This is a genomic window from Bradyrhizobium sp. CCBAU 25360, assembly GCF_028128695.1.
GTDB lineage: Bacteria > Pseudomonadota > Alphaproteobacteria > Rhizobiales > Xanthobacteraceae > Bradyrhizobium > Bradyrhizobium ottawaense.
On the sequence record NZ_LBJA01000036.1, the window covers coordinates 170,182 to 265,765 of the forward strand.

Sequence of the window (95,584 nt, forward strand, 5' to 3'; positions counted from 1 at the left end):
CGCCGCCGAGGCTGCGATAGAGGTACTCGCCCTTGACCGACCACTGCGGAGCGAAGAACGCCTCGACGCCGGCGCCGACGGTCCAGCCCGAGTGGAACTTGCTGTCGGAGACGGTCACGCCGAGAGCGCTGACGCTGACCTTGTTGTCGATCCAGGCGTAACCACCGGTGCCGTAGAACAGCACGTTGTTGACGGCCCAGCCGATGCGGCCGCGGACGGTGCCGAGCGCGTCGGTCTTGGACGACACGGTGATGCCGAGAGCGGTCGCCGAGGCGCTGACGTCAGCCCAGGAACCATCGGCCTCGATGCCGAACACGACGTTGCCGGCCTGCCAGTTGTAGCCGGCGGTGCCACCGACGAAGCCACCCTTCATCTTCGGGTCGCCGGAAGCGCTTTCCCAGGCGCCGCCACCGACGATACCGAGGTAGAAGCCGGTCCAGTTGTAGACGGCCGCCGCCGGAGCGATCGGAGCCTTGGTGTAGGGGCGGGCTGCGAGGTCGGCCGCCGAGGCGGGCGCAGCGAGAGCGAACAAACAGGCCGAAGCCAACAAAACCTTCTTCATTTTCAACTAATCCCAGTCCCAGTTTCTGTTGTTGCCTTCCTGACCGGAAGGGCAGCGGACTCAACGGCCCAACTGACGCCGTACTTACACCACCAAAGCCGCAAGTTGTGTCTCCGAAAAGCCACAGCGGTCGAAAAGGTGATGGTTACTGACTTATTGCCTCCCGTTCATGTCGCGCCAAACGAAAAAGGCCGGCGCGAGGCCGGCCTTAAACGTCAATGATGTCAGAGGGATATCAGTAGCGCGCGGCGACCGGCGCACCCCAGTTGAAGTGATAGTTCACACCTGCCTTGACCGTGTGAACGGTATCGGTCCACTCGGACCGGTTGGTCACGACGGGGCTGTACTGAATCGTGCTCTTGCCGAAATCGATGTAGTTGTATTCGACCTTGGCCGACCAGTTCGGGGCGAACATGTATTCCGCGCCGGCGCCGACGGTCCAACCCCAGCGGGTGTTGTTCTGGATGAAGACGTTTCCGGGGATGCCATCGTAGCGATGCTGAATGTCGCCGACCGCAGCGCCGCCGCTGACGAACAAGAGAGCGGGGCCGGTCGAGTAGCCGAGACGGCCCTTGATGTCGCCGAAGCCGCGGATTCTCGTGAAATAGGTGTCGCCGAGGCCGGCATTGATCTCGGCCGAACGACCGTTGATGTCAGCCCAGTGATAGTCGCCCTCGATGCCGAACACCCAGTTGGCAGCCTGCCAGTTGTAGCCGACTACGCCACCGACAAAGCCGCCGGTGGTGTCGTAGTTCTGACTTCCAGCAAAGATCGCCGTATTCGGACCGCCAAAGAAGGTTTCGTCGCTGCGGCCCCAGGCACCACCGCCCTGCACACCAATGTAGAAACCGGTCCAGGTATAGATCGGAGCGGGGGGCGCGATCGGCGCCTTTGTATAGGGACGGGCTGCAAGGTCGGCAGCACCGGCCGGAGCCGAGAGGGTCAGCGCAACCGCGCCGGCAAAGCCAATCAAAATCTTCTTCACTGTAATCTCCCCAGTCGTGTCCGCCTCTCTGAGTTCCCCAAGGCGGACTATCAGGCGCGAGGCCCATTGCATCAATTCCCAAGCACGACGATAGCTCGATTCTGCGGCAGAGTCCGTGCCCGGAGTGCAACAGTTGGGTGTAATCGACCTACTTCTAACTTAATGAATGTTAAGTGATTTTGCCGTTCACGGGAACCTCGATTTGGTTCCATCCCAATTGCCATCACAGCGCCATTTAGACGCCATCCCGTCTCCACATTTGGCGGCGATTTCTGCAGGAACAAATCTGGAACAGACCGCCGGTCGGTGCTATATGTGGGGATAACCTTGGGGGTGACGGGCTGAGCAGCCCCTGCAAGCGTATAGGGTCGCCCTAACAGGGCGCAGAGGAGCGCGGGCAGTGCGCTCGGCCTTAGGAAATTCAGTGGCATTCGGAGTGGAGAGCGGCGATGGCGGGAAGCGTCAACAAGGTCATTCTGGTTGGAAATCTCGGCAAGGATCCTGAAATCCGCCGCACCCAGGACGGGCGGCCGATCGCGAATCTGAGCATCGCGACCTCCGAGACCTGGCGCGACAAGAACAGCGGCGAGCGCAAGGAAAAGACCGAGTGGCATCGGGTCGTGATTTTCAATGAAGGGCTCTGCAAGGTCGCCGAGCAGTACCTGAAGAAGGGCGCGAAGGTTTACATCGAGGGCGCGCTGCAGACCCGCAAATGGACCGACCAGAGCGGCGTCGAGAAATACTCGACGGAGGTCGTGCTCCAGGGCTTCAACTCGACGCTCACGATGCTCGACGGCCGTGGCGGCGGCGGCGGAGGCGGCAGCTTCGGCGACGAGCCGGGCGGCGATTTCGGCTCCTCCGGACCCGTCAGCAGCGCACCGCGCCGTCCCGTGGCCGCCGGCGGCGGTGGCCGCAACAGCGACATGGACGACGACATCCCGTTCTGAGCAGGGACCGGACGATGAGGGGGCGCAGGCCGGCTGAGCGGCGCCTTCCCATTTCGTGTCAGCAAACCTTACTAATCGGCAGAAAGGGCTCGGGATTTCCGGGCCCGCTTCATGTTTGGGTTGAACTCGGATTGCGCCAGAGCAATCGCGTCGATGGCGCGCGCCGGCCGCGCGATTGACGAGGTCCCGGAGGTGATTTCGGAAGGCCTGTTCCGGGTCCCTCCGAGACGCTCTCCGTAAGGCCGTAAGTTGTTGGAAAAATAAGCGGAAAAAGCGCTTCCCTGAAGCCTGCGAGGGTGGTTATCAGGGTCTCGATGCGCTATATGATTCCCAGCTAAAACCTCACCGGATTTCCCCTTGGCTGACGACGACGACAAGCCCGGCGACCAGCCGGCGCAACCCTCGGATATTCGCCCCGTCTCCATCTTCGAGGAGATGAAGAAGTCCTATCTCGACTACGCCATGAGCGTGATCGTGGCGCGGGCGCTGCCTGATGCCCGGGACGGTCTGAAGCCGGTGCACCGCCGCATCCTGTTCTCGATGAACGAGCAGGGGCACACGCCCGACAAGAAGTACGTCAAATCCGCCCGCGTGGTCGGTGACGTCATCGGTAAGTACCACCCGCACGGCGACCAGTCGATCTACGACGCCATGGTCCGCATGGCGCAGGACTTCTCGATGCGGGTGCCGCTGATCGACGGCCAGGGCAATTTCGGCTCGGTCGACGGCGATCCCCCGGCCGCCTATCGTTACACCGAAGCGCGCCTGACCAAGGCCGCGCTGGCCCTGCTGGCCGACATCGACAAGGACACCGTCGATTTCCAGCCGAACTACGACAACAACGAGACCGAACCGTCGGTCTTGCCGGCCAAGTTCCCGAACCTTCTCGTCAACGGCGCCGGCGGCATTGCGGTCGGCATGGCCACCAATATCCCGCCGCACAATCTCGGCGAGGTCATCGACGCCTGCGTCGCGCTGATCGACAACCCCGCGCTCACCATCGACGAGCTCATCAACATCGTGCCGGGACCGGATTTCCCGACCGGCGGCGTCATTCTCGGACGCGCGGGCATCCGTGCGGCCTATCACCTCGGCCGCGGCTCGGTCGTCATGCGCGGCAAGGTCGCGATCGAGACCATCCGCAAGGAGCGCGAGGCGATCATCATCACCGAGATCCCCTACCAGGTGAACAAGGCGACGATGGTCGAGCGCATCGCCGAGCTGGTCAAGGAAAAGAAGATCGAGGGCATCGGTGACCTCCGCGATGAATCGGACCGCGACGGTTACCGCGTCGTCATCGAATTGAAACGCGACGCCGTGCCGGATGTGGTGCTGAACCAGCTGTACCGTTTCACGCCGCTGCAAACCAGCTTCGGCGTCAACATGGTGGCGCTCGACAGCGGCCGTCCTCGGATCATGCATCTGAAGGACCTGCTCGCGATCTTCGTCGACTTCCGTGAGCGGGTCGTCACGCGTCGCACCAAGTACCTGCTCGCCAAGGCGCGCGATCGCGCCCATATTTTGGTTGGTCTCGCGATCGCGGTGGCCAATATCGACGAGATGATCCGCGTGATCCGGACCTCGCCGGACCCGACCACCGCGCGCGACACCCTGATGTCGCGCGACTGGCCGGCCCGGGATGTCGAGGACATGCTGACCCTGATCGACGATCCCCGTCACCGCATCAGCGCGGACGGCACGATCCGGCTGTCGATGGAGCAGGCCAGGGCCATTCTCGATCTGCGCCTGCAGCGCCTCACCGCACTCGGCCGCGACGAAATCCGCGACGAGCTCGACAAGCTCGCCGGCGAGATCGCCGATTATCTCGACATCCTGCGCTCGCGCGAGCGCGTGCTGGGCATCATCAAGACCGAGCTTGCCGAGGTGAAGGCCGAGTTCGCCACACCGCGGCGCACCGTCATCATCGAGCAGGAAGGCGAGGTCGAGGACGAGGACCTGATCCAGCGCGAGGACATGGTCGTCACGGTGTCCCATGCCGGCTACGTCAAGCGCGTGCCGCTGTCGGCCTACCGGGCGCAGCGCCGCGGCGGCAAGGGCCGCGCCGGCATGCAGACCCGCGACGAGGATTTCGTTAGCCGCCTGTTCGTGGCCTCCACGCACACGCCGGTGCTGTTCTTCTCCTCGCGTGGCCAGGTCTACAAGGAGAAGGTCTGGCGTCTGCCGATGGCCGCGCCGAACGCGCGCGGCAAGGCGCTGATCAACATCCTGCCGCTGGAGCAGGGCGAGCGCATCACCACCATCATGCCGCTGCCGGAGGACGAATCCACCTGGGGCAACCTCGACGTGATGTTCGCCACCACGGGCGGCAATGTCCGGCGCAACAAGCTGTCGGACTTCGTCGACGTCCGCCGCTCCGGCATCATCGCCATGAAGCTCGACGACGGCGAGTCGATCGTCGACGTGCAGATCTGTACCGAGCGCGACGACGTGCTGCTGACCGCCGCCGGCGGCCAGTGCATCCGCTTCCCGGTCCCCGATGTGCGCGTGTTCACCGGGCGCACCTCGATGGGCGTGCGCGGAATCGCGCTCGGCGAAGGCGACAAGGTGATCTCGCTGGCGATCCTGCGCCATGTCGAGACTACCTCGGACGAGCGTTCGGCCTACCTGAAGATGCGCCGCGCCGTCGCCGGCGAAGCTGCGGCCGAAGACGCCGCCGTGGACGCCGAGGCCGAGGAGACCTCCGGCAGCTTCCAGCTCGCGCAGGAGCGATACGCCGAGATGTCGGCGCAGGAGCAGGTCGTGCTGACCGTCTCCGTCAACGGCTATGGCAAGCGGACATTGTCCTACGAGTACCGCACCACCGGCCGCGGCGGCAAAGGCATCGTCGCCATGAGCGTCAACAACCGCAACGGCAATCTGGTCGCGTCCTTCCCGGTGGAGGATGCCGATCAGATCATGCTGGTCACCGACAAGGGCCAGCTGATCCGCTGCCCGGTCGAAGGCATCCGCATCGCCGGCCGCTCGACCCAGGGCGTGATCGTGTTCGACACCGCCGAGGACGAGCATGTCGTCTCGGTCGAGCACATCACGGAAGAGGCGGAGAGCGGGAACGGTGAGAACGGGAACGGGGCGTGATGCCCCGTTCTACACGCCGTTCGCAAGCTCGCTCGTGAGATCGGCAAGCGCCTCTCGCTTGCCGATCTGTGCCATCCAGCACCAGAGCTCCAGCGTGCAGTACAGCCGATAGAGATCGAGCGTCTCCTGCCAGTCGGGGCGTCCCATCTGACCACAGCCGGCGAGCAATCCGTCGCGCTTTGGCGCATCCTTCGGCGTGAAATAGTACAGCGCCTTCGCGATATCCATCAACGGATCGCCCGATGTCGCGTTCTCGAAGTCGACGATGCCCGTCAGGCGTGGTGCCCCCTGCGACGTCACCAGCACATTGCCGGCATGGAAATCGTAGTGGCACAGTCGAGGGGTGATTGCTGCCTCGAACAGATGCTGTCGTGCCGTGACGCTGTCGCGAAGACGCGCGGCTAAAGCTGGATCGCCGCCGCGTGTGAAAAACTCCCTGAGCTTTCGGTCGAACTGCGCCGACATGTAGGCCTGGTTGCTCGGATGGGCCGTCCAGACCCCCTTGGGGCCGATATAGCCGAAGCTGTCGAGCGTGACGTCGTTGATTCGGCGCAGCGTCGCGCCCATCCCGGCGTAGATCGCAAACAGCTCGGTCTCCGACAGCGTTGCCTCGCGTCGGCCAAGCACGACGCCCTCCAACTTGGTCATGAGCACATAGTTCAGCTCGATTGCCGATCGCGTGTCATCGGCGAGCAGGATTTTTGGAATGGCCGGGGCAAGGTTTCGCAGGAGACCCAGCACGTAGACCTCCTTCGCCATCTTCCACTGCAGCGATTCAGGATAGACCTTGAGGATGCACGTTGCTGCATCCGCCAATGCGATCTCGATGACGGTGCTGATCTCCCCGCCATGCAACTCGGTGACGCCGTTCACCGACGCGTGTGGAAAGATTTGGCGCACGATTGATTGCGCCTGATCGACCGAGACCTTCAGCCGGGGTTTCAGCTGCAACGGCGCATCGCTGGGCATTGGTGCTCGCTTTCGGTTAGGTCCGCGGAGCGGCGGTTAAATCTCCAGCTCCGTGCCGAACTCCACCACCTGCTTGGTCGGCACGCCGAAGAACGCGGCCGAGCGTTCGGCGTTGCGCTGGAGGAAGGCGAACACGCCTTCGCGCCAGACCCACATGCCCGGAATGTCCTCGCTGGGAATGATGGTCTCGCGGCCGACATAATAGGTGATGTCGGAGAGGTCGATGCCGGGGAGCTTGCTCTGGCGGCAGACGAGATTCAAGCCTTCATAGATCGTCGGGTTCTGCATGAAGCCGTAATGCAGGATCACGCGGGTGATGCCGGGAATGATCTCGATCACCTCGCCGCGTTCTTCGTCCGCGATGTGCGGCAGCTCCTCGATCAGCACGGTGACCAGCAGCACGCGTTCGTGCAGCACGCGGTTGTGCCTGACGAACTGGGTGAGCGCGAGCGGCACGCCGCGCGGCGCGGAGGCCAGGAACACGGCGGTGCCGGGCAGCCTTGCGCTGCACTTGTTCACGGCGGTCTCGATCAGATCTTCCTCGGGCTGCCGGAGCCGGCCCCTCGCGGCCTCGACCAGCTTCACGCCGGCGCGCCAGGTCAGCATCAGGAAGGCGACGAGGCCGGCGAGCAGCAGCGGAAACCAGCCGCCCTCGAACAGCTTGATCGAGTTGGCCGAGAAGAAGATCACGTCGATGACGAAGAAGGCGCCGTTCACGGCCACCACCAGCCAGGGCGAATAGCCCCACTGGATCGCGACCAGCGCGGCGAGCAGCGTCGTGATCGCCATCAGCAGCGACACCGCGATGCCGTAGGCGCCGGCAAGCGCGTCCGACGTGCCGAAGCTCAGGACCGCCCCGAGCGTCGCAGCCGCAAGCAGCCAGTTCACCAGGGGCACGTAGATCTGGCCGATCGCGTCGCTCGTGGTGTGACGGATCAGCATGCGCGGCAGGAAGCCGAGCTGGATCGACTGCTGGGTCAGCGAGAACACGCCGGAGATGATCGCCTGCGAGGCGATCACGGTCGCGACCGTCGAGAATGCGACCAGCAGATAGTGCAGGGCGTCGGGGCAGAGCTGGAAGAAGGGGTTCTCGATCATCGCGGGATCGGTGATCAAGAGCGCGGCCTGGCCGAAATAGTTCAGCACCAGCGCGGGCAGGCAGATGGCGAACCAGGCGAGGCGGATCGGCAGGCGGCCGAAATGCCCCATGTCGGCATACATGGCCTCGCCGCCGGTCACCGCGAGAAAGGCCGCGCCGAGAATTCCGAACGAGATGTGGAAATCCTGGTGAATCAGGAAGTCGAAGGCGTAGAGCGGGCTGAGCGCCACCAGCACCGCCGGCGCCTTGACGATGCCGTGGATGCCGAGCGCCGCGAGCACGACGAACCAGGCCAGCATCACCGGCCCGAAGATGCGGCCGATGAAGCCGGTGCCCTGCTTCTGCATCATGAACAGGCCGATCAGGATGGCGACCGTCACGGGCACCACGGCCGGCGCAAGCGAGGGGGCGTCGACCTTGAGGCCCTCGATGGCTGAGAGCACCGAGATGGCCGGCGTGATCGCGCCGTCGCCATAGAGCAGCGCCGCGCCGACGAGCCCGACCACCAGGAGGTGGGCGCGCCATGTGCCCGGCTGGGCGTGGCGGGCATGGAGCAGCGCCAGCAGCGCCACGATGCCGCCTTCGCCGCGATTGTCCGCGCGAAGGATCAGCAGCGCATATTTCAGCGAGATGATCAGCAGCAGGGCCCAGAGGATCAGCGAGGCAATCCCCAGGACAGCATCGTGACTGAGTGTGCCGCCATGGGCAGCCGCCTTGGCGGCTTCCTTCAGGGCATAGAGCGGGCTGGTACCGATATCGCCATAGACCACCCCGAGGGCGCCCATGGTCATGGCAAGCGGTAGCGGATCAGGATGGTGGCCGGAAGCGACAGCGGGCGTACTGGACAATGGCAACCCCCCGATGGGATCGCGCCCGACGGGCCATTCCGGCGGGCGCGAGCAAACCAGTCTGCGACGAGACGTCGCAAAACTCCATCGGGATTATGTGACGTGAAGCTGACAGGCCAGCCTACGGGGTGCGGTTGGCGGTCACGAGGCGAGCCTCGCGGACATTCGCCTTGGTGCCGGCCTTGCGCAGGCAGGAGGCCTCGAAATTCGGCCAGGCCTGCTGCGAGCAGTCCTTGCCGATGGCGCGGATATCGAGCCGGTCGCTCTTGGCCAGCGGCTGCGGCACGCTGGCCTCGACGCTCGGGGCAAAACCGGGCAGGAGGGTAAGGGCGGCGGCGACACACGCAGACAGAGCGATCGCTGAAAGAGCCTTGATCATTTGACAGTCCCCTGTGATGCGGCCGCCTACGCCCAGTGTGCGGCCCGTCATTCGTTGGCCGGATTAGTAACCATGGCCAGTTTCCGGACGTCTTCGCCGGCACGGGAAATGGTTTCGTGTCCGCGCCGCTTTGTTTCGTGGTCGCTCTCAGGACGAAACAAACCGGCCATCGCCGACACGGCCGGCGGGATATTTCGCCGGAAACGGCTGGGGAACCGGCCCGGCTTGCCGGGCCGGGCCGGGCGCGGTAGGAGGGGGCCATGCCGCGCATTGCCTTCTATCCCGGTTCCTTCGACCCCATCACCAACGGCCATCTGGACGTGGTCCGGCACAGCGTTTCCCTGTGCGACCGGCTCGTAGTCGCGATCGGGGTCCATCCCGGCAAGAAGCCGCTGTTCTCGACCGAGGAGCGGCTGCAGATGCTCCATGACGTCTGCGGGCCGCTGGCCGCCAAGGCTGGTTGCGTGCTCGAAGCTGTGACGTTTGACGATTTGTCGGTCACGGCGGCGCGCAAGCACGGTGCGACGATCATGATTCGGGGCCTGCGTGACGGCAGCGATCTCGACTACGAGATGCAGCTCGCCGGCATGAACGAAGCGATGGCGCCGGAGGTGCACACGGTCTTCCTGCCGGCCTCTCCCATGGTTCGCCCGATCACCGCCACTTTGGTGCGGCAGATCGCCGGCATGGGCGGGGACGTCTCGGCCTTCGTCCCGCCGCAGGTCGTGGCCCAGCTCAAGGCAAAATTCGCCGCATAACGGCGCGCTTCCTTTTCTCTCTGATCCGGAGTTGTCATGATCCGAATTCTCGCAGTTCTTGCCGCGCTTCTGTTCGCGGTGCCGGCGGTGGCGCAGCAATTGCCGGCCAACCTCGACAAGGCCAACGCCATCGTCATCGACACCACCAAGGGCCGCATCGTCATCAAGCTGCGCACCGATATCGCGCCCCAGCATGCCGAGCGCATCAAGCAGCTCGCGCGCGAGGGCTATTACAACAACGTGCCGTTCCATCGCGTCATGGACGGCTTCATGGCGCAGACCGGCGACGGGCAGAACTTCAACGGCACCGGCGGCTCGAAATATCCGAACCTGAAGCAGGAATTCTCCAAGGTGCATTTTGCCCGCGGCATCGTCGGCATGGCCCGGCGCGGCGACAGCGTCGACAGCGCCAACTCGCAGTTCTTCATCATGTTCGCCGACGGCGGCAGCCTCGATAACCAGTACACCGTGATCGGCGAGGTCGTGCAGGGCATGGACGTCGTCGACAAGCTGAAGAAGGCTCCTCCCGGCTCGGCCGGCGGCGCCGTGACCGATCCCGACAAGATGGTGAAGGTGCAGGTCGCCTCCGACATCAAATAGGAGACGGCGATGGCGCGCTGTGGCGACAAGCTCCTGCTGGTTGCTGTGGTGCTGTTGCTCGGCGTGTCCAGTGCGGCCGCCGAGGATAGGCAGGTCAATACCATCCAGGATATCTTCAGGCATCTGCGCACCTGCTGGAAGCCGCCGCCGGCCGCCAAGGCCCGCCCACTCGACATCACCGTCGTCGTGAGCTTTAACCGGTCCGGCGACATTCTGGGCCATCCGAGGATCTCCTATGAATCCGCGGAGGCCTCCGACAATGACCGGCTGCAATACCGGATCGCGGTGATGGAGGCGTTGCAACGCTGCACGCCGATGCCATTTACCGAGGCAATGGCCGGCGCCGCCGCGGGACGTCCATTCGCGATCCAGTTCCGCAGCCGCAAAACGCCTGACAAGACTTCACCTCCAACTCAAGAGAGACGAGCATGAGCGCCACCGAAAACACCCTGATCCTCGAGACCACCCAGGGCCCGGTCACCATCGAGATGCGGCCCGACCTCGCGCCCGGCCATGTCGCGCGCATCAAGGAACTGGTCCGGGAGGGCTTCTACGACGGCATCGTGTTCCACCGCGTGATCGACGGCTTCATGGCGCAGACCGGCTGCCCGCAGGGCACCGGCACCGGCGGCTCGGGCAAGAAGCTGAAGGCCGAGTTCAACAAGGAGCCGCATGTGCGCGGCACCACCTCGATGGCGCGCGCCGCGAGCCCGGATTCCGGCGATAGCCAGTTCTTCATCTGCTTCGACGACGCCCGCTTCCTCGACAACCAGTACACGGTGTGGGGCAAGGTCACCGAAGGCATGGAGAACGTCGACAAGATCAAGCGCGGCGAGCCGGTGCAGAACCCCGACAAGATCGTCAAGGCGCGGATGGCCGCGGACGCTGAGTAAGCGTCGCCCCTCATCCTGAGGAGCGCGGAACGCGCGTCTCGAAGGATGAAGGCCACCCTGCTGCAGTTCGGCCTTCATGGTTCGGGACGGCGCTACGCGCCTCCTCACCATGAGGGTCTGGCTCCGTCGCGCCCGGCACCACATGCGCACCGATCTGTTCGATTTCGACCTGCCCGCCGAGCGCATCGCGTTGCGCCCGGCGAGCCCGCGCGACTCCGCGAAGATGCTGGTCGTGGAGAATGGCGCGCTGCGCGACCAGACCATCGGCGACCTCGCACAATGGCTGAAGCCGGGCGACCAACTCGTCGTCAACGACACCAAGGTGATCGCGGCGCAATTGAAGGGCCGCCGCATCGGCCGCGAGACCGAGCCGAAGATCGAGGCGACGCTGATCAAGCGGCTCGACGGCTCGCGCTGGCAGGCGCTGGTGAAGCCTGCGAAGAAGCTCACAGCTGGCGACCGCATCCGCTTCGGCAATGAAGGCAAGGTCTGCCTGCTCGGCCATCTCGATGCCGAGGTCGAGGCCAAGGGCCTCGAGGGCGAGGTGACGCTGTCGTTCTCGTTCCACGGCCCGGCGCTGGATCAGGCCATCGCCGAGCTCGGCAGCCCGCCGCTGCCGCCCTACATCGCCTCCAAGCGCACGCCCGACGATCAGGACCTCGCCGACTACCAGACCATGTTCGCCGTGAACGAAGGCGCGGTCGCCGCGCCGACCGCTGGATTGCATTTCACCCCGGCGCTGGAGCAGGCGCTGCGCGCGCGTGGCGTCGACATCAACCAGGTCACGCTGCATGTCGGGGCAGGGACGTTCCTGCCGGTGAAGGTAGAGGACACCGAAGGCCACAAGATGCATGCCGAGTGGGGCACGATCTCGGCCGAGACGGCGGAACGGCTCAATAGCGCGCGGAAAAATGGTGGCCGCATCATCGCCGTCGGCACCACGTCATTGCGCTTGCTCGAGAGCGCAGCGCGCGAAGACGGCACCATCCAGCCCTTCGCGGCCGAGACCTCGATCTTCATCACGCCCGGCTATCGCTTCCGCGCGGTCGATATTTTGATGACGAATTTCCATTTGCCGAAGTCGACGCTGTTCATGCTGGTGTCGGCGTTTGCGGGGCTGGAGACGATGAAGGCGGCGTACGCTCATGCGATTGCGAGCGGGTACCGGTTTTATTCGTATGGCGATGCGTGCTTGCTCTTCAGGTCGCGCGGCTAAGCGCCGGCGCTGCAGGGTGGGCAAAGCGAAGCGTGCCCACGTCTTTCTTGAATAGGGGGGTAAGAGTGGTGGGCACGGCGCTTGCGCGCCTTTGCCCACCCTACGATACCTGTTCCTACGGCGCCGGTTACGCCATCACCCGCTGCGGCAACAGCTCCGCGATCTGAACCGCATTCAACGCTGCGCCCTTGAGCAACTGATCCGCCGCCACGAACATCGAGATCGAATGCCCGGAGGGATCGCTGAGATCCTTGCGGATGCGGCCGACCAGGACGTCGTCCTGGCCCGAGGCATCGATCGGCATCGGGAAGTAGTTCTTGGCGCGATCGTCGACGACCTTCACGCCGGGCGCCCGGGCCATGATGGCGCGGACCTGGTCCTCGGTGATCTCCTTCTCGCATTCGAAGGTGATGGCCTCGCAATGGGCGCGGAGCACCGGCACGCGCACGCAGGTGACGCCGATCGCGATGGTCTCGTCCTCGAAGATCTTGCGGGTCTCCTTGATGACCTTGGTCTCTTCGTCGTTGTAGCCGGTGTCAGGGTCGACGGCGGTGTTGTGGTTGAAGAGATTGAAGGCGTAGGGGTGCGGCATCACCTTCGGCGTATAGACCTGCCCGTTGAGATTGGCGCGGGTGGATTCGACCAGCTCCTCCATCGCGGCCGCGCCGGCGCCGGAAGCGGCCTGGTAGGTCGAGATGATCACGCGCTTGATGCGGTTCTTCTGGTGGATCGGCCACAGCGGCACCAGTGCGGTGATCGCCGCGCAGTTCGGGTTGGCAATGATGCCCTTGTGGTCGCGGATGCGGTTCGCGTTGATCTCGGGGATCACCAGCGGCACGTTCGGGTCCATGCGGAAGGCGGAGGAATTGTCGACCACGACCGCGCCGGACTTCACCGCGATCGGCGCATACTTCTTGGAGATGCCGCCGCCGGCGGAGAACAGGGCGATATCGACGCCTTCGAAGGAGCGCTCATTGAGCTCCTCGATCACGACCGGCTGGCCGCGGAACGACACCGTCTTGCCGGCCGAGCGGGCACTGGCCAGCGCCTTGAGCTTGCCGACGCGAAAGCCGCGCTTGTCCATGGTGGCGATGAATTCGGCGCCCACCGCACCGGTGACGCCGACAATCGCGACGACGGGATCGTTACTCACTTTGTCCTCCATTGAATTTGCGAATGAGACAACAAAAAAGCCCCGGACCAACGAGGGCGGGGCTTGCCGTAGAGCTGATGCGTTTTAGTCGACGACTACGCGCGCACGCCTCCCCGGGCCCCTGAGGCCGTGGTGGTTTTGGTCGTGCGTTTGGTGGTCGTGAACATGGTGGCGACTTATGCGGGAGAGTTTTGCGCCCGTCAATGGCTTTTCACCCCGGTCGATGCCCGGGGCCGGACTCCCGCTATTTCGCCCTGGCGCCCGGCGGCTCGAGGGTGACCTCCTTGAGGTCGTCGCCGCTGACGACGACGATCGAAAAGTTCAGCCGGCCACGTTCGCGCACCAGCCCGCCGCTGATCGCCTTGCCCGAGGCGGCGCGTTCGGCGACGCGCACGGCATCGGCGAGGCGGTGCCTGATCGCACCGAGCGCTGCGAGGTTGTCGCGATCCTCATGGTCGAGCTCAGTGAGGGGGAGGGCGGCTTCGCCGCCGACGAGCTCGCCGGTCGTGGCATTGATGGTGTGGCGCCAGATCCGGTCGTTGTGCAGGGTCTTCACCCGATACACCGGCACGCGGGCGGCCCCGTCGAAACTCACATCCGCCGTGGTGGCGCCGGCGTGCCGGGCTTCGGCGATCGACATGGCCTGGCTGATCGAGATCGACGAGCTGCGGAAACGCTCGATCTCACGGCTGACGGCTTGGCGGTCGGCCTCGGCATCACCATCTGTGTCGCTGTGAAGGGCGGTCGGCGTACCCGCGGTCACGATCGCCCGCGCAGGCGCGACGATGAGCAGCGCAGGCAAGGCGATCACAAGCAATCGCGAGGTCCATCGTTTGGCTGTCGTCATGCTCGAAACCCTCGGCCAGCGAGTGTGCCGGATGATCGTAAAGAATTCGCGGCCGGCCTTGGGCATCGGCCGGCCGCGGAGCGCCGCACCGGGCTGTACCCGGCACGGCGATCTCAGCGGTACGGGCCACTTTTGGGGCTGGTGAAAAAAGCGGTCCGTATCGCTTATAACTAAACCATACCGTATCGTTTTATTTTGGTCAACGGCGCGGGCGGTTTCCCATGGGGAAAGCGCGCAATCTCACGGAATTGTCAGCGCGGGGGGCGTCGCCGCGACGAGGCTTTGGTGGTGCTTTGGACGCGGTCGGCAGGTCCTAGCGCCCCGGCGAGGAACAGCTTGATGGCGGTGCGCATCCGCTTTTCGGCCGCCTTCAATTCGAGCGCAGTCCCGAACGTCGCCATGCGGTGGGTGTGACCGACGACCACGTCGAGAAACACCTCGGCGGCAATTGTGGTGTCCTCGATGTCGAGCGCGCCTTGCGCCACCAGACGGTCGAAGAAACGTGCCGTGGTGGCGACGGCTTTCATCCAGCCTTCCTCCTTGCCGAGCTTGGCAACGTCGGGGAAGTTGATGGCCTGTGACGTCATCATACGGCTGAAGGCGACAGCGTCGGGTCCGCAGGTGAATGTCAGCATCTCGCGCCCGATCTCGACCAGCCGCTGCTCGACCGAGATGTCGGAGGCGCTGGAGAGCTGCGTCTCGGCGGCGGCCGACAATGGGGCAAGCCAGCGCGCGATCTCGCGTCTCAGCACGGCGGCAAACAGGCCGCGCTTGTCGCCGTAGCGGGAATAGACGGTGGGCTTGCTGACCCGGGCCGCTTCCGCGACCGCGTCCAGCGAGGTGGCGTCGAAGCCGCGGTCCAGGAACAGGCGGGTGGCGACCTCGATCAGCCGCAGGTCGCGCTCGATGGCGGCGGTTTTCGTCGGCCGGCCGCCGCGGGATTTCGGCACTTCGCGCCGCGGCCCTGCCGGTCTCGTCCTGGTCGCAGTCAATCCCATGCCCAGTGATTCCTGCGCGTTTCTGACAGTCGTCATTCGCTCTATATCGCGCAGGAGCGGAGGCGTCATCGCGAATCTGGCCGGATTGGCCGCATCGTCAACGGTTTCGGCAGGGCCTCGTTCCGTCTCACGGCACCGTCGAGCCCCAGGCCTGACCGGCAGCGGCCTTGTCATAACCGTATTGATAGAGCGCCCGCATATAGCCGGTGTCGAAGCCTTCCGACGGCGGCGCCGGATACTCGCGCGCGATGTAGGAGAGGTGGAAGCCGAGGCGGTTGCGCTTGGCGAAATCATAGGTCGAGAAGATGATCGAGCGTGTCTGCGACTGGGTGATCGCCGACAGGCTGCGCGAGGCGACATCGATGGTGCCGTTGGAGACCAGCTCGAAATTACGTTCGATCTTCTTGTTGACGAGGATGTAGATGTCCATCTTCGCATTGCCGGGCAGGCGGCTGCCCTGGAACAGCAGGGCTTCCGGCAGCGTCAACACCGGGGCGGTCACGCCGCCGTCGACATGCATCTCCTGAAACTTGCGGCCCTGGCCCTCGGCGTCGATCATGATCGGCGGAAACACCAGGGGAATGCTGGCGGAGGCCGCCATCACGTCGCGAAACAGTTTGAGCGCCTCGGGTGTGCCGACCGCGGCGATCTTGCCCATGTCCCAGATCGCGGTGCGCTGGGTATCGAGATCGGTCGTCACCACCAGAAGCTTCCGGCCCTTGGCATTCTCGCGCGCGACTTGCGCCATGATCTCCGGCCCGACATAGCGGGCGACGAGCTCGCGCAGCCTCGTGTTGCCGAACAGGCCGGATCCGAACAGCACGCGCATGATGCTGGGATCATTCAACAGGGTCTCGGCGATGCCGCTGGTATAGACCTCCTTCAGCGTGTCGTCGTATTGCGAGCCCAGAAACGCAAACGGCGCGATCAGGCCGCCCGTGCTCACGCCCGAGACGACGGAGAAGGTGGGGCGGGTTCTGGCCGCGGTCCAGCCGTTGAGCACGCCGACGCCGTAGGCGCCGTCGGCGCCGCCGCCGGAGAGCGCCAGATAGGACTTCGTCGCGGTGCTGGTGTCCTTCTCGAAGCTGAATTTCGTGATGGGCTCGTCGGCGTAGCGCCTGAGGCCGTCGATCTCGAGCACGCGCGAGGTGCTGGCTTCTGCGGCCGTATAAGGCGTGCGGGGCAGCGAGGTACAGGCGCCGAGCACCAGGCTGCACGCCAGGAGCAGAAATCCGGCCAGGCGGCCGCCTGTCTGCCTGATCCAGTCATGCGGGCGGCCGGCGACATCAGTCGAACAGGAAGCGAAGGGCATTGTCGGTGGCTGGCGATCACGCATTTACCGCCGCCGGCAGATTTGCCGCGGCATTCTCGTCCAGCCCCCCAGGATAAAACTACACTGTATCGTTTTGTTTAACAAGGGCGGTGGCGCTAAAATCCACCGTGTCCCAGTCTGAAGCACCCGCCGGCTGCCGCGTGGCGGGTTGATCGGCCTTCTCCGACACGCAATAAGCACGGCCATGAATCCGGACCATGATCTTCCCAATCACTTTGAATTGCTCGGCACTGATGGCGCCGCGCGGACCGGGCGCCTGACCACGCCTCATGGCGTGGTGCGCACGCCCGCCTTCATGCCGGTCGGCACCGCCGGCGCCATGAAGGGCATGCACTGGCGCGAGGTGCGCGATGCCGGCGCCGACATCGTGCTCGGCAACACCTATCACCTGATGCTGCGTCCGAGCGCCGAGCGGATCGCCGGCCTCGGCGGCCTGCAGCGGTTCACCGGCTGGAACGGGCCGATGCTGACGGATTCCGGCGGTTTCCAGGTGATGTCGCTGTCGGACTTGCGAAAGGTCACCGAGAACGCCGTCACCTTCCGCTCGCATATCGACGGTGCCAAGGTCGAGCTGTCGCCGGAGCGCTCGATCGAGGTGCAGCGCTTGCTCGGCTCCGATATCGCCATGCAGATGGACGAATGCGTGCGGCTGCCGGCCGAGCGCGCCGACATCGAGCGCGCGATGCAATTGTCGCTGCGCTGGGCCGAGCGAAGCAAGCGCGCCTTCGAGAGCGCCCCCGACGGCTATATGCTGTTCGGCATCGTGCAGGGCGGCGACATCCCGCAGCTTCGCCACGAGAGCGCGCGAGGTCTCGTCGCGACCGGTTTCCACGGCTATGCAATCGGCGGCCTTGCCGTCGGCGAGCCGCAGGCGGTGATGCTGGCGATGATCGACGAGACCGCACCATTGCTGCCGAAAGAGCGCCCGCGCTATCTGATGGGCGTCGGGACGCCCGACGACATCCTCGAAGCCGTCAAGCGCGGCATCGACATGTTCGATTGCGTGATGCCGACGCGCAATGGCCGGCACGGTGTCGCCTTCACGCGGTTCGGCCAGGTGAATTTGCGCAATGCGCGCCACGCCGACGATCCGCGTCCGCTGGATGAGGAGAGCTCATGGCCGTCGGCGCGCAACTGCGCGCGCGCCTATCTGCACCATCTCGTCAAGGCGGGCGAGACGCTGGGCGCGATGCTGCTGTCCGAAATCAATATCGCTTACTACCAGTTCCTGATGCAGGGCATCAGGGACGCGATCGCGCAGGGAAGGTTCGACGAGTTCTACCAGCGTACGCGCGCGGACTGGGCGAGGGGCGATATCGCCCCGCGCTAGGTCAACGGTCCAAGCTCAATTGCACACGATCCGCTGCTTGACGGCGTGCTTGGTGACGAAGCCGTAGCCGCAATTGTCGCAGGTCCAGAGATAGCTGATGACGTGGTCCGAGATGTAGGCGGATGCTTCGGCGGCGACCATGGAATCGGCGCAGACGGGACAGGTCGGCAATTCGCTGCAACGCGGATCACGCCTTAGCGCTACGGTCGGCATCACTTCAGCAACTGCTGACATCGTGTGACCTCCCTGCTTTGAGACCTAAGTCTAACATAAGCAGAATCAGTTGACGAGGTCGCAACACAAATGCGTTGGTTTTCTGCTAATTAAAGCTCACGCGATTTTGCGATGCAGCGTATTTAACATGTGCCGCAATTGTCGCTTGCGTGTCGTCGCAGGCTATCCGTAACTGCGCATGAGCCGCGTACGAAGCGCAAATGTGGTCACAGGGAGTTCATCATGGACGCATCGTCCAACACGGGTGCAGCGCACCAATCCGGCCGCGGCCGGATCTATGACTCGATTGTCGAGGCCTTCGGGAATACACCGACTGTGCGCTTGCGCCGGCTGCCCGGCATGCACGGCGTGAACGCGACCATTTTGGCAAAACTTGAATATTTCAATCCGGCCGCAAGCGTGAAGGACCGCATCGGCGCGGCCATGATCATCGCGATGGAGAAGGCGGGCATCGTCAAGCCCGACACCGTGCTGATCGAGCCGACCTCCGGCAATACCGGCATTGCGCTCGCCTTCGTGGCGGCTTCGCGCGGCTACCGGCTCAAGCTGGTGATGCCGGAATCGATGTCGATCGAGCGGCGCAAGATGCTGGCATTTCTCGGTGCCGAGCTGGTGCTGACGCCCGCGGCGCAGGGCATGAAGGGCGCGATCGCCGCCGCCGAGGAGCTGTTGAAGACGACGCCGAACTCGGTGATGCCGCAGCAGTTCAAGAATCTCGCCAATCCCGAGGTGCACCGTCGCACCACCGCAGAGGAAATCTGGAACGACACCGGCGGCAATATCGATTTCTTCGTGGCCGGCGTTGGCACCGGCGGCACGATCACCGGCGTCGGCCAGGTGCTCAAGCCACGCAAGGCCTCACTGCGCGTCGTCGCGGTCGAGCCGGAGGAAAGCCCGGTGCTGTCGGGCGGACAGCATACGCCGCACAAGATCCAGGGCATCGGCGCAGGCTTCGTCCCTGACATCCTCGATCGCGCCGTGATCGACGAGATCGTGAAGATCAACTCGACGACGGCGATCGAGACCTCGCGCGCGCTGGCGCGGCACGAGGGGATTCCGGGCGGCATCTCCTCGGGCGCGGCGATCGCGGCCGCGCTCCAGATCGGCAAGCGGCCGGAAGCGGCGGGAAAGACCATCCTGGCGATCGTGCCGTCCTTCTCCGAGCGGTATCTTTCGACAGCGCTGTTTGAGGGAATCTAGGACATGGCGGATCAACCACCGAGGCGGCCGCGCACACTCGGCGATGCCAGGACAGAGGCCGAGGCGGCGTTCAAGAAGGTGACGGCCAAGGTCGCCGCGGCGCCGCCGAAGCCGAACGTGGCACCGGGGATCAAGGAGCAGGTGACGCTACGCATCGATCAGGACGTGCTGGAGTTCTTCCAGGAGGGCGGCCCCGGCTGGCAGGACCGCATCAACGAGGCGCTGCGCAAGGCTGCGGGGAAGTAGCCAACCTCGTCATTGCAAGCGCAGCGAAGCAATCCAGAAATGTATCCGCAGAGAGATTCTGGATTGCTTCGTCGCAAGAGCTCCTCGCAATGAGGAGCATGCTGCGACACCGTCGCACAACAGAAAAAGCCCGGCGCGAGCCGGGCTTTTGTGTTTTCAACCTCACCGCATCTCAGCGGCGGAACATGCCACCCATCATGCCACCGACGACGCCACCCACGAACGCCGCGCCGGCGGCATCGCCGGGATTGCTGCGCTGGGGAGCCGGTGCCGGTGCCGGTGCGCTGCTGCCTGCGGGCGCGGCGGCACGGCGGGCCGCCTTCTGGCTGGTGTCGCTCGCGGTCGGCGGGGCGGCCTGGACCTCCGAGATCAGGGCCTTGTGCTGGTGCTTATTGAGGTAACCCGATGAGGGATAGCCGCGCGCGGCCTGCCAGCGCTTGAGCACGGTCCGGGTCTCATCGCTGAAAACGCCGGTCTGCTTGGTATCGAAGCCGAGCCCGGTGAGACGACGCTGCACGTCGCGGCGCTGGGTCTTGTCGAGGCCGATCTGATCCTCGGTGAGCTGGGTGGCCTCGTCGGTGAAGGTCGCAGGATCGACGCCGGCGTTGAGGGTGCGCGTCGCGGTCGAGGGACCGCTCTTGATGGCCGCAAGGCGTGCCAGCGCCAGCGCCTTGAACTGACCGTTGGGATAGGCGGCGAGATAGGCGTTGAGCTCTTCCGGCTTGTTGGACTCTTTCACCGAGCGCCAATATTCGAGCTCGACGCCGTCCGAGCTGCCGCCCGCCGCCGGCACGATGCCAGAAGCCGTCGGCGCCGCGTTGGCGACCTGGGTTGTCGGAGCCTGGTTGAGATAGACCGAGCCGGTCAGGTTGGTGTGGCCCCAGGGCAGCTGACCCTTGCGGGTCTCTTCATTGACCTGGGCGCGCACCGACGTCATCGCCTGCTGGATCTCGATGCCGGGCTTGGTGATGTTGTCGATCAGCGCACGGGTGAACGGGCTGTTGTTGCCCTCCTGACCGTCGAGCGCGGTCTGGCCGGGACCGGTGGCGAACGCGATGAGAGTGCCTTCGCCGGATTTCATCTCGGCAAGACCGCTCTGCACGTTGACGCTGCGCGTCGCGGAGTTCGACTTGATCTTGGCGGCGAACGGATTGTCGCGGCAGGCATCGAGGAACACGAGCTTGACCTTGGCATCGCCCATGGTCTGCTCGAGCGTCAGGTCGATGTTGATGGCGGCGCCCAGCTTGACGTCCATCTCCGACTTGATGTCGGCGTCGACGGGCAGCAGGTAATTGGTGCCGCTGACGGCGATGCCGTGGCCGGCATAATAGAACAGCGCGATGTCGGAGCCCTGCGCCTTGCGCCCGAAGTCGAGCAGCTTCTCCGTCATCTGGTCGCGGCTGAGATTGGAGCCTTCGATCACCTCGAAGCCGACATTGCGCAGCGTCGACGCCATCGCCTTGGCATCGATCGGCGGGTTCGGCAATTGTGCGACGTTCTTGTAGGAGCCGTTGCCGACGACGAAGGCGACGCGGCGGTCGGCCTTCGCGGCACTGACCGACAGCGCCATGCACATCAGCGAAGCGAGGAGGGTGAGGTAGCGCATTCTGAAATCCCCAGAATCGAATTGCAGGCAGCAACGAATTGGCAACGAACCTACACGAAGTGCCCGACTTCGCGCCACCGAAACGGCGGTCCGTTGCATGCAACCCGCTGCTGTGTGGCCGAATGTGCACGATGGGAATGTTTCCCAACGTGATCCAAATCACACGGCCACTTTGTTTTGTCGCGCGAGGCAGCGCGAGGTTCACCCCGCGCGGGCGGGAATCGCTGAGACCGGCTTCAAATTCAGGAGATTGCCGCACAGGATCAGCACAGCACCGAGCACGGTCCAGGCGTCAAGCCGCTCGGAATACAGCAGCCAGCCGACCGTCGCCGTCAGTGGAACCCGGAGGAAGTCCATGGGAACCACGATCGTTGCGTCGGCATATCGGAGCGCGCTGGCAAGGCAATAGTGCGAGAAAGTGCCGCAGACACCGATGACGAAGAGCCATCCCCAAAGGTAGGCTGACGGCCAGGTCCACACATAGAGCGTCGGCAGCAGGCCCACGACCATCTGCACGATGATCATCCAGAACAGGATCGATAATGCGCTCTCGGTTCGGGTCAGCGATTTCGCCAGAATCATGGATACGCTGAAGCCGATTGCGGCTCCGAGCGCGATCAGCTGGCCGGGATTGATCTCCCCGGTGGCGGGCCGCACGATCATGACGACGCCGACGATGCCGAGCACGACGGCGGCGATCTTCCAGACCGTTATGCGTTCAGACAGGAACGTTGCGGCCAGCACCGCAGTCCAGATCGGCATGGTGAACTCGATCGCCACGACCTGGCCGATTCCGATCAGCGTCAGTGCGTAGAACCAGCCGAGCTGCGCGAAATAATGGACCCCATTGCGTGCAAGGTGCTGCGGCAGGCGTTTGGTCGCGACCGCCTTGAAGCCGCCGGCGCGGTAGATGAGCGGCAGGAGCAGCGTGAGACCGATCACCGAACGCACTTCCATGATCTGGAAGACGTTGAGCTCACGCGTGGTCTCGCGCCCGGCAACCGCCATGACCAGCATCAGCGACAGCCAGCCGGCCATCCACAATGCAGCCATCGTTTTGGACGGTGTCGCGCTCATTGGGCAGGGGTTTGGGGGGCAGGGTGTTGGAGGTTGGAATGTGAAAGGACGGCCGGTATCGACGACATCGCCACCGTTTGCAACGGCCAAATCTGCGGATGCAGCGATGCAGGGCGACGTGCTAAGGCATCAACGAACAACGACAAAAAATGGGAGAACTCCGCTCATGCAGATCTTGCAGCCGGCCGAATGGAAAAAACCGCGCGGCTTCTCTCACGGCGTTGTGGCGGAGGGCCCTGGTCGCTGGGTGGTTCTGGCCGGCCAGACCGGCGGCGACGAGACGGGTAGCTACGCGCCCGACATGGCGGTGCAGGTCGGAGCCGCGCTGAAGCGGATCATCAAGCTTCTGGCCGAGGCCGGTGCCGGCCCCGAGCACATCGTCCGCCTGACCTGGTATCTGACCAGCCGCAGCGAATACGAGGCCGCGGGCGTGGGTATCGGCGCAGCCTGGAAGGAGACGCTCGGCCGCAATTTCCCGCCCTCGACGCTGCTCTATATCGGCGGCCTCGTGGACGAGCGGGCCAAGGTCGAGATCGAGGTCACGGCGTTCGTGCCGAACGCATAAAAAAATCGATCCGGCGCGGGCGCCGGATCGATTGCCGTGTCACTCTACAGTCTTACTTCGACAGCGAGATATTGGCGCCGCGGAACTGGCTGTCCGCGCGGATCGAGACGTTCTGCTTGTTGCCGCTCGTCTTCAGCGCGATGTTGGCATTGAAGCCGGCCGCGGAGGCGACCACTTCGAAGTTCCCGCCGCCGCCGCGGCCCTGGAGCGAGCCGGAGATGTTGCGGCTGGCCTCGGACCAGCTGCCGGTGATGGCGCTGCCCTCGGCCCTGACATTGGCTCCGAGGTTGAACTTGTAGGCATCGCTGGCACAGGTCAGCGACATCTCCATGGTCGGGCCGATCGGGGCGTATTTGGCCCGGCAGCGGATCCGCTCGGTCGAGCCGTCGTCCAGCGTGACGACGCCGCCGCCGCTCCAGCTTCCCGCCATCGGGGCGAACGGGCCGGACTGGGCCTTGCTTTCAGAGTTGGCGATCCCTGCCGCAAACAAAACGGCGGCCGCGATCAGCAGCCGCCGCTTCCGGGCGCGAGCCACACTTGGTTTACTGGCGCGATGCTTCCCACCGCCCGCTGCACGGTATGCCTGCAGATGCTCCATTCCACTTCCCCGATCCGGCGTTGCCGTTGAGTTGACCGTTGGCATATGCACCATTGATCGAAACTTTCACAAGTCCCCCGCTACCGATGGTGCCGGAAACGTTAGCGCCGGGCGCGGTGATCCTGCCGTCGGCAACTGTCAGCATGGAGCTTGCGGTCGGCTCGCAGGTGCCGCTCTTGGTGACGATGACGACCTGCCAGTTGCCGTCATAGGGGCTCTGGGCGAGGGCGGGAGCGGCGAGGGTGCCGGTCAAAACTGAAGCGGCACAGAACGCCGCGATGCGACCAAAACGCATGAATTCCGTCCTTGAATTTGTCTGATATGCTGACGCTTATTCGGACGAAATGTGACGGAAATTTGTTGCAATGCCAAATCGAAAATTGTTCCTGTGGAAACAATGGTTTATTTGCGTTCCCGGTTCCGATTTTCTAAGCGGAATCAAGGCCCCCTCACGTTAAGGGTAAACGTCAGGACAGACTCGGTGCAGAAGTCGCGAACTGCTCGTCCTGAGTCTTGGACGGCAGCGCCTTGTGGACCTTGGCATAATCGATCACGTCGGCCAGCAATTTGAGGCCGAGCGGAGCGAGCGCGCGCTCCCAGAGTTCGCGGGCGGTCTCGCCCTTCCTGACGAAGCACCAGTCCTGGGCGGCGATGGCGCCGGCGTCCATGCGGTCGGCGAGATGATAGATCGTGCCGCCGGCAATCGGATCGCCTTCCTTGATGGTCCATTCCACGGCGGCCTTGCCGCGATGGCGTGGCAGCAGCGAGGGGTGATAGCCGATCCCGCCGAACTTGGCGGCGGCGAGCGCGTCCTTGCCGATCCGGGCGTGGCTGTGCGCCGTGATGATCAGGTCGGTATCGGGGGCAATCTCGGAGGCCACCACCAGCTTCGGATTGGCCTGGACCGCGACGTCGATACCGGCCGCCTTGGCGGTCGCGGCGAGCCGATCCTCGGCATCGGCGACGACGACCCGGACGACCGAGACGCCGTGCTCCCGGAGCATGTTCAGGGTGGTCACGCCGAAATGGCGGGAGCCGACGAGGGTAATGCGCATGGGTGTCCGATCCGGTCTCGCAACTGCGTCATCCCCCGATAACACGTCCGGACGCCCTGTCACCACCCGCGCAGCGTTTGCGCCGGTTATCAACAATGTGCCGGCGCGGGACGCGACGCATTTCGCGATTGCGCAGGCGGCCGTTCCAGTGCTCCATACCTGCATTGCACGGCTCGGGAGCGAGTGCATGCGAGGCGCCTGGCTTTTCCTTTTCGCGACACTGATCGTAGCCCCTCCGGCTCATGCCGGCGGGCCGTACCCGGCCGTGCCGCCGGAGACCGGGGTCGCGCCGTTCATGGGGCCGACCTGGGACGCCTATCGTTGCGCCGGAGGGACGGTCACCAACTTCTATCACGGTGCCTATTACGGTGAGGAGCCGCCGGCGCTCTATCGCGGCTATGCCTACCGGCCGTATTATCGCTACGGCGCCTATCGCAGATATCCGCGCACCTATTTCTGCGTCACGGACTAGCGTTGCCGCGCGGCCACGACAGGCCGGCAAGGAGGCGATAAAACCGGTTCCTGTGTTTGGTTTTTAACAGAGGTATTCGCGGCCGGCTGCTAGACATGCGCCCACCGGGGCTGGCGACATTTCAACCCGCATCCGTTTTCGAACCCGGCTTTGGCCGCTGGCGTATTCGCCAGCGGCCTTTTCGTGCCACCCATCACGAAATCATCGAATGGTAACACGATCTCAACCAGCCTGGCGTATCGACGAATCCGTCGCGGATTTGTATTGCGTACCGCGACACCGAAAATGTCCCGCCGGCCTTTGTGCGCCGCGCGGGCCTTTTTCGCCGGGACAGATTTCATGCCGAGCGCAATTGAGCAGATCGTCGACAGCTATGTGCGGCTGAAGAACCGGCGCGGGCTCGACGAGCTGATGATGCACAGGCAGCGGCTCGCGGTCGATCTGAAGAGCAGGTCCGGCTATGATTTCAGCCTGCCGATCGGCCAGATCGACGAGGAGATCGCGATCATCGAGGCCGGCCTCAGCCGGCTCAAGGCGGAAAATTCCAGCCCGGTCTAGCGGGGGCGGCGAGGCGGGCTCTCGCGTGGCGTGGGGACGACGCATCGTCGCAGCCGGAGGCCGGTTCATGCATGGTTCAGGCCGGCCATGTCTCAATCCCCGGGTTGTTTCGTGGGACACGAATCCTGCTAGGCTTGTCCCCGTGATTTGGAGGAGACGTCATGATCGAGCTTGCGCTGGCCGGCCTGCTTGCCTTTGCAACCGTGCCTGCGGCATCGCCGGAGCCCATGGTGGAGCAAGTTCAGTTCAGGGCTGCTCCGGGCGGACGATGCCCGGACGGCTATGATTTCAACCACTCGAACGGCCGCTGCTACCCCAACGATTATCATGCGCCGGGTGTCTACACGCGGAATCCCGGGCCGCACGAATACTACGGACGCCAACGCGGCGGCGGCCTCTGTCCGCACGGCTACGATTACAACTATTCGCGCGGACAGTGCTTTCCGAACGGCGCACGCGCGCCCGGCATGTACGGGCGGTAATCGATCGCCGAGCTGAGGCGGGCGCGCTCAGTCGCGCCGGCCGCCGTCGATCACCGTGAACAGCGGCCGAGCCGGGGTCGGCTCGACCAGCAATTCCTCCACCAGCGCGGTGGCTGCATCGACATATTTGCGTGTCGGCTTGTCGAGGGGGCGCTTGGCCTCGTCGTCGAGCGCGATCTTTGCGGCTTCGACCAGCTTGCGCATCCGCGCCGCATGGTCGTCGCCCGCCGTCAGCGTCGCGCGCGCCAGCGAGCGCAGCACGAACAGCTCGCCCTCGAGGCGGAGCAGGCGGTCGTTGAGCCTGGTAAGGACGGCGTTGAGATCGGCCATGTCTGCTGTTCGGCGCGGAGGATCCGTCCTGATCTAGCGGCGATCGGTGAACGGAGTCCAAACGGTTCCGGTGCAATTCGGCCGATCCCGGTCCGTCCAGGATGACCGGCGCGGCGCAATCACAGCGCCGTTGACTGCCTACCACTCGACGTCGGCCCAGCGCCTGCCGAACACGGGCGGCCGTGTCTTCACCGCCTGCCAGCCGAAAAAATGGTGCTTGCCGGACCAGGCGTGCACCACGCCGCTGCAGATGCTGCATTTGAAGCTGCCGGTGTGGGCCTCGCTGTGCTCTTCCCTGGTCGCGGTGTAGTTCATGCCGCAACCCGCACAGGTGAATTCTTCGATCGTCCAGATGCTGTTGGCCATTTGACGGAATGCTTTTTGTTGACCTCGACCCACGGTAGTCATGGGCATTTGCAGTGGCGTAAACCAGGGCAGGGAAATCCGGTTAACGGGCGTTAGCCACGCCCGGCCGCCGTCGCGGGCCATGCGAGATCGGCGCGACCTCGCAGCCGGATCAGCTGTCGCTTCGCATGTCCCGGTCGATGCGCATCTGCACCCGCCTGACCGCGAGCTGCCGCAGCCTGCCTTGCACCCGTCCGGAGCGGACCCTGGCGCCGATCGCATAGGCGTATTGCCAATAGCCCGGCGCGGCGTTCGGCCTCAGGGAATAGCGGATGCCGCGGTGCATTCCCGCGCGTGCATCGGATTCTCCGGGAGGGTCTGTCATCGCCTTTCGAATGCGGGATGGCCCCGATGTGTTCCTAATCGTGGCCCCGAGCAGTTCCAGTCGCCTTGACGCCGGATGCGTTGCTGGCAATAACGGCTGGACCTCGCAAGCACCGGAAGTTGCGTTCATGCCGCAAGGAAAGCAGTGCCCGTGAAAAGTCTCCGTCAGCTCCTGACGGGAGAGGATGTCATCCAACTCGTGATCCGGCTCGGCCTGCTCGCCCTGCTGATCATCTGGACCTTCCTGATCATCCGCCCGTTCGTGCCGATCCTGGCCTGGAGCGGCGTGCTCGCGGTCGCGTTCTATCCGGCCTTCAGCTGGGTCGCAAAAATCCTCGGCGGCCGGCCCAAGACCGCAGCAGTGATCCTGACCCTGATCACGCTCGGTATCGTCATTGGCCCGGCCACCTGGCTGGGCATCAGCGCGGTGGACGGCGTGCGTGAGTTGGCGCATCAGCTCGGCACCGGCGATCTGGCGCTTCAGGCCGCGCCCGAGCAGCTCAAATCGTGGCCGCTGGTCGGCCCCTTGCTCTACGAACTCTGGGACCAGGCCTACACCAACGTCCGCGCGGTGGTACGCGAGGTGGCGCCGTATCTCCAGCCGTTGGCGGGCCCGCTGCTTTCGCTCGCGGGCGATGCCGGCGTCGGCACGCTCCAGTTCCTGGTGTCGGTGTTCGTGGCCGGCTTTTTGTTTCCACATGGGCCGCGGCTGGTCGCGGCCAGCCGCGGTTTCCTGTTTCGCATCGTGCCCGAGCAGACCGAGCATTTCCTGTCGCTCGCGGGTGCGACCATCCGCGCCGTGGCGCAGGGGGTGATCGGCGTCGCGATCGTGCAGGCGCTGCTCGCCGGCATCGGCTTCAAGCTCGCCGCGGTGCCGAGCGCCGGCCTTCTCGCCTTCATCGTGCTGCTGCTCTCGATCGTGCAGATCGGCGCCTTCCTCGTGCTGCTGCCTGTCATCATCTGGATCTGGACCGCCAAGGACGTCACCACGGCGCTGCTGCTCACCGTGTTTCTCGTCGTGGTCGGCTTCCTCGACACCATGTTGAAGCCGCTCGTGATGGGGCGCGGCCTGACCACGCCCACTATCGTGATCTTCGTCGGCGTGATCGGCGGCACGCTGGCCCACGGCATCGTCGGCCTGTTCATCGGGCCGATCATCCTGTCGGTGGCCTGGGAGATGATGATGGCCTGGATCAGGACCGAGGATCGGGCGGGAGCGGCCGAGGGCTGATCTTGCCCCGATCGGCGCGATCTTTCCGCCGTGCCGCCAGGACCCGAGGGATCGCGGCCTGTGATCAAAACGTGCCGGGAACTTGTCTGTTCGACTAGACAAGTTACGATCGGGACGATTCTGGTTTCAATGACGGCAGCAATGGCGAAGTCTTCCAAACTGGTTGCCGCGCGGCGCGGCAAGGTCTTGTTGGTCAGACGCCGGTCGGACGGCCTTTGGATGTTCCCGGGCGGCCGCAAGCGCGCGCGCGAGTCCGACAAGGACTGCCTGCGGCGGGAGATCAGGGAGGAGCTGCCCAAGCTGAAGCTCGGCAGGATCAGCCTCTGGAAGGAAGTGACGGCGAGGAACAAGCGCTCCGGTCGCAAGATGAGCGACGCGATCTTCATTGCCAAGACGGCTAAAGGCAGGCTGGCGATCGGCGACAAGAAGGAGATCGACCGCGCCGCCTGGCAGAAGCCGCGCGGCATCCGTCTGACGCCGACCTCGCGCTATATCCGCGACCGCCTGTTTCCGAGGAAGCAGAGGCGGCGGTGAGCTAGTCCTCGCGTCCCGCCGATCGTGTTCGTCCGGCGAACCTCCTCGACTGCTGCCCCTGCGGTTCGGGCGCCGCCAGCTTCGCGGCCTCGGCCTCGCGCATCTCCTTGCGGACCTTGCGCGCATCGCGCATCGCGCGCTTGACGAAGGGATGCTGGGAATCCTCGGCGAAGAACAGCACCACTTCGCAGCTCGGACATTGTCTGGAATAGCCGTCCTGCAACCGCCCGGCGCGATCGCGAAACACGTTCTTGCACCGCGTGCACTGAATCTGGACCGAACTCATGCGCGGACAACAATGATTTTGGGAAATGGATCGTCAGATGATCCCAAATGTCTGAAGAAAGCTTGAATGCCTTCGTGGTCGGATGCTCGCGGATCGCGCGGGCAAGCGCCATCGGCCGCGGCCGGCGGCGGAAGAGGCCGGTTGGAAAACGGTCAGCCGCTATTGCTTGGCCGCCATCGTGTCCAGGCACTGGTTGAGAAAGGCGGTGCGATCCCTGGGCAGCACTTTCTCGAGATCCGCCTTCAGCGCGCATTCGCGCTGGCGCAACTGCTCGGCCCGGCGCTTCTCGGCCGCCTCGCGGAATTCGGGAGCAACCTTGTTGGGATCGACCAGCGGCTGTGAGCGGGCGGGAGCCGTCGCAAGCAGTGCAATGGCGGCAATGAAAAAGATTGGTTTCAAATGAGCCTCCGTAAAAGAAGGCATCCTAGCGCGCGGCGGGGGCGTGCTCAAACCGGGGGAGCGCGGTACCCCGTTCCGGCGCGATTGGCCGCGCGGGCGAACCTCCAGCGGCGGCTTTGGAACGACTGGGCGCTGCAGGCGTCGAATCCAGGCTCGCGGCCCATCCCTAAGTCCCCAAAGCCCCCGGGCCGCGAGAAAACCTTCCCCACAAAGGTTGGCGACCTCGGTTCACCGGGGTCGTTTGTTTGCCGCAACATGTGAACCAGTTCACAAGCGCGGGGTGAAATCGCTGCTATGAAGACGTCATTGCTTGACCAGTTCATTTTGCTCGAAACGCCCCAGCGTGGCTCCAAGCGCTGGGGTTTTTCGTTTCTCTCCGGGCGCAGAATGTTTACAATCGCGCCAAGCGTCGCATCGACAGACGCAGATCTCGCGCCGCGCTAGTTCCGGCCCGAGCTCGATCAACAGCCAAATTGTCGGGATCGCGGCGCCGCGCCGAACGTTGCCACCAGGCGTGCGTTCATCGGGCAAATCCCATATGCAAGGCGAGAAGTCGCCGAATCGGAATGAGGGCGGCTGGCGTTCAGTTGACGACGGCTTACGACCAGAAACGGATTCAAGTGAGGCTTACCAAAAAGGCGCGGGTGGCCAAGACGCCGCCGAAGAAGGCGTCACCGCACAAGACGTCACCGAACAAGACAACGGCGAACAAGAGGTCGCCACGCAAGGCGCTGCCAAGGAAGAGCAAAGATGCGCAGCGCACTGCGATCTCGTCCTCTTCGCCGCTCGGCGTGCTGGCACTCCATCTGCTTGCCCAATGGACGCAGTCCGGACGCAGCGGCATCGTTTTTCTCGCCGAGAGCGAGAACAGGGCGGAGCGGCTCGGCAGTGTCATTCACGCGCTCGACCCCTCCTGTGAGGTGCTGGTATTTCCGCGCTTGAACACTCTGCCGTTCGATCAGCTCGAGCCGTCGCACGAGCTGGCGGGGCGCAGAGCTTCCGTTCTGAGGCGCCTTGCAAAATCCAAGAAGCCGCTCTTTCTCGTCTCGACGGCGGAAGCCGTGATGGAGCGACTGCCGCTGCCGGCGAGCCTGTCGCGCCTGAGCGTGAGCCTGAAGGTGGGCGGCACGTTCTCCGAACAGGATCTTGAGACGCGCCTTGAAGCCCTCGGATACGATCTCGATGACGAGCCGGATTATCCGGGCGGGGCGCTGTTTCACGGCCAGACCTTCGAGATTTTTCCCGCCGGCGCGCTGGGGCCGTTCCGGATCGAGCATTCGGATCGCGCGATCAGGCGGATCGTGGCGTTCGATCCGAACGAGCACAGGATCATCTTCGAGACCAAGGAGCTTGTCGTCGATCCCATGTCGGAGCGGCTTGGCCTTGCCGGCAAACGCGGCAAGCGCGCGAACCTGTTCGACTATTGCGGACGCGCCAAATGGATTGCCGATGCCGGCGTGCCGATGCATGCCGACGGCTGGTTTGACACGATCGAGGAGGCCGCGCCGCGTGCGGAACGTGAGCGCGAATATCTCGGACGGCGCGACTGGAAGCAGCTCTCCCGGGGGATGAAGGTGTTGCCGCGCGCGTCGTCCTTCCAGACCATCCCGGAGTTTTCGAAATTGACATCCTCCCGGAAGGCGCTGCGTGCCTTCGTCGAGGAGACGCGCCGGGCCGGATCGCGACTGATCCTCGCCGCAGCGCATGAGGACGATCTGCGCGTGATGGAGCGGATGAGCGGCCTCAAGGCGCCGCGCTGCGAAGATTGGGACGACGCGGCGCGCGGGCGGAGCGGCGAGGCAGCGCTGCTGGCCGATCTCGATGCCGGCTTCGTCATGCCGGGGAAGAAGCCTCTCGTCGTCGTGACGGCGTCCGACGTGCTCGGCAGCCGGGCGCATCATCCGCAGCCGATGGCGCGCGCCTGGAGCGCGGCCTTCGACCATGCCGACGTGCCCGAGCAGGGTACGGTGGTCGTCCATCTCCAGCGCGGCCTCGGCGTGCTCGACGGCCTGCAGACCGTGAACACCGGCGGCGGCGCAATGCGGGAGATGATCCGCCTGAAGTTCGCCGGCGACAATGCGGTGCTGGTGCCGCCGCCCGATCTGGCCCTGATGTGGCCCTACGCGGCCGAGCTCGGCAAGCTCTCGCTCGACAAGGCGGACGGCAGCACGTGGTGGGCCCGCCGCGGTGAGGCCGAGCGCGAAATCCAGGTGGCGGGCAAGGCGCTGGCCAAGCACATCAGCCAGCGCCGCAAGCGGCGCGGCGACAAGCTGGTTCCGCCGGGCTCGGCCTACGAGAAGTTCGTCGCGCGTTTCCCTTACTTCACGACGACCGACCAGGCCAAGGCGATAGCCGACGTGCTGGACGATCTTGCGTCCGGTCACCCGATGGACCGGGTGATCTGCGGCGACGTCGGCTTTGGCAAGACCGAGGTAGCGCTGCGTGCGGCGGCCGCCGTCGTGCTGTCGGGCAAGCAGGTGGCGATCGCGGTGCCGACGACCGTGCTGGCACGGCAGCATGTCGCAACGTTCCAGAAGCGATTTGCACCGTTCGGCATCGAGGTGGGAAATCTGTCGCGGGCAACCTCGGGCGCGGAGCTGCGCGAGACCAAGGAGGGACTGCGCAGCGGCCGGATCAAGGTTGTGATCGGCACGCAGGCGCTCGGTGGCAAGGACGTCAGGTTCGACGATCTCGGCCTCGTCATCATCGACGAGGAGCAGCATTTCGGCGCGGCCGAGAAGGCCAAGCTGTCCGGCCTCGCCAAGAATGTCCATGTGCTGATGATGAGCGCGACGCCGATCCCGCGCACGCTTGCCGCGGGCCTGGCCGGCTTCCGCGACCTCAGCGTGATCGCATCGCCCCCGGTGCACCGGCTGCCTGTCGCGACCAGGATCGCGCCGCTGTCGGATGCGGCGATCGCCTCCGCGCTGCTGCGTGAGCAGCGCCGCCACGGCCAGAGTTTCCTGATCTGTCCGCGCATCCAGGATCTCGATCCGATGCTGGCGCGGGTGCAGGCAGTGGCGCCGGACCTGCGCATCGTCTGCCTGCACGGGAGACTAGCGGCCGACGAGATCGACGACCGCATGATGAGCTTCGTCGAGGGCAGGGCCGACGTGCTGCTCGCGACCAACATCGTCGAGAGCGGCCTCGACATCCCCCGTGCCAACACCATCGTGGTCTGCTGGCCGGAGAAGTTCGGCCTCGCCCAGCTGCATCAGCTGCGCGGACGCGTCGGCCGCGGCGGCATCCGCGCCTTCGCTCATCTGTTGACCGAGACGCAGTCCGGACAATCCGAGAAGCGGCTGGCGGTGCTCGAAGAGTTCAGCCGGCCCGGCGCCGGCTTTGCCATCAGCGAGCGCGACCTCGATCTGCGAGGCGCGGGCGACCTGTTCTCGGAGCAGCAATCCGGCCACGTCCAGGTGTTCGGGCCGGTGCTCTACAGCCACCTCCTGAAGATGGCCTCGGAGAAGCTCGATGAGGGGCAGGCGGTGTGGGTGCCGGACCTGAACCTGCCGGTCGCGGACATGCTGCCCGAGACCTATGTGCAGTCCGAGCCGGTGCGGCTCGAGCTCTATGCGCGCGCGGCAAGATGCACGGACGAAGACGACCTCGAAGACCTCGAAGAGGAAACCTCCCGCCGCTTCGGCCCGTTGCCGAAGGTCGCGCGCGACTTCTTCGCCGCAGCCAGGCTCAGGCTGGAGTGCAAGCGCAGAGGTATCATCCGCCTCGACGTCGGGCCTGAAGCTGCGGCCGCGACGTTCCTGCCCGGACGCTTGCGGAAGTCGAAGGGAAGGTCGCTTCAACGCGACGGCGACCGCGTGGTCCATTACGCCAAGATGCAGGATGCACCATTCGAGCGGGTCGAGGAGTTGTTCGAGGTCCTGGACGAGGGGTGAGGGGCTCGCGCGTTCGTCAGCGCGAACAACTGCGAATTCGTAGCGGAATCCCTGTTCCACCCTTATAGTCAGTTGGGGCGTGGCGAAGGAGATTGTCCGATGTCACATTCCATTCCTCCAATCATCGCGATTGTCGCAAGCTCGTGTCTGTTGGCCCTGGTGCAAGCAGGCGGCGCAAGTGCCGGGTCGGCAGGAGCTGGCATGGGAACGGGGCCGGGTAGCGCTGGCGGCTCGGCGCCTTCTGGAATGGGGACGAGTGCGGGCAATGCAGGTCCTTCCGCACCCGCGGGGATGGGGACAAAGGACAGCGCCGCCGGCGGCGATCCGGGCACCAACAGCCAACCGACCAATCCGAACGTTCAGCCCGCCACGCCCGCAAGGTCGCGGGCGGCAGCTCAGGCCGCGAGAAATGCCGGGGCTGGTCACGCTCCAAATGGCCTGCCGATCGGCGCGATTGGGAGCGGCACGAGCAATGAGGATCAAACGGCCACTGGTTCGGCGTCCTCCCAAAACAGATTCCGGCCGGCAACACAGGCTCAGGGAAACAGCGGCGTTGGTTCGGTTGGTCTGGCAGGGAGAGGCTCGACCCTTTCAGACCAGCGAGCCGCACGAGCTGGAGACAAGGTGCTGGATGCCAAGGCCCAGGTCGAGCGGCGAACGACTTTGTCGCGCAAACGCGCTACGAGCCCGATAGGACCAGATTTGTAATCTGCGAGCGGATGGAGGAGCTGTTCCGAGTGCTCGATGAGGGGAGAGCGCATCAAAATGCGAAAACAACCCCATGCACAGTAGCTAAGTGCTGCTGGCGCAAGGTGTTTTGAATCCGGCGGCAACGCCCGTTTGCTTTGTCGGGCAAAACGGTGGCATGATGCCATCTTCGGGAAATCCGCTAGTCAGGATGCGGACTTAGGAACGGCTGCCGTAGGGTAGGCAAAGGCGCAAAGCGCCGTGCCCACCATGCATCCAAGCCCCGGCGATCGAAGCGGTGGGCACGCTTTCGCTTTGCCGACCCTACGGCAATGTCAGCGTAGCGCCTCCTCTTCGCACGGTCCCCCGTAGTCGGCCGGGGGCGGCGTGCTCGGCCGCTAACGTGGAATTAATCGGAAATGCTCACAATTTTAGACAGTTGTGTAAGGGTGCTGCGTACAAGGGGTCGTCGCGAGGACGGTCCAGGGGCGGTTTCCTGTTGCTCGCTCACTGGGGTCAATGCAAATGACCACGACCTTCGAAATGCAAAGCTTCGCCGAGGAACTCGACGCTGCAGCACTTGCAGCCGCCGCAGCAGCGGACGAACCCGAAATCTCCGAAGCTCCAGCCCTGATCAAACGGTCCAGCCGGAAATCGGTCCTGGCCCTGTCGGTCTGTGCCCTGGCCATCAACGGCGCGGCGGCGATCTACACATCGCCTTCCGATTTTAGTTCGCTGAATGTCGGCAGGCTGGCTGAGCTGCTTCCGCGTTTGGAGGCGTCCGAACCAAAGCCGGATCCCGTTATCGCTGCGTTGAAGGACATTCAGGCGGCCCAGCGGCAACACACCGCGTTACTGCAACAGACCAATCAGGCAACGGACCAGAACTCGGTTATGCTGCAGCAGGATTCGATGGTGCTGCTGTCGCTGCGGCAGAGCATCACGGACGAGCGGGTCGACGTGAGGAAGATCTCGTCGCAGCTGTCCACGTTGATGGCGAAGATCGATGCGCTGCAAAACACGACGACGTCGGACGTCACCTCGTCCATCCGACGAGCGCATGCGCGCTACGGACTGTCCGCCGCGATGCGCAAGCGGATGGTTCGGGAAGCAAAGCCCCTGGGTCCCGTTTCGGTCGGAGGCGCCCCGCTGACTGTGCCGGCTGCGACGGCTGCTCCGGAAAGCTGACGACCAACTTCCGGATTGACCGAGTCGAGCCGAAATTGGCCGTCAGGTCCGACAGTCCGTCACTTCGCGGCGTGGTCGATCTTGTGCTGCAGATGCCCGGTGTCGTGATCGCGACGCAACTGGCTCAGCGACGTCTCGTTCAGCTGAAGCAGGACCTCGCTGAGCTCAGTCGTATCGGGATAGCCGGCCGCAAAACCTCTTCCGTAAATCTTGCGCAACGTGCCGACCAGCGTGTTGCCGTGCTTCTTGCCGATCGCGCCATCCTTGTCGCGGTGGCGGCCATCCAGGCCGTGTTCCTTCATGGTTCGCTCCCTGTGCGGCGTCTTGAGCGCCTCGAGAGAGCCTGCTCCCAAACGAGTTGACTGGCAATGGCATGGCGCGCGGCAGTTGCGAGCTGCTTGCACCAGCGCAGGTGCCCGCGCTTCTCTCCTGCTTGTGAAGCCGCAATCGGTTGTGGTGAGCCGATCGGGCATCAGATGACAGCGGGCGATTGCTCGATTGGAGTTGCTGCGATGCGCGCTCTTATTGCCATGGGTCTGTTGCTGGCGCTGTGCACCTCCGCAAACGCCGCGCCGGTGCATCACCCCCGCGCACGCCATCCTGCGGTGGACCGGCCCCGCGCGAATGCAACTCCGCCGGCGCGCTTTGCCGTCCCTGGCTGGAGCGACGATGCAACGCTGCGCTGGCTGAACAACGCCTCGTCAAACGTCGGCCGAGGCGGATAGCCGCGGAAGCGGAGGCTGGTGATGGCTCGAATGGCGGGGCGGCTAGGCGGCCTGCTCTTCAAACGAGGTGTAGATCCGGCCGGCGGGATCAACGACCCGAACGTCCCAGCACCCGTCCTCTGTAAGCTCTTTGGCTTTCTTGAGGGCGGCGGCGAGTGACAGCCGCTTGAGACTGACGACGCCCGCCGTGTCGAAACCGTTGATTTCAAACATGCCGTTCCTCCGGTTTTGGTGAATCCTACACGTTTCCGGCGGGTTGTCAGCGGGTTTTTGGGGGCGGGCCTGGGCGAACGGCGAGCTCAGAAAATCTCGCAGCATCGGCAGGCGCAGCCTTCCGCAGGCGTGTCTTTCAATAAGCGGCGCGCCTTTCTAGGGCCGAGACGGGGCAGTCGCGGTCTTCCGCTCGAGCATGGCCATTTCAACTTGGTCAGCCAGGACCGTGAGGTGGCTTGCAAGCCGGTCGAACAATTCGCGCTTGCCTGGATCGGTTGCCAAATCGCGGATCAGGGCGCATTCGGCCGCATCTTTCCGAAGTTTCTCGATCTGGACGAGATAGTCCTTCATCGGCAATTGCTCCGTTCCCCGCAAATGGAATGGTACAGGCAATGTACGAAAGCGAACAGAAGTGATTGCCGCTTTTTCCTAGTCTACGCTTGCTTCGGCCCTTCCCAAAAGGTCCAGGCACCTCCAGCGGCCCCGGCCTCCACCCCAGAAGCCCCCACAGCCGGGGCCGTCACTGGCAATGGAGCCCGCTCGATCCCCCGTGAATCTGACCTTCTGCGCGTTCGCGATAGGGGGCGTTGAGCCTTTTGCAGCGCACGCCCGCGCCTACGGCGCGGCACTTTCAATAGGAACTGTCCCCTCGCCACCGCATTTCCGATTTGCATAGTTTTCCCGGTTGTCTCGGTCGATCTTCGAGTAGCCCAGGGGGCGTACAATGGGCACTGGTGATCACGCCGCTGTGCTGAAACAGCGTTTCGACGAGCTTGCTTCCGGGCTTTCCGAGTTAGAAAATCTGCGCTCCCGCGTGATCGCGGCTGAGCAAATGCAAAAGATGCGTAGCGCCGACCGCAAACCGGCCGCATCAATCCACCGGACTGCTAAACTCAAATCATCGTCGGCAAAATCCGATCGGCCAAAGAGGCGCCTGGCGCGGCCGCCCAGCGTCGGGCAATGACGTCGACGCCGGGCTTCCGGCAATGCCAATGCCGGCTAGACTTTGGCAACCGTCATCAGCATTCGAGCGTGGCCAAAATACTCAACTAGTGAACTACGCGGAGAAAATAGTAGCCGACGCCGCCGATGACGAGCACCGTAGGGACGGCCCAGAGTATGAATACCGGCATGTCTACCTCCTTCAGTTACCTCCGGTAGCGGGATAACTTGGCAGAGATGGTGCCGTTCCCGCCTTATAAAGGCGGGGATAATCTTCGCGTTGCACACGCGTTGCACGGCTTGAGCAGGTTGAGCTTCGAGAGATTCGGATTGGCGCGTTACGGGTGTAGCACTTGCGAAACCCATCGCTGGCAAGTCGGTCGGCCACTTCGCTGCCTTTTGAGGATTGCTCCGATAACCGATGGCGGATCGCAGCGGCGCTGATCGCAACGAGTGACGGGTTTTGCAAGAGCTCAAACCGACTTAGGCGCCGAGTGCTATGCCAGCGGAATGGTGTCGACGCGCAGACAGGGGCGGCACTGGAAAGCATGGACTGCAGGCAGATTGAGGATGGCAGGAAGCGTCGCCAAGAACGTCATCGGCCGTCCGCACTTGGAGCAGATCAGAACGGGCGGGCTGTCTTTCGCTGCGCAGACCATCGCCAAAATGCCTGAAGGGGTAGGGCACAATAGGCGGATGCTGCGGGGAGTTCATCTCGGGGCGACTACTGGGGTTTTTATCGGAATCTGGCACGCTCGTTTGCGGCGACGAGCTACCAGAGCTCTATTGCGCATGAACTAGAGCGCGAACCATGCTCGGCGTCGAAATCGCGACCGGCCGTCGTCGAATTGTACATTCCTCAGTCCGGAGACGTCGATTGCGTTTTTAGCCTCACGCCGCGCTACCTTCCGAAGTTCGCGCGCGACGAGGTCGCAGGGGGAGGTGCTTCTCAGCTCTGCTCAAGCGCAATTAGCAGGTCAGAAGTCCCCGGTCGGGTGCGCTTCTACAGCGGCAAGTACGGACCAGCGACAGAAAAGTGCGATTTTTTGAAACCCGCTGTCGCTAGACGTCAGCGCATGTCGAGATGGAACGACACTCCGCTCGGAGACCGTGTTCTCGGGCTGTGGGACTGACGCGCCAAAGCGCCCTCCGGAAGGGGATGCGGACTTTTCGCGTAGGTCTAGTGCAACACGCGGGCGGCCTCGGCGAGCCGAACCCTTTCTCTCAGCTCCTCGAGCTCCTGAAGCATTTTCAGGAGATCGGGCAGGACGTTTGCCCGCTTCAAAATTCGGGTCGTTTGTCCCATCGCTATACGCCTCCATAGCCTCCTGACGGCGAGCCACATCAAGGCGCACAGAGGCAAATTTTCCCCTGCAAGGGAATGAACAATCTTAACCAGATCAGGGTGGGATGATCGCGGAGCCTGGACAACGCGAAGCGATCCTATGCCGGGGATTGCGCGTCATCCGCGATAGGCGGACCATCGGCCTTGCCGGGCCTCATCGGCTCAGCGGTTGCCACAGCCAGCGTAGACAAAGCGCGGCTCGATATCAGACAGGCGGACATCATCAGGCCAGCGATCGGCGCTCAGCGCTACGTGATGGCCGCAGTGGCGGTAGACCACGACGCCCTGCAAGCCCATCTCGCGCATCTTGCCGAACATGATCTTCACTGCTCGGCCGTCCGCGTGCCTCCGTGATGATTGCGCCCACGCGTCGAGATAACGCGCAACCGTCGCGGGTATGTCCTTAAACTCCGCAGGAATGTTCTTCATGTTCACGCGCAATCGATTCGCCAACACGGGGCCCACACAGAGCTTTTCGGTTCGGTTGGTCTTGTCGGCTAAGCTGTCGATCCGGCCTTTGGTGAGCGCGCTGGGGCTCGAACCCAGGACCCCGTGATTAAAAGTCACGTGCTCTACCGGCTGAGCTACGCGCTCCCATGGCCGCTGATGGCTTAAAGAGATCGCCATCGTGGTCGGACATTCGAGAAGCATGTCTTGCCGCTGCGCTCAAGCTGGCGTCGCGGGGAAAAACCGGCTGTTTCCGGATCATGCTTTCGGCCCGCGCTGTGTAGGGGGATGGGGCGCTGAGGTCAATAGCTTGGGTGGTTGCCGAAAGACGCGGCAGGGGCGGGGATTTGCTCGCGGTTTCCGCCGCTTAAGGCGGAAAGCTCAACCCGAATTGGCGGGCCGTCATCCACGCCGAAGACCACGTGTCTTTTAATCACGAGGTCCAAAGGCTATCGCGGAGCCTCAATCACTGGGTTTCCCGCCGCACCTCGTTCGGCACCGGCTGCGGCGTGCCGGGGGCCGGCAGCGCGACCGGACGCAGGCCGATCAGCTCGGCGGTACGGATCGCGCTGTCGCGCCAGAACTGGAACGAGTTGATGCGGCTGAGCTCGAGGATGGCGATGGCGACCGCGGCCAGGAACGGCAGGCTTTGCAGCACCAGCACGCCGGCGAAGATGTAGATTTCGGTGATCTGGCGGTAGCTGTTGGTGGCGATCAGCACGCCCGCGCCGATCAGGAGCAGGGTGCCGATCACGGCCTCCCAGAACGCCTGGAACTCGATCGACATCCGGGACAGGCCGCCCTTGGAGGTGCGGGCAAAGGCGATGTGCTCGGTGATGAGGCCCTGCGCCACCGCGCGCGAGACCGTCCATTGCACGCTCATCGCCGCGATCATGGCGCCGAGCATCTGTCCGGGCTTGATGGCGACGCGGGCGCGGTACATCGACAGGAAGTGCGCCAGCGAGACGATGAAGGCGCCGATGATCGGCAGCGTCAGGATCTTGTCGGGAATGGCGATGTCGGCGAAGGCGACGATCGGCACCCAGACGAGGTTGAGCAGCGCCACGACCACGCCGAGGCTTTCCGCGCCGAGCCAGTTCAGCCAGCCCAGGCCATATTCGCGCTTCTGGTCGGGCGTCAGCCGGCTCTTGCCGGGCAGGAAATAGCGCCAGTGCTTCTTGACGATCTGGAGGCCGCCATAGGCCCAGCGGTGACGCTGCTTCTTGAAGGCCTCGTAGGTGTCGGGCAGGAGGCCCTGGCCGTAGCGGTGATTGGTGTAGTGGGTGGTCCAGCCGAGTTCCTGGATCGCAAGGCCGAGATCTGAATCCTCGCAGATCGTGTCGGACGACCAGCCTCCGGCCATGTCCATCGCCGCGCGACGGATCAGGCACATCGTGCCGTGCACGATGATGGCGTTGGCCTCGTTGCGCTGGACCATGCCGATGTCGAAGAAGCCGGCATATTCGCCGTTCATGATGTAGTGCATGATCGACAGATCGCCGTCGCGATGCTCCTGCGGCGCCTGCACGAGGCCGACACGCGCATCGGCGAAGGCAGGCACGAGGTCCTTCAGCCAGTCGGGATCGACGGCATAGTCGGCGTCGAGGATGCCGATGATCTCGGCATCGGCGGCGGTGCGCTCCATCGCAATCCGAAGAGCGCCGGCCTTGAAGCCCTGCACCTTCTCGGCGTTGATGAACTTGAAGCGTTCACCGAGCGCGCGGCAATGGTCCTGGATCGGCTGCCAGAACGCGGGATCCGGCGTGTTGTTGATGATGACCACGCATTCGTAGTTCGGATAGTTCAGCCGCGACAGCGCATCCAGCGTCTGCTTGAGCATCTCGACCGGCTCGAAATAAGCGGGGATGTGGATCGAGACCTTTGGGCAGTAATTCTCGGGAACGTTCTCGACCGGCTTGCCCTTGCTGAGCAGCCGCTGCGGCGACCGGCCGAAGGCGACGGCTGCGATCTCGTCGATGCGCGCCATCGCAATGAGGACGAGGGGCACAAGCAGGATCATGCCGAGCGTGAGCGCGAAGGCCGAGCCGATGATGAAGTAATGGCTGTTCCAGAACGCGAACACGGTCGCGGCCCAGGCGCCGACGCCGTTGGCGGTCGCCGACAGCAGGAAGGCCTGCTTCGCGGTCGGCTTTTCAATCCGCAGGATCGGCAGCGACAGCAGGATGCCGACCAGGAGCGCGATGCCCATCAGCTTCCAATAGTCGGGGTTCTCGACCGGACCGGTCCAGGCGAATTTCGGCTCGCGGCTGGCGTTGAGGATGCCCCAGTAAGGACCGACGCCGCCTTCGAAGAATTTCCAGGGCTGATCGATGGCCTCGACGATGTTGTATTCCATGCCGATGGCTTCGGCGCGGCTGACGAAATTGCGCAGGATCAGGGCTTGCTGGAACGGACCCGGATCGGCGTTGCGCAAATTGTAGCCCTGGCTCGGCCAGCCGAACTCGGCGATCACGATGCGCTTGCCGGGGAACAGGTTGCGCAAGAGATTGTAGCGGTCGACGGCCTGGTCGACCGCCTGGTCGGAGCGGAAGTTTTCCCAATAGGGCAGCACGTGCGCGGCGATGAAATCGACGCTGGAGCCGAGGTCGGGATTGTCGCGCCAGATGTTCCAGATCTCGCCGGTGGTGACGGGCACGCGGACCGAGCCCTTCACCTTCTTGATCATGTCGATGAGGTCTTCGACCTTCTGCTCGCCGCGGTAGATCACCTCGTTGCCGACGACGACGCCGACGACGTTGCTGTTCTTGCGGGCGAGCTCGATGGCGGCCTTGATCTCGCGCTCGTTGCGATCCATGTCCTTGTCGATCCAGGCGCCGACGGTGACCTTGAGGCCGAACTCGGCCGCGATCGGCGGCACCAGTTCCACGCCGCCGGTGGACGAATAGAGGCGGATCGCGCGCGTCATGGTCGACAGCGTCTTCAGGTCGGCGCGGATTTTCTCGACGGTCGGGATGTTGTCGATGTCGGGGTGGGCCGAGCCCTCGAACGGCGCGTAGGAGACGCTGGGCAACAGGCCCTTGAAGTCGGGCGCGGGTTCCTTGTCGCGCAAGACTCCCCATAGCCCTGCGTGAAGCGCAGACACGAGCAACAAAACGGCGGCGACAACGCGCATCGCGGCTAAACCAAAAGGGGCTGAGGGGGCAGGGAAGCGGATCCGCCCCCGAGATCCGACCAAGTCCGCGGCAAAGGGAGCATATCTCCGTCGCACGGTTTCACAACTGTCATGGCCTCATGTCCTTATGAGGGCATGGCCTTTTTCGAACGACGCGCGGCGGTGCCAACCGCGTCTATGGCCGATCGTTTCTGAACGACAGCTGAAACGATCGCGGCTATTTCTGGGGCGCCGGCGTCGGGCTTGCCGCGGGCGATGGGCTGGCGGCCGGCTGCGGCTGCGCATTGTTGGCCGCGGGAGCGGCCGGCTGTGCCGCTGCGGCCGCCGCCTGCTGCGGCTGGGCCGCCGGGTTGATCCAGCAGGCATGCACGCGGCTGTCCAGGGTCTCGGCGACCTTGGGATCGATCTGGCCGCCGAACCGGGTCAGGCAGCGGAAGGCCGCCTGGATGTGGCCGCCGGGGCAGCCGAAGCGGTCATAGAGGTCGAGATGGCGGAACGCGGTATCGAGGTCATCCCGCCACATCAGCCGCACCACGCGCCGGCCGAGCCAGACGCATTCGGGATTGCCGGCCGGGCCGCTGATGACCTGGGCCGCTTCGGCGAATTCGTCGGTGCGGCGCTGGTTCTGGGCCGCATCCTTGGCGGCGTCGGCGGGCTGGGCGGCGGCCTTGCCCTGGTCCGGCGCGGGCGTGCCGCTCTGGGCGGAAGCGCCACCGAGACCGGCGAGAACGAGAAGGCAGGAGACGGCCAAGGTGGCGGCGAACTGCCGCAGGACCGCATTTCGTGACTCGAACACCCGTTGCCGCATGAATTCCCCAATGTATCCGCTGGCCGTCCGCGTCAGGATCCCGCGGACGCGCCGGTGATGGCGTCCAAATGGGTCTCCAATGCGGCGGAAAAGTCTTTCCGAGTCCATGACCTGTATTTGGAATTTTGTCCAGCAAAGTCACGATGCTAGGCCCCGGTCGAACAGCCGCAGCCCCATTCCTTAAGGGCAGGCGCGGATCCTTGAGAGTGGATCGGCATTTGGACACCCGCTTGGGCACCCTCTTTGGACACCCCCTTGGCAGACGGCGTGCAAGCAGGTAATCGACGGACCCTTCGCGGAGGACGGAACCGATTTCACTTCGTACGCCACTGGCGCTTCTGCTCGTTTCACTGGGTGCGATTGCTGCCGTGTGGTGGTGGTTGGCGACGCCGATCACGCTCGCGCGCGCCCCGATCGATCCCGCCGAGAAGGTCCAATGCGTCTCCTACGCGCCGTTCCGCGGCGAGCAGACGCCGCTGAACGCGTGGACCCATATCGAGGCCGAGCAGATCGAGCAGGACCTGCGCCAGCTCAAGGAAATCACCGACTGCGTCCGCACCTATTCGTTGGAGAACGGGCTCGACCAGGTGCCGGCGATCGCCGCCAAGGTCGGCGGGCTGAAAGTGCTGCAGGGCATCTGGCTCTCCAGCAACCGAGCCAAGAATTTTGAGCAGGCCGCGCTCGCCATTCGTCTCACCAAGGAATTCCCCGCGATCATCACCGCCGTCATCGTCGGCAACGAGGTGCTGCTGCGCGGCGAGATGACGACGGCGGACCTCGTCTCGATCATCCGCCTGGTGAAGACGCAGGTCAGCGTGCCCGTCACCTATGCCGACGTCTGGGAATTCTGGCTGAAGAACCGCGAGGTCTATGACGCCGTCGACTTCGTCACCATTCACATCCTGCCCTATTGGGAGGATATGCCGGTGAAGGCGAAGTTCGCCTCCGCCCATGTCGAGGCGATCCGCGAGCGCATGGCGGTGGCGTTTCCGGGCAAGGAAATCCTGATCGGCGAGACCGGCTGGCCGAGCGAGGGGCGCATGCGCGACGGCGCGCTGCCCTCACGCACCAACCAGGCGCGGGTGGTCTCGGAAATCCTGGCTCTGGCGAAGGCGCAGAAGTTTCGCGTCAATCTGATCGAGTCCTACGACCAGCCGTGGAAGCGCAAGCTGGAAGGCACCGTCGGCGGCTATTGGGGCCTGTACGACTCGGTGCGCCGCAGCTTGAAATATCCGCCGGGCGAGCCGATCAGCAATTTCCCGTACTGGAAATGGTACATGGGCGCCGGCATGGGCCTTTCCGTGCTGGTGTTCGCGGTTGCGCTCATCACGTTGCGCCGGCGGCCGTGGACGCCGCGCTTCTCGGCCTGGCTCGGCGTCGCCATCTCGGCGACGACGGCGGGCAGCCTGCTCGGGATCGGCGCCGACAAGCTTTATTATGAGAGCTACGGCATCGGCGGCTGGCTGCTCTGGGGCGCGCTGCTCGCGGGCGGTATCCTGTCGCCGATCTTCTGCGCGCAGGCGATGGTGATCGGCCGCAGCCTTCCGACCTTTCTCGATCTGCTCGGTCCGCGCGAGGGCCGAAAATGGTCGAAGCTCACCGCGGTGCTCGGCCTGACGCTCGCGGTGACGGCCGTGATCGCGGCCGCGACTGCGCTCGGTTTCGTTTTCGACCCGCGCTACAAGGATTTTCCCTACGCCGCTCTGACGATGGCGGTCGTGCCGTTCGCGCTGTTGATGCTGAACCGGCCGCAGATCGGCCAGCGTCCGATCGCGGAATCGGTGTTCGCGGGCGTGCTGGCGCTGTCGGCGGTGTTCGTGCTCTTCAACGAAGGCCGCGACAATTGGCAGTCGCTGTGGACCTGCACGATCTATCTGTTGTTCGCGCTCACGCTGTGGCGGGCGCGGGCCGAGCAAACCCAAGAATGAACAGGCCGATCGCCAGGCCCGACAGCACGACATTGTAGAGCACGATGCCGAGGCCGGCGGCGATGATGCCGACGGTGAGCAGCACGATCGACGGCCGCATCAGGTTCAGCGTCGCAACCACCAGCGCGACGATGCCGAACACCGAATTCTTGAACAGCACCGTCGAGACCGACCGCGCCTTGCAGATCATCGTCTGAAGCCCGGCGTCGCAGGTGAGAGCGACCTGCGACAGCTCGATCGCAAGGTAGCGCAGATAGAGCGCATAGCCGACGGACGCGAAACCGACGACGATCAGGAACTGCACCTGGTAGGGCGAGAGGCGGAAGGGCTTTTTTGTCATGGCGGCAATATGGTCGTGATGGCGCGGGCAGGCAACAGGGCAGGGGATGTTTCTGTTGATCCGGCTCGCCCACGACGTGCGCGAGGGGCCGTCAAAGCCGGCTTTGCGTCGCCCGATTCTGGTCCGCGAGCCGTCGCTCGTATTTCTCAGCCAATGCAAGCAGGCGTTTTCTGATGTAGGGGTCCGCCTGCTCGGCCAGCTCGCGGATCAACGCGAGTTGCTCCCGCAGAAACTTCGCGTCCGTCATCTCCGCTCCGAATCAAAATCCGTCGCGGATACTGCCGCCTTACGCGGACCTCTTCCCTATCATTTGGTATGTTTGCCTATTTCAATCCCAGCCGGCGCTCGACCCAGCCAAGAACGAACAGCACGAGCAGCGTGACGGCGATCGCTGCGGCGACCAGCAGCCAGGCTCCGAGCGCGCAGGCAATCCCGAGGCCCGCCGCAATCCAGACGGTTGCCGCGGTCGTGAGGCCGTGCACGGTCTTCGCCTTGGCGTCGTGCAGGATGACGCCCGCGCCGATGAAGCCGACACCGGTCAGCACGCCGGCAACGACGCCCTGAATGACCCGGGAGATCGCATCGGGGTGGTCACGCAGATTCTGGAACTCGATCACGGAGATCGAGACCAGCGCGGAGCCCAGAGCGACAAGCGCCAGGGTGCGCATTCCGACCGGCTTGTCGTTCATGTCGCGGTCGATGCCGATCAGCAGCCCTGTTCCCGCCGCGACGAGAAGCCTCAGCACATCATCCAGTTCGTTCATCGAAGCTCGTGCGTTTCGGGAGACGGACGCTTGGCGTGCGCCCGGCAGATCGGGACTAAACGCCAACTTGGTGAGAAAGAGCCGCTGAGATCCAAGCGTCCGATGGTCGCATGCCCGCGCAACTCTGAGCGATCATCGGCGATCAGGCAGCGCGAGCCGCCGTTCGACAAGGCGATGGCGCCGACCAGCCTGGTCGACGCCATCTGCCAGAGTAGAACGCGACCGCGCACCATCACTTCTTGCTGGTGTTCGAGCCCGTGGTGGTCTGCATCTTCTGTCCCGGCGCGCTCTCCGAGTGGCCCGGTCCCTTGGTGGTATTGGTCTGGTGACCAGGGGCGTATTCGGACGCGCCGGGTCCTGTCGAAGGCTTCTTTGTGTTGTGCATTTGCTGACCCGGCGCGTTGCTCGAGGCGCCCGGCGATTTCGTCGTTTGCGCAAGCGCCGGAGATGCCGCCAGAAGCGCGGCCGTTGCGATGATCAATGTCTTCACGTGGGTTTCTCCCGAGGTCATGGAGGCGGGCGCGCGTGATTTCTCACATCGGCCGCTCCGGTTCACGACCGGGACAACTTGGCAATTGACGGGTGGTTTCTCTTCTCGGACCGAAATTTAGGTTCATCGGCGCGCGCAAAAACACGCCGGCATTCACCGCCCGTTCAGGCGCAATGTTTATCGCCTGAAGAACGACGACAGCGTCGATCCCGCGGACGCAGACGCGGTCTCCGGCTTCGCCGGCGCGGGCTGCGCCGCAGGCGGGGGCGCGGGCTCTTCGCGCTTCGACGAGCGCTTGGAGGAGTAGCTGCGGCGGCGCTGCGGCTTCTCGGGCTTTGCACTCGGCGCGGGCGCGGTTTCGGCTTGCGGGACCGCGTCCTGGTTCTTCTCGGAGTTCTTCTCTTGAACTCTGTCCTGGGACTTCTCTTGTCCCTTCTCCGATCCGCCGCGCATCGAGAGGCGCTGGCCGTCGAAGACGGTGGTCTCGCAGTGACGATCGTTCTCCGCGAGGCTCGCGCAGAATTTTGCGGCGGCGGCGGCGTTGACCAGCGGACCGGCACCCAGGCGAAGCTGCATGCCGAGGCCGGTGTTGCCTTCCTTGATCATGATGATCGGTCGCAGTGCTGCGATTTCCGGATTGGTTTTGCTCAGGCCGCGCCAGAGCGCGCGCAGGCCGTCGATCGAATTGGCGCCGCCGAGGTCGATCGCGAAACGCGTCTGCTGGACCGCGATGGCGGGGGATTCGTTCTCGGCTGCCTCAGGTGCCTTCGCGGCTGTCGCGACGACTTCGGTCGGGGCGGGCGCCGGCTCGACTTTCTTCTCGGCGGCCTTCTCGTTTGTCTCGGGCTGAATCAATTTCGACGCGGCTGGATCGGGCGGCGCCATGATCGACTTGGACGGCACCAGCGGTATGGTCGGCAGCGCCGAAGTCGCTGCCAGCGGCTGCTGCACGAGCGAGGCGGCGGCGGCAGTCTGCGGTGGCAGGCTCGACGGCTCCTTTGCAACTTCCTTGAGAGTATCCTTGACCGTGACCGTATCCTTGGGCGTGTCCTTGGGCGTGTCCTTGGCGGCCTCGGTGCGGGGCTTGTCGCCGGCGGAGGCGGGGGTCGAAGCGACCGGCGCGACGCTGGGCGCCGTCGGCGTGGCATCCTGCGGCTTGCCGGGCTGCGGTGGTGCGGTGGGTTGCTTGGCGATGGCGCCGGTGACGGAATCGAGCCCTTGCTCGACCACGGTGACACGGGAATAGAGCCGGTCGCGATCCGTGTTCAGCGTCTCGATGGCGGCCGCAAGCCGGCGGGCCTCGTTCTGGCTCTCCTTGGCCAGCGCCTGGAGCCGCTCTGCCTGGCGCGCGAGATCGGCGGACGCAACCTGGTCGCGCCGCCAGCCGAGTTGGGCCTGATTGGCCATCACCGCGATGACGACGGCGCCTACGGCTGCCACACCCCAGGAGCCCAGCCGCCACATCATGCGGCGGTCGAACGCGCTTTCCTCGGCCACAAGTCCGGAGAACAGCCCGCCGGTCTCCTTGGTGCCGAAGGCATCCGCCAGTGGGTCGGAATCCTTTGCCATGAACGTTAAGTGCCCAGCCCTGCCCGGCTTCCCCGAATCAATCAGGGAACATTAACAGGAAAAGCGTGTCGCACTTGAATTCCGGGCGTTTGCGGGGGTAGCAAGGCAAGAGCTTTTGCGGGTGGCTGCCCGCCCGTCGCGCCAATTGATTCGGCCGTATCTGACAGGATTTCGATGACCGCCCGTTCCAGCCTCACGATCGTGCTCGCCGCCGGCGAAGGCACGCGCATGCGATCGAGCCTGCCGAAAGTGCTGCATCCGGTAGCCCACCAGACCTTGCTCGCTCACGTGCTCGCCGCGGCACCCCAGGGAACCGGCACCTCGCTCGCGGTCGTGATTGGCCCCGATCACCAGGCGGTCGCGGACGAGGCAAAGCGCATCCGGCCCGACGCGCTCATCTTCGTGCAGGCCGAGCGGCTCGGCACCGCGCATGCGGTGCTGGCGGCGCGCGAGGCGATCGGGCGCGGCGTTGATGATCTCTTGATCGCCTTCGGCGACACGCCGCTGATCTCGGCCGAGACCTTTGCGCGGCTGCGCGCGCCGCTCGCGAAGGGCGCCGCGATTGCCGCGCTCGGCTTTCGCGCCGCCGATCCCACCGGCTATGGCCGCTTCATCGTCGAGGGCGAACGCCTGGTCGCGATCCGCGAGCAGGCCGATGCCAGCGCAGAGGAGCGCAAGATCGATCTGTGCAATGCCGGCGTGATGGCAATCGACGGGCGCCGGGCGCTCGAAATCCTCGGGCAAATCGGCAATGCGAATTCAAAGGGCGAGTATTATCTGACCGACGCGGTCGAAATCGTCCGCAAGCAGGGATGGGAGTCCGTGGTGATCGAGACCAGCGAGGATGAAGTGCGCGGCATCAACACCAAGGCGCAGCTTGCGGAAGCCGAAGCCGTGATGCAGGCGCGCTTGCGGAAAGCGGCGATGGAGGCCGGCGTCACGCTGATCGCGCCCGAGACCGTTTATCTGTCCGCCGACACATTGTTCGGCAAGGACGTGATGATCGAGCCTTTCGTGGTGATCGGCCCCGGCGTGTCGATCGCCGACGGCACCGTGATCCACTCGTTCTCGCACATCGTGCAGACCACGCTTGGCAAGAACGTTTCGATCGGCCCCTATGCGCGCTTGAGGCCCGGCACCTCGCTCGGCGACGGCGCGCGGATCGGCAATTTCGTGGAGACCAAGGCGGCGACGCTGGAGGCCGGCGTCAAGGTCAATCATCTCTCCTACATCGGTGACGCCACCGTCGGCGCCAATTCCAACATCGGCGCCGGCACCATCACCTGCAACTACGATGGCTTCAAGAAACACAAGACAATCATCGGGCAGGGCGCCTTCGTCGGCACCAATTCCTCGCTGGTCGCCCCGGTCAAAATCGGCAATGGCGCCTATATCGGCTCGGGCTCGGTGATCACCCGCGACGTGCCTGACGATGCGATGGCACTGGAGCGCAACCAGCAGACCATCCGCGAAGGCGGCGCTGCGCGTTATCGCGAGCTGAAGACGGGCGGCAAGAAACCGGAGAAATAGGCACTATTCTGTTGTGTCGCAGCACACTCCGCCCTCATCCTGAGGGCCCACTGGAAGCGGGCGTCTCGAAGGAGGGCCGCGGGCGAGATGCGGGGGCTTCATGGCTCGAGACGCGCTTTGCGCTCCTCACCATGAGGGTCTTCGTCCGTAGGCGCTATTCGTCGTCGGCGAATTCGGAGAAGATCGCGCGGGTCAGGCGCCAGCCACGCGGCTTGGCGCGTTTGGCCGGCTCGCCCTCCGGATGCTTCAGGAAGACCGGCTTGCTTTCCTTGCCGCGCTGGGGCGGCGGCCAATGCGCCAAATGCGTGCCCGTGGTCTCGCTGGCACGCAAGTACATCGATGACAGACCTTTGCGGTCGGACGAGCCTTTCATGGCTTTGCTCTCCTGCACCGGAATCGTTGGTCAAACATATTGACAACAAGTTAACGTGCGCTGTCTAAGGCCGGCCAATTCGACGCAGGCGAAGCTCAGGTTGCGGTCCATGCTGTCTCAATCCGCAATAATTATTGAGTATATGGTTCCCTGGGATTTTCGCTAAAAACCGGGCGCGTCGTTTAGGCGATTTTTCGACGATTTGGGGGATAGTGATCCGCATGTGCGGGATTGTCGGCATTCTCGGGCGCGAGCCGGTTGCAGAGCAGCTGGTGGATTCGCTCAAACGTCTTGAATATCGCGGCTATGACTCGGCGGGCGTCGCCACGCTCGAAGGCAAGCACCTCGAGCGCCGTCGCGCCGAGGGCAAGCTGAAGAACCTGGAGAAGCGGCTGGAAGCCGAGCCGCTCCAGGGCACCACCGGCATCGGCCATACCCGCTGGGCCACCCACGGCAAGCCCACCGTCAACAACGCCCATCCGCACGCGACCGAGCGCGTCGCCGTGGTCCACAACGGCATCATCGAGAATTTCCGCGAGCTGCGCGAGGAGCTCGAGAAGAAGGGCACGGTGTTCCACACCGAGACCGACACCGAGATCGTGCTGCACCTGGTCGACGATTTGCTCACGCGCGGCAACAAGCCGGTCGAAGCCGTCAAGCTGGCGCTGGGGCGACTCCGCGGCGCCTTCGCGCTCGGCTTCATCTTCGCCGGCGACGGCGACCTGATGATCGGCGCCCGCAACGGGCCGCCGCTGGCGATCGGCTATGGCGACGGCGAGATGTATCTCGGCTCGGACGCTATCGCGCTCGGCCCGTTCACCGACACGATCAGCTATCTCGAAGATGGCGACTGGGTCGTGTTGACGCGCAAGAGCGCGTCGATTTTCGACAAGGACGGCAATGCCGTCCAGCGCGACAAGATCAAGCATGCCGCCTCGACTTCGCTCGTCGACAAGGCGAACTATCGCCACTTCATGGCGAAGGAGATCCACGAGCAGCCGGAAGTGGTCGGCCACACGCTGGCGCGATACGTCGACATGGCAACCGAGCGTGTCGCGCTGCCGGTCAAGCTGCCGTTCGACTTCAAGAACATTCAGCGCATCAACATTACGGCGTGCGGCACCGCGAGCTATGCCGGCTACGTCGCAAAATACTGGTTCGAGCGCTTTGCGCGCGTGCCGGTCGAGGTCGATGTCGCCTCCGAATTCCGCTACCGCGAGGCGCCCTTGCGCAAGGGCGATCTCGCCATCTTCATCTCGCAGTCCGGCGAGACCGCCGACACCCTGGCGGCACTGCGCTATGCCAAGGCCGAGGGCGTGCACACGGTCGCCGTCGTCAACGTGCCGACCTCGACGATCGCGCGCGAGAGCGAGACCGTGCTGCAGACGCTCGCGGGCCCCGAGATCGGCGTCGCCTCGACCAAGGCCTTCACCTGTCAGCTCATGGTGCTCGCAAACCTCGCGATCGCGGCCGGCAAGGCGCGCGGCGAATTGTCCGACGAGGATGAGACCAAGCTGGTCCATGGCCTCGTCGAGGTCCCGCGCCTGATGGCGGATGCGCTCACCACCGAGCTGCAGATCGAAAAGCTCGCGCACAGGATCGCCAAGTCGCGCGACGTGCTCTATCTCGGCCGCGGCACCAGCTTCCCGCTTGCGCTCGAAGGCGCGCTGAAGCTGAAGGAGATCTCCTACATCCACGCCGAGGGGTATGCCGCCGGCGAGCTCAAGCACGGGCCGATCGCGCTGATCGACGAGACGATGCCTGTCGTCGTCATCGCGCCTTACGACCGGGTGTTCGAAAAGACGGTCTCCAACATGCAGGAGGTCGCCGCGCGCGGCGGCAACATCATCCTGATGACGGACGCGAAGGGTGCGGAAGAGGCGACCGTCGAGTCCCTCGTCACCATCGTCATGCCCGACATGGCGGCGGCCTTCACCCCGATGGTCTATGCCGTTCCCGTGCAGCTGCTCGCCTATCACACGGCTGTCGTCATGGGGACCGACGTCGACCAGCCTCGCAACCTCGCGAAATCGGTGACCGTGGAATAGGCAGAAGGGATATCAGTCGGTCGCGGTCTTCCAAAACCTGCTAGAAGACCCTAGCTTGTGTGCTGCGACCGACCTGGAACCCGAATGACCCCCCGCGACGACGCGCCTGCGCCTCTTGATCCTCTCCCGGAACCGCATACCGGCCTGATGGGCCGCTTCCGCAACTATTTTCTGACTGGCCTCGTGGTGACGGGCCCAATCGCCATCACCCTGTATCTGGTCTGGTGGTTCGTGACCTGGGTCGACGGCGTGGTGCGGCCGTTCGTGCCGCTGGCCTACCGGCCCGAAACCTATTTGCCGTACGTCATTCCCGGCTGGGGATTGGTCGTCGCATTTTTCACGCTGACGCTGGTCGGATTCCTCGCCGCCAACCTGATCGGCCGGACGCTGGTCGATGTCGGCGAGACCTTCCTCGGCCGGATCCCGGCCGTGCGCGCCATCTATCGCGGCCTGAAGCAGGTGTTCGAGACGCTGTTCTCGGGCAAGGGCTCGAGCTTCCGCAAAGTCGGGCTGGTCGAGTTTCCCTCGCCAGGCATGTGGTCGATCGTGCTGATCTCGCAATCGCCGAATGAAGAGGTCGCGCGCAGCCTGCCGGGGCAGGAGGAGCATGTCTCCGTGTTCCTGCCGTGCTCGCCGAACCCGACCACCGGATTCTTCTTCTACGTGCCCAAGAGCAAGATCGTCGAAGTCGACATGAGCACCGAAGACGCCGCGACCTTGATCATGTCGGCCGGCGTGGTGCAGCCGGGCTCGGCACCCGATCCGAAAAAGGCCGCCGCGCTCGCGGGCATGGCGAATGCCGCGCGCATCGCCAACGCCTCGGCGCTTCGGCCCGAGCCTGCGAAGGTGGAGTAGGGCCATTCCCTTGCGGGATGGCCGCAGTCACGCGCGCGTTCGCATCCTCTGATATCCTCCGGTTCACCTGAGCGCCTCGCTCGGAATTCGATCCGGAGTACATGATGTCCAAGACCATTGCGATCCTCGCGCCCGGCGCCATGGGCAGCGCCGTCGCCCGCCGCCTCAGTGAGCACGGCGCGCGCGTGCTGACGTCTTTGGAAGGGCGGAGCGAGGCGACGCGGAAACGCGCGGCGGATGCCGGCATGGTCGGCGCCGATGACAATCAAATTGCGAGCGCCGACATCATCCTCTCGATCGTGCCGCCGGGCGAAGCCGTCGCGCTGGCTGAGCGGCTGGCCGCGCTGATCGTCAGGCGCGAGAAGAAGCCGGTCGTCGTCGATTGCAATGCGGTCAACGTCGACACGGTGCAAAGGATCGAGGAGATCATCGGCTCGGCGCAGGCGCCGTTCGTCGATGGCGGCATCATCGGCTTTCCGCCGCAGCCCGGCGGCAAGAGCCCGGCCTTCTACATGTCCGGCGAATACGCCAAGGAGGTCGCGGTGCTGAAGGATTTCGGCCTCGACGTGCGCATCGTCGAGGGCCCGGTCGGCGCCGCGTCGGCTTTGAAAATGTCCTATGCCGGCATCGTCAAGGGCCTCGCCGGCATCGGCTCGGCGATGGTGGTCGCGGCGACGAAAGCGGGCGCTGCGGACGCATTGCGTGACGAACTGGCGCTGAGCCAGCCCGCGATCCTGGCGCGGCTCGAGGTCGCGCTGCCGGACATGATCCCGAAAGCGTATCGCTGGGTCGCGGAGATGCGGGAGATTTCCGGATTCCTCGGCCCGGATCATCCGGCCAGCCAGATCTATGAGGGCTTTGCGAGATGGTTCGAGCATCTCGCCGAGGATGCAAATGGTGAGGCGGCGGATGCCGCGCTGATGAAGGCGTTCGCTGCGGGGATCACACAGAAGAAAGCCTAGTCGCTCCCGCGAGCCGGTTTGCTTCAGATGTAAAGGTCTCTCTCCACACGAGGGGGAGTCTCCGCGAGTCCCTTTGCGACGATCTTTGCGGAAGCCCTCAGCCCGCGCCGATCAGCGGGATCGCCTCGTCGCGCTCATACAGATACAGCAGGCACCGCAGCGCCTCGCCACGCTCGCCCTTCAGCTTTGGATCGTCCTTGAGGATGCGCAGTGCCTCGTCGCGCGCCTGGGTGATGAGCTGGCCGTGGACCTCCGAGCGCGCGATGCGGTAGCCGGGCAGGCCGCTCTGGCGCACGCCAAGCACGTCGCCTTCGCCGCGCAGCTTCAGATCCTCCTCGGCGATACGAAAGCCGTCGGTGGTCTCCCGGATCACCTTCAGCCGCGCCTTCGACATCTCGCCGAGCGGCTCGGAGTAGAGCAGCAGGCAGGTCGAGGCCTCCGAGCCGCGTCCGATCCGGCCGCGCAGCTGGTGCAGCTGGGCGAGGCCGAACCGTTCGGCGTTCTCGATCACCATGATGGTCGCCGCCGGCACATCGACGCCGACCTCGACCACGGTGGTCGCGACCAGAAGGCCGATCTCGTGGGCGGCGAACTGGCCCATCACGCGGTCCTTCTCGGCGCCCTTCATCTGGCCGTGGACGAGGCCGACGCGCTCGCCGAACCGCTTCTGCAGGCTTTCGAAACGTTTGGTCGCGTTGGTGAGGTGCTCGGTGCCTTCGGCCTCGGATTCCTCGACCAGCGGGCAGATCCAGTAGACCAGCTTGCCCGCCTGCAGCGCGCGGCCGATGCTGTCAGTGACTTCGGCGAGGCGGCTGATCGATATGGTGCGGGTTTCGATCGGCTGGCGGCCGGCCGGCTTTTCGCGCAGCTCGGAAATGTCCATGTCGCCGAAATAGGTCAGCACCAGCGTGCGCGGGATCGGCGTCGCGCTCAGCACCAGCACGTCGACGGCCTCGCCCTTGGACGTCAGCGCGAGCCGTTCGCGCACGCCAAAGCGGTGCTGCTCGTCGACGATCGCGAGGGCAAGATCGTGGAAGATCACATCGTCCTGGATCAGCGCATGGGTGCCGACCAGGAGGTCGATCTCGCCGGCTTCGAGCTGCGCGATGATCTCACGCCGCTCCTTGCCCGTTTCGCGGCCGGTGAGGATCGCAACCCGCATGCCGGCGCGCTCGGCGAGCGGGGCGATGGTCTTGATGTGCTGGCGCGCCAGGATTTCGGTGGGCGCCATCAGGGCCGCCTGCTTGCCGACCTCCGTGACGGCCGCGGCCGCGAGCAGCGCGACCACGGTCTTGCCGGAGCCGACGTCGCCCTGGAGCAGGCGCAACATGCGTACGGGCTGTTGCAGATCGCTGGCGATCGCCGCGGCCGCGTCACGCTGGGACAGCGTCAATGCATAGGGCAGGGCGTCGATGATCTTGCTGCGCAGGTGACCGTCGCCCGCGTTGCGGACGCCGGCGGGCCGGCGCAATTGCGCGCGGATCAAAGCGAGCGCGAGCTGGCCGGCCAGGAGCTCGTCAAAGGCGAGGCGCGACCAGAACGGCTGATCGGGCAGGATGTCCGTGAGCTCGACCGGCTGATGCACACGGTTGAGCGCCTCGGTGATCGCAGGAAAATTGCAGCGGCGCATCACCTCCGGACTGATCCATTCCGGCAAAGCCGGCAGCTTCTGCAGCGCCTGGGCGATCGCGCGGCGGAGCGAGCCGAGCGCCAGCCCCTCCGTCAGCGGATAGACCGGATCGATGCCGGAGAGCTTTGCGATCGCCTCCTCGTCCAGCACGCGGTCGGGATGCACCATCTGCGGGATGCCGTCGTACATCTGCAGCGTGCCGGAGACGAACCGCTTCTCCCCCATTGGCAGCAGTTTTTCGACATAGCCGGGCTTGGCGCGGAAGAAGGTCAGCACGACGTCGCCGGTGTCGTCGCTGGCATAGACCAGATAGGGTGCGCGCGCGTTGCGCGGTGGAGGCGGGCGGTGGCGGTCGACGGTGACCTCCAGCGTCACCATGGTTCCGACCGCGGCGTCGCGGATCTTCGGCCGGGCGCGGCGGTCGATGACCTGGCTCGGCAGATGCAGCAGCAGGTCGACCAGCCGCGGCGTCTCGCTGCGGCTGAGCAAATATTGCAGCAGCTTGTCCTGCTTCGGACCGACGCCGGGCAGGCTGGTCACGGGAGCAAACAGCGGATTGAGCAGGCTGGGGCGCATGGATGCGAATCTAGGATCGTTTCGGCCCGTCATGCCCGGCTTTATGCCGGGCATCCACGGCTTTTTTCGCGGCCGCACCCGGGCGGCAGGCTTGCCAAATCGAGGGCTGACACGGCCACCCCGAATGGCTATATCAGCCCCGCCCGGCACGTCCGGGCTTTCTGCGTTTGACTGGATTTGAGACATGACGGGAACGACACGATCGAGCAGCGGGCTGGACGACCGCCGCAAGCGGCTTTTGTTCCGCTGCTGGCACCGCGGCACGCGCGAGATGGACCTGATCCTCGGCCGCTTTGCGGATGCCGAGATCGGCAATCTGTCGGACGCCGAGCTGACCGAGCTCGAGACCTTGCTCGAGGTCAACGATCCCGATCTCTATGCCGCCATCACCGGCGACAAGGTGCTGCCGGCTGATGTCACCGGCGCGCTGTTTGCCCGCATCAAGGCCTATCCGATCGCGGACCGCGACGCATGAAGCAGGGAATGAAATCTCCGGCCGAGCTGCTTGCGCCCGGCCGTGTGCTGACGCTTGCCAATGTCGCGGAAGGCGCCGAAGGCCTGGTCGTCTCCGATCTCGCCCGCGCCATCGCGGCGCGGCCGAAGAAGCCGGCCGTCAGCCTTGCCGTGGTCTGCCGCGACGGTCCGCGCATGCAGCAGCTCGAACGCGCGCTGCAGTTCTTCGCGCCCGATCTGCCGGTGCTCCAGTTCCCGGCCTGGGACTGCCAGCCCTATGACCGCGTCTCGCCGCATGGCGGCATTTTGGCACAACGCCTGACCACGCTGGCGCGGCTGGCCTCGCTCACCGGCAGCGACAAGCCGCTGATCGTGCTGACCACGGTGAATGCGATCGTGCAGCGCGTGCCGGCGCGTGAACTCGTCGCGGCGCAGGCGCTGTCGGTGGCGCCCGGCAACGTCGTGCCGATGGACACCATCGTCGCCTGGCTCGAGCACAACGGTTACAACCGTTCCTCGACCGTGCGTGAGCCCGGTGAATATGCCGTGCGCGGCGGCATTCTGGATCTGTTTCCGGCCGGCCTCGATCAGCCCGTCCGCTTCGACTTCTTCGGCGACAGCCTGGAATCGATCCGCTCCTTCGACGCCGAGACCCAGCGCACGCTGCTCGACATGCGCTCGCTCGACCTCGTGCCGATCTCGGAATTCCAGCTCATCACCGACACCATCCGCCGTTTCCGCATGGGCTATGTCGCCGAGTTCGGCGCGCCCGAGCGCGACGATGCGCTGTATGAAGCCGTCAGCGAAGGCCGCCGCCATCCCGGCATGGAGCACTGGCTGCCGCTGTTCCAGGACCGGATGGACACGCTGTTCGATTATCTGCAAGGCGCGCCCCTCGCGATCGAGCCGCAGGCCGAGGACGCCATCCGCGAGCGATTCAAGCAGATCCAGGACTATTACGAGGCGCGCCGCGATGCGATGGAGCATCCCGCCGGCGGCGCCATCTACAAGCCGCTGCCGCCGGACCGGCTCTATCTGACCAGCGAGGAATGGACCAGGCGCGAGAGCGACATGCCGCTGCTGCGGCTGACACAGTTCTCGGTTCCGGCTGACGGGACCAGTGTCATCGACGCCGGTGCCCGCAAGGGCCGTGACTTCGCGCCGGAACGCAACGACACCACGGTCAACGTATTCGAGTCCGTGGTCAGCCACGTCATGGCGCTGCACGCCCAGCGCAAGAAGGTCGTGATCGCGCTCTGGAGCGAGGGATCGCGCGACCGCATGAATTCGATGCTGCGCGACCACAAGCTGGCCCACACCACCAGCGTCAACAGCTGGCGGACGGTGCAGGCCACCCCGCGCAACGAGACCATGCTGGCCGTGCTCGGCCTCGAAAGCGGTTTCGAGACCGATGAGATCGCGCTGATCAGCGAGCAGGACATCCTTGGCGATCGCCTGGTGCGGCCGCGCAAGGCCAGCCGCAAGCTCGACAATTTCATCTCGGAGATCACGAGCCTTGCCGCTGGCGACATCGTCGTCCACGTCGACCACGGCATCGGCCGTTTCATCGGCCTTCAGACCCTCGATGTCGCCGGCGCGCCGCATGACTGTCTCGAGCTGCACTATGCCGCCGAGACAAAACTGTTCCTGCCGGTCGAGAACATCGAGCTGCTGTCGCGCTACGGCTCGGACCAGACCACGGTCGAGCTCGATCGCCTCGGCGGCGGCGGCTGGCAGACCCGCAAGGCAAAACTCAAGAACCGCATCCGCGAGATCGCGGGCGAGCTGATCAAGATCGCCGCCGCGCGTCATCTGCACGAGGCGCCCAAGCTGCCGGTGCAGCAGGGCCTGTACGACGAGTTCTGCGCGCGCTTCCCGTATGACGAGACTGAGGACCAGCTAGGGGCGATCGAATCCACGCTGAAGGATCTCGAACTCGGCCGTCCCATGGACCGGCTGATCTGCGGCGACGTCGGCTTCGGCAAGACCGAGGTGGCGTTGCGCGCGGCCTTTGCCGTCGCGCTCGAAGGCAAGCAGGTCGCCGTGGTGGTGCCGACCACGCTGCTCGCGCGCCAGCACGCGAAGACTTTCACCGAGCGCTTCAAGGGCTTTCCGGTCAACGTGGCGCAGGCCTCGCGCCTGGTCGCGACCAAGGAGCTCAATCTGGTCAAGAAGGGCATCGCCGACGGTTCGGTCGACATCGTCGTCGGCACCCACGCGCTGCTCGGCAAGGCGATCAAGTTCCGCGACCTCGGCCTCGTCATCGTCGACGAGGAGCAGCATTTTGGCGTCACTCACAAGGAGCGGCTGAAGGCGCTGCGCTCCGAGGTGCACGTACTGACGCTGTCGGCAACCCCGATTCCGCGCACGCTGCAGCTGGCGCTGACCGGGGTTCGCGAGCTCTCGATCATCGCATCGCCCCCGGTTGATCGCCTCGCGGTGCGCACCTTCGTCGCTCCGCATGATCCGCTGATGATCCGCGAGGCGCTGCTGCGCGAGCGCTACCGCGGCGGCCAGGCGTTCTACGTGGTGCCGCGCATCGACGACCTCGCCGAGGTCAAGGATTTCCTCGACAAGAACGTGCCGGAGATGAAGGTCGCGGTCGCGCACGGCCAGATGCCGCCCGCCGTGATCGAGGACATCATGACGGCTTTCTACGACGGCAAGTTCGACATCCTGCTGTCCACCACGATCGTCGAGTCCGGCCTCGACATCCCCAACGCCAACACGCTGATCGTGCACCGCGCCGACATGTTCGGCCTCGCCCAGCTCTACCAGCTGCGCGGCCGCGTCGGCCGCTCCAAGCTGCGTGCGTATGCGCTGTTCACGCTGCCGGCGCAGCAGAAGATCACAGCGCAGGCCGAGCGCCGGCTCACCGTGCTGCAATCGCTGGAGACGCTGGGCGCGGGCTTCCAGCTCGCCTCGCACGACCTCGACATCCGCGGCGCCGGCAATCTGCTCGGCGAGGAGCAGTCCGGCCATATCAAGGAGGTCGGCTTCGAGCTCTACCAGTCGATGCTGGAGGAGGCGATCGTCAACCTCAAGGCCGGCGTCTCCGAGCCCGCCGCCGACCGCTGGTCGCCGTCGATCACCATCGGCATGCCCGTGCTCATTCCGGAGGATTATGTCGGCGATCTCTCGGTGCGGCTGTCGCTGTACCGGCGGCTCGCCGATCTCGACACCGAGGAGGAGATCGAGAATTTTGGCGCCGAGATGCGCGATCGCTTCGGCGTGCTGCCGGACGAGGTGCGCTACCTCTTCAAGGTCGCCGCGATCAAGGCGTTCTGCCGCCGCGCCAATGTCGGCAAGATCGATGCCGGCCCGAAGGGCGCCGTCATCGCCTTCCGCGACAATTCCTTCGCCCATCCCGACCGCCTCGTGAGCTTCATCCGCAGCTACGGCCAGGCCGCCAAGGTGCGGCCCGACATGAAGGTGGTGTTCCTGCAGGATTGGGAGACGCCGGAAGAGCGTCTCGTTGGGACGACGGAGATCATGCGCCAGCTGGCGCAGCTCGCGGAAAGCAAGAAGGCGGCGTGAGGCGCTGTGATATCTGCAGAGGCGATGCGGCTTGAATCGTTGCGCGGCCTCTGGATCTGAAGACAATGACGTATGGTCACTTGCGGAATGACCGAGCAGTATCTATATCCAAATCATCGAGTTTCGGCCGAACGACTTGGCCTCGCCGCTTTCAAGCGCGCCTGACTGACGACCCTCCCTCCAGATCTCGACGACATCGACCGCGCTTTTGAGCGTGGCCAAACGCTTATCTATCGTAAAGGACGACCCCATGACGACGGGAACTGTGAAGTGGTTTAACAGCCAAAAGGGTTTCGGATTCATTCAGCCCGACCAGGGCAGCCAGGATGTGTTCGTTCATATCAGCGCCGTTGAACGCGCCGGCATGAATACCCTCAACGAAGGGCAGAAGGTTTCATTCGAAATCGTTGCAGACCGCCGGACCGGCAAGTCTGCTGCTGAAGATCTGCGCGCCGCATAGGCTGTCGCAATCGACATGACGTTGCTTTGACCACGGATGTACTGGCAGAGCTTCGGATCTCTTGACCCGCGACCGTTCACCGGCCGCGGGTTTTTTGCACCGGTTACCGCCTGATCGCGAATGCGAATGGTGGCGTTTCGCGCGAAAATACCCATATAGACTTCATGACCAATTGGCAGAAGTCGACCACACGACAAGCACCCAAGACCAAGGCAGAGCTCCGCCTGATGCTGACCGAAGCGGTCCGCAATACGCAACCGAGCCTCGAGTCAGAGCGAAGATTGAAAGCCAGGAAGATCGCGGCCGGGACGGCTCGCGCCGATCCAGCCTCCGGGGTCGCCTTACCGGTTCGCTAAGCCGCGAGAAGGAGCAGCATGCGCAAGCTTCCCCAGCCCACCGAGCAAGAGATTCGGGAGGGCCCTCAGGCGGTGTCCTTCCAGATCGCGAACGGGAACACGCGGCAGAGCTGTATTCTTCAAACAAATTTCCCGACCAAGGCGCAGGCGCAGAGATACCTTCTGGCGAACTGGCCGGCCGTCGAGAAGATGGCGCGCGACGCTCTCGCGATGGGGACCGTCGAGGACGGCCAGATCAAGCTCATGATGGTTTGAGCGATCGAGCCGTGCCGGCGGATGCTACGATGCCGCCCGCGACGCATCCGCCGACAGCCGCCCCAGCAGCGACCTTGCCGTATCCGACGGCGACAGCGAATCCACGCTGACCACGGGCTCGCTGCGCATCTCGTGCTTGCCGTTGGAGGTGTGCCGCATCACCGCCGAGAGGCGGCGGGCGATCATGTGGGCGGTGCGGAAGTCGGTCTCCGCGAACACGACGATGACCGAGCCGTCCTTCTGCGCCGCGCCGAAATCCATCTGCCGCATCAGGCGGCTGAGGATCCGGGCGGCATCGAGCTGGGCGCGGGAATTGCCGGGGTCGAAGGCGAAGCGTGCGACCGACAAACCACCGCCGCGGGCGAGCGTCTGCTCGACCGCCTTGGAAAAGTCGCGGGCGAAGGCTTCCACGGTGAGCAGGCCGCTGCGCGGATCGAGCCAGCCGCCGGCATCGATCGAGCGCAGCGTGCGGCTCAATTGTGCTTCCATCGCATGCTGGCGGATCAGGGGCAGCGCATTGGCCGCGACGTTCGCCGGCTCGCCCGGGATCAGCTCGAGATTGGGCAGGTCGTAGGTCTGTGTCAGCTGGTGCGCGGTGACGACGACGGGCAGGCTGCGGAAGCGGGTGTCCTCGGCGAGCACGGTGAGAAAGGCGTCGGTGACGCGCGCGGTAAAACCTTCGGCGAGCACGACGCCGTCGAGGTCACGGGTGTTGAGATGTTTCGCGGCGGCCTCGATCGAGAGCGCGCCGACGACGCCGGCACGTTCGCCGAGCGCGACGGAGAGCGCGGGATAGGCCGAGCCGCGGCCGATCAGGAGCACGGTGGCATCGCGGGCGGGATCGCCTTGCGGCAGCGCGACCTTCACTTCCGGCAGCCGGCGCAGCACCGTGGCATGCAGGGTGCGCACGCGCAGAGCGGCGCGAAGGCGCGCGATCAGGCGGTCGGAATTGCCGCCGCGCGAGGAGAACGGCAGGGCGTTGTGGGGCAGCGTGCCTGCAGCATCGAGGGCCACGAAAGGAAGGTAGAGCGACTGGTCGGCGATCTTCTTGGCGAGCGGCGCAATATGCGGCTCATGACCGCCGGACATCTGGGCGAGAACCGCGGCCGGCTGGACCTGCTCGACCGCGCGCGCTGCGCTGGCCCAGTCGGTGTCGACGACGGGAAAGAGCCGGGCCTCGTCCAGCGCCGCAATGAAGGGCGGCCGCTCGGCATTGGACACAAACAGGATCGGGCCCGCCTGGGACATTCGCAAAACTCTGATCACGCGACAGATGCCCCGCAATCTAGTTTGGCCGCCTTAATGCAGCGTCAACGTACCAGGCGAAACCGCGCCTAGCCGGGGCCGGAACGGTCGCGAAAAGCTTCGACCATCAGGGGGTTAAGCCCGAGCTCGCTGAGCGCCTCGCGGGCCCGGGTATTGTCCTGCGCGCGTCCGGCCAGCCGGTGGCCGGAAAGCCGGTCGGGCAGCGCGGTGAGCAGGGCGCCCTGGCCGAGCCGGCGAGCCCATTCCTGAAGGTCGTTGGAGAGGAAGCGGTAGCCGCCGACGGCCATGATGCCGGAGGGGGGCGCGGTGATGCAGATCGCGCCGCTCGGACGGTCGAGCCGGGCGGCATAGCCGGTGTCGACATAATCGCGCGGCGGCTGCGCGATCAGCGTGTCGCCGACCGGCTGCGGCGGGGCATAGGCCGCGATCGGCACCATCGCGCCTCGCAGGCCGAGCGTGCCCTTCGGCGTCAGCAGGATCTCGCCGGCAATGGAGGAGCCGGATTGCTCGCGCGGGGCGCCGTGCGGCCCGGGCATCACCGCAACGGGCATGCCGTCCTCGCCGCGGCGGGCGCCGAACAGCCCGGCCTCACCGAACAGGTAGACGTCGGTCAGCGGGGCATGGGGCGCGATCCAGGCATCGCTCGCCGCCACCTGCTCGGGCGCGCGCCACAGGCCGATGACATTGCGCAAGGTCGGCATCCGCGCCGCCAGGTCGGCATCGCCAAGACGCAGCGCGAGCTGCGCCGGCGCGATCAGCACCTCGCATTCATGCTCGTTGATCTGCTGCTCCAGCACCTCGTTCTCGAACGGATGATGCAGCGCCAGCGCGCCGCCGGAGAGCAGCCACACCGCGAGCGAGGAGGCGAGCCCTGCGAACGACATCGGCGTGAACGCCGCCATCACGGTCGCGCCCTGCCTGATGTCGGCTTCCAGCGACATCGCAAGCCCGCCGGCGATCAGGCTGAAATGCGGCCGCGGCACCGGGCGAAAGCCTTCGGCCGTGACGTCGAAGGAGATCATCGCCGCCTTGCGGCCGTCCTGAATCACGGCGCGCGTGGTGCCGGGCGGGCGGGCCAGCACCTCGTCGAGCGAAGCCATGCCTTCCGGTAGATCGGTGCCGAAGCCGCAGACGTGACGGATCGAGAAGGCTTCCGCGGCCGCATGCATCGCCAGATCGGCATAGCTGACGCCGTCGACCGTGCTCATGGTGACGATGGCGCGCGCCGCGGTGCGGTTCAGCGCGGCGGTCAGTTCCGCGTGCCGCCAGAGCAGCGGCAGCACCGCGACGACGAGGCCGGCGCGATGGGCGGCGAGCACGGTGAGCACGAACTCGACCGTGGCAGGCAATTGGATCGCGATGACGGAATTGGCCGGCAGGCCTGATTCGACGAAATAAGCCGACAGCGCCTCGATGGCCGTGTCGGCTTCGGCATAGGTCATCCGCCGCGGCTGGTGCCCGGTCACGCGGGCCTTGTTGAGGGGATCAAGCAGGGCGGGCGCGTGCGGCTGCCGGATCAGCGTGCGCTGAAACAACGTGTCGAGCGTCGGCGATACGGCTGGCTGGTTCACGGCGTCACTTTGCTTGATGAGCTTGCGGCTGCCCCTTCGACCACCAGGTCTCCGGCAAATAGCCTGAGAGCGAGGTGGCCTTGGGCCGTTCTATCCGATTCCAGCGCGCGATCCATTGCTCGGATACGTTAAACAGGGGGATTGTGTAGAAGCCCGCGATCAGAGCGCGGTCGAGCGCCCGCACCGACGAGACGAAATCCGTATGTTCCCGGGCCTCGAGCAGGGCGGCGATCATGGCATCGATCGCCGGATCCCTGGCGCCCATGTAGTTGCGGGTCCCCGGATTGTCCGCGCCAGCGCTGCCCCAGTAGAAATATTGCTCGTTGCCGGGTGACAGCGACTGGTCCCAGCGGTTCTGGATCATGTCGAATTCGTAAGCGAGCCGGCGTTGATCGAACTGCACGGGGTCGACCGTTCGCACGCTCGGCTCGATGCCGGCGCGCTTGAGGTCGCGCTGGAAGGCGAGCGCGATGCGTTCCTGGTCGCGGGTCGTGACCAGGATCTCGAAGTTGAGGGGCGCCTTGGTCTTGCGATTGCGCAGCACGGTGCCGTCGAGCTCATAGCCGGCGTCCGACAACAGCTTCAGCGCGGCGCGCAGCGTGGTGCGGTCGCGTCCCGATCCGTCAGTCACCGGCAGACGGTAGCTGCCGTCCATGACATCGGGCCGAATTTGCGCGGCGAAGGGTTTGAGCAGCTCGCGCTCGCGCGCGTCCGCGGGCCGGCCATAGGCCGACAGGTCGGAGCCGGCGAAATAGCCGGCAACGCGCGAATAAAGCCCGAAAAAGTAATTGCGGTTGACCAGCTCGAAATCGAACAGAAGCGTCAGCGCCTGGCGGACGCGGATGTCGGCGAAGATTGGACGGCGGGTGTTGAACACCAGGAATTCGGAAGGTTGCGGCAGGCCCGGCTTGACGCTGTCGCGGATCACCTCGCCGCTTTTGGCGGCTGGAAAATCGTAGCCGTCGTGCCAGCGCAGCGGCTCGTGCTCGACGCGGAAATCATAGAGGCCGCGCTTGAAGGCTTCGAACTGGCCGTTGGCCTCGCGAAAATAGTCGAGCCGGATCTCGTCGAAATTGTAGAGCCCGCGGTTGATGGGCAGGTCGCGGCCCCAATAATCGGGATTGCGGGTGAGCGTCACGCTGGCCCCGGGCTTCACCGCCGTGACGCGATAGGGGCCTGAGCCGATCGGGCTCGTCAGCGTCGTCTCCTCGAAGGTCGCGACGTCGACGGCTTGCTTCGACAGGATCGGCATCAGGCCGAGGATCAGCGGCAGCTCGCGGTCGTTGGCGCCCGCGAGGTCGAAGCGGACGGTGAGGGGATCGGGCGCCTCGGCCTTGGCAACCTTGGCATAGTATTGCCGAAGGTTCGGACGACCGCGGTCGCGCAGGAGCTGCCAGGAGAACAGCACGTCTTCGGCCATGACCTGCTTGCCGTCGGAAAAACGGGCGCGCGGATCGAGACGGAACGTGACGAAGCTCCGCTCGTCGTCGGTTTCGACGCTCCTGGCGAGCAGGCCATAGAGCGTGAATGCCTCGTCATTGCCGCGCGCGAGCAGGCTCTCGACCACGTAGCCCCGCATCTGCTGCACGGCTAATCCCCTCACGATGAAGGGATTGAGGCTGTCGAAGGTGCCCAGAACACCCCAGGTCAAGCGGCCGCCCTTGGGGGCATCGGGATTGGCGTAGGGCATGTGGGTGAAATCGGCCGGCATGGCCGGCTTGCCGTGCATGGCGATGGCGTGGGCTTCCTCGCCCCGCGCGCTGCCAGCGCACAGCCCACCCGCGAGCATAGAGGCAAGGACGCAAAGGCGGAGACCGGGGCCCTCGAAAAGGCGCTGGAACTTGAACATCGGCACACGTTGATTCGAGGACCGGCTAGCCTCGAATCCTATCACAGGGAATTTCACCGGGCGCAGCCGCGGATGTGGCCAAAGACGGTTGTCGGCATTGATCTTTTCGTCGGCCACGTTAAGAAGGCGGGCAATCGCGCAAGAGCGCCGAGCCCGTCACTTATCTGCCTCAATTGACGGGAAGAGAGCCGCGCCCAAGGCGGCTTGGTTCGGCGCTTCGGAGCGGTTCGGGCGCTTCCCGTTCAGAAAGGGTTTTCCGCAATGAATTTCCGTTACTTGGCCGCGTCCGTCCGGCCGCGTGGGCGACTTCTCGCCCTGTTGACGGCGACGGCGTTGGCCGTTCCGTTTGCCGCCGAGGCCCAGACCCCGGCGCCGGCCCCGGCCCCGGGTGCGCCCAAGGCGGCTCCGGCCCCGAAAGCGGCTCCCAAGGCCGCCCCGAAGGCTCCGGCACCGGCTGCTCAGGCCCCCGCGCAGCAGGCTCCCGCTGCAGGCGCTCCGGCGCAGCAGGGCCCGGCCCAGCCGGCCGATCAGCAGATCCAGCTGATCTACGCCCCCTGGACCAAGTTCTGCCTGAAGGGCCAGGATGCCAACGCCAAGCAGGTCTGCTTCACCGGCAAGGACGGCCGCATCGAATCGGGCCAGCCGGTCATCGCCGCCGTCATCATCGAGCCGGAAGGCGAGCCCAAGAAGATCCTGCGCGTGACGCTGCCGCTCGGCATGCAGCTCGTGCACGGCACCCGCATCATCGTGGACAGCAACGCGCCGCTGCAGCAGCCCTATGTGATCTGCTTCCAGAACGGCTGCATGTCCGATTACGAGGCGACGCCCGAGCTCATCAACAGCATGAAGAAGGGCCAGAATCTCGTTGTCCAGGCGATCAACGCCAACGGCGCGCCGCTGACCCTGCCGCTGCCGCTCGCCGGCGAATTCCAGAAGGCCTATGACGGTCCGCCGACCGATCCGAAGGTGTTCGAGGAAAATCAGAAGAAGCTCCAGGAAGAGCTTCAGAAGAAGGCTGATGAGCAGCGCAAGAAGCTCGAGCAGAGCGGTGCTGCCCCGGGCGCGGCTCCGACCGGCCAGAAGTAATCGGGCGTCAGACGTCCAGACATGAAGAAGGCGCTCATCTCGAGCGCCTTTTTTGCTGGCTGGGTGCTGGTGGTGAAAACCTAGTTCAGCGACGGGTTGCGCGGGCGATAGCCGCCGGCCTTGTCCTTGATGAAGATCTCGGCGACCTGGGAATGCCGGACCGGCTCGCCGGAGTCGTCGGGCAGAAGGTTCTGCTCCGAGACATAGGCGACGTATTCCGATTCCGCGTTCTCAGCGAGCAGGTGGTAGAACGGCTGGTCCTTGTGGGGCCGCACCTCCTCGGGGATCGACAGCCACCACTCCTCGGTGTTGTTGAATTCCGGATCGATGTCGAAGATCACGCCCCGGAACGAGAAGATCCGGTGGCGCACGACCTGTCCGATCTGGAATTTGGCGGTCCGCGCTTTAATCATTCCCCGTCGATAGACCAGGATTGTGGCCGATGCTAGTGGCCTCATCTGGAATTAACGTTCACTTTGGGGGCAGATAGCCCCCAAGTCTTCAGAAAACACTTCATCAATGGTCGATATCCTCAATCTGGCGCTACCTTATTTCGGCTTGATCTTCGTCGGTTTTGCCTGCGGCAAGGTCAAGTCCCTGCCGGAATCGGGTCTCGCCTGGATGAACTTCTTCCTGCTCTACGTGTCGCTGCCGGCGCTGCTGTTTGCGATCATGTCGAAGACGCCGTTTGCGGAATTGAACAACCCGCCGTTCCTGATAGCGACCACGCTCTCCACCGTCGCCGCGTTCACACTGGCGCTGGTCGTGGGCAAGGTTTTGGGACGGCTGACATTGCGCGAGGCGACGCTCGCAGGCCTCTCCGGCGGCTACGGCAATATCGGCTATATGGGGCCCGGCCTGGCGCTCGCCGTGCTCGGGACCAAGGCGGCGGCGCCGACCGCGCTGATCTTCTGCTGCGACAGCATCTTCCTGTTCACGATCGTGCCGCTCTTGATCGAGCTGTCCGACCGCGACCATCCCTCGATCGTGCACGCCTTCGGCGTCGTGCTGAAGCAGATCGTGCTCAACCCGCTGATCATGTCGGCCTGCTTTGGCGCCGCGGTCGCGGCGCTACATATCGAGATGCCGGTCGCGCTCGACCGCACCATCACCTTCCTCCAGAACGCCGCCGCGCCGACCGCGCTGTTCGTGCTCGGCGTGACCGTGGCGCTGCGTCCGTTCGACCGGGTGCCGTGGGAAGTGCCGGGCGTGATCGCGGTCAAGCTCCTGATCCATCCGCTGGCGGCGTTCGGCCTGATGCTGGCGTTCGGCCCCTTCGCGCAGCCCTGGGCTGCGACCGCCGTGCTGATGGCCTCGCTGCCGCCAGCGCTGAACGTATTCGTGATCGCCCGGCAGAACGATGCCTGGATCGAATCGGCGTCCGTCGCGGTGCTGCTCGGCACCTTCGCGTCCGTGGTCACGCTGACCAGCGTGATGTGGCTGCTTCAGAGCGGACGGCTGGTGTTTCCGTGAGAGAAGTTACCGCCGCCAGGTCGGCGTCAGGCCTTCGCGCATGGCAAAACGCCGGAGCGGGCCGATGGCGCCGAGCAGGTGCATGCCGACGGCACGGACCGGCTGAAGCGGAAGGAAATCGTTGAGCAGCGAGCGGTTGGCGATGTCGATCGCAAAGGTGCGGCTCAAAACGTCCGGACGCCGCGCGCGGTCGTAGCGTTTGAGCACGTCGGGCGCGCCGGGATCCTGGCCGGCTGCGATGACCTCGCCCGCCAGCCTGGCAACATCGGCGGCATCGCGCAGGCCGAGATTGAGGCCCTGGGCGCCGATCGGTGGAACCACATGGGCGGCTTCGCCAACCAGCGCGATGCGGTCGCGGCCGAAGGATTTCGGACGTTCGATCGCGAGCGGAAACAGGTTGCGGCCGGGCTCGACCGTCATGCGTCCCAGGATCGAATGCGACTGTTTCTCGATCGCGGCCGACAACTCGGCATCGCTGAGGCCGCGGAGCCGCTCCGCCTCCGCAGGCGCCGAGACCCAGACGATGCTGGAGCGGTCGCCGGGCAGGGGCACGAACACGCAGGGTCCATGCGGTGTGTGGAACTCGGTCGAGACGTTGCGATGCGGCCGCGTGTGACCGACGTTGAAGGTCAGCGCCGTCTGCGTCAGCTCGCGCCGCGTCACCGCGATGCCGGCAGCTTCGCGGCACAGCGAATGTCGGCCGTCGGCGCCGACCACCAGGCGGGCCGAGAGAAACTGCGCGGAGGCGGTGCGGACCGCGACGTCGTCGGCTTCGATGACGATGGTTTCGGCCTCGTCGTCGAAACGGACGAGATTGGGCAGCTCAGCCGCACGCTCTTCCAGAGCCAGCATCAGCGAGCGGTTGTCGATGTTGTAGCCGAAGGCGTCGAGCGCGATTTCGTGACAGGAGAACCGGACCTCCGGCGCGCGGAACAGCCTGCCGGTGTCGTCGACGAGGCGCATGACCTCGAGCGCGGCGGCCTTGTCCTTGCAGCGGGACCAGACGTCAAGCGTCTCCAGCAGCTCGACGGAGGCGCCGAGCAGCGCGGTGGTGCGATTGTCGGCATAGGGAACGCGCCGCGCCACCAGCGCGGTCCGCGCACCCGCCTGCGCCAGTGCGATGGCCGCCGCAAGTCCGGCCGGTCCGCCGCCGATCACGGCGGCGTCATGGAGTGTCGATGCGTCTGTCATGGAGCGACAAATGACACGCTCCGCGGCAAATTCAAGCCCGCTGATTGTGCCTGATTTTATGACAGATTGTGCGACCGGGCGTCGCAATGGCGGATGTGCAAACCGGCCTCATTCTGATAGCAGAAGCCATGGATACCCAGCAGGATTCCCTGAAGCCGAAACCGGCGATCCGCGCCGCGGCCTTCTCGGTGCACATCTTCACCGCGTTCGGCGCGGCGATCGCGCTATTGGCGATGCTGGAGGCCGTGCGCGAGCACTGGGCGGCGATGTTTCAGTGGCTGGGCGTCGCCCTGATCATCGACGCGATCGACGGGCCGATCGCGCGTCGCCTCGACGTCAAGAACGTGCAGCCGAACTGGTCTGGCGACGTGCTCGATCTCGTGGTCGACTTCGTCACCTATGTCTTCGTGCCGGCCTACGCGATCGTCGCCAGCGGCCTGCTGCTGCCGGTCGCAGCTCCCTTGCTCGGCGTCGCCATCATCGTCACCAGCGCACTATATTTCGCCGATCTGCGCATGAAGGCGGACGACAATCATTTCCGCGGCTTCCCGGCACTGTGGAATGCGGCTGCGTTCTATCTGTTCCTGCTGCATTGGCCGCCGCTGTGGTCGACGCTGCTGGTGGCCGCGCTCGTCGTGCTGACCTTCGTGCCGTTCCACGTGCTGCATCCGGTCCGCGTCGTGCGGCTGCGCTGGCTGACGATGTCGCTGATCGCGATCTGGGCGCTGCTTGGCCTCTACGTGCTGGAGATGGATTTCCGCGTCGGCGCCGGCGTCACCATCGCACTCTGCGCGATCGCGCTCTGGATCAGCTTCAGCGATGCGCTGATACGTCTGGTAAGATCGTTCGCATGATGCATCTGTTGACCAGTCCCGAAGCCTGGGCCGCGCTGCTCACCCTGACCGCGCTCGAGATCGTCCTCGGCATCGACAACGTCATCTTCCTGTCGGTGATCGTCTCGCGCATCCCCCAGCAGCAGGCGGACCGCGCCCGCAAGATCGGGCTCGCTCTCGCGCTGATCTTCCGCATCATCCTGCTCAGCGTCCTGGTCTGGCTGATCGGCCTGACCGCGCCGGTATTTTCATTCAAGGGCGCGGACTTCTCCTGGCGCGACCTCATCCTGATCGGCGGCGGCCTGTTCCTGATCGCGAAGGCGACGCACGAGATCCACGCCGAGGTCGAGGCCGATGACGGCGAGGCCGATCAGAAATCCGGCGGCAGCGCCTTCTTCTGGGTGATCATCCAGATCATCGTCATCGACATCGTGTTCTCGCTGGATTCGATCATCACCGCGATCGGCATGGCCCAGGATATCGAGATCATGATCGCGGCGGTCGTGATCGCCTGCCTGATCATGTACATTTCGTCGGGCCCGGTGTCGCGCTTCGTCGCGGAGCATCCGACCACGAAAATGCTGGCACTGGCGTTCCTGGTGCTGATCGGCGTCGCGCTGGTCGCGGACGGATTCCAATTCCACATTCCGCGCGGGTACATCTATTTTGCAATTGCGTTCTCGGCCGCCGTCGAATTCTTCAACGTGCTGGCCAAGCGCAACCGCAGGAAGATCAGCAAGCCGTCGGTTTAGGCGTTCCAGCTACATCGAGTTGACAAGGCGGGCGCGATGTCTTTCGCTGGCCTTTGAGAAGAGGAGGTCAGGTGATGACCAAAGCGGTCCGTGTGCACAAGGTCGGAGGCCCCGAAGCCCTGGTCTATGAGAGCGTCGATGTGCCGGCGCCCGGGCCCGGCGAGGTGCGCATCCGCCAGCATGCGGTCGGCCTGAACTTCATCGACGTCTATTACCGCACCGGTCTCTACAAGGCGCCGGGGCTGCCCTTCATTGCCGGCAACGAGGCCTCGGGCGAGGTCGTCGCCGTCGGGCCCGGCGTGACGCATTTCCATCCCGGCGATCGCGTCGCCTACTACCACAATCTCGGAGCCTATACCGGCGAGCGCAACCTTCCCTGGGAGAAGCTGGTCAAGCTGCCCGATCACATCACCCACGAGCAGGGCGCCGTGCTGATGCTCAAGGGCCTGACGGTCTGGTATCTCCTGCACAAGACCTTCAAGGTCGAGCCGCATCATCGCGTGCTGATCCACGCCGCGGCCGGCGGCATCGGCCTCTTGGCCTGCCAATGGGCGAGGGCGCTCGGGGCCCACGTCATCGGCACGGTCGGCTCGCGCGAGAAGGCCGAGCTCGCCGAGGCCAATGGCTGCGATCACGTCATCCTCTACAACGAGGAGGACTTCGTCGCGCGCGTCAAGCAGATCAGCCGCAACGAAGGCTGCGACGTCGTCTATGACGGCGTCGGCAAGGCGACCTTCCCGGGCTCGCTGTCGTGCCTGAAGCCGCGCGGCATGTTCGTCTCCTTCGGCAACGCCTCCGGCCCGGTGCCGCCGTTCTCGATCGCCGAGCTCAACAATCACGGCTCGCTGTTTGCGACGCGGCCGAAGCTCAACGACTACGTCGGCACGCGCAAGGAGCTGCTCGAAGGCGCGGACACGCTGTTCGCCGCCGTCATCAACGGCAAGCTGCACGTGCCGATCAACCACGCCTACGCGCTGAAGGACGCCGCGAAGGCGCATATCGATCTCGAGAGCCGCAAGACCACGGGCGCGTCGATCTTGAAGCCGTAGTTTCTCGTGTCCCGGACCAGCCGCAACGCCTGAAGCGTTGCGGCGCAGAGCCGGGACCCAGATGCAACACGCACTGCGGAGAGATGGGCCCCGGCTCAGCAGCGCACCGTCGAAGAGACGCTGCGCTGCGTCCGGGGCACGAGACGGTGCTACGCCACCCGCCGTGCTGCGCCGGCCTTGGTCAAGATCCCGTCGAGACAATCGATCATCTCGGCGATCTCTGCCCTCGCGACGTTCAGCGCCGGCATGAAGCGCAGCGTGTCGAGCTGCGGCGCGTTGAGGAGCACGCCGGCTTCGAACGCCTGCGCGACGATGCCGGGCGCGATCGGCAGCTTGAGGTCGAGCGCGAGCAACAGGCCGCGTCCCCGCACGCCGCCGAGCCCATGCCGCGCCGAGACCTTCTGCAGCTCGCTTTCGAGCAGCAGGCCGGTCTCGGTGACCTGTTTCAGGAAGTCCGGCTTGCCGACCTCCTCGAGCACGGCGAGCCCCGCCGCGCACATGATCGGGTTGCCGTTGAACGTGCCGCCCTGGTCGCCGTGCTCGAAGCAGGAGGTATGCTCGGTGGCAAGCAGGGCGGCGAGCGGCACGCCGCCGCCGATGCCCTTGCCGAGCGTCATGATGTCGGGCGCGATCCCGGCGTGCTCGTAGTGGAAGAGTTTTCCGGTCCGGCCCATGCCGGTCTGGATCTCGTCGAAAATGAGCAGCAAGCCGTGGGCTTTGGTCAGCGCGCGCAGCTGTTGCAGGAACTGATCGGTCGCTGGCCAAACGCCTGATTCACCCTGGATCGGTTCGAGCATCACCGCGACGGTGTTGTCATTGATCAAGCTCTCGACCGAGGCGATGTCGTTGAGCTTCGCCTTCTTGAAGCCTGCGACCTTCGGCTCGAACAGCGGCTCGAACGCCTTCTTGCCCGAGGCCGACATCGTCGCCAGCGTTCGGCCGTGAAAGCCGCCTTCGAAGCTGATGATCTCGAACGCGCCGCCTTTGTGCAGGGTGCCATATTTGCGCGCGAGCTTGATCGCGCCCTCGTTGGCCTCCGCGCCGGAATTGGCGAAGAACACCTGGTCGAAGGCGCTGTTCGCGACCAGCGCTTGCGCCAGCTTCAGGCTCGGCTCGTTGTAGAAAGCCGGGCTCGGCGTCAGCAGCCGCCTGGCTTGCGCACTCAGTGCGTCGGCGATCGCAGGCGGGGAGTGGCCGAGGCAGTTCACGGCCCAGCCCTGCACGAAATCGAGATAGCGCTTACGGCCATCGTCCCAGAGGTAGGAGCCCGCGCCGCGGACGAACACGGCCTTGGGCCGTGCGGTGATGTCCATCAGCGCGTCGTACGGTTGCGTGGTCATGTCGAACTCCTCTGGAGGCGGGTGGAAAACGGGCGCAAAAAGCAGAAAGGCCGCACCTTGCGGGTGCGGCCTTTCTCGAAAACTTCAGCTGAATTCAGTGGTTCAGCGGCGTCGTCGGACATGGCGCACCCTCTCATCGTCGCGGGAGCGACGACGGAGCATTTCGGTGCGCAGGTGGGTCCGGGAATTGATCATGGGGCGGGTCCCTACAGCCGAATGGCAGGGCTTGTCAAGCGGCCGTTTTGCAAAACACCCGCCTGGCGTGCATCGATCAGGTCCATCTTCGTTGCCCAAGAGGCTTACTCGACGCCGTAATGTGCGAACTCATCGACGATCCCAGCGTTGATCGCTTTCGCTGCCGCGATGTCGCGCTCGGCGCCTTCGTTGTCGCCCTTCTTCCGCTTTGCGAGCCCACGGCCGTAGAGCGAGCTGTCGTACGCGGGCTTGGTGCTCAGTGCCGCGTCGTAGTCCGCAATCGCCGCGTCGAGATTGCCGAGCTTGAGGTAGGTGAGGGCGCGGCTGTCCAGGGTGTAGGGATCGTTCGGGGCCATCTTCAGCGACTGATCGCAATCGGCCAGCGCCTCCTGCAGACGGCCGAGGATCGCGCGCGTCATGCAGCGCGAATTGAATGCGCCGGGATAGCTCGCATTGGCCTTGATCGACCGATCGTAATCCTCCAGCGCCAGCGTATAATCGTGCGCATCGAAATACATGTTCGCGCGCGCATAGAAATCGCGGTCGTTGTTCGGGCTGAGCTGCAGCGACTTGGCGAAGTCAGCCAGCGCGCGGACCCGGTCGCCGCGATCGCGGTAGAGGCGTGCGCGGTTGCCGTAAGCCGGGCCGTAGGTCGGGTCGAACTTGATCGACAGATCGAAATCCGCAAGCCCGCGCTCGTCCTCGCCGTGGTTGCGATAAGCGGTGCCGCGGTTGAAATAGGCCAGCGCGAATTTCGGGTCGAGCTTGATGGCCTGATCGTAGTCGGCGATTGCGCGCTCGTAGTCGTTCTTGTCGATGAGGGAGTTGCCGCGGTTGTTGTAGTAGAGCGGGTCGCGGGCGTTGAGCCGGATCGCGCGTGTGTAATCGGCAATGGCGTGATCTTTCTCGCCGAGATCGTCATGGGCACTCCCCCTGTTGTACCAGAGGTCGGAATGTCCAGGATTGAGCTCGATCGCACGGTTGAAGTCCACCAGCGCACGCGCGGCGTCGCCCCTTCGCCGGAGCATTTCGCCGCGATTGGCGAGCGCATGCACATCGTTGGGATTGGCCTTGAGCACCGCCGAGCAGCCCTCGACGCGCTGCTCCTCGCGGCTCCCGTCGTCGTCCGCGTAGCACCATTGGCGCAGCTGTGCGGCTGAGGGGGATCGCGCCGCAGCGGGGGCGGATAGCGCGAGCAGGGCCATCGTGAGGCCGATGGCCGACAGCTTGAACCAAATTGCTGATGTTTCGTCGTATTCCATTTGCGTACCGCGTCGAAACCATTGCGCCTCTAGCGCGTTTGTGATCGAAGGACGCGACTTGGTTCGAACCGGACGCAACTCGGGCGAGACCAAGAGGGACGGGACCAACCAGACAGTTTTCAGCCTTGTCCGATACGCCTTATCCCATCGACCTCGACAGCATTCGCGGCGCATTTCCGCCGGGTATCGAAGCGCCGCCGCTGCTTGTCGACTTTGCCACCTGGCTCAAGGGGCGTCCCTGGGGCAGCGTCGGCTGCTTCTCGCTGCAGGGCCAGTTCTCGGATCACGCGCCGATCACCGACGGCAGTCCCCTGCGGGACAGGTTTTCGCTGTTCATGCGGCTGCCGGACGGCTCGGCCGTCGGCGGCTGGTACGGCGCCGGTCTCGACCGCGACAATCCGCCGATCGTGGGACTGGGCTCGGAGGGCGACTACGAGCTGCTGGCGCCGAGCCTCGACGGCCTGCTCGCCAAACTGACGTCGCAACAATTCGACAATGCCTGGAGCGATCTCAAGCCGCATGACGAGGTCGAGCCGCAGACGGTCGAGCTCGCGCAATGGCTGGCCGGACGGCCGCTCGGCGAGCCGGCGACGCCCGACGACAATTCGTCGGAACTGCCCGATTTCCGCGGCTTCATGGAAAAATGGAGCCGGGATCGCGAAGATTACTGGGCCAATCACCGCCTGATGGCCGAGCTCGGCTGGCGGCTGGCCGCCCATCTACCCAAGGGCAAGAAGCCCTGGGACCGGACGAGATTCGAGATCGCGATCGTCGGCAAGCAATACCAGGCGCGCGTGCTTTCGCACGGACCACAGCCGTTCGAGGAAGCCGCCTCGGTCGAATCCCTGCTGCGCGACCTGCGCGAGGAGATGCGCCGCGCCCAGCCCGAGCTTGGCCTGTGGTACGCGATGAATTTTGGGCTCTATGCCGACGGCCGCGTCATGCCGAATTTCGAGTACGATCTACGCCCGACCATTGACGGTGATCCGGCGCTGCTCTCCGAGGCGAAAGCCGATCTCGCCCGCGCACCCCGGCCTGAGCGCTGGGTGCCGAAATGGCTGACGGAAGCCTGAAGTCGCGGAATTCCGCGACGCTGCCGTGCAGTCGGCACGCCGAGACCTTCTGCTGTCGCACCATCAGTGCGTTGTAACTCTTGCTTGACCTCGCGGGGACGGGCACCTTCGATCCCTCTTGACTTAGAGCGCGCTCGAAGGGGTATCTGTACGTGCGTCAGTACGAGAACGGGCACACATGAAGATCGGCGACCTCGCAAGACGAACCGGCTTGTCGACCCACACGCTGCGCTACTATGAGCGCATCGGGCTGCTGCCATACGCTGACCGGGATCGCTCCGGTCAACGTGACTTTGACGCATCGATCCTCACATGGATCACATTCATCGGTCGGCTCAAGACCACGGGAATGCCGATCCGGGACATGTTGCGTTATGCGGCGCTTCGTGACGACGGCGACGCCACCGGGCCAGCCCGGCGGCAGATGCTGGAAATCCATCGCGAACAGGTTCGCACGCAGATTGCCGAACTCCAGGAATGCCTGCTCGTCCTTGATACCAAGATCGCCGGCTATGCCGGCGACGAACAGAGGACGAAGGAAAATGACGCACGCCCCGACACATGCCGAAAGCCGCTTCGATCGCGGCCAGCGGGCCCTGTCACGCATTGACGGCAAGGCCGGCGAAAAGGTCGTCGCCTCACTCGCCGACATCGCTCCGGATTTCGCACGCTACGTGATCGAGTTTCCCTTCGGCGACATTTACTGCCGCCCGGATCTCGGCCTGCGCGATCGAGAGATCGCGACGATCGCCGCGCTGACGGCGCTCGGAAATGCCGCGCCTCAGCTCAAAGTGCATATCGAGGCGGGGCTGAACGTCGGGCTGTCTCGCGACGAGATCGTGGAGATCATCATGCAGATGGCCGTCTATGCGGGCTTCCCGGCGGCGGTGAACGGGCTGTTCGCAGCCAAGGAGGTGTTCGCCGCGCAGGACGGACAGCAGGCGTCGGGCAACGCGACCTGACGAACGTCGGCGCGGTGTATCGTGCATCGCCGTAGTTCAGTGCGCGCAGCCTGAACGCGGGCAAGTTGAATGGCTGGGCGCGCCGGTCTCGCCCGCGAGCGCTGGGGACCGCAATGGCTGGCGGCGTCTTGGAGCCTCAGAACCCCGCGACGCTGCCGTGCAGGTCGTACTGGTCGGCGCGCTCGATCTTCGCGGTGACGATCTCGCCGACGCGCAAGGGGCGGCGGCTCGTCAGATAAACCGCGCCGTCGATCTCCGGCGCATCGGCCTTGGAGCGGCCCTTGGCGACGGTCGGGCCGACCTCGTCGATGATGATCTGCTGGCGCGTGCCGACCTTGCGCTTCAGCCTGCGCGCGGAGATCTTCTGCTGCCGGGCCATCAGCGCGTTGTAGCGCTCCTGCTTGACCTCTTCCGGCACCGGGTTCTCGATCGCGTTCGACGTCGCGCCGGCAACCGGCTCGTATTTGAAGCAGCCGAGCCGATCGATCTCGGCTTCATCCAGCCAGTCGAGCAGATAGGCGAAATCGGCATCGGTCTCGCCGGGGAAGCCGACGATGAAAGTCGAGCGCAAAGCGAGATCGGGACACTCTTCGCGCCAGCGCTTGATCCGCGCCAGCGTCTTGTCCTGCGCCGCCGGGCGCTTCATCGCCTTCAGCACCTCCGGGCTCGCATGCTGGAACGGGATGTCGAGATAGGGCAGCACCTTGCCCTCGTTCATCAGTGCGATGACCTCGTCGACATGCGGGTAGGGGTAGACATATTGCAGCCGGACCCATGCGCCGAGCTCGCCGAGCTCGCGCGCGAGGTCGAGGAATTTGGCGCGGACCTGGCGGTCCTTCCACGGGCTCTCGGCATATTTGAGATCGACGCCATAGGCCGAGGTGTCCTGCGAGATCACCAGCAATTCCTTGACGCCGGCGCCGACCAGGCGCTCGGCCTCGCGCAGCACGTCATTGGCCGGGCGCGAGACGAGGTCGCCGCGCAGCTTCGGGATGATGCAGAAGGTGCAGCGGTTGTTGCAGCCCTCGGAGATCTTCAAATAGGCGTAGTGGCGCGGCGTCAGCTTGATGCCCTGCGGCGGCACCAGGTCCACATGCGGATTGTGCGCCGGCGGCAGCGCGCGGTGCACGGCGTCGAGCACGCTCTCGTATTGCTGCGGGCCGGTGATGGAGAGCACGCCGGGATAGGCCTGCTCGATCTGCTCGGGTTCCGCGCCCATGCAGCCGGTCACGATCACCTTGCCGTTCTCGGCCATGGCCTCGCCGATCGCCGAGAGCGATTCCTGCTTGGCGCTGTCGAGGAAGCCGCAGGTGTTGACGATGACGATGTCGGCCCCGTCATGCTTGCGGGCGAGCTCGTAGCCCTCCGCGCGCAAGCGCGTGATGATGCGCTCGGAATCCACCAATGCCTTGGGACACCCGAGCGACACAAAGCTGACCTTGGGCGCAGCCGCCTGATCCATATCCAAATCTGCCTGATTAACCGGCCTGAGCTAGTCCCAATTGCCCACAATTACAACCCTTTGCAGGGCGTTCCGGCGTGCTATGGATGAATCACCTGCCGTGAGTGAGCCATGAGCGCCGAACAGTCACCCAAAATCGTGATCGTCGACGAAAGCCCGATCCGGGCTGCGATCCTGGAGGAGGGATTGCGGGAGGCCGGATTCACGCAAGTGGCCCACATCCGCGAGATGCAGAGCCTGCTCGCCCGTATTTATGCGGTGGACCCCGACATCATCCTGATCGATCTGGAGAACCCCAGCCGCGACGTGCTGGAGGCGATGTTCCAGGTCAGCCGCGCCGTGAAGCGGCCGATCGCGATGTTCGTCGACCAGAGCGATTCAGCCTCGATCCAGGCCTCGGTCGAGGCGGGGGTATCCGCCTACATCGTAGACGGGCTGAAGAAGGAGCGCATCAAGCCGATCCTCGACCTCTGCGTGTCGCGCTTCAACGCCTTCGCCAAGCTGCAGGAGGAGCTGGAGCGCACCAAGTCGCAGCTCGAGGACCGCAAGATCATCGAGCGCGCCAAGGGCATCCTGATGAAGGTGAAGGGCCTCACCGAGGACGAGGCCTACGTGCTGCTGCGCTCCACCGCGATGCGCGAGAAAAAGAAAATCGGCGAGATCGCCCAGTCGATCATCACCGCGTCGGAGATGCTGAAATGACTGCTCCCCTCCGCATCGGGTTCATCCCGCTGGTCGATGCCGCAGCCCTGATCGTCGCCGTCGACAAGGGATTTGCCGCCGCCGAAGGGCTCGAGGTCGAGCTGGTGCGCGAGGTGTCCTGGTCCAACGTCCGCGACAAGCTCAATATCGGCCTGTTCGACGCCGCGCATCTGCTCGCGCCCGTCGCGATTGCGTCCTCGCTCGGGCTCGGTCACGTCAAGGTGCCGATCGCAGCCCCCTTCAATCTCGGCATCAATGGCAATGCCATCACGGTGTCGCCGGCGCTTCATGCGGCGCTGATGGGGGAGATTGACGGCGATCGCTTTGACCCGATGGTTACGGCGAAAGCGCTGGCGAAAGTGGTGGCCAAGCGGCGCAAGGCGGGTGCCGAGCCGCTGACTTTCGGCATGACCTTCCCCTTCTCGACCCACAATTATCAGCTGCGGTTCTGGATGGCGGCGGCCGGCGTCGATCCCGACGAGGACGTGCGCCTCGTGGTGCTGCCGCCGCCCTACATGGTCGACAGCCTCAAGAGCGGCCATGTCGATGCATTCTGCGTCGGCGCGCCCTGGAATTCGGTCGCCGTCGATCTCGGCATCGGCCACATCCTGCATTTCGTCTCCGACATCCTGGTGCGCGCCGCGGAAAAGGTGCTCGCGGTTCGTCAGGTCTGGGCCGACAAGAATCCGGACGTGGTCGCTAGCCTGGTGCGCGCGGCGGTGAAGGCCGCCGCGTTCATCGAGAGCCCGGCGAACCTGGCCGAGGCGGCGCAGATCCTGGCGCGGCCCGAGCGGATCGGCGTCGATGCCGAGGTGATCCAGCGCTCGCTCATCGGCCGCCTGAAGATCTCGCCCGAGGGAGAGGTGCGCGAAAGCGGCCGCTATCTCCTGGTGGGGCGGGAAGAGGCGGGGCGGCCCGATCCGGTCCAGGCCGCCTGGCTCTATGCGCAGATGGTGCGTTGGGGGCAGACGACGCTCAGTCCGGAGGGCGTCAAGACGGCGATGGCCGTGTTCAGGCCCGACCTCTACGATGCGGCCCTCGGCCGCCGGCCGCCCGAGCAGGCTCCCGCCGCGTTCGGGGCGTTCGCCGGGCCCGTCTTCGATCCCGACGACATCCGGGGGCATCTCGAGGCCTTCGAGGTCCGGCGTTGGAAGGCCTGATTCGGAGCTGCGCCTTTTTTAGGCAAGAAGTTTCATTGCCTAAAGTTTGATCCGGCTGCCCGAATTTCGTGAGAGTGCGCCGCCCGGGGTTTCCGGGGGAGGCGTCTAATCATCTGAAATAGCGTTGTTTTCCATTTTGGCCAAGCTGGCACGCAACTTGAATGTTGCAGTGCGGCCAGCTTGTCACAGGTGCCTGCTGAGCCGAGTCCCGCAGCAACGAAGCTGATCGGACCGTTGGGTAACGAAGCCGGCTCTTAAGGGCCAGCCCAGTTCCTCACGGGTCGCGCCAATGTCCGTCGATGCCACCCAGGTGGCCGCAGGAGCTTCGTTACCGACCATGAAAATCGATACGCTCGCAGTCGACTTTACCGACGAGCAGAAACGCTATCTCGAAGGTTTTACGACCGGTTTGCAGATCAGCCGGGTCGGTCGTGGTCTCGGCGGTGGAGGCGGCGCCGGCAAGGCGAACGCCGAGCCTGTTGGCCCCGATGCCGTGCACATCAAGGCGCAGGACAAGGTGATCGCGTCGGGCAAGAAGCTCGCCGATCAGGAGAAGTTCAAGCGCGACGAGCATCCCTTCGATGCTTATCCGCGGCTTCGCCAGCAGGCGCACGACAACACGCCGCCGAGCCCGGCGGACAATTTCCGCTGGCGCTATTACGGCATCTTCTATGTCGCGCCGACGCAGGACTCCTACATGAGCCGCCTGCGGATTCCGAACGGCATCATGAAGCATTGGCAGATGTCGGGTCTTGCCGATCTCGCCGATGAGCTCTGCGGTCCCTACAGCCACGTCACGACGCGCGCCAATCTCCAGCTTCGCGAGATTCCGCCGAAGAACGCCGTGAAGCTGATCGAGGGTATCCAGGACCTCGGCCTGTGCTCGCGCGGCTCCGGCGCCGACAACATCCGCAACGTCACGGGAACGCCGACGGCCGGCATCGATCCGCAGGAAATCATCGACACGCGGCCCTATGCGCGCGAATGGCACTACCACATCCTCAACGATCGCTCGCTCTACGGCTTGCCGCGCAAGTTCAACGTCGCCTTCGACGGCGCCGGCAGGATCGCGGTGCTGGAGGAGACCAACGACATCGCCTTCACGGCGTATGAGGTGAAGGAAGGCTTCGGCGTCGAGCCCGGCATCTGGTTTCGCCTCGGCCTCGGCGGCATCACCGGCCACAAGGACTTCGCTAAATATTCCGGCATCATCGTCAAGCCGGAGCAGGCGACGGCCGTCGCCGATGCCATCGTGCGCGTGTTCATCGACCATGGCGACCGCACCAACCGCAACAAGGCGCGGCTGAAATATGTGCTCGACGCCATGAGTCATGACGGCTTTCTCAAGCTCGTCGAGGAACGATTGAAGACACCGTTCACGCGCGTGCCGGAGGAGGCGTTCCAGCCGCGCCCTGCCGCGGACCGCATGGCGCATGTCGGCGTACACAAGCAGAAACAGGACGGCCTCAACTGGATCGGCGTTTCTCTGCCGCTCGGCAAGCTTACCTGCGACCAGATGCGCGGTCTTGCCAAGGTCTCGCGCGACCTCGGCGACGGCGAGATCCGCCTGACCGTCTGGCAGAACCTTTTGATCTCGGGCGTGCGCGACGAGAATGTCGCGCTCGCCGTTGCGGCGATCAAGCAGATCGGGCTTGCGGTCGAGGTCTCGCACATCCGTGCCGGCCTGATCGCCTGCACCGGCAATGCCGGCTGCCGTTTCGCGGCGTCCAACACCAAGCGCAGCGCGGCCGAGATCGGTGATTGGTGCGAGCCGCGCGTCGCCATGGACAAGCCGGTCAACATCCACGTCACCGGCTGCCACCATTCCTGCGCGCAGCATTACATCAGCGACATCGGCCTGATCGGTGCGCGCGTGCCGGTGAACGAGGACGACACGGTCGAGGGCTACCACCTCTTCACTGGTGGAGGGTTCGGCCCCGACGCGGACGTCGGGCAGGAGGTCTATCACGACCTCAAGGCCGAGGACGCGCCGAAGACGGTCGAGGGACTGCTCAAGGCCTATATCGCCCATCGCTCGTCGCCCGACGAAACCTTCCTCTCCTTTGCGCGCCGCCATAACGGCGAGACGCTGCGCAAGCTTGCCGATGCACAGGTGTCCGCATGAACCAGATTACGCCTCCGCCGAAACTCGATATCATTCCCGCCAGCGCACCGTTCTCTGATGCGCAGCGCTCTTGGCTGAACGGCTTCTTTGCCGGGCTGCTGTCGCCTGATGTCGCCGCGCCGCTGTCGGCGGAGCAGGGCGCCGCCGTCATGCAAGGCGCAGCCGGCGACGGTGACGACGGCGAGGCGCCCTGGCACGACCAGACCATGCCGATCGCCGACCGGATGAAGCTTGCGGAGGGCCGTCCCGTCCGCCGCAAGATGATGGCGGCGATGGCGCAGCAGGATTGCGGCCAGTGCGGCTATAATTGCCACGACTATTCGGAAGCGATCGCGGGCCGCAGCGAGGCGCGGCTCAATCTCTGCGTCCCCGGCGGCAAGGAAACCGCGCGGATGCTGAAGTCGCTGTACGAGGAACTGGACAAGGCCCCGGCGGCCAAGTCCGGTGACAAGGCAGCTGACAAGACGGATGCGGTGACCGCGCCGGCCGTGACCGTGACGATCGCAGAGCCGGGCCGCTCACGCGACAACCCGGTGACCGCGACCTTCCTGTCGCGCCGTCTGCTCAACAAGGGCAAGTCGGAGAAGGAAACCTATCACGTCGAGTTCGATCTCTCCGAGAGCAAGCTCGACTACGTTGTCGGCGACAGCTTTGGCGTGTTCGCGCGCAACGAGGTCGGCCTCGTCGACCAGATCATCGCACTGCTCGGCGCCTCCCACACCACCAAGGTCAACGGCAAGACGTTGCGCGAGGTGCTGATCGACGACGTCTCGCTGTCGCCGGCACCCGACACGTTGTTCGAATTGATCTCCTTCATCACCGGCGGCGCGCAGCGCGAGAAGGCGCGGGCGCTGGCGCAGGGCGAGGATCCCGACGGCGATGCCGCCACGCTCGACGTGATGGCGGCGCTGCAGAAGTTCTCGGGCACGCGGCCGCATCCGGAGGCTTTCGTCGAGGCGCTCGAGCCGCTGCAGCCACGGCTCTATTCGATCTCGTCCTCGCACAATGCGACGCCCGGAAAGCTGTCGCTGACGGTCGATTCCGTGCGCTACGTCGTCGGCAAGCGCAAGCGCCTCGGCGTCGCCTCGACCTTCCTCGGCGAGCGCATCGGTGAAGGCGAGAATCTCAAGGTCTATGTGCAGAAGGCGCACGGTTTCGGCCTGCCGCAGGACCCGAAGACGCCCGTGATCATGATCGGTCCCGGCACCGGCATTGCGCCGTTCCGCGCTTTCCTGCTCGACCGCAAGGCGACCGGCGCGCCCGGCAAGAACTGGCTGTTCTTCGGCCATCAGCGCAGCGATTGCGACTTCTTCTACCAGGAGGAGCTCAATGCGATGAAGACCTCGGGTCTGCTGACGCGCATGTCGCTGGCCTGGTCGCGCGACGGCGAGAAGAAGTTCTATGTGCAGGACCGCATGCGCGAGGTCGGCCGCGAGGTGTGGACGTGGCTCGCCGAAGGCGCGCATCTCTACATCTGCGGCGATGCCAAGCGCATGGCCAAAGACGTCGAGCGCGCGCTGGTCGACATCGTCGCCCAGTTCGGGGCGCGCTCGACCGACGAAGCCGTCAGTTTTGTCGCCGAACTCAAGAAGACTGGCCGCTTCCAGGCCGACGTCTACTAAAGCGATCGTCAGGCTGCCGTCATCCGGGCCGGTTCCAAACGGCTCGGATTTGAACGAATAAGATTCTCGGAACCTGCGCCTGGAGAGAATTTACGTCTGCAATGCGGCCGCTTCGGAGGAGGCGCATCGCTATTTCCTCCGGCATCTTGCCTCCCGCCCTGGTTGATCCCTCATAATCCCGCAAATGGGGCGTTGGAGATCGACCATGCGCGAACTATCGGCGGAAGCCAGGCTGCACTTCTACGCGCGCTCGCTCTCGCGGCGGACCCGGGCGAGCATGCATCATTTCGCGCTCTACAGTGCGTTTGCCGTGATCGCGGCGATCGTGTTCGGCACGTTGTCGGTACATCCGTTCTAAAGCTCTCGTAGGGTGGGCAAAGCGAAGCGTGCCCACCAACTGCCTCAATCATGTAGACATCGTGGGCACGGCGCTATGCGCCTTTGCCCACCCTACGGCACCTGTCTTGCTTCACCCGCGCTTGAACGGCGCGACCTCGATCCCCGCATCCTTCAAGGCCTGACGCAAGGTCCGCGCGATCTCGACGGCGCCGTGCGTGTCGCCGTGGATGCACACCGTGTCCGTGCGCATCTTGATCACCTTGCCCGTCACCGAAACCACCGCGCCGTCCTGCACCATGCGCACCACGCGGTCGGCGATGGCCTTGGCATCATGGAGCACCGCGCCGGGCTTTTTGCGCGAGACGAGGTTGCCGTCGTCCTCATAGGCGCGGTCGGCGAACACCTCGTGCACCATCGGCAGATTGGCGTCCTCGCCGGCCTTCACCAGCTTCGAATTGGCGAGCACGACGAAGATCAGGCTGGGATCGACCGCCCTGATGCCGGCGGCGATCGCCTTCGCCGTCATGTCGTCCTCGCAGGCGACATTGGAGAGCGCGCCATGGGCCTTCACATGCGTGACCTTGTGGCCGGCAGCGGTCGCAATCGCCTGCAATGCGCCGATCTGGTAGGCGACGAGGTTCTCGATCTCGGACGCCTTCAGGCCCGCGATCGGATGGCGGCCAAAACCGTGCAGGTCGCGATATCCGGGATGGGCGCCGACCGAGACGCCGCGCGCCTTCGCCAATTCCACCGTCCGGCGCATGATGTCGGGGTCGCCGGCATGGAAGCCGCAGGCGACGTTGACCGAGCTTGCCAGCTCGATCATCGCGGGGTCGTTGCCCATCTCCCACGCGCCAAAACCTTCGCCGAGGTCGCAATTGAGATCGATCGTCTTCATGGGTGCTCTCCGCCTCTGGTCGTCGTGTCGTTTATGGCTCCGCCGTCACCTGCCAGGTTCCGGCATCCATGGCGCTCACAGCATAGCCCGCGACGTTGGCATCGCTGAGCGCCTCGATGTTGAGCGCGACACTGTCAGCAGAGCGCAGACGGTCGGGCAGGTTGCGGATCAGTTGCGCAAACTTCCTCACCTCGTCCTGCGCCTCGGCCATGCTGACCGCCCTGAAGCGGAACGCGGTTCCCGCCGAGGTCTGGGCGAGGCGGCCGACATCGGCCGTGATCACGGTTGCGATCTTCGGATAGCCGCCGGAGGTGCCGCGGTCCATCATCAGCGCGATCGGCGAGCCGTTGCCGGGCACCTGGATGCTGCCGTTGACGGTGCCGTCGGAGACGATGTTGTGGCCGTGCAGATGCTTGATGGCGGGGCCCTCGAGCCGGTAGCCCATGCGGTCGGAGGTCGCCGAGATCTTCCACTCGCTGCCCAGGAACAGCGCCTTGTTGGCGTCGTCGAACTCGTCGTCCTGCGGACCCAGCACGACGCGGATCGGACCGCTAATGGGCTTGGGCACTTCGATGCGCAATTCGCCCGCACCGCTTGCAGCATCGACCGAAAATTCGTCACCGGCCTGGAGCGGGCGCGGGTAGGGGCTGCCGAGGCCGGCGCGGGCATTCACCGCGAGACTGCCGAACACCATCTCGCCTTTGATGGCGCCTTCGATGGCGAGATACGTAAATGCGCCGCCGCGGGCAAAGCCCAGCGTCAGCGTCTCGCCGTCCTTCAGCGTCACCGATGTGTCCATCGCGACCGGGTTGCCGGCGACGTCCGCATTGCGCGGCGCGCCTGAAATCGCCACGCGCACGGCGCCATCGCGCGCGGTGAACGTGGCGCCGAACGGACCGATCTCGACGCTGGCCGCGAACGGCTCGTTGCCGACCAGCGTATTCGCCGCCGCCAGCGACAGCCGATCCATCGCACCACTCACCGTCAAGCCATAGCGCTGCGCGCCGTGGCGTCCGCCGTCCTGAACGGAGCTTGCCGGGCCGATGCTGGCGACGACGAGCCGGCTCATGCGTCCACCTGCTCGGCGACGATCTCTCCGGCTTCCGCAGCGCGGTCCAACTCCTCGAACGTCTTGTGGTCGATGGGGAAGAACGTCACGCGGTCACCGGGTTCGGTGAGGAAGGTTGGATCGCGGTGGAGTTGATAGGTTCTGACAGGCGTGCGGCCGAGCAGATGCCAGCCGCTGGGGGCGGCGAGGCACTGGATCCCGGCCTGGACGCCGCCGATCGAGATCGTGCCGGCGGGCGTGAGCAGCCGCGGATTTTGTCGGCGCGACATGTGCAGGGATTTGTCGAGGCCGCTGAGATAGGACCAGCCCGGCGTGAAGCCGATCATGGCGACCTTGTAGTCGCCGCCCGCGTGCCGTGCGACGATGTCATCAGGCGTGGTGTTCAGCGCCCTGGCGACATCCTCGAGGTCGATGCCGTGCTCGCCGCCATAGGCGACGGGAACGCGCCAGCGCCGCGCCTTGGTCACCGGCGGCGGCGGCTGAATGGCGACCGGCAGCAGCTTTTCGCCGAGCGCGTCGAAACCGATCTTGCCCGGATCGTAATGCACCAGCAGCGAGCGATAGGTCGGCACCGTCTCGGTGATGCCATCGATGGGGCTTGCTGCGAGCGCCTTGTCCAGCGCCAGCACGCGCTGGTTGGCATCGTCGTCGATGGTGCGGCTGAACTCGACCGTGACGGCGCTGTCGCCACTGGGCAGAAGGCGGGGCGGGGGGAGCGTCGCGGCCATTGAGCTGTCGAAGAGCTGTCGAAATCGGGCTTTTGCGGGAGCGGGCTCGAAGTTCCGCTCACCCCTGCTTCGCGTAAATGCGCCCGCAAGTCCAATAAATTAATGCAGGAGGCCACGATAAGGCTTTGTTATCGCGTCGCATAACAGCCCACCGGCCCTGCATTATTGATAGCCTCTTGGCCCTTGACGCAAAGCGCCCGGCTCGCAAGATGCGCCCGTTCTTTCCCGCCCATCCGGAGCTCGTCTGTTTCCATGTCGCTGTCCCCCGAAGCCCGCAAGATCCTCGCCGGCATCACCACTGCCACCATCACCACGGTCCTGCTGAAAAAGGGCTTGCGCAATGTGTGGATGCGGGGCGCGCGGCCGCTGCGCCCGGGCCTGCCGCGTCTGGTGGGGCCGGCCTTCACGCTGCGCTTCGTGCCGGCGCGCGAGGATCTGGCGACGCCGGAATCCTGGTCCTCGCCGATTTCGACCCGCACCGCGATCGAGGCGATGCCGGAAGGCTGCATCGCCGTGGTCGACGCCATGGGCATCACCGATGCCGGCATCTTCGGTGACATCCTCTGCGCCCGCATGATGAAGCGCGGCGTCACCGCGCTCGTCACTGACGGCGTCGTGCGTGACGTCGAGGGCGTGCTCGGCACCAATCTTCCGGTGTGGTGCGACGGCTATGCCGCGCCGCCCTCAGTGGCTGGCCTGACCTTCGTCGGCTGGGGCGAGCCGATCGGCTGCGGCGGGGTTGCCGTTTTTCCGAACGACATCGTGGTCGCCGACCAGGACGGCTGCGTGCTGATCCCGCAGGCGATGCTCGACCACGTCCTCAACGAGGGCGTCGAGCAGGAGCGGATGGAGGCCTGGATCGTCAACGAGGTGAACAACGGCGCCGTGCTGCCGGGTCTCTATCCCATGAACGCCGAGACCAAGGCGCGCTACGCCGCCAGCAAGAAGTAACGGAAGCGAGGTCATCCCCATGGAAATCACTGTTGCCGGCACGCGGCCGACCCGCCGCGCGCCCAAGGAAAACTTCACCGGCACCGTGTGGCAGGATCCCGTGATCATGGCGCCCGCGCCGGCACGGCTGAACTGCTCGCGCGTCGCGTTCGAGCCGGGGGCGCGCACCAATTGGCATCACCATCCGCTCGGACAGACGCTCTACGTCATTTCCGGCGTCGGCCGCGTCCAGACCAAGGGCGGTCCGGTCAGGGAAATCCGCCCCGGCGACACCGTCTGGATCCCGCCGGGTGAGCTGCACTGGCATGGGGCCTCGCCGACCAACGGCATGTGCCACATCGCCATGCAGGAAGCACTCGACGGCGTCTACTCGACCTGGCTGGAGCCGGTGACGGACGCGGAGTACGGCGCGGCGCTGGGCTGAGGCGCACATGTCCCGGATCGGCGGCCAGCGCTACAACGCTGCACCGCGTCCGGGACACCGCAACCTACATCCGTTCCGCCGTCCACGTGCCCCTGCACAGCGCACCGCGCCAGGTGCCGGAGCCCGAGGTGCCGCTGAGCCGGCCGAAGCCGACGGCGCGCTTGATGCCGGTGCTCAAGGTGACGTTGATGCTGCCGGCGTCCGCCACACGGCCCGATGCCGTCACCGCGGCGCTGGTCGATGCGATCTGCCCATTGTTGATACCGATCGCGACGGTGGCGCCGTTGCCGCAGGTCTCGCTCGAGGACGAGATCCGCACGTTCCAGGCGCCGTCGAAGCTGGTCGATGCTGCATTTGCCTGTCCGCAGAGCAGGGCGATGGCCGAGATCGCGGCAAAGATACCCTTGCAAGGAAGTCGCATGACACGCCCCATTGGCTGAACCTGGGGGAAATCGTGTCACGACGCGGGGCGGACCGATGTGAGGGGTGTCACGGATGCGGTCGAACGGCGCCGACGCGATCGTGTCCTAGCGTCAGCCGGGCAGAGGCGTGAAAGCAGGCGTTCGCGCCATCACCTTGCTTTCGCGGTGCGATTGAGCACGCGCGCCAGCGAGACGGCGGAGCTTGTATCGACCAGAGGGGCCTTGCCGACAGTCTTTCGCAATGCGAACGCCTCGGACGCAAAAAGCTTGTCCGGATCGTCCGGGGCGTCCTTGATGCCGGTGAGCAGGCGGATTTGCATGCCCTTCAGGAGCTCTGTCACGGCCGGTTTGACGATTGTCTTGTCGTTGGGGTCGGCCAGGAGTGCCTCTTCCCAGCCGCGGTGAGCATTTTTCGGTGTCACGCGCTCCACGAGCTTGTCGTAGCTGGTCTGGTAGGCGCCGATGGCCACGAGACGATCGTTTTCGGCGAGCTCAGGCGAAGTGATCACCTCGGAGCGCAGCGTCAGCATCTGTTCGTCCGCATGCTCCAACTCCCGCTTCATGATGCTGCTTGCAACACCCTGCCAGTGTCGATGAAATCCGAGCTGCGTGAGCGGGTTGATCGTATCCGGCCCCTCGGGCAGCAGGCTGGCTGTGAACTCAATGGCCAGGAGGCAATAGTCCAGGCCAGACACACGCTGACCGTCCAGCAGCAATCTGTCGTCGGTCACCACCAGCCGCTTGGCAACCGCTTCGTCGAGATCGGAGCCGGCAACCAGGAGATAGCCGCTGCGGCCGAGCGCATTGCCGTCGGCGTAGGAGAACAAGGGCGTGACGATGTTGAGTCCGAACAGGCCCGCGACCCGGTCGTAGATCTTTTCAGCCACGCGCAACCCGTCGGAAACACCCGGCGCGAGCCCGGTCTGTGTGGTCAGGTCGGCGGCCAATTGCAGGACCTGTTGCGCGACGTCGTGAAACGGAAGGCGGAACAGCCCGACGAACAGAGACAAATTGTCCTGCTTCATGGGCGCGCGCCTGACGGCATAGATGTTCTTGAAGTCGACGTAACCTGGAGCGGCACCGGCCGCCTTCAGCTGAGCGGCGATCTCGTCGTTGCTCAGGATCGTGGGCCGGCGCTGACGCCCGCCGCCGAAGCTGAACTCGGTGAGCACGACGCCGAGCGGAAGGAACGAGCTGAAAAACTTGCCGCCCTCTCGCAAGCCCATTTCGACCATGCGCACGCCGAAATAGCTCGCTTCGGGCAGGAAGGTCTGTCCCGCTGTCATCGCGTTGCCACCGCTCGATGCGACGTAACCGACGTATGGGCGCCGCAACTCGCGGCTCGCCCAGTGCTCCACGACGTTCTTGAGTGTGGCCCAGACTGTCATGACATCCTTCCACTCCAAGCTGCCCAGTGGTTGCTCACTGGCAGCGTGCTGCCCAATCGGTCGACTGCGCCAGCAAGATCGGCGAGAGCCAGATCGGGCTCTCTTCGTCGTAGTTCAGGCTTTCCCACGATGCGCGGCAGGCTTTGCGGAACGCGACGCAAACGGACCGCGTCTTGTAGAGCTCGTCATAGAACTCCCTGGCGAACTGCGGCGCGCGCTCGTCCTCGACATTCCAGCGGAAGCCCAAGGCGTAGGGGATCCCGTTCATCACCAGTTGCTGAACGCAGCCCTTCGAGATGCCACGGCAGGCCGAGAGGTAGACCAGAGTCGTCGTTGAAAGCCCGTCGGATGCCGCCACCCTGTCGAGCTTCAGGCCGACCGCTTGCTGCGGTTGCAGTCCGGGAAGGACGAGGGTCGCGGTCTGCTGGCCATCGCTCCAGGCGTGACCGGCGTAGTGGAGAATGGTCGGCCGGAATGCGTCGAGCTGCTTCAGCAGATAGGGGGCGGCCTCGCCCGGAGGGGCGTCCGACAAGTTGACGATCTTCAAATCGAAACAGCCCGCGGCACCCAGCTGTTTCACATGCTCCAGTTCGGTATCGATATTGCCAAGCTTGTCGAATTTCTTGCCATCGCAGATCGCACTGTCGAGCTTCAGATCGGGATGTTCACCGATCTGAGAACGAACGAACATCAGTTTTGCGCCCTGTTTGATCCGCGCTCGCTCGCTGGCCCTTCCGCGGACAAAGGACGGGATGCGCCGGACAATCGGCGCGTATAGAAGTACGAATGGCCCATTTTCCTCCGAGAGATAACGTACACTCGCCTCGAAGGGCACCGGATAAAAGCCTGCGTCGCTGATGACGAACCGGAACGACAGTCCCACCAATCCGCCCGCGGACTTCTCGATCTGCGAGAACAGATGTTCGCCGATCGCTTTGACAACGAAGCTCTTGAACAAGCGTGTTCCGATGTCCCGCGTTTGGCCGAGCCAGTTGTTCAGCGGCATCTCATCGCGCGCATAAGTCTGAGCGGCAGATTTGAGGTCATCGAGATCGCTGATGGTGTTCCAGCGAAGCATAGGAGAGCCGTCTTCACCCGTTCCGAGCCGGCATTCCACCTTGGCGCTATGGATTTCGATCTCGATCACGCGGAACGCGCCCGGAATCGCATTCGTCTCGTCGGGATGCCCGGTGAGAATCGCAATGAACGGGCGCAAGATCCGATGCCGGTGCAGCTGCAGCGCGTCCATCGGCAGGATTAGGGCGTTGCCTGCTGCTCTGCACTCTTCCTCCAGGTCCGCGCAGGTTCCGAACGAAGGCGCGATGACCAGCACGGAGGTGTGGGGGTCCTGGGCCAGGACGACGGTGTTGAGCACGTGCTTCGCGCCGAGTGTCGTACGTGTGTCGTAAACGGCGCTGGGATCAGTCGGCAACCGGGCGTCGAGCACGAGCAATTCAGTCTCATTCGCGATGAGCCACTCGCTGGTCTGGTCCGGGGTCATCAAAGGCTTGTCGTACAAGTCCTCCAGGGCCACTCCTGCCGCGAGCAGATGTCCCCGTAGCGTTTCGAACATGTTTGGTTCGGCGGTGGCTATGGCAATCTTTGCTGTCATACCGGTGCCTCCTGCACGCACAATGGCAGGTTGAACTCGAATCCCGCGCCGTCCAGCTCGATCAGATCGCCGTCGTGCTGCTCGGCAGCCTTGCGAATAGCCTCGACCGCGACGCTGGCCATCTGCCGTGCCCGGTGCTGGCTCTGCTCGATCGGGTCCGTCGCCGACGGTGTCAGAGCGTCGGCAATTGTCGCGGGTAAGCGCATGGACACCGAGAGACGATGCGGCGGCCGTTCCGCGATCGTCACGGTCAACCTGTCGTTCGGCGTGATGCGCAACAACAGGAGGGAGCTGAGCGCAGAGCGAAACGCAAAGCTCAACCTCTTCGTCCATCCCTTGACAAGCACCGGACGACGCATCGCAATCTCGTCGACGACGTGGATTGCGTCACGATCCTCGACGGGAAGGCCTTCGACCTCGTGATAGAGCACTTCCAATACGTCGAATTGCTCGGGGGCTTCCTGCGGCGTCTGCTGAACGGTCAGACGATCGGACAGACGTTCGAAAGTCAGGTCGGCCCTCAGCAGGTGGTTGGCGGCCTGCTCGAGCAACTCGGCGCAATTTCTCATGAGCTCTGGTTTGCTCAGGAGCGATGCGGCGCCGCGCAGCAGGCCATCGGCCATCAACAGTGGGGCGCGGGTCTCGCGTGCGACGGCGGTGACGGTCTCTTCCAGATAACCCCAGTCGCTCTCCCGGCTTTGGTCGGCAAGGCTGGTGAACAGCCAGAGTTGATGACCATAGTCGTCATTCAACGGCTCGCGATTTGCGAGAGTCGTCAGCTCGGTGCGCGGTGCGTCGCCGATCGTCAGGTGGATGTGAAGGCGGTGCTGGATCCCGCATTCCGACAGTTGCATGGAATCTTCGTTCCGGGCGCCAAATGACGAGAGCTTCTTGTCACGCGCCCGGCCGAAGATGTTCTCCGCTGCACCATTCATGTGGCAGATCGTGCCGACGGCGTCCACGATGACGGCCGCCTGCTCGATTCTATCCATGAGCGCGTGCTCGATCGCTTCGTGCCAGCGAGCCGCAAAGATCTGTTCGCAGTCAGCGGCGAGGCCACTTGCCGCGTCCTGATCAGGCCCACGGAACGCGTTGAGCTCCGATGACTCCATGTCCAGAATCAGTTCGATCTTGCCATTCACGAACAGGGGAACTGTCATGGCGGATCGCTGATCGGGTGCGGTTTTGATGAAGCCGTAGTTCTGCTCGGGGTCGCTGATGTCAGGAACAACCAGAATGCTCCGCTCGGCCAGGCAGCTGCCGAGCATGCCGCTGGACAGCTCCTGGGTATATTCGGCCTTGCGGTCAGCTGCTTTCACGAGCAGGTTCCGGTCGTTCTTGACGTGCTCGGCGACCAGCACGAACTTGCTGCGGCGGCGATCGACCCGGAATACGCCGACATACTCCCAGCCCAGACATTTCGTGGTGCCTGTGGCGAGCAGTTCAGCGATGGCGCGTGCGCTCGCAGCCTTGTTCAAATCGTCCTTGAGTTTGCGCAAGGCGCGTGCCTGGGCATGTTCCATGGCGGCGTCTGCGGCCTGCAATATCTCCTCGACGCCGAGATTTTGCAGCGTGCGCAGATCCGAGGCGGAGTATTTGTGCTTGCGGGACAGCAGAGCCAGTGAGCTTCCAAACCGGCCTCCGGCTTTGCGGATCGGCAATACGAGCATCGACTCGAATTCGTCGGCGATGATGGCCTTGCTCACCGGGTTGTCCATTTCCTCCGGATTGAGGCGCTCGACGAACGCGGCCAAATTGTTGTCCCACGTCTTGCCCTGCTCGAGCCAATCGATCACGCCGGGCGGCACCTTGAACCAACGCGTGCTCCACTCCCAGCCAGGTCTTGGAAAGACAGTGACCGCTCGCCAGTAATCGCTGAGATCGTTGTAGACCCCGAACGTGCTCATTTCGAATGGGATGACTTTGCCGATGACCTGAAGCGTTGCCTCGATGATCTTCTGCGGATCAGCGTGCTCGGCCAAAATCGTCTTGAGCTCGCGACGGGCGCGATCTTCGGCAAGAGGGGCGAACAGCACCAATAACCCGGCCGAGCTGTTCGGTGCTTCCATGTAGGGCGTTCCGCTGACCCTTGCCAGGACAGAACGACCGTCTTTTGGGCGGAGCCTGACGAAACTCGAGAAGCCCGTCTCCTTGGTGATCCATTCGGCGAACGGATTCGTCGTTCCCTCGTCCTCGGGTCCGAATACGAGGGAGAGCGACATCTCCTTGAGCTCTGATTCCGAGAAGCCCAGAACCTGCACCGCGCGCTCGTTTGCGAACCGGATCTTGCCTGTCAGGTCGGTGCGGAGCACGCCATCCTGCAAGGCATCGAGGCGGCTCTGTTCAGCGCTCTGGTCGAGAAGAAGTGCGTAATTGCCCGGCTTTCCGTCTTCGTCGCGCAGCGGGCCGATCTCGACTCTGACCTGACGAACCGCTTCGTCGGTCTGGATGTCTGCGCGCAAACTCGTGTTGTGATTTGCCCGGAGGGCCATGCACACATCGGCTGCACGGGATCCAAACAACCCGGAGAAAGCAGCGCCGCGCCTGCCGGGAATGAGCTTGTCGAATGCCGCGTTCGAATAGACGATGCGGCCGTCGTTCGCCAGTTCGACGAAGGGAAGCTCGCTGTAATGTGCGGCTTCATCGAGCGCGTCATACCGATCCGACAATACGCTCAGCATGGCATTTTGCGATTGCAGGATCTTGCCCACGGTCTGAGCGTCGAAACCGAACTCCGAAACGAGCATCCGCATTTGCTCGTCGACCAGAGGCTGCAGCGCGGTCGTCAAGCTTGTCTGCCGACTACGGAGCGCGCCGATCACATGGCGTCGTATGCTTTCCTCCGACATCAACAAGCCGGGGCCCCAGTCACCTGAGACTAGCGATGGCGTCGCACGGAGTTCCTCCATAACAACCTCGCTCGCTTACGCAACTATCGGCGCCGAAAGAAGATCGGCAAATGGTTCTTTTCGGTCTACTCAATCTCGGCGAAACGGCGCCGACTGCGCGGTAATCAGGTCGCAAATAGTCTGGCTATCAATCCAGACTAGAAGCAACGATGGCGGGCAGAGTATGAAATGGTTCACAGTGGGGGCATTTGAATCGAGCGGTCGTACGCACGAGGTCCCGGCGGGGATAGCGACGACTATCCCGGCAGTCGGATCATCGATTGCAGGTTGTGGAGCGAAAAAGCGTCAGCCTGGCTGCGCCATGTTGGCTCACGTGCTATCAGCCGCTCAATTCACGCGCGTCCAGGTCTGGCCGCCGCAGAACATGCCGCCGAAGGCGCAGCCCTGCACGCGCAGGCGGTCGGTGCCCTTCATCGCGATCGTCGAATCGTAGGTCGAGCCGGAGTTCGGATCGAGGATGCGGCCGGACCATTTCTGGTCCTTGCTGGGCTTCATGTTGATCAGAACCTGCTCGCCATTCTGGTTCGATTTGCCGTCGACTGAATAGCCACACAGATTGGTGCCGCATTGCTCGATGCGGACCTTGCCTTCCTTCTCCTCGGTGAGCCAGACGCCGAGCGGTGAATTGAGATCGCGCGTAGGCGCGGTCGCAGGAGCTGGTGGAGCGACGGCGGCGGCCTGAACGGGGGCAGGGGCCGGTGCGGGCGGTGGAGGCGGGGCCGCAGCCGGAGGTGCGGCAGCCACGG

At 64.7% G+C, this 95,584-nt stretch carries 93 protein-coding genes and 1 tRNA gene (1 of these 94 cut by a window edge); 44 read left to right on the forward strand and 50 right to left on the reverse strand.

The window, feature by feature from the left end:
- Together XH81_RS13730 and XH81_RS13735 are read right to left on the reverse strand one after the other, a co-directional pair.
- Positions 1-562, reverse strand: partial view of an outer membrane protein gene (locus XH81_RS13730; RefSeq protein WP_097668666.1) — the 5' portion only. 113 nt of this gene lie to the left of the window's left edge; 562 of the gene's 675 nt are visible here — the first part of the coding sequence; its start codon is at positions 560-562; its stop codon lies beyond the left edge, outside the window.
- Positions 563-797: 235 nt separating this feature from the next.
- Positions 798-1,547, reverse strand: a complete 750-nt coding sequence (locus XH81_RS13735) for an outer membrane protein (protein ID WP_038949133.1) — start codon at positions 1,545-1,547, stop codon at positions 798-800.
- A gap of 449 nt (positions 1,548-1,996) precedes the next feature.
- Here XH81_RS13735 and XH81_RS13740 point away from each other — a divergent pair, with 449 nt between their 5' ends.
- Together XH81_RS13740 and gyrA are read left to right on the forward strand one after the other, a co-directional pair.
- Entirely contained in the window at positions 1,997-2,494 is a 498-nt protein-coding gene (locus tag XH81_RS13740; RefSeq protein ID WP_018317913.1) for a single-stranded DNA-binding protein, read from the forward strand.
- Positions 2,495-2,851: 357 nt separating this feature from the next.
- The gene (gyrA, locus tag XH81_RS13745) at positions 2,852-5,590 is read left to right on the forward strand and encodes a DNA gyrase subunit A (RefSeq protein WP_028144507.1); all 2,739 of its coding nucleotides are present in this window, start codon (positions 2,852-2,854) and stop codon (positions 5,588-5,590) included.
- Between the two features lie 9 nt (positions 5,591-5,599).
- On the opposite strand, the gene XH81_RS13750 is transcribed toward gyrA, so the two are convergent.
- From XH81_RS13750 to XH81_RS13760, 3 genes are all read right to left on the reverse strand, one after another.
- Positions 5,600-6,559, reverse strand: coding sequence for a phosphotransferase family protein (locus XH81_RS13750; protein WP_271596252.1), 960 nt, complete (start codon positions 6,557-6,559; stop codon positions 5,600-5,602).
- 36 nt (positions 6,560-6,595) lie between these two features.
- On the reverse strand, positions 6,596-8,449 hold the full coding sequence (locus tag XH81_RS13755; protein WP_028144509.1) for a potassium transporter Kup: 1,854 nt from the start codon (positions 8,447-8,449) through the stop codon (positions 6,596-6,598).
- A 178-nt stretch (positions 8,450-8,627) separates the two neighbouring features.
- A complete protein-coding gene (locus XH81_RS13760; RefSeq protein WP_018317917.1) occupies positions 8,628-8,885 on the reverse strand; it encodes a hypothetical protein in 258 nt (85 codons plus the stop codon).
- Positions 8,886-9,145: 260 nt separating this feature from the next.
- On the opposite strand from XH81_RS13760, the gene coaD reads away from it, so the two are divergent.
- From coaD to queA, 5 genes are all read left to right on the forward strand, one after another.
- Positions 9,146-9,643: a pantetheine-phosphate adenylyltransferase gene (coaD, locus tag XH81_RS13765; RefSeq protein WP_028144510.1), complete on the forward strand. Its 498-nt coding sequence runs from the start codon at positions 9,146-9,148 to the stop codon at positions 9,641-9,643.
- 36 nt (positions 9,644-9,679) lie between these two features.
- A complete protein-coding gene (locus XH81_RS13770) occupies positions 9,680-10,243 on the forward strand; it encodes a peptidylprolyl isomerase (protein WP_028144511.1) in 564 nt (187 codons plus the stop codon).
- A 9-nt stretch (positions 10,244-10,252) separates the two neighbouring features.
- Complete coding sequence (locus XH81_RS13775; RefSeq protein WP_028144512.1) at positions 10,253-10,675, forward strand: hypothetical protein; 423 nt, start codon at positions 10,253-10,255, stop codon at positions 10,673-10,675.
- Positions 10,672-11,136, forward strand: a complete 465-nt coding sequence (locus XH81_RS13780) for a peptidylprolyl isomerase (RefSeq protein ID WP_028144513.1) — start codon at positions 10,672-10,674, stop codon at positions 11,134-11,136. Before XH81_RS13775 ends, XH81_RS13780 begins: the two co-directional genes overlap by 4 nt.
- A 142-nt stretch (positions 11,137-11,278) precedes the next feature.
- Positions 11,279-12,352: a tRNA preQ1(34) S-adenosylmethionine ribosyltransferase-isomerase QueA gene (gene queA, locus XH81_RS13785; RefSeq protein ID WP_028144514.1), complete on the forward strand. Its 1,074-nt coding sequence runs from the start codon at positions 11,279-11,281 to the stop codon at positions 12,350-12,352.
- Between the two features lie 127 nt (positions 12,353-12,479).
- Here queA and XH81_RS13790 read toward each other — a convergent pair whose 3' ends face one another.
- The 4 genes from XH81_RS13790 to XH81_RS13805 all read right to left on the reverse strand — a co-directional run bounded on the left by XH81_RS13790 (position 12,480) and on the right by XH81_RS13805 (position 16,686).
- Complete coding sequence (locus XH81_RS13790; RefSeq protein ID WP_028144515.1) at positions 12,480-13,517, reverse strand: aspartate-semialdehyde dehydrogenase; 1,038 nt, start codon at positions 13,515-13,517, stop codon at positions 12,480-12,482.
- A gap of 232 nt (positions 13,518-13,749) precedes the next feature.
- Positions 13,750-14,352, reverse strand: coding sequence for a PepSY domain-containing protein (locus XH81_RS13795; protein WP_028144516.1), 603 nt, complete (start codon positions 14,350-14,352; stop codon positions 13,750-13,752).
- A gap of 251 nt (positions 14,353-14,603) precedes the next feature.
- Positions 14,604-15,350, reverse strand: coding sequence for a TetR/AcrR family transcriptional regulator (locus XH81_RS13800; RefSeq protein ID WP_028144517.1), 747 nt, complete (start codon positions 15,348-15,350; stop codon positions 14,604-14,606).
- A gap of 127 nt (positions 15,351-15,477) precedes the next feature.
- The gene (locus XH81_RS13805; protein ID WP_028144518.1) at positions 15,478-16,686 is read right to left on the reverse strand and encodes a patatin-like phospholipase family protein; all 1,209 of its coding nucleotides are present in this window, start codon (positions 16,684-16,686) and stop codon (positions 15,478-15,480) included.
- Between the two features lie 181 nt (positions 16,687-16,867).
- On the opposite strand from XH81_RS13805, the gene tgt reads away from it, so the two are divergent.
- Positions 16,868-18,013: a tRNA guanosine(34) transglycosylase Tgt gene (gene tgt / locus XH81_RS13810; protein WP_028144519.1), complete on the forward strand. Its 1,146-nt coding sequence runs from the start codon at positions 16,868-16,870 to the stop codon at positions 18,011-18,013.
- 15 nt (positions 18,014-18,028) lie between these two features.
- Here the strand turns inward: tgt and XH81_RS13815 are convergent, their stop codons facing one another.
- Entirely contained in the window at positions 18,029-18,247 is a 219-nt protein-coding gene (locus XH81_RS13815) for a hypothetical protein (RefSeq protein WP_028144520.1), read from the reverse strand.
- Between the two features lie 222 nt (positions 18,248-18,469).
- Between XH81_RS13815 and cysK the strand changes: the two genes are divergently transcribed.
- Positions 18,470-19,447 carry a cysteine synthase A gene (cysK, locus tag XH81_RS13820; protein ID WP_028144521.1) on the forward strand — a complete coding sequence of 326 codons (978 nt, stop codon included), beginning with the start codon at positions 18,470-18,472 and terminating at the stop codon, positions 19,445-19,447.
- 3 nt (positions 19,448-19,450) lie between these two features.
- Positions 19,451-19,693 carry a BrnA antitoxin family protein gene (locus XH81_RS13825; protein WP_028144522.1) on the forward strand — a complete coding sequence of 81 codons (243 nt, stop codon included), beginning with the start codon at positions 19,451-19,453 and terminating at the stop codon, positions 19,691-19,693.
- Positions 19,694-19,865: 172 nt separating this feature from the next.
- Here XH81_RS13825 and XH81_RS13830 read toward each other — a convergent pair whose 3' ends face one another.
- Entirely contained in the window at positions 19,866-21,299 is a 1,434-nt protein-coding gene (locus tag XH81_RS13830; protein ID WP_028144523.1) for a caspase family protein, read from the reverse strand.
- 201 nt (positions 21,300-21,500) lie between these two features.
- Positions 21,501-22,376 carry a DMT family transporter gene (locus tag XH81_RS13835; RefSeq protein ID WP_028144524.1) on the reverse strand — a complete coding sequence of 292 codons (876 nt, stop codon included), beginning with the start codon at positions 22,374-22,376 and terminating at the stop codon, positions 21,501-21,503.
- A 166-nt stretch (positions 22,377-22,542) separates the two neighbouring features.
- Here XH81_RS13835 and XH81_RS13840 point away from each other — a divergent pair, with 166 nt between their 5' ends.
- Positions 22,543-22,941, forward strand: coding sequence for a RidA family protein (locus XH81_RS13840; protein ID WP_028144525.1), 399 nt, complete (start codon positions 22,543-22,545; stop codon positions 22,939-22,941).
- A 52-nt stretch (positions 22,942-22,993) separates the two neighbouring features.
- Here XH81_RS13840 and XH81_RS13845 read toward each other — a convergent pair whose 3' ends face one another.
- The 3 genes from XH81_RS13845 to XH81_RS13855 all read right to left on the reverse strand — a co-directional run bounded on the left by XH81_RS13845 (position 22,994) and on the right by XH81_RS13855 (position 24,594).
- A complete protein-coding gene (locus XH81_RS13845; RefSeq protein ID WP_028144526.1) occupies positions 22,994-23,539 on the reverse strand; it encodes a hypothetical protein in 546 nt (181 codons plus the stop codon).
- Positions 23,484-23,834: a hypothetical protein gene (locus tag XH81_RS13850; RefSeq protein ID WP_080670293.1), complete on the reverse strand. Its 351-nt coding sequence runs from the start codon at positions 23,832-23,834 to the stop codon at positions 23,484-23,486. The genes XH81_RS13845 and XH81_RS13850 overlap by 56 nt, the downstream gene beginning before the upstream one ends.
- 172 nt (positions 23,835-24,006) lie before the next feature.
- On the reverse strand, positions 24,007-24,594 hold the full coding sequence (locus tag XH81_RS13855; RefSeq protein ID WP_028144527.1) for a formyltransferase family protein: 588 nt from the start codon (positions 24,592-24,594) through the stop codon (positions 24,007-24,009).
- A gap of 187 nt (positions 24,595-24,781) precedes the next feature.
- On the opposite strand from XH81_RS13855, the gene XH81_RS13860 reads away from it, so the two are divergent.
- From XH81_RS13860 to XH81_RS13870, 3 genes are all read left to right on the forward strand, one after another.
- Positions 24,782-25,066 (forward strand): hypothetical protein, encoded by a 285-nt coding sequence (locus XH81_RS13860; RefSeq protein WP_028144528.1) that lies wholly within the window; start codon positions 24,782-24,784, stop codon positions 25,064-25,066.
- A 339-nt stretch (positions 25,067-25,405) separates the two neighbouring features.
- Positions 25,406-25,624, forward strand: coding sequence for a hypothetical protein (locus tag XH81_RS13865; protein WP_028144529.1), 219 nt, complete (start codon positions 25,406-25,408; stop codon positions 25,622-25,624).
- A gap of 161 nt (positions 25,625-25,785) precedes the next feature.
- Positions 25,786-26,106: a hypothetical protein gene (locus XH81_RS13870; protein ID WP_038949116.1), complete on the forward strand. Its 321-nt coding sequence runs from the start codon at positions 25,786-25,788 to the stop codon at positions 26,104-26,106.
- A 27-nt stretch (positions 26,107-26,133) separates the two neighbouring features.
- On the opposite strand, the gene XH81_RS13875 is transcribed toward XH81_RS13870, so the two are convergent.
- From XH81_RS13875 to XH81_RS13885, 3 genes are all read right to left on the reverse strand, one after another.
- Entirely contained in the window at positions 26,134-26,436 is a 303-nt protein-coding gene (locus XH81_RS13875) for a hypothetical protein (RefSeq protein ID WP_018317940.1), read from the reverse strand.
- A 138-nt stretch (positions 26,437-26,574) separates the two neighbouring features.
- Positions 26,575-26,802: a hypothetical protein gene (locus XH81_RS13880; RefSeq protein WP_028144530.1), complete on the reverse strand. Its 228-nt coding sequence runs from the start codon at positions 26,800-26,802 to the stop codon at positions 26,575-26,577.
- Between the two features lie 151 nt (positions 26,803-26,953).
- The gene (locus XH81_RS13885; protein ID WP_028144531.1) at positions 26,954-27,166 is read right to left on the reverse strand and encodes a hypothetical protein; all 213 of its coding nucleotides are present in this window, start codon (positions 27,164-27,166) and stop codon (positions 26,954-26,956) included.
- Between the two features lie 150 nt (positions 27,167-27,316).
- On the opposite strand from XH81_RS13885, the gene XH81_RS13890 reads away from it, so the two are divergent.
- The gene (locus XH81_RS13890) at positions 27,317-28,396 is read left to right on the forward strand and encodes an AI-2E family transporter (RefSeq protein ID WP_370092373.1); all 1,080 of its coding nucleotides are present in this window, start codon (positions 27,317-27,319) and stop codon (positions 28,394-28,396) included.
- A gap of 141 nt (positions 28,397-28,537) precedes the next feature.
- Complete coding sequence (locus XH81_RS13895; protein ID WP_018317944.1) at positions 28,538-28,930, forward strand: NUDIX hydrolase; 393 nt, start codon at positions 28,538-28,540, stop codon at positions 28,928-28,930.
- Position 28,931: 1 nt separating this feature from the next.
- Here the strand turns inward: XH81_RS13895 and XH81_RS13900 are convergent, their stop codons facing one another.
- Complete coding sequence (locus XH81_RS13900; protein ID WP_028144533.1) at positions 28,932-29,216, reverse strand: hypothetical protein; 285 nt, start codon at positions 29,214-29,216, stop codon at positions 28,932-28,934.
- A 159-nt stretch (positions 29,217-29,375) separates the two neighbouring features.
- Positions 29,376-29,615 (reverse strand): hypothetical protein, encoded by a 240-nt coding sequence (locus tag XH81_RS13905; RefSeq protein WP_028144534.1) that lies wholly within the window; start codon positions 29,613-29,615, stop codon positions 29,376-29,378.
- A gap of 791 nt (positions 29,616-30,406) precedes the next feature.
- Between XH81_RS13905 and XH81_RS13910 the strand changes: the two genes are divergently transcribed.
- Together XH81_RS13910 and XH81_RS13915 are read left to right on the forward strand one after the other, a co-directional pair.
- Entirely contained in the window at positions 30,407-33,511 is a 3,105-nt protein-coding gene (locus XH81_RS13910) for a DEAD/DEAH box helicase (RefSeq protein WP_028144535.1), read from the forward strand.
- Between the two features lie 1,206 nt (positions 33,512-34,717).
- Positions 34,718-35,386 (forward strand): hypothetical protein, encoded by a 669-nt coding sequence (locus XH81_RS13915; protein ID WP_028144536.1) that lies wholly within the window; start codon positions 34,718-34,720, stop codon positions 35,384-35,386.
- A gap of 59 nt (positions 35,387-35,445) precedes the next feature.
- Here XH81_RS13915 and XH81_RS13920 read toward each other — a convergent pair whose 3' ends face one another.
- The 3 genes from XH81_RS13920 to XH81_RS13930 all read right to left on the reverse strand — a co-directional run bounded on the left by XH81_RS13920 (position 35,446) and on the right by XH81_RS13930 (position 36,675).
- Positions 35,446-35,688, reverse strand: coding sequence for a hypothetical protein (locus tag XH81_RS13920; protein WP_028144537.1), 243 nt, complete (start codon positions 35,686-35,688; stop codon positions 35,446-35,448).
- A gap of 465 nt (positions 35,689-36,153) precedes the next feature.
- Positions 36,154-36,324, reverse strand: coding sequence for a hypothetical protein (locus XH81_RS13925; protein WP_162832273.1), 171 nt, complete (start codon positions 36,322-36,324; stop codon positions 36,154-36,156).
- Positions 36,325-36,480: 156 nt separating this feature from the next.
- Entirely contained in the window at positions 36,481-36,675 is a 195-nt protein-coding gene (locus tag XH81_RS13930) for a hypothetical protein (protein ID WP_028144539.1), read from the reverse strand.
- A 373-nt stretch (positions 36,676-37,048) separates the two neighbouring features.
- Here XH81_RS13930 and XH81_RS13935 point away from each other — a divergent pair, with 373 nt between their 5' ends.
- The gene (locus tag XH81_RS13935; RefSeq protein ID WP_131233202.1) at positions 37,049-37,288 is read left to right on the forward strand and encodes a hypothetical protein; all 240 of its coding nucleotides are present in this window, start codon (positions 37,049-37,051) and stop codon (positions 37,286-37,288) included.
- A 1,485-nt stretch (positions 37,289-38,773) separates the two neighbouring features.
- Here XH81_RS13935 and XH81_RS13940 read toward each other — a convergent pair.
- The 4 genes from XH81_RS13940 to XH81_RS13955 form a co-directional block, all read right to left on the reverse strand.
- Entirely contained in the window at positions 38,774-39,046 is a 273-nt protein-coding gene (locus XH81_RS13940) for a hypothetical protein (protein WP_131233203.1), read from the reverse strand.
- Between the two features lie 83 nt (positions 39,047-39,129).
- Positions 39,130-39,205 (reverse strand) — tRNA-Lys (locus tag XH81_RS13945).
- Between the two features lie 319 nt (positions 39,206-39,524).
- The gene (locus tag XH81_RS13950) at positions 39,525-42,191 is read right to left on the reverse strand and encodes a glycosyltransferase (RefSeq protein ID WP_271596253.1); all 2,667 of its coding nucleotides are present in this window, start codon (positions 42,189-42,191) and stop codon (positions 39,525-39,527) included.
- Positions 42,192-42,408: 217 nt separating this feature from the next.
- Positions 42,409-42,999 carry a hypothetical protein gene (locus XH81_RS13955; RefSeq protein ID WP_028144541.1) on the reverse strand — a complete coding sequence of 197 codons (591 nt, stop codon included), beginning with the start codon at positions 42,997-42,999 and terminating at the stop codon, positions 42,409-42,411.
- Between the two features lie 368 nt (positions 43,000-43,367).
- Between XH81_RS13955 and XH81_RS13960 the strand changes: the two genes are divergently transcribed.
- Positions 43,368-44,927, forward strand: a complete 1,560-nt coding sequence (locus XH81_RS13960) for a glycoside hydrolase family 17 protein (RefSeq protein ID WP_028144542.1) — start codon at positions 43,368-43,370, stop codon at positions 44,925-44,927.
- On the opposite strand, the gene XH81_RS13965 is transcribed toward XH81_RS13960, so the two are convergent.
- The 5 genes from XH81_RS13965 to XH81_RS13985 all read right to left on the reverse strand — a co-directional run bounded on the left by XH81_RS13965 (position 44,887) and on the right by XH81_RS13985 (position 48,090).
- Complete coding sequence (locus tag XH81_RS13965) at positions 44,887-45,267, reverse strand: hypothetical protein (protein ID WP_028144543.1); 381 nt, start codon at positions 45,265-45,267, stop codon at positions 44,887-44,889. The genes XH81_RS13960 and XH81_RS13965 overlap by 41 nt on opposite strands.
- 91 nt (positions 45,268-45,358) lie before the next feature.
- On the reverse strand, positions 45,359-45,514 hold the full coding sequence (locus XH81_RS13970; RefSeq protein ID WP_161966444.1) for a hypothetical protein: 156 nt from the start codon (positions 45,512-45,514) through the stop codon (positions 45,359-45,361).
- A gap of 76 nt (positions 45,515-45,590) precedes the next feature.
- Complete coding sequence (locus XH81_RS13975) at positions 45,591-46,031, reverse strand: MgtC/SapB family protein (RefSeq protein ID WP_018317958.1); 441 nt, start codon at positions 46,029-46,031, stop codon at positions 45,591-45,593.
- 232 nt (positions 46,032-46,263) lie between these two features.
- A complete protein-coding gene (locus XH81_RS13980) occupies positions 46,264-46,521 on the reverse strand; it encodes a hypothetical protein (RefSeq protein ID WP_028144544.1) in 258 nt (85 codons plus the stop codon).
- Between the two features lie 177 nt (positions 46,522-46,698).
- The gene (locus XH81_RS13985; RefSeq protein WP_028144545.1) at positions 46,699-48,090 is read right to left on the reverse strand and encodes a hypothetical protein; all 1,392 of its coding nucleotides are present in this window, start codon (positions 48,088-48,090) and stop codon (positions 46,699-46,701) included.
- A 174-nt stretch (positions 48,091-48,264) separates the two neighbouring features.
- Between XH81_RS13985 and glmU the strand changes: the two genes are divergently transcribed.
- On the forward strand, positions 48,265-49,620 hold the full coding sequence (glmU, locus tag XH81_RS13990; protein ID WP_028144546.1) for a bifunctional UDP-N-acetylglucosamine diphosphorylase/glucosamine-1-phosphate N-acetyltransferase GlmU: 1,356 nt from the start codon (positions 48,265-48,267) through the stop codon (positions 49,618-49,620).
- A gap of 154 nt (positions 49,621-49,774) precedes the next feature.
- On the opposite strand, the gene XH81_RS13995 is transcribed toward glmU, so the two are convergent.
- A complete protein-coding gene (locus XH81_RS13995; protein WP_028144547.1) occupies positions 49,775-49,993 on the reverse strand; it encodes a hypothetical protein in 219 nt (72 codons plus the stop codon).
- Between the two features lie 221 nt (positions 49,994-50,214).
- On the opposite strand from XH81_RS13995, the gene glmS reads away from it, so the two are divergent.
- From glmS to XH81_RS14010, 3 genes are all read left to right on the forward strand, one after another.
- Positions 50,215-52,041 (forward strand): glutamine--fructose-6-phosphate transaminase (isomerizing), encoded by a 1,827-nt coding sequence (gene glmS / locus XH81_RS14000; protein ID WP_028144548.1) that lies wholly within the window; start codon positions 50,215-50,217, stop codon positions 52,039-52,041.
- 84 nt (positions 52,042-52,125) lie between these two features.
- Positions 52,126-52,896, forward strand: coding sequence for a DUF502 domain-containing protein (locus XH81_RS14005; protein ID WP_028144549.1), 771 nt, complete (start codon positions 52,126-52,128; stop codon positions 52,894-52,896).
- Between the two features lie 104 nt (positions 52,897-53,000).
- Positions 53,001-53,858 carry an NAD(P)-dependent oxidoreductase gene (locus XH81_RS14010; RefSeq protein ID WP_028144550.1) on the forward strand — a complete coding sequence of 286 codons (858 nt, stop codon included), beginning with the start codon at positions 53,001-53,003 and terminating at the stop codon, positions 53,856-53,858.
- Between the two features lie 97 nt (positions 53,859-53,955).
- Here the strand turns inward: XH81_RS14010 and recG are convergent, their stop codons facing one another.
- Positions 53,956-56,064: an ATP-dependent DNA helicase RecG gene (recG, locus tag XH81_RS14015; protein WP_028144551.1), complete on the reverse strand. Its 2,109-nt coding sequence runs from the start codon at positions 56,062-56,064 to the stop codon at positions 53,956-53,958.
- A 184-nt stretch (positions 56,065-56,248) separates the two neighbouring features.
- On the opposite strand from recG, the gene XH81_RS14020 reads away from it, so the two are divergent.
- From XH81_RS14020 to XH81_RS14035, 4 genes are all read left to right on the forward strand, one after another.
- Positions 56,249-56,539 carry an FAD assembly factor SdhE gene (locus XH81_RS14020; RefSeq protein WP_028144552.1) on the forward strand — a complete coding sequence of 97 codons (291 nt, stop codon included), beginning with the start codon at positions 56,249-56,251 and terminating at the stop codon, positions 56,537-56,539.
- On the forward strand, positions 56,536-60,054 hold the full coding sequence (gene mfd / locus XH81_RS14025) for a transcription-repair coupling factor (protein ID WP_028144553.1): 3,519 nt from the start codon (positions 56,536-56,538) through the stop codon (positions 60,052-60,054). The genes XH81_RS14020 and mfd overlap by 4 nt, the downstream gene beginning before the upstream one ends.
- Before the next feature lie 250 nt (positions 60,055-60,304).
- A complete protein-coding gene (locus tag XH81_RS14030; protein ID WP_028144554.1) occupies positions 60,305-60,514 on the forward strand; it encodes a cold-shock protein in 210 nt (69 codons plus the stop codon).
- Between the two features lie 374 nt (positions 60,515-60,888).
- Positions 60,889-61,125, forward strand: a complete 237-nt coding sequence (locus XH81_RS14035; protein WP_028144555.1) for a hypothetical protein — start codon at positions 60,889-60,891, stop codon at positions 61,123-61,125.
- Between the two features lie 24 nt (positions 61,126-61,149).
- On the opposite strand, the gene XH81_RS14040 is transcribed toward XH81_RS14035, so the two are convergent.
- From XH81_RS14040 to XH81_RS14050, 3 genes are all read right to left on the reverse strand, one after another.
- Positions 61,150-62,373: a hypothetical protein gene (locus XH81_RS14040; RefSeq protein WP_028144556.1), complete on the reverse strand. Its 1,224-nt coding sequence runs from the start codon at positions 62,371-62,373 to the stop codon at positions 61,150-61,152.
- 86 nt (positions 62,374-62,459) lie between these two features.
- Complete coding sequence (locus tag XH81_RS14045; RefSeq protein ID WP_028144557.1) at positions 62,460-63,962, reverse strand: class I adenylate-forming enzyme family protein; 1,503 nt, start codon at positions 63,960-63,962, stop codon at positions 62,460-62,462.
- A 4-nt stretch (positions 63,963-63,966) separates the two neighbouring features.
- Positions 63,967-65,751 (reverse strand): extracellular solute-binding protein, encoded by a 1,785-nt coding sequence (locus tag XH81_RS14050; RefSeq protein WP_271596256.1) that lies wholly within the window; start codon positions 65,749-65,751, stop codon positions 63,967-63,969.
- Here XH81_RS14050 and XH81_RS14055 point away from each other — a divergent pair.
- Positions 65,653-65,988, forward strand: coding sequence for a hypothetical protein (locus XH81_RS14055; protein WP_271596257.1), 336 nt, complete (start codon positions 65,653-65,655; stop codon positions 65,986-65,988). The genes XH81_RS14050 and XH81_RS14055 overlap by 99 nt on opposite strands.
- 84 nt (positions 65,989-66,072) lie before the next feature.
- The gene (locus XH81_RS14060; RefSeq protein ID WP_028144559.1) at positions 66,073-66,897 is read left to right on the forward strand and encodes an invasion associated locus B family protein; all 825 of its coding nucleotides are present in this window, start codon (positions 66,073-66,075) and stop codon (positions 66,895-66,897) included.
- Positions 66,898-66,977: 80 nt separating this feature from the next.
- Here XH81_RS14060 and hspQ read toward each other — a convergent pair whose 3' ends face one another.
- Positions 66,978-67,310 carry a heat shock protein HspQ gene (gene hspQ / locus XH81_RS14065; RefSeq protein ID WP_008564941.1) on the reverse strand — a complete coding sequence of 111 codons (333 nt, stop codon included), beginning with the start codon at positions 67,308-67,310 and terminating at the stop codon, positions 66,978-66,980.
- 106 nt (positions 67,311-67,416) lie between these two features.
- On the opposite strand from hspQ, the gene XH81_RS14070 reads away from it, so the two are divergent.
- The gene (locus XH81_RS14070) at positions 67,417-68,370 is read left to right on the forward strand and encodes an AEC family transporter (protein ID WP_028144560.1); all 954 of its coding nucleotides are present in this window, start codon (positions 67,417-67,419) and stop codon (positions 68,368-68,370) included.
- A 6-nt stretch (positions 68,371-68,376) separates the two neighbouring features.
- Here XH81_RS14070 and XH81_RS14075 read toward each other — a convergent pair whose 3' ends face one another.
- On the reverse strand, positions 68,377-69,561 hold the full coding sequence (locus XH81_RS14075) for a UbiH/UbiF family hydroxylase (RefSeq protein ID WP_028144561.1): 1,185 nt from the start codon (positions 69,559-69,561) through the stop codon (positions 68,377-68,379).
- 86 nt (positions 69,562-69,647) lie between these two features.
- Between XH81_RS14075 and pcsA the strand changes: the two genes are divergently transcribed.
- The 3 genes from pcsA to XH81_RS14090 all read left to right on the forward strand — a co-directional run bounded on the left by pcsA (position 69,648) and on the right by XH81_RS14090 (position 72,195).
- Positions 69,648-70,415: a phosphatidylcholine synthase gene (gene pcsA, locus XH81_RS14080; protein ID WP_028144562.1), complete on the forward strand. Its 768-nt coding sequence runs from the start codon at positions 69,648-69,650 to the stop codon at positions 70,413-70,415.
- The gene (locus XH81_RS14085; RefSeq protein ID WP_028144563.1) at positions 70,412-71,146 is read left to right on the forward strand and encodes a TerC family protein; all 735 of its coding nucleotides are present in this window, start codon (positions 70,412-70,414) and stop codon (positions 71,144-71,146) included. Before pcsA ends, XH81_RS14085 begins: the two co-directional genes overlap by 4 nt.
- Positions 71,147-71,220: 74 nt before the next feature.
- Positions 71,221-72,195, forward strand: coding sequence for a quinone oxidoreductase family protein (locus XH81_RS14090; RefSeq protein WP_028144564.1), 975 nt, complete (start codon positions 71,221-71,223; stop codon positions 72,193-72,195).
- A 149-nt stretch (positions 72,196-72,344) separates the two neighbouring features.
- On the opposite strand, the gene XH81_RS14095 is transcribed toward XH81_RS14090, so the two are convergent.
- Both XH81_RS14095 and XH81_RS14100 read right to left on the reverse strand, forming a co-directional pair.
- Complete coding sequence (locus XH81_RS14095) at positions 72,345-73,535, reverse strand: acetylornithine transaminase (RefSeq protein WP_028144565.1); 1,191 nt, start codon at positions 73,533-73,535, stop codon at positions 72,345-72,347.
- Between the two features lie 299 nt (positions 73,536-73,834).
- Entirely contained in the window at positions 73,835-74,992 is a 1,158-nt protein-coding gene (locus tag XH81_RS14100) for a tetratricopeptide repeat protein (protein WP_028144566.1), read from the reverse strand.
- Positions 74,993-75,117: 125 nt separating this feature from the next.
- On the opposite strand from XH81_RS14100, the gene XH81_RS14105 reads away from it, so the two are divergent.
- The 3 genes from XH81_RS14105 (at position 75,118) to XH81_RS14115 (ending at position 77,027) form a co-directional block, all read left to right on the forward strand.
- Entirely contained in the window at positions 75,118-76,065 is a 948-nt protein-coding gene (locus XH81_RS14105) for a hypothetical protein (protein ID WP_028144567.1), read from the forward strand.
- Positions 76,066-76,243: 178 nt separating this feature from the next.
- Positions 76,244-76,675 carry a MerR family transcriptional regulator gene (locus XH81_RS14110; RefSeq protein WP_028144568.1) on the forward strand — a complete coding sequence of 144 codons (432 nt, stop codon included), beginning with the start codon at positions 76,244-76,246 and terminating at the stop codon, positions 76,673-76,675.
- Positions 76,608-77,027: a carboxymuconolactone decarboxylase family protein gene (locus XH81_RS14115; RefSeq protein ID WP_028144569.1), complete on the forward strand. Its 420-nt coding sequence runs from the start codon at positions 76,608-76,610 to the stop codon at positions 77,025-77,027. The genes XH81_RS14110 and XH81_RS14115 overlap by 68 nt, the downstream gene beginning before the upstream one ends.
- Positions 77,028-77,163: 136 nt before the next feature.
- On the opposite strand, the gene rimO is transcribed toward XH81_RS14115, so the two are convergent.
- Positions 77,164-78,489, reverse strand: coding sequence for a 30S ribosomal protein S12 methylthiotransferase RimO (gene rimO / locus XH81_RS14120; RefSeq protein ID WP_028144570.1), 1,326 nt, complete (start codon positions 78,487-78,489; stop codon positions 77,164-77,166).
- A gap of 111 nt (positions 78,490-78,600) precedes the next feature.
- On the opposite strand from rimO, the gene XH81_RS14125 reads away from it, so the two are divergent.
- The 5 genes from XH81_RS14125 to XH81_RS14145 all read left to right on the forward strand — a co-directional run bounded on the left by XH81_RS14125 (position 78,601) and on the right by XH81_RS14145 (position 84,456).
- Positions 78,601-79,191 (forward strand): ANTAR domain-containing response regulator, encoded by a 591-nt coding sequence (locus XH81_RS14125; protein ID WP_027542860.1) that lies wholly within the window; start codon positions 78,601-78,603, stop codon positions 79,189-79,191.
- On the forward strand, positions 79,188-80,351 hold the full coding sequence (locus XH81_RS14130; protein WP_028144571.1) for a CmpA/NrtA family ABC transporter substrate-binding protein: 1,164 nt from the start codon (positions 79,188-79,190) through the stop codon (positions 80,349-80,351). The genes XH81_RS14125 and XH81_RS14130 overlap by 4 nt, the downstream gene beginning before the upstream one ends.
- Positions 80,352-80,688: 337 nt before the next feature.
- Entirely contained in the window at positions 80,689-82,476 is a 1,788-nt protein-coding gene (locus tag XH81_RS14135; RefSeq protein WP_028144572.1) for a NirA family protein, read from the forward strand.
- The gene (locus XH81_RS14140; RefSeq protein WP_028144573.1) at positions 82,473-84,098 is read left to right on the forward strand and encodes a sulfite reductase subunit alpha; all 1,626 of its coding nucleotides are present in this window, start codon (positions 82,473-82,475) and stop codon (positions 84,096-84,098) included. The genes XH81_RS14135 and XH81_RS14140 overlap by 4 nt, the downstream gene beginning before the upstream one ends.
- A 205-nt stretch (positions 84,099-84,303) precedes the next feature.
- The gene (locus XH81_RS14145) at positions 84,304-84,456 is read left to right on the forward strand and encodes a hypothetical protein (protein ID WP_162832272.1); all 153 of its coding nucleotides are present in this window, start codon (positions 84,304-84,306) and stop codon (positions 84,454-84,456) included.
- 111 nt (positions 84,457-84,567) lie between these two features.
- Here XH81_RS14145 and XH81_RS14150 read toward each other — a convergent pair whose 3' ends face one another.
- The 3 genes from XH81_RS14150 to pxpB are packed head-to-tail and all read right to left on the reverse strand — an operon-like array spanning position 84,568 to position 87,132.
- A complete protein-coding gene (locus tag XH81_RS14150; RefSeq protein WP_028144574.1) occupies positions 84,568-85,335 on the reverse strand; it encodes a LamB/YcsF family protein in 768 nt (255 codons plus the stop codon).
- A gap of 31 nt (positions 85,336-85,366) precedes the next feature.
- On the reverse strand, positions 85,367-86,404 hold the full coding sequence (locus tag XH81_RS14155; protein ID WP_271596254.1) for a biotin-dependent carboxyltransferase family protein: 1,038 nt from the start codon (positions 86,402-86,404) through the stop codon (positions 85,367-85,369).
- Entirely contained in the window at positions 86,401-87,132 is a 732-nt protein-coding gene (gene pxpB / locus XH81_RS14160) for a 5-oxoprolinase subunit PxpB (RefSeq protein WP_028144576.1), read from the reverse strand. Before pxpB ends, XH81_RS14155 begins: the two co-directional genes overlap by 4 nt.
- Before the next feature lie 252 nt (positions 87,133-87,384).
- Here pxpB and XH81_RS14165 point away from each other — a divergent pair, with 252 nt between their 5' ends.
- On the forward strand, positions 87,385-88,083 hold the full coding sequence (locus XH81_RS14165) for a ribonuclease activity regulator RraA (RefSeq protein ID WP_028144577.1): 699 nt from the start codon (positions 87,385-87,387) through the stop codon (positions 88,081-88,083).
- A 19-nt stretch (positions 88,084-88,102) separates the two neighbouring features.
- Positions 88,103-88,507, forward strand: coding sequence for a (R)-mandelonitrile lyase (locus XH81_RS14170; RefSeq protein ID WP_028144578.1), 405 nt, complete (start codon positions 88,103-88,105; stop codon positions 88,505-88,507).
- A gap of 64 nt (positions 88,508-88,571) precedes the next feature.
- On the opposite strand, the gene XH81_RS14175 is transcribed toward XH81_RS14170, so the two are convergent.
- From XH81_RS14175 to XH81_RS14195, 5 genes are all read right to left on the reverse strand, one after another.
- Positions 88,572-88,928 (reverse strand): hypothetical protein, encoded by a 357-nt coding sequence (locus tag XH81_RS14175; protein WP_028144579.1) that lies wholly within the window; start codon positions 88,926-88,928, stop codon positions 88,572-88,574.
- Between the two features lie 150 nt (positions 88,929-89,078).
- Positions 89,079-90,317 (reverse strand): hypothetical protein, encoded by a 1,239-nt coding sequence (locus XH81_RS14180; RefSeq protein WP_049824280.1) that lies wholly within the window; start codon positions 90,315-90,317, stop codon positions 89,079-89,081.
- Positions 90,318-90,351: 34 nt separating this feature from the next.
- Entirely contained in the window at positions 90,352-91,929 is a 1,578-nt protein-coding gene (locus tag XH81_RS14185; RefSeq protein WP_038951089.1) for a CHAT domain-containing protein, read from the reverse strand.
- Complete coding sequence (locus XH81_RS14190; RefSeq protein ID WP_028144582.1) at positions 91,926-94,718, reverse strand: PAS domain-containing protein; 2,793 nt, start codon at positions 94,716-94,718, stop codon at positions 91,926-91,928. The genes XH81_RS14185 and XH81_RS14190 overlap by 4 nt, the downstream gene beginning before the upstream one ends.
- A 447-nt stretch (positions 94,719-95,165) precedes the next feature.
- A partial coding sequence (locus tag XH81_RS14195) for a DUF2147 domain-containing protein (protein WP_271596255.1) occupies positions 95,166-95,584 on the reverse strand: 419 nt, incomplete at its 5' end.

Coding starts and splice junctions, on each gene's coding strand:
- XH81_RS13740 (WP_018317913.1), top strand. CDS start 1,997: ATGGCGGGAAGCGTCAACAAGGTCATTCTGGTTGGAAATCTCGGCAAG.
- XH81_RS13750 (WP_271596252.1), bottom strand. CDS start 6,559: ATGCCCAGCGATGCGCCGTTGCAGCTGAAACCCCGGCTGAAGGTCTCG.
- XH81_RS13755 (WP_028144509.1), bottom strand. CDS start 8,449: ATGACCATGGGCGCCCTCGGGGTGGTCTATGGCGATATCGGTACCAGC.
- XH81_RS13760 (WP_018317917.1), bottom strand. CDS start 8,885: ATGATCAAGGCTCTTTCAGCGATCGCTCTGTCTGCGTGTGTCGCCGCC.
- coaD (WP_028144510.1), top strand. CDS start 9,146: ATGCCGCGCATTGCCTTCTATCCCGGTTCCTTCGACCCCATCACCAAC.
- XH81_RS13770 (WP_028144511.1), top strand. CDS start 9,680: ATGATCCGAATTCTCGCAGTTCTTGCCGCGCTTCTGTTCGCGGTGCCG.
- XH81_RS13775 (WP_028144512.1), top strand. CDS start 10,253: ATGGCGCGCTGTGGCGACAAGCTCCTGCTGGTTGCTGTGGTGCTGTTG.
- XH81_RS13780 (WP_028144513.1), top strand. CDS start 10,672: ATGAGCGCCACCGAAAACACCCTGATCCTCGAGACCACCCAGGGCCCG.
- queA (WP_028144514.1), top strand. CDS start 11,279: ATGCGCACCGATCTGTTCGATTTCGACCTGCCCGCCGAGCGCATCGCG.
- XH81_RS13790 (WP_028144515.1), bottom strand. CDS start 13,517: ATGGAGGACAAAGTGAGTAACGATCCCGTCGTCGCGATTGTCGGCGTC.
- XH81_RS13795 (WP_028144516.1), bottom strand. CDS start 14,352: ATGACGACAGCCAAACGATGGACCTCGCGATTGCTTGTGATCGCCTTG.
- XH81_RS13800 (WP_028144517.1), bottom strand. CDS start 15,350: ATGGGATTGACTGCGACCAGGACGAGACCGGCAGGGCCGCGGCGCGAA.
- XH81_RS13805 (WP_028144518.1), bottom strand. CDS start 16,686: ATGCGTGATCGCCAGCCACCGACAATGCCCTTCGCTTCCTGTTCGACT.
- tgt (WP_028144519.1), top strand. CDS start 16,868: ATGAATCCGGACCATGATCTTCCCAATCACTTTGAATTGCTCGGCACT.
- XH81_RS13815 (WP_028144520.1), bottom strand. CDS start 18,247: ATGTCAGCAGTTGCTGAAGTGATGCCGACCGTAGCGCTAAGGCGTGAT.
- cysK (WP_028144521.1), top strand. CDS start 18,470: ATGGACGCATCGTCCAACACGGGTGCAGCGCACCAATCCGGCCGCGGC.
- XH81_RS13825 (WP_028144522.1), top strand. CDS start 19,451: ATGGCGGATCAACCACCGAGGCGGCCGCGCACACTCGGCGATGCCAGG.
- XH81_RS13830 (WP_028144523.1), bottom strand. CDS start 21,299: ATGCGCTACCTCACCCTCCTCGCTTCGCTGATGTGCATGGCGCTGTCG.
- XH81_RS13835 (WP_028144524.1), bottom strand. CDS start 22,376: ATGAGCGCGACACCGTCCAAAACGATGGCTGCATTGTGGATGGCCGGC.
- XH81_RS13840 (WP_028144525.1), top strand. CDS start 22,543: ATGCAGATCTTGCAGCCGGCCGAATGGAAAAAACCGCGCGGCTTCTCT.
- XH81_RS13845 (WP_028144526.1), bottom strand. CDS start 23,539: ATGGAGCATCTGCAGGCATACCGTGCAGCGGGCGGTGGGAAGCATCGC.
- XH81_RS13850 (WP_080670293.1), bottom strand. CDS start 23,834: ATGCGTTTTGGTCGCATCGCGGCGTTCTGTGCCGCTTCAGTTTTGACC.
- XH81_RS13855 (WP_028144527.1), bottom strand. CDS start 24,594: ATGCGCATTACCCTCGTCGGCTCCCGCCATTTCGGCGTGACCACCCTG.
- XH81_RS13860 (WP_028144528.1), top strand. CDS start 24,782: ATGCGAGGCGCCTGGCTTTTCCTTTTCGCGACACTGATCGTAGCCCCT.
- XH81_RS13865 (WP_028144529.1), top strand. CDS start 25,406: ATGCCGAGCGCAATTGAGCAGATCGTCGACAGCTATGTGCGGCTGAAG.
- XH81_RS13870 (WP_038949116.1), top strand. CDS start 25,786: ATGATCGAGCTTGCGCTGGCCGGCCTGCTTGCCTTTGCAACCGTGCCT.
- XH81_RS13875 (WP_018317940.1), bottom strand. CDS start 26,436: ATGGCCGATCTCAACGCCGTCCTTACCAGGCTCAACGACCGCCTGCTC.
- XH81_RS13880 (WP_028144530.1), bottom strand. CDS start 26,802: ATGGCCAACAGCATCTGGACGATCGAAGAATTCACCTGTGCGGGTTGC.
- XH81_RS13885 (WP_028144531.1), bottom strand. CDS start 27,166: ATGACAGACCCTCCCGGAGAATCCGATGCACGCGCGGGAATGCACCGC.
- XH81_RS13895 (WP_018317944.1), top strand. CDS start 28,538: ATGGCGAAGTCTTCCAAACTGGTTGCCGCGCGGCGCGGCAAGGTCTTG.
- XH81_RS13900 (WP_028144533.1), bottom strand. CDS start 29,216: ATGAGTTCGGTCCAGATTCAGTGCACGCGGTGCAAGAACGTGTTTCGC.
- XH81_RS13915 (WP_028144536.1), top strand. CDS start 34,718: ATGCAAATGACCACGACCTTCGAAATGCAAAGCTTCGCCGAGGAACTC.
- XH81_RS13920 (WP_028144537.1), bottom strand. CDS start 35,688: ATGAAGGAACACGGCCTGGATGGCCGCCACCGCGACAAGGATGGCGCG.
- XH81_RS13925 (WP_162832273.1), bottom strand. CDS start 36,324: ATGTTTGAAATCAACGGTTTCGACACGGCGGGCGTCGTCAGTCTCAAG.
- XH81_RS13930 (WP_028144539.1), bottom strand. CDS start 36,675: ATGAAGGACTATCTCGTCCAGATCGAGAAACTTCGGAAAGATGCGGCC.
- XH81_RS13935 (WP_131233202.1), top strand. CDS start 37,049: ATGGGCACTGGTGATCACGCCGCTGTGCTGAAACAGCGTTTCGACGAG.
- XH81_RS13950 (WP_271596253.1), bottom strand. CDS start 42,191: ATGCGCGTTGTCGCCGCCGTTTTGTTGCTCGTGTCTGCGCTTCACGCA.
- XH81_RS13955 (WP_028144541.1), bottom strand. CDS start 42,999: ATGCGGCAACGGGTGTTCGAGTCACGAAATGCGGTCCTGCGGCAGTTC.
- XH81_RS13965 (WP_028144543.1), bottom strand. CDS start 45,267: ATGACAAAAAAGCCCTTCCGCCTCTCGCCCTACCAGGTGCAGTTCCTG.
- XH81_RS13970 (WP_161966444.1), bottom strand. CDS start 45,514: ATGACGGACGCGAAGTTTCTGCGGGAGCAACTCGCGTTGATCCGCGAG.
- XH81_RS13975 (WP_018317958.1), bottom strand. CDS start 46,031: ATGAACGAACTGGATGATGTGCTGAGGCTTCTCGTCGCGGCGGGAACA.
- XH81_RS13985 (WP_028144545.1), bottom strand. CDS start 48,090: ATGGCAAAGGATTCCGACCCACTGGCGGATGCCTTCGGCACCAAGGAG.
- glmU (WP_028144546.1), top strand. CDS start 48,265: ATGACCGCCCGTTCCAGCCTCACGATCGTGCTCGCCGCCGGCGAAGGC.
- XH81_RS13995 (WP_028144547.1), bottom strand. CDS start 49,993: ATGAAAGGCTCGTCCGACCGCAAAGGTCTGTCATCGATGTACTTGCGT.
- glmS (WP_028144548.1), top strand. CDS start 50,215: ATGTGCGGGATTGTCGGCATTCTCGGGCGCGAGCCGGTTGCAGAGCAG.
- XH81_RS14005 (WP_028144549.1), top strand. CDS start 52,126: ATGACCCCCCGCGACGACGCGCCTGCGCCTCTTGATCCTCTCCCGGAA.
- XH81_RS14010 (WP_028144550.1), top strand. CDS start 53,001: ATGTCCAAGACCATTGCGATCCTCGCGCCCGGCGCCATGGGCAGCGCC.
- recG (WP_028144551.1), bottom strand. CDS start 56,064: ATGCGCCCCAGCCTGCTCAATCCGCTGTTTGCTCCCGTGACCAGCCTG.
- XH81_RS14020 (WP_028144552.1), top strand. CDS start 56,249: ATGACGGGAACGACACGATCGAGCAGCGGGCTGGACGACCGCCGCAAG.
- mfd (WP_028144553.1), top strand. CDS start 56,536: ATGAAGCAGGGAATGAAATCTCCGGCCGAGCTGCTTGCGCCCGGCCGT.
- XH81_RS14030 (WP_028144554.1), top strand. CDS start 60,305: ATGACGACGGGAACTGTGAAGTGGTTTAACAGCCAAAAGGGTTTCGGA.
- XH81_RS14035 (WP_028144555.1), top strand. CDS start 60,889: ATGCGCAAGCTTCCCCAGCCCACCGAGCAAGAGATTCGGGAGGGCCCT.
- XH81_RS14040 (WP_028144556.1), bottom strand. CDS start 62,373: ATGTCCCAGGCGGGCCCGATCCTGTTTGTGTCCAATGCCGAGCGGCCG.
- XH81_RS14050 (WP_271596256.1), bottom strand. CDS start 65,751: ATGCTCGCGGGTGGGCTGTGCGCTGGCAGCGCGCGGGGCGAGGAAGCC.
- XH81_RS14060 (WP_028144559.1), top strand. CDS start 66,073: ATGAATTTCCGTTACTTGGCCGCGTCCGTCCGGCCGCGTGGGCGACTT.
- hspQ (WP_008564941.1), bottom strand. CDS start 67,310: ATGATTAAAGCGCGGACCGCCAAATTCCAGATCGGACAGGTCGTGCGC.
- XH81_RS14070 (WP_028144560.1), top strand. CDS start 67,417: ATGGTCGATATCCTCAATCTGGCGCTACCTTATTTCGGCTTGATCTTC.
- XH81_RS14075 (WP_028144561.1), bottom strand. CDS start 69,561: ATGACAGACGCATCGACACTCCATGACGCCGCCGTGATCGGCGGCGGA.
- pcsA (WP_028144562.1), top strand. CDS start 69,648: ATGGCGGATGTGCAAACCGGCCTCATTCTGATAGCAGAAGCCATGGAT.
- XH81_RS14085 (WP_028144563.1), top strand. CDS start 70,412: ATGATGCATCTGTTGACCAGTCCCGAAGCCTGGGCCGCGCTGCTCACC.
- XH81_RS14090 (WP_028144564.1), top strand. CDS start 71,221: ATGACCAAAGCGGTCCGTGTGCACAAGGTCGGAGGCCCCGAAGCCCTG.
- XH81_RS14095 (WP_028144565.1), bottom strand. CDS start 73,535: ATGACCACGCAACCGTACGACGCGCTGATGGACATCACCGCACGGCCC.
- XH81_RS14100 (WP_028144566.1), bottom strand. CDS start 74,992: ATGGAATACGACGAAACATCAGCAATTTGGTTCAAGCTGTCGGCCATC.
- XH81_RS14110 (WP_028144568.1), top strand. CDS start 76,244: ATGAAGATCGGCGACCTCGCAAGACGAACCGGCTTGTCGACCCACACG.
- XH81_RS14115 (WP_028144569.1), top strand. CDS start 76,608: ATGACGCACGCCCCGACACATGCCGAAAGCCGCTTCGATCGCGGCCAG.
- rimO (WP_028144570.1), bottom strand. CDS start 78,489: ATGGATCAGGCGGCTGCGCCCAAGGTCAGCTTTGTGTCGCTCGGGTGT.
- XH81_RS14125 (WP_027542860.1), top strand. CDS start 78,601: ATGAGCGCCGAACAGTCACCCAAAATCGTGATCGTCGACGAAAGCCCG.
- XH81_RS14130 (WP_028144571.1), top strand. CDS start 79,188: ATGACTGCTCCCCTCCGCATCGGGTTCATCCCGCTGGTCGATGCCGCA.
- XH81_RS14135 (WP_028144572.1), top strand. CDS start 80,689: ATGAAAATCGATACGCTCGCAGTCGACTTTACCGACGAGCAGAAACGC.
- XH81_RS14140 (WP_028144573.1), top strand. CDS start 82,473: ATGAACCAGATTACGCCTCCGCCGAAACTCGATATCATTCCCGCCAGC.
- XH81_RS14145 (WP_162832272.1), top strand. CDS start 84,304: ATGCGCGAACTATCGGCGGAAGCCAGGCTGCACTTCTACGCGCGCTCG.
- XH81_RS14150 (WP_028144574.1), bottom strand. CDS start 85,335: ATGAAGACGATCGATCTCAATTGCGACCTCGGCGAAGGTTTTGGCGCG.
- XH81_RS14155 (WP_271596254.1), bottom strand. CDS start 86,404: ATGAGCCGGCTCGTCGTCGCCAGCATCGGCCCGGCAAGCTCCGTTCAG.
- pxpB (WP_028144576.1), bottom strand. CDS start 87,132: ATGGCCGCGACGCTCCCCCCGCCCCGCCTTCTGCCCAGTGGCGACAGC.
- XH81_RS14165 (WP_028144577.1), top strand. CDS start 87,385: ATGTCGCTGTCCCCCGAAGCCCGCAAGATCCTCGCCGGCATCACCACT.
- XH81_RS14170 (WP_028144578.1), top strand. CDS start 88,103: ATGGAAATCACTGTTGCCGGCACGCGGCCGACCCGCCGCGCGCCCAAG.
- XH81_RS14175 (WP_028144579.1), bottom strand. CDS start 88,928: ATGCGACTTCCTTGCAAGGGTATCTTTGCCGCGATCTCGGCCATCGCC.
- XH81_RS14180 (WP_049824280.1), bottom strand. CDS start 90,317: ATGACAGTCTGGGCCACACTCAAGAACGTCGTGGAGCACTGGGCGAGC.
- XH81_RS14185 (WP_038951089.1), bottom strand. CDS start 91,929: ATGACAGCAAAGATTGCCATAGCCACCGCCGAACCAAACATGTTCGAA.